General features: G+C 44.4%; 110 protein-coding genes, 1 pseudogene and 2 riboswitches. Of the genes and pseudogenes, 76 read left to right on the top strand and 35 right to left on the bottom strand.

Annotation, left to right across the window (positions count from 1 at the left end):
* Nucleotides 1-750: 750 nt before the first annotated feature.
* From galU to FZC78_RS24425, 4 genes are all read left to right on the top strand, one after another.
* Nucleotides 751-1,626, top strand: a complete 876-nt coding sequence (galU, locus tag FZC78_RS19985; RefSeq protein ID WP_148941864.1) for a UTP--glucose-1-phosphate uridylyltransferase GalU — start codon at nt 751-753, stop codon at nt 1,624-1,626.
* Nucleotides 1,627-1,648: 22 nt separating this feature from the next.
* Nucleotides 1,649-2,959, top strand: coding sequence for a UDP-glucose dehydrogenase family protein (locus FZC78_RS19980; protein ID WP_353733589.1), 1,311 nt, complete (start codon nt 1,649-1,651; stop codon nt 2,957-2,959).
* Nucleotides 2,960-3,176: 217 nt separating this feature from the next.
* Entirely contained in the window at nt 3,177-3,533 is a 357-nt protein-coding gene (locus FZC78_RS19975; protein WP_148941862.1) for a hypothetical protein, read from the top strand.
* Nucleotides 3,534-3,758: 225 nt separating this feature from the next.
* Complete coding sequence (locus tag FZC78_RS24425; protein ID WP_148941861.1) at nt 3,759-5,003, top strand: exosporium protein; 1,245 nt, start codon at nt 3,759-3,761, stop codon at nt 5,001-5,003.
* A gap of 112 nt (nt 5,004-5,115) precedes the next feature.
* Here the strand turns inward: FZC78_RS24425 and FZC78_RS19965 are convergent, their stop codons facing one another.
* Nucleotides 5,116-6,663 carry a glycosyltransferase gene (locus FZC78_RS19965; protein ID WP_148941860.1) on the bottom strand — a complete coding sequence of 516 codons (1,548 nt, stop codon included), beginning with the start codon at nt 6,661-6,663 and terminating at the stop codon, nt 5,116-5,118.
* A gap of 314 nt (nt 6,664-6,977) precedes the next feature.
* Here FZC78_RS19965 and FZC78_RS19960 point away from each other — a divergent pair, with 314 nt between their 5' ends.
* The 6 genes from FZC78_RS19960 to FZC78_RS19935 all read left to right on the top strand — a co-directional run bounded on the left by FZC78_RS19960 (nt 6,978) and on the right by FZC78_RS19935 (nt 11,556).
* Nucleotides 6,978-8,051 carry a glycosyltransferase gene (locus FZC78_RS19960; protein ID WP_148941859.1) on the top strand — a complete coding sequence of 358 codons (1,074 nt, stop codon included), beginning with the start codon at nt 6,978-6,980 and terminating at the stop codon, nt 8,049-8,051.
* A gap of 290 nt (nt 8,052-8,341) precedes the next feature.
* Nucleotides 8,342-8,641: a hypothetical protein gene (locus tag FZC78_RS19955; RefSeq protein ID WP_148941858.1), complete on the top strand. Its 300-nt coding sequence runs from the start codon at nt 8,342-8,344 to the stop codon at nt 8,639-8,641.
* Between the two features lie 68 nt (nt 8,642-8,709).
* Nucleotides 8,710-9,018, top strand: coding sequence for a hypothetical protein (locus FZC78_RS19950; protein WP_148941857.1), 309 nt, complete (start codon nt 8,710-8,712; stop codon nt 9,016-9,018).
* A 120-nt stretch (nt 9,019-9,138) separates the two neighbouring features.
* A complete protein-coding gene (locus tag FZC78_RS19945) occupies nt 9,139-9,684 on the top strand; it encodes a DUF5412 family protein (RefSeq protein ID WP_252183696.1) in 546 nt (181 codons plus the stop codon).
* Between the two features lie 194 nt (nt 9,685-9,878).
* Nucleotides 9,879-10,550 carry a phosphorylase family protein gene (locus tag FZC78_RS19940; protein ID WP_148941855.1) on the top strand — a complete coding sequence of 224 codons (672 nt, stop codon included), beginning with the start codon at nt 9,879-9,881 and terminating at the stop codon, nt 10,548-10,550.
* 256 nt (nt 10,551-10,806) lie between these two features.
* Nucleotides 10,807-11,556 carry a class I SAM-dependent methyltransferase gene (locus FZC78_RS19935; RefSeq protein WP_148941854.1) on the top strand — a complete coding sequence of 250 codons (750 nt, stop codon included), beginning with the start codon at nt 10,807-10,809 and terminating at the stop codon, nt 11,554-11,556.
* A 141-nt stretch (nt 11,557-11,697) separates the two neighbouring features.
* On the opposite strand, the gene FZC78_RS19930 is transcribed toward FZC78_RS19935, so the two are convergent.
* Together FZC78_RS19930 and FZC78_RS19925 are read right to left on the bottom strand one after the other, a co-directional pair.
* Nucleotides 11,698-12,738, bottom strand: coding sequence for an alpha/beta fold hydrolase (locus FZC78_RS19930; RefSeq protein WP_148941853.1), 1,041 nt, complete (start codon nt 12,736-12,738; stop codon nt 11,698-11,700).
* Complete coding sequence (locus FZC78_RS19925; protein WP_148941852.1) at nt 12,731-13,285, bottom strand: hypothetical protein; 555 nt, start codon at nt 13,283-13,285, stop codon at nt 12,731-12,733. The genes FZC78_RS19930 and FZC78_RS19925 overlap by 8 nt, the downstream gene beginning before the upstream one ends.
* Before the next feature lie 194 nt (nt 13,286-13,479).
* On the opposite strand from FZC78_RS19925, the gene FZC78_RS19920 reads away from it, so the two are divergent.
* Nucleotides 13,480-13,725, top strand: coding sequence for a hypothetical protein (locus FZC78_RS19920; RefSeq protein WP_148941851.1), 246 nt, complete (start codon nt 13,480-13,482; stop codon nt 13,723-13,725).
* Between the two features lie 217 nt (nt 13,726-13,942).
* Here FZC78_RS19920 and FZC78_RS19915 read toward each other — a convergent pair whose 3' ends face one another.
* Both FZC78_RS19915 and FZC78_RS19910 read right to left on the bottom strand, forming a co-directional pair.
* Nucleotides 13,943-14,185: a hypothetical protein gene (locus FZC78_RS19915; RefSeq protein WP_148941850.1), complete on the bottom strand. Its 243-nt coding sequence runs from the start codon at nt 14,183-14,185 to the stop codon at nt 13,943-13,945.
* A gap of 94 nt (nt 14,186-14,279) precedes the next feature.
* Complete coding sequence (locus tag FZC78_RS19910; RefSeq protein WP_148941849.1) at nt 14,280-15,179, bottom strand: hypothetical protein; 900 nt, start codon at nt 15,177-15,179, stop codon at nt 14,280-14,282.
* 157 nt (nt 15,180-15,336) lie between these two features.
* Between FZC78_RS19910 and FZC78_RS19905 the strand changes: the two genes are divergently transcribed.
* The gene (locus tag FZC78_RS19905; protein ID WP_148941847.1) at nt 15,337-16,206 is read left to right on the top strand and encodes a proline iminopeptidase-family hydrolase; all 870 of its coding nucleotides are present in this window, start codon (nt 15,337-15,339) and stop codon (nt 16,204-16,206) included.
* A 57-nt stretch (nt 16,207-16,263) separates the two neighbouring features.
* Here the strand turns inward: FZC78_RS19905 and FZC78_RS19900 are convergent, their stop codons facing one another.
* The 3 genes from FZC78_RS19900 to FZC78_RS19890 all read right to left on the bottom strand — a co-directional run bounded on the left by FZC78_RS19900 (nt 16,264) and on the right by FZC78_RS19890 (nt 18,699).
* Nucleotides 16,264-17,094, bottom strand: a complete 831-nt coding sequence (locus FZC78_RS19900; protein ID WP_148941845.1) for a manganese catalase family protein — start codon at nt 17,092-17,094, stop codon at nt 16,264-16,266.
* A gap of 164 nt (nt 17,095-17,258) precedes the next feature.
* Nucleotides 17,259-17,810, bottom strand: coding sequence for an NADPH-dependent FMN reductase (locus tag FZC78_RS19895; protein ID WP_148941843.1), 552 nt, complete (start codon nt 17,808-17,810; stop codon nt 17,259-17,261).
* A gap of 43 nt (nt 17,811-17,853) precedes the next feature.
* Entirely contained in the window at nt 17,854-18,699 is an 846-nt protein-coding gene (locus tag FZC78_RS19890) for a VOC family protein (RefSeq protein WP_148941841.1), read from the bottom strand.
* A 181-nt stretch (nt 18,700-18,880) separates the two neighbouring features.
* Here FZC78_RS19890 and FZC78_RS19885 point away from each other — a divergent pair, with 181 nt between their 5' ends.
* Nucleotides 18,881-19,204, top strand: a complete 324-nt coding sequence (locus FZC78_RS19885) for a winged helix-turn-helix transcriptional regulator (protein WP_148941839.1) — start codon at nt 18,881-18,883, stop codon at nt 19,202-19,204.
* A 2,330-nt stretch (nt 19,205-21,534) separates the two neighbouring features.
* Here the strand turns inward: FZC78_RS19885 and FZC78_RS19880 are convergent.
* Nucleotides 21,535-21,798 carry a hypothetical protein gene (locus FZC78_RS19880; RefSeq protein ID WP_148941837.1) on the bottom strand — a complete coding sequence of 88 codons (264 nt, stop codon included), beginning with the start codon at nt 21,796-21,798 and terminating at the stop codon, nt 21,535-21,537.
* Nucleotides 21,799-22,268: 470 nt separating this feature from the next.
* Between FZC78_RS19880 and FZC78_RS19875 the strand changes: the two genes are divergently transcribed.
* On the top strand, nt 22,269-22,703 hold the full coding sequence (locus FZC78_RS19875; RefSeq protein ID WP_148941835.1) for an ASCH domain-containing protein: 435 nt from the start codon (nt 22,269-22,271) through the stop codon (nt 22,701-22,703).
* Nucleotides 22,704-22,791: 88 nt separating this feature from the next.
* Here FZC78_RS19875 and thiT read toward each other — a convergent pair whose 3' ends face one another.
* A complete protein-coding gene (thiT, locus tag FZC78_RS19870) occupies nt 22,792-23,388 on the bottom strand; it encodes an energy-coupled thiamine transporter ThiT (protein WP_148941833.1) in 597 nt (198 codons plus the stop codon).
* Nucleotides 23,389-23,461: 73 nt separating this feature from the next.
* A riboswitch (TPP riboswitch) is annotated at nt 23,462-23,570 on the bottom strand.
* A gap of 480 nt (nt 23,571-24,050) precedes the next feature.
* On the opposite strand from thiT, the gene FZC78_RS19865 reads away from it, so the two are divergent.
* Nucleotides 24,051-24,290 carry a hypothetical protein gene (locus FZC78_RS19865; protein WP_148941831.1) on the top strand — a complete coding sequence of 80 codons (240 nt, stop codon included), beginning with the start codon at nt 24,051-24,053 and terminating at the stop codon, nt 24,288-24,290.
* Between the two features lie 91 nt (nt 24,291-24,381).
* Nucleotides 24,382-24,651, top strand: a complete 270-nt coding sequence (locus tag FZC78_RS19860) for a hypothetical protein (RefSeq protein WP_148941829.1) — start codon at nt 24,382-24,384, stop codon at nt 24,649-24,651.
* Nucleotides 24,652-24,760: 109 nt separating this feature from the next.
* Here the strand turns inward: FZC78_RS19860 and FZC78_RS19855 are convergent, their stop codons facing one another.
* Together FZC78_RS19855 and FZC78_RS19850 are read right to left on the bottom strand one after the other, a co-directional pair.
* Complete coding sequence (locus FZC78_RS19855; protein ID WP_148941828.1) at nt 24,761-25,315, bottom strand: hypothetical protein; 555 nt, start codon at nt 25,313-25,315, stop codon at nt 24,761-24,763.
* A gap of 471 nt (nt 25,316-25,786) precedes the next feature.
* Nucleotides 25,787-26,185 (bottom strand): YndM family protein, encoded by a 399-nt coding sequence (locus FZC78_RS19850; protein WP_148941826.1) that lies wholly within the window; start codon nt 26,183-26,185, stop codon nt 25,787-25,789.
* A 238-nt stretch (nt 26,186-26,423) separates the two neighbouring features.
* Here FZC78_RS19850 and FZC78_RS19845 point away from each other — a divergent pair, with 238 nt between their 5' ends.
* The 9 genes from FZC78_RS19845 (at nt 26,424) to FZC78_RS19805 (ending at nt 38,188) form a co-directional block, all read left to right on the top strand.
* Entirely contained in the window at nt 26,424-27,893 is a 1,470-nt protein-coding gene (locus tag FZC78_RS19845; RefSeq protein ID WP_148941824.1) for a protein adenylyltransferase SelO, read from the top strand.
* Between the two features lie 717 nt (nt 27,894-28,610).
* Entirely contained in the window at nt 28,611-29,642 is a 1,032-nt protein-coding gene (locus FZC78_RS19840; protein ID WP_148941823.1) for a fatty acid desaturase, read from the top strand.
* Nucleotides 29,643-29,723: 81 nt separating this feature from the next.
* A complete protein-coding gene (locus FZC78_RS19835) occupies nt 29,724-30,263 on the top strand; it encodes a response regulator (protein ID WP_148941821.1) in 540 nt (179 codons plus the stop codon).
* 512 nt (nt 30,264-30,775) lie between these two features.
* Complete coding sequence (locus tag FZC78_RS19830; protein WP_148941820.1) at nt 30,776-32,827, top strand: bifunctional diguanylate cyclase/phosphodiesterase; 2,052 nt, start codon at nt 30,776-30,778, stop codon at nt 32,825-32,827.
* A 178-nt stretch (nt 32,828-33,005) separates the two neighbouring features.
* Nucleotides 33,006-34,364, top strand: coding sequence for a sigma-54 interaction domain-containing protein (locus tag FZC78_RS19825; RefSeq protein ID WP_148941818.1), 1,359 nt, complete (start codon nt 33,006-33,008; stop codon nt 34,362-34,364).
* A 249-nt stretch (nt 34,365-34,613) separates the two neighbouring features.
* Nucleotides 34,614-35,279, top strand: coding sequence for a CoA transferase subunit A (locus FZC78_RS19820; protein ID WP_435874187.1), 666 nt, complete (start codon nt 34,614-34,616; stop codon nt 35,277-35,279).
* Nucleotides 35,280-35,291: 12 nt separating this feature from the next.
* A complete protein-coding gene (locus FZC78_RS19815) occupies nt 35,292-35,942 on the top strand; it encodes a 3-oxoacid CoA-transferase subunit B (RefSeq protein WP_148941816.1) in 651 nt (216 codons plus the stop codon).
* 74 nt (nt 35,943-36,016) lie between these two features.
* Nucleotides 36,017-37,339: a GntP family permease gene (locus tag FZC78_RS19810; protein ID WP_148941814.1), complete on the top strand. Its 1,323-nt coding sequence runs from the start codon at nt 36,017-36,019 to the stop codon at nt 37,337-37,339.
* 72 nt (nt 37,340-37,411) lie between these two features.
* Nucleotides 37,412-38,188 carry a 3-hydroxybutyrate dehydrogenase gene (locus tag FZC78_RS19805; RefSeq protein WP_148941813.1) on the top strand — a complete coding sequence of 259 codons (777 nt, stop codon included), beginning with the start codon at nt 37,412-37,414 and terminating at the stop codon, nt 38,186-38,188.
* A 521-nt stretch (nt 38,189-38,709) separates the two neighbouring features.
* Here FZC78_RS19805 and FZC78_RS19795 read toward each other — a convergent pair.
* Entirely contained in the window at nt 38,710-38,964 is a 255-nt protein-coding gene (locus FZC78_RS19795) for a hypothetical protein (protein ID WP_148941811.1), read from the bottom strand.
* Nucleotides 38,965-39,085: 121 nt separating this feature from the next.
* Nucleotides 39,086-39,340, bottom strand: coding sequence for a hypothetical protein (locus tag FZC78_RS23905; protein WP_215727414.1), 255 nt, complete (start codon nt 39,338-39,340; stop codon nt 39,086-39,088).
* A gap of 200 nt (nt 39,341-39,540) precedes the next feature.
* Between FZC78_RS23905 and FZC78_RS19785 the strand changes: the two genes are divergently transcribed.
* Entirely contained in the window at nt 39,541-41,403 is a 1,863-nt protein-coding gene (locus FZC78_RS19785; protein ID WP_187445031.1) for an alpha/beta hydrolase family protein, read from the top strand.
* Nucleotides 41,404-41,785: 382 nt separating this feature from the next.
* On the opposite strand, the gene FZC78_RS19775 is transcribed toward FZC78_RS19785, so the two are convergent.
* Nucleotides 41,786-42,940, bottom strand: a complete 1,155-nt coding sequence (locus FZC78_RS19775; protein ID WP_252183695.1) for an IS4 family transposase — start codon at nt 42,938-42,940, stop codon at nt 41,786-41,788.
* Between the two features lie 542 nt (nt 42,941-43,482).
* Here FZC78_RS19775 and FZC78_RS19765 point away from each other — a divergent pair.
* From FZC78_RS19765 to FZC78_RS19730, 7 genes are all read left to right on the top strand, one after another.
* Nucleotides 43,483-44,307, top strand: a complete 825-nt coding sequence (locus FZC78_RS19765) for a PRD domain-containing protein (protein WP_148941807.1) — start codon at nt 43,483-43,485, stop codon at nt 44,305-44,307.
* A 212-nt stretch (nt 44,308-44,519) separates the two neighbouring features.
* Nucleotides 44,520-45,896 carry a sucrose-specific PTS transporter subunit IIBC gene (locus tag FZC78_RS19760; RefSeq protein WP_148941806.1) on the top strand — a complete coding sequence of 459 codons (1,377 nt, stop codon included), beginning with the start codon at nt 44,520-44,522 and terminating at the stop codon, nt 45,894-45,896.
* A 536-nt stretch (nt 45,897-46,432) separates the two neighbouring features.
* Nucleotides 46,433-47,395, top strand: a complete 963-nt coding sequence (locus tag FZC78_RS19750; protein WP_148941804.1) for an aminoimidazole riboside kinase — start codon at nt 46,433-46,435, stop codon at nt 47,393-47,395.
* Complete coding sequence (locus FZC78_RS19745; protein ID WP_148941803.1) at nt 47,392-48,840, top strand: glycoside hydrolase family 32 protein; 1,449 nt, start codon at nt 47,392-47,394, stop codon at nt 48,838-48,840. Before FZC78_RS19750 ends, FZC78_RS19745 begins: the two co-directional genes overlap by 4 nt.
* Before the next feature lie 130 nt (nt 48,841-48,970).
* Nucleotides 48,971-49,426: a DUF305 domain-containing protein gene (locus FZC78_RS19740; RefSeq protein WP_148941802.1), complete on the top strand. Its 456-nt coding sequence runs from the start codon at nt 48,971-48,973 to the stop codon at nt 49,424-49,426.
* Nucleotides 49,427-49,989: 563 nt separating this feature from the next.
* The gene (locus tag FZC78_RS19735) at nt 49,990-50,145 is read left to right on the top strand and encodes a DUF1540 domain-containing protein (protein WP_113926903.1); all 156 of its coding nucleotides are present in this window, start codon (nt 49,990-49,992) and stop codon (nt 50,143-50,145) included.
* Nucleotides 50,146-50,426: 281 nt separating this feature from the next.
* Nucleotides 50,427-52,109, top strand: coding sequence for a glycoside hydrolase family 13 protein (locus FZC78_RS19730; RefSeq protein WP_148941800.1), 1,683 nt, complete (start codon nt 50,427-50,429; stop codon nt 52,107-52,109).
* Between the two features lie 125 nt (nt 52,110-52,234).
* Here FZC78_RS19730 and FZC78_RS19725 read toward each other — a convergent pair whose 3' ends face one another.
* The gene (locus FZC78_RS19725) at nt 52,235-53,437 is read right to left on the bottom strand and encodes an NAD(P)/FAD-dependent oxidoreductase (RefSeq protein ID WP_148941799.1); all 1,203 of its coding nucleotides are present in this window, start codon (nt 53,435-53,437) and stop codon (nt 52,235-52,237) included.
* Nucleotides 53,438-53,589: 152 nt separating this feature from the next.
* Between FZC78_RS19725 and FZC78_RS19720 the strand changes: the two genes are divergently transcribed.
* The 14 genes from FZC78_RS19720 to FZC78_RS19650 all read left to right on the top strand — a co-directional run bounded on the left by FZC78_RS19720 (nt 53,590) and on the right by FZC78_RS19650 (nt 70,135).
* Nucleotides 53,590-54,375 carry an SDR family oxidoreductase gene (locus tag FZC78_RS19720; RefSeq protein ID WP_148941798.1) on the top strand — a complete coding sequence of 262 codons (786 nt, stop codon included), beginning with the start codon at nt 53,590-53,592 and terminating at the stop codon, nt 54,373-54,375.
* Between the two features lie 461 nt (nt 54,376-54,836).
* Nucleotides 54,837-55,454, top strand: coding sequence for an acetate uptake transporter (locus tag FZC78_RS19715; protein WP_148941796.1), 618 nt, complete (start codon nt 54,837-54,839; stop codon nt 55,452-55,454).
* A gap of 183 nt (nt 55,455-55,637) precedes the next feature.
* Nucleotides 55,638-56,876, top strand: a complete 1,239-nt coding sequence (locus tag FZC78_RS19710) for a substrate-binding domain-containing protein (protein ID WP_435874182.1) — start codon at nt 55,638-55,640, stop codon at nt 56,874-56,876.
* A gap of 728 nt (nt 56,877-57,604) precedes the next feature.
* Nucleotides 57,605-58,372: an ABC transporter ATP-binding protein gene (locus tag FZC78_RS19700; RefSeq protein ID WP_148941793.1), complete on the top strand. Its 768-nt coding sequence runs from the start codon at nt 57,605-57,607 to the stop codon at nt 58,370-58,372.
* Nucleotides 58,356-59,063, top strand: coding sequence for an ABC transporter ATP-binding protein (locus FZC78_RS19695; protein WP_148941901.1), 708 nt, complete (start codon nt 58,356-58,358; stop codon nt 59,061-59,063). Before FZC78_RS19700 ends, FZC78_RS19695 begins: the two co-directional genes overlap by 17 nt.
* Nucleotides 59,064-59,074: 11 nt before the next feature.
* Nucleotides 59,075-59,935, top strand: coding sequence for a branched-chain amino acid ABC transporter permease (locus FZC78_RS19690; protein ID WP_148941792.1), 861 nt, complete (start codon nt 59,075-59,077; stop codon nt 59,933-59,935).
* Between the two features lie 4 nt (nt 59,936-59,939).
* Nucleotides 59,940-60,947: a branched-chain amino acid ABC transporter permease gene (locus FZC78_RS19685; protein ID WP_148941790.1), complete on the top strand. Its 1,008-nt coding sequence runs from the start codon at nt 59,940-59,942 to the stop codon at nt 60,945-60,947.
* 8 nt (nt 60,948-60,955) lie between these two features.
* Entirely contained in the window at nt 60,956-61,150 is a 195-nt protein-coding gene (locus tag FZC78_RS19680; protein WP_148941788.1) for a hypothetical protein, read from the top strand.
* Nucleotides 61,147-62,151 carry a 3-oxoacyl-ACP synthase gene (locus tag FZC78_RS19675; protein ID WP_148941786.1) on the top strand — a complete coding sequence of 335 codons (1,005 nt, stop codon included), beginning with the start codon at nt 61,147-61,149 and terminating at the stop codon, nt 62,149-62,151. The genes FZC78_RS19680 and FZC78_RS19675 overlap by 4 nt, the downstream gene beginning before the upstream one ends.
* Nucleotides 62,152-62,166: 15 nt before the next feature.
* A complete protein-coding gene (phaZ, locus tag FZC78_RS19670) occupies nt 62,167-63,078 on the top strand; it encodes an intracellular short-chain-length polyhydroxyalkanoate depolymerase (protein ID WP_148941785.1) in 912 nt (303 codons plus the stop codon).
* Nucleotides 63,075-63,806, top strand: coding sequence for a 3-oxoacyl-ACP reductase FabG (gene fabG, locus FZC78_RS19665; protein WP_148941784.1), 732 nt, complete (start codon nt 63,075-63,077; stop codon nt 63,804-63,806). The genes phaZ and fabG overlap by 4 nt, the downstream gene beginning before the upstream one ends.
* A gap of 16 nt (nt 63,807-63,822) precedes the next feature.
* The gene (locus tag FZC78_RS19660; protein WP_148941782.1) at nt 63,823-65,316 is read left to right on the top strand and encodes a class I adenylate-forming enzyme family protein; all 1,494 of its coding nucleotides are present in this window, start codon (nt 63,823-63,825) and stop codon (nt 65,314-65,316) included.
* Nucleotides 65,317-65,995: 679 nt separating this feature from the next.
* Nucleotides 65,996-69,223 (top strand): BTAD domain-containing putative transcriptional regulator, encoded by a 3,228-nt coding sequence (locus FZC78_RS19655; RefSeq protein ID WP_187445030.1) that lies wholly within the window; start codon nt 65,996-65,998, stop codon nt 69,221-69,223.
* A gap of 306 nt (nt 69,224-69,529) precedes the next feature.
* On the top strand, nt 69,530-70,135 hold the full coding sequence (locus tag FZC78_RS19650; RefSeq protein ID WP_148941779.1) for a DedA family protein: 606 nt from the start codon (nt 69,530-69,532) through the stop codon (nt 70,133-70,135).
* A gap of 172 nt (nt 70,136-70,307) precedes the next feature.
* Here FZC78_RS19650 and FZC78_RS23900 read toward each other — a convergent pair whose 3' ends face one another.
* Both FZC78_RS23900 and FZC78_RS19645 read right to left on the bottom strand, forming a co-directional pair.
* Nucleotides 70,308-70,481, bottom strand: a complete 174-nt coding sequence (locus FZC78_RS23900; protein ID WP_187445029.1) for a hypothetical protein — start codon at nt 70,479-70,481, stop codon at nt 70,308-70,310.
* Nucleotides 70,482-70,502: 21 nt separating this feature from the next.
* Complete coding sequence (locus FZC78_RS19645) at nt 70,503-70,973, bottom strand: GNAT family N-acetyltransferase (protein WP_148941777.1); 471 nt, start codon at nt 70,971-70,973, stop codon at nt 70,503-70,505.
* 218 nt (nt 70,974-71,191) lie between these two features.
* On the opposite strand from FZC78_RS19645, the gene FZC78_RS19640 reads away from it, so the two are divergent.
* Nucleotides 71,192-72,256: an LLM class flavin-dependent oxidoreductase gene (locus FZC78_RS19640; protein ID WP_148941775.1), complete on the top strand. Its 1,065-nt coding sequence runs from the start codon at nt 71,192-71,194 to the stop codon at nt 72,254-72,256.
* Entirely contained in the window at nt 72,249-73,211 is a 963-nt protein-coding gene (locus tag FZC78_RS19635; RefSeq protein ID WP_148941773.1) for an ATP-grasp domain-containing protein, read from the top strand. The genes FZC78_RS19640 and FZC78_RS19635 overlap by 8 nt, the downstream gene beginning before the upstream one ends.
* 113 nt (nt 73,212-73,324) lie before the next feature.
* Here FZC78_RS19635 and FZC78_RS19630 read toward each other — a convergent pair whose 3' ends face one another.
* On the bottom strand, nt 73,325-73,825 hold the full coding sequence (locus FZC78_RS19630; protein ID WP_148941772.1) for a hypothetical protein: 501 nt from the start codon (nt 73,823-73,825) through the stop codon (nt 73,325-73,327).
* Nucleotides 73,826-73,868: 43 nt separating this feature from the next.
* Between FZC78_RS19630 and FZC78_RS19625 the strand changes: the two genes are divergently transcribed.
* From FZC78_RS19625 to FZC78_RS19610, 4 genes are all read left to right on the top strand, one after another.
* Nucleotides 73,869-74,510, top strand: a complete 642-nt coding sequence (locus FZC78_RS19625) for a vWA domain-containing protein (protein ID WP_252183694.1) — start codon at nt 73,869-73,871, stop codon at nt 74,508-74,510.
* A 571-nt stretch (nt 74,511-75,081) separates the two neighbouring features.
* Complete coding sequence (locus FZC78_RS19620) at nt 75,082-77,325, top strand: bifunctional diguanylate cyclase/phosphodiesterase (RefSeq protein WP_252183693.1); 2,244 nt, start codon at nt 75,082-75,084, stop codon at nt 77,323-77,325.
* A 273-nt stretch (nt 77,326-77,598) separates the two neighbouring features.
* Nucleotides 77,599-77,799, top strand: coding sequence for a cold-shock protein (locus FZC78_RS19615; RefSeq protein ID WP_113926925.1), 201 nt, complete (start codon nt 77,599-77,601; stop codon nt 77,797-77,799).
* Between the two features lie 297 nt (nt 77,800-78,096).
* The gene (locus FZC78_RS19610; protein WP_148941771.1) at nt 78,097-79,035 is read left to right on the top strand and encodes a TRM11 family SAM-dependent methyltransferase; all 939 of its coding nucleotides are present in this window, start codon (nt 78,097-78,099) and stop codon (nt 79,033-79,035) included.
* Nucleotides 79,036-79,118: 83 nt separating this feature from the next.
* On the opposite strand, the gene FZC78_RS19605 is transcribed toward FZC78_RS19610, so the two are convergent.
* The 3 genes from FZC78_RS19605 to FZC78_RS19595 form a co-directional block, all read right to left on the bottom strand.
* Nucleotides 79,119-79,394: a hypothetical protein gene (locus tag FZC78_RS19605; RefSeq protein ID WP_148941769.1), complete on the bottom strand. Its 276-nt coding sequence runs from the start codon at nt 79,392-79,394 to the stop codon at nt 79,119-79,121.
* A gap of 94 nt (nt 79,395-79,488) precedes the next feature.
* Nucleotides 79,489-79,677, bottom strand: coding sequence for a hypothetical protein (locus FZC78_RS19600; protein WP_148941768.1), 189 nt, complete (start codon nt 79,675-79,677; stop codon nt 79,489-79,491).
* A 99-nt stretch (nt 79,678-79,776) separates the two neighbouring features.
* Nucleotides 79,777-80,028, bottom strand: coding sequence for a hypothetical protein (locus FZC78_RS19595; protein ID WP_148941767.1), 252 nt, complete (start codon nt 80,026-80,028; stop codon nt 79,777-79,779).
* Nucleotides 80,029-80,102: 74 nt separating this feature from the next.
* Here FZC78_RS19595 and FZC78_RS19590 point away from each other — a divergent pair, with 74 nt between their 5' ends.
* Nucleotides 80,103-81,815, top strand: a complete 1,713-nt coding sequence (locus FZC78_RS19590; RefSeq protein ID WP_187445028.1) for an ABC transporter ATP-binding protein — start codon at nt 80,103-80,105, stop codon at nt 81,813-81,815.
* Between the two features lie 174 nt (nt 81,816-81,989).
* Here the strand turns inward: FZC78_RS19590 and FZC78_RS19585 are convergent, their stop codons facing one another.
* Nucleotides 81,990-83,456, bottom strand: coding sequence for an amidase (locus tag FZC78_RS19585; RefSeq protein ID WP_148941765.1), 1,467 nt, complete (start codon nt 83,454-83,456; stop codon nt 81,990-81,992).
* Between the two features lie 205 nt (nt 83,457-83,661).
* Between FZC78_RS19585 and ypfJ the strand changes: the two genes are divergently transcribed.
* Entirely contained in the window at nt 83,662-84,507 is an 846-nt protein-coding gene (ypfJ, locus tag FZC78_RS19580) for a KPN_02809 family neutral zinc metallopeptidase (RefSeq protein ID WP_148941764.1), read from the top strand.
* Between the two features lie 224 nt (nt 84,508-84,731).
* On the opposite strand, the gene FZC78_RS19575 is transcribed toward ypfJ, so the two are convergent.
* The 3 genes from FZC78_RS19575 to FZC78_RS19565 form a co-directional block, all read right to left on the bottom strand.
* Nucleotides 84,732-85,283: a YhcN/YlaJ family sporulation lipoprotein gene (locus FZC78_RS19575; protein ID WP_148941898.1), complete on the bottom strand. Its 552-nt coding sequence runs from the start codon at nt 85,281-85,283 to the stop codon at nt 84,732-84,734.
* A 77-nt stretch (nt 85,284-85,360) separates the two neighbouring features.
* Nucleotides 85,361-86,161: a cytochrome c oxidase assembly protein gene (locus FZC78_RS19570; protein WP_148941763.1), complete on the bottom strand. Its 801-nt coding sequence runs from the start codon at nt 86,159-86,161 to the stop codon at nt 85,361-85,363.
* Complete coding sequence (locus FZC78_RS19565) at nt 86,151-86,624, bottom strand: DUF2243 domain-containing protein (protein WP_148941762.1); 474 nt, start codon at nt 86,622-86,624, stop codon at nt 86,151-86,153. Before FZC78_RS19565 ends, FZC78_RS19570 begins: the two co-directional genes overlap by 11 nt.
* A 182-nt stretch (nt 86,625-86,806) precedes the next feature.
* On the opposite strand from FZC78_RS19565, the gene FZC78_RS23895 reads away from it, so the two are divergent.
* Nucleotides 86,807-86,947, top strand: a complete 141-nt coding sequence (locus tag FZC78_RS23895; protein ID WP_187445027.1) for a hypothetical protein — start codon at nt 86,807-86,809, stop codon at nt 86,945-86,947.
* Nucleotides 86,948-87,091: 144 nt separating this feature from the next.
* Here the strand turns inward: FZC78_RS23895 and FZC78_RS19560 are convergent, their stop codons facing one another.
* From FZC78_RS19560 to FZC78_RS19550, 3 genes and pseudogenes are all read right to left on the bottom strand, one after another.
* Entirely contained in the window at nt 87,092-87,643 is a 552-nt protein-coding gene (locus FZC78_RS19560; RefSeq protein WP_148941761.1) for a flavodoxin family protein, read from the bottom strand.
* 338 nt (nt 87,644-87,981) lie between these two features.
* Nucleotides 87,982-89,088 (bottom strand): aminopeptidase, encoded by a 1,107-nt coding sequence (locus FZC78_RS19555; RefSeq protein ID WP_148941760.1) that lies wholly within the window; start codon nt 89,086-89,088, stop codon nt 87,982-87,984.
* A 206-nt stretch (nt 89,089-89,294) separates the two neighbouring features.
* Nucleotides 89,295-89,696 (bottom strand): annotated as a pseudogene (locus FZC78_RS19550) (anti-sigma regulatory factor).
* A gap of 852 nt (nt 89,697-90,548) precedes the next feature.
* Here FZC78_RS19550 and FZC78_RS24635 point away from each other — a divergent pair.
* The 4 genes from FZC78_RS24635 to FZC78_RS23890 all read left to right on the top strand — a co-directional run bounded on the left by FZC78_RS24635 (nt 90,549) and on the right by FZC78_RS23890 (nt 91,876).
* Nucleotides 90,549-90,677 (top strand): hypothetical protein, encoded by a 129-nt coding sequence (locus FZC78_RS24635; RefSeq protein ID WP_286365509.1) that lies wholly within the window; start codon nt 90,549-90,551, stop codon nt 90,675-90,677.
* A gap of 74 nt (nt 90,678-90,751) precedes the next feature.
* Entirely contained in the window at nt 90,752-91,069 is a 318-nt protein-coding gene (locus FZC78_RS19545) for a hypothetical protein (protein WP_148941759.1), read from the top strand.
* Between the two features lie 112 nt (nt 91,070-91,181).
* Nucleotides 91,182-91,478: a hypothetical protein gene (locus tag FZC78_RS19540; RefSeq protein ID WP_148941758.1), complete on the top strand. Its 297-nt coding sequence runs from the start codon at nt 91,182-91,184 to the stop codon at nt 91,476-91,478.
* 176 nt (nt 91,479-91,654) lie between these two features.
* Complete coding sequence (locus FZC78_RS23890; protein ID WP_187445026.1) at nt 91,655-91,876, top strand: hypothetical protein; 222 nt, start codon at nt 91,655-91,657, stop codon at nt 91,874-91,876.
* Between the two features lie 222 nt (nt 91,877-92,098).
* On the opposite strand, the gene FZC78_RS23885 is transcribed toward FZC78_RS23890, so the two are convergent.
* Nucleotides 92,099-92,266 carry a hypothetical protein gene (locus FZC78_RS23885; protein WP_187445025.1) on the bottom strand — a complete coding sequence of 56 codons (168 nt, stop codon included), beginning with the start codon at nt 92,264-92,266 and terminating at the stop codon, nt 92,099-92,101.
* A 137-nt stretch (nt 92,267-92,403) separates the two neighbouring features.
* Complete coding sequence (locus tag FZC78_RS19530) at nt 92,404-92,847, bottom strand: S1 domain-containing RNA-binding protein (RefSeq protein WP_148941757.1); 444 nt, start codon at nt 92,845-92,847, stop codon at nt 92,404-92,406.
* Between the two features lie 475 nt (nt 92,848-93,322).
* Between FZC78_RS19530 and FZC78_RS19525 the strand changes: the two genes are divergently transcribed.
* From FZC78_RS19525 to FZC78_RS19495, 7 genes are all read left to right on the top strand, one after another.
* A complete protein-coding gene (locus FZC78_RS19525) occupies nt 93,323-94,852 on the top strand; it encodes a serine hydrolase domain-containing protein (protein WP_148941756.1) in 1,530 nt (509 codons plus the stop codon).
* A 547-nt stretch (nt 94,853-95,399) separates the two neighbouring features.
* A complete protein-coding gene (locus FZC78_RS19520; RefSeq protein ID WP_148941755.1) occupies nt 95,400-96,350 on the top strand; it encodes an ABC transporter permease in 951 nt (316 codons plus the stop codon).
* Complete coding sequence (locus FZC78_RS19515; RefSeq protein ID WP_148941754.1) at nt 96,343-97,296, top strand: iron chelate uptake ABC transporter family permease subunit; 954 nt, start codon at nt 96,343-96,345, stop codon at nt 97,294-97,296. The genes FZC78_RS19520 and FZC78_RS19515 overlap by 8 nt, the downstream gene beginning before the upstream one ends.
* Nucleotides 97,293-98,051, top strand: a complete 759-nt coding sequence (locus FZC78_RS19510) for an iron ABC transporter ATP-binding protein (protein ID WP_148941753.1) — start codon at nt 97,293-97,295, stop codon at nt 98,049-98,051. Before FZC78_RS19515 ends, FZC78_RS19510 begins: the two co-directional genes overlap by 4 nt.
* A 345-nt stretch (nt 98,052-98,396) precedes the next feature.
* Nucleotides 98,397-99,353: a siderophore ABC transporter substrate-binding protein gene (locus tag FZC78_RS19505; RefSeq protein ID WP_148941752.1), complete on the top strand. Its 957-nt coding sequence runs from the start codon at nt 98,397-98,399 to the stop codon at nt 99,351-99,353.
* Nucleotides 99,353-99,661, top strand: a complete 309-nt coding sequence (locus FZC78_RS19500; RefSeq protein ID WP_148941751.1) for an antibiotic biosynthesis monooxygenase family protein — start codon at nt 99,353-99,355, stop codon at nt 99,659-99,661. The genes FZC78_RS19505 and FZC78_RS19500 overlap by 1 nt, the downstream gene beginning before the upstream one ends.
* A 119-nt stretch (nt 99,662-99,780) precedes the next feature.
* Nucleotides 99,781-100,737: a calcium/sodium antiporter gene (locus FZC78_RS19495; RefSeq protein WP_148941750.1), complete on the top strand. Its 957-nt coding sequence runs from the start codon at nt 99,781-99,783 to the stop codon at nt 100,735-100,737.
* A gap of 59 nt (nt 100,738-100,796) precedes the next feature.
* Here the strand turns inward: FZC78_RS19495 and FZC78_RS19490 are convergent, their stop codons facing one another.
* Nucleotides 100,797-101,567, bottom strand: a complete 771-nt coding sequence (locus FZC78_RS19490; protein WP_187445024.1) for a PAS domain-containing protein — start codon at nt 101,565-101,567, stop codon at nt 100,797-100,799.
* A 156-nt stretch (nt 101,568-101,723) separates the two neighbouring features.
* Between FZC78_RS19490 and FZC78_RS19485 the strand changes: the two genes are divergently transcribed.
* Nucleotides 101,724-102,311, top strand: coding sequence for a helix-turn-helix domain-containing protein (locus FZC78_RS19485; protein WP_252183692.1), 588 nt, complete (start codon nt 101,724-101,726; stop codon nt 102,309-102,311).
* A gap of 116 nt (nt 102,312-102,427) precedes the next feature.
* On the opposite strand, the gene FZC78_RS19480 is transcribed toward FZC78_RS19485, so the two are convergent.
* Nucleotides 102,428-103,168 (bottom strand): uracil-DNA glycosylase family protein, encoded by a 741-nt coding sequence (locus tag FZC78_RS19480; RefSeq protein WP_148941749.1) that lies wholly within the window; start codon nt 103,166-103,168, stop codon nt 102,428-102,430.
* 239 nt (nt 103,169-103,407) lie between these two features.
* A riboswitch (cobalamin riboswitch) is annotated at nt 103,408-103,592 on the top strand.
* A gap of 288 nt (nt 103,593-103,880) precedes the next feature.
* On the opposite strand from FZC78_RS19480, the gene FZC78_RS19475 reads away from it, so the two are divergent.
* The 3 genes from FZC78_RS19475 to FZC78_RS19465 are packed head-to-tail and all read left to right on the top strand — an operon-like array spanning nt 103,881 to nt 107,673.
* The gene (locus FZC78_RS19475; RefSeq protein ID WP_148941748.1) at nt 103,881-104,348 is read left to right on the top strand and encodes an acyl-CoA thioesterase; all 468 of its coding nucleotides are present in this window, start codon (nt 103,881-103,883) and stop codon (nt 104,346-104,348) included.
* A gap of 20 nt (nt 104,349-104,368) precedes the next feature.
* Nucleotides 104,369-106,609, top strand: a complete 2,241-nt coding sequence (locus FZC78_RS19470; protein WP_148941747.1) for a ribonucleoside-diphosphate reductase subunit alpha — start codon at nt 104,369-104,371, stop codon at nt 106,607-106,609.
* Between the two features lie 26 nt (nt 106,610-106,635).
* Complete coding sequence (locus FZC78_RS19465) at nt 106,636-107,673, top strand: ribonucleotide-diphosphate reductase subunit beta (RefSeq protein WP_148941746.1); 1,038 nt, start codon at nt 106,636-106,638, stop codon at nt 107,671-107,673.
* Between the two features lie 509 nt (nt 107,674-108,182).
* Here the strand turns inward: FZC78_RS19465 and FZC78_RS19455 are convergent.
* Complete coding sequence (locus FZC78_RS19455) at nt 108,183-109,232, bottom strand: NAD(P)/FAD-dependent oxidoreductase (protein WP_148941744.1); 1,050 nt, start codon at nt 109,230-109,232, stop codon at nt 108,183-108,185.
* Between the two features lie 282 nt (nt 109,233-109,514).
* Here FZC78_RS19455 and FZC78_RS24790 point away from each other — a divergent pair, with 282 nt between their 5' ends.
* From FZC78_RS24790 to argH, 3 genes are all read left to right on the top strand, one after another.
* Nucleotides 109,515-109,691, top strand: coding sequence for a hypothetical protein (locus tag FZC78_RS24790; protein WP_252183691.1), 177 nt, complete (start codon nt 109,515-109,517; stop codon nt 109,689-109,691).
* 221 nt (nt 109,692-109,912) lie between these two features.
* Nucleotides 109,913-111,151: an argininosuccinate synthase gene (locus FZC78_RS19445; RefSeq protein WP_148941743.1), complete on the top strand. Its 1,239-nt coding sequence runs from the start codon at nt 109,913-109,915 to the stop codon at nt 111,149-111,151.
* Between the two features lie 32 nt (nt 111,152-111,183).
* Nucleotides 111,184-112,566 carry an argininosuccinate lyase gene (argH, locus tag FZC78_RS19440; RefSeq protein WP_148941742.1) on the top strand — a complete coding sequence of 461 codons (1,383 nt, stop codon included), beginning with the start codon at nt 111,184-111,186 and terminating at the stop codon, nt 112,564-112,566.
* A 243-nt stretch (nt 112,567-112,809) separates the two neighbouring features.
* Here the strand turns inward: argH and FZC78_RS19435 are convergent, their stop codons facing one another.
* Nucleotides 112,810-114,258 (bottom strand): MDR family MFS transporter, encoded by a 1,449-nt coding sequence (locus tag FZC78_RS19435; RefSeq protein ID WP_148941741.1) that lies wholly within the window; start codon nt 114,256-114,258, stop codon nt 112,810-112,812.
* A 148-nt stretch (nt 114,259-114,406) separates the two neighbouring features.
* Between FZC78_RS19435 and FZC78_RS19430 the strand changes: the two genes are divergently transcribed.
* The gene (locus FZC78_RS19430) at nt 114,407-114,589 is read left to right on the top strand and encodes a hypothetical protein (protein WP_148941740.1); all 183 of its coding nucleotides are present in this window, start codon (nt 114,407-114,409) and stop codon (nt 114,587-114,589) included.
* A gap of 21 nt (nt 114,590-114,610) precedes the next feature.
* The gene (locus FZC78_RS19425; protein ID WP_353733586.1) at nt 114,611-114,766 is read left to right on the top strand and encodes a Fe3+ hydroxamate ABC transporter substrate-binding protein; all 156 of its coding nucleotides are present in this window, start codon (nt 114,611-114,613) and stop codon (nt 114,764-114,766) included.
* The last annotated feature ends 577 nt before the right edge of the window (nt 114,767-115,343 follow it).

Below are 115,343 nucleotides of genomic sequence, written 5' to 3'. Positions count from 1 at the left end.
AGGGGAAATTTGTTCCTCTATTATAGCTATCCTCCATGCTGCTCAGTAATAAGGGAACAATATTCCGTTAATTTCAGATATGCCCCATTTTGAACGGAAATAAAGGAATCTTTTTCCCTTATGGAGAGCAGAAGTGACTATTTACAGCTTTTAGAGTCAAATGAGGGAACATTACTCCGTTAATGAAGCGGTTTTGTCTGCTATTTATCAAATAGGGGAAATTTGTTCCTCTATTTTAGCTAACCTCCATCCTGCTCAGTAATAAGGGAACAATATTCCGTTAATTTCAGATATGCCCCATTTTGAACGGAAATAAAGGAATCTTTTTCCCTTATGGAGAGCAGAAGTGACTATTTACAGCTTTTAGAGTCCAATAAGGGAATATTATTCCGTTAATTAAGCTGTTTTGGCCGCTATTTATTAAATAGGGGAAATATGTTCCTCTATTTTAGCTATCCTCCATGCTGCTGAGTAATAAGGGAATATTATTCCGTTAATTTCAGATTTGCCCCTTATTTGATAAAAATAGGGAAATCTCTGCCCTTTATATAGTGCCTAAGTTCCCTTCGAAACCACCACCCCATCCGCCCAAAACCACGTATCGTGTAAACCACCTAAAGCGAACCGGCAATCCTCAACATAAAATACTATATCTGCTGTGACCAAGCTCCCGGGGACAGCGAATCTGTTCTCCAGCTTGTGTCAGTGAGCTAGAAAAAACAATTTTGCAGGAAGGAGGTCAATTACATCATGAAAATCAAAAAGGCGATCATACCGGCAGCGGGTCTCGGTACAAGGTTCCTGCCTGCTACCAAAGCGCAGCCTAAGGAAATGCTTCCGATTGTCGATAAACCAGCCATTCAATACATCATTGAAGAAGCGGCCGCTTCCGGAATCGAAGACATCTTAATTATCAGCGGCAGAGGAAAAAGGGCGATCGAAGACCATTTTGATAAAGCTTATGAGTTGGAGGAGACGCTTGCCAAAAAAGGGAAATGGTCAATCCTGAAAGACGTCCAGCAAATCTCTGAACTGGCGAATATCCATTATATCCGCCAAAAAGAACCCAATGGACTCGGAGATGCCATTTACTGTGCCAGGAGTTTCATCGGAAATGAACCCTTTGCTGTCATGCTGGGGGACGACATTGTTCAAAATGAGTCAGAGCCTTGCTTGAAGCAGCTTATGAATATTTACGAAAAATATCAACATTCCATTATCGGGGTACAGAAAGTGGCTCCAGAAGATGTATCAAAATATGGGATTGTAAGCCTCTCAGGCAGGCAAGAGGAGCATATATACACGGTGAAAGATTTGGTAGAGAAGCCGTCTATCAGTGATGCGCCCTCAACGGTGGCGGTCATGGGCCGCTATATCTTGAAGCCGGAAATTTTTTCGGTATTAAAAGACCTGGAGCCTGGTTCCGGAGGGGAAATTCAACTGACGGATGCACTCAAAAAGCTGCTGGTGGATGATAAAGTCCTTGCCTATCACTTTAAAGGGAAGCGGTATGACATTGGCGACAAACTGGGTTTCATTCAAGCGACAATCGACTTTGCCCTGAAGCGTCCCGATTTGAAAACGGAGCTGGAGGACTATATGAAATCTATCATCCAACCAAACTGAAAAGGAGAGGGCTTAATTGAAAGTGACAATCACAGGTGCAGGATATGTCGGCTTAGTCACCGGGGCCTGCCTCGCGGAAAGAGGCCATGAAGTTGTATGCTTTGATATCGATTCTGAAAAAATTGAGCAGCTTCAAAGGGGAGAGCCGCCAATATACGAACCGGGACTGAAGGAATTAATAGAAAAAAATATAAAAGCAGGCAGGCTTCATTTTACGACGAACTGCAAGGAGGCTTATAGACAGAGAGATGTCATAGTGCTTGCGGTGGGAACTCCTGAGAAGGAGGATGGATCGCCCAATCTCTCCTACTTGAAAAAGGCTGTAGACGATATGGCATGCCATATTACTCAGAATTGTGTGGTGGTTACGAAAAGCACAGTCCCTCCAGGAACAAATGAAAAAATTTCTTATTGGATTCACTCAAAGAAAAGCCCGGCACTGAATGTTGAGGTGGTTTCATGTCCCGAATTCCTTAGGGAAGGATCCGCCATCTATGACACCTTTCATGGAGACAGAATCGTTATAGGAGCAGCTTCCAAAGAGGCGGGCGATCTCATTCAGGAAATGTATAAAGATTTTCATGTTCCCGTCGTTCGAACCGACATCAGAAGCGCCGAAATGATCAAGTATGCTTCGAATGCATTTCTGGCAGCAAAAATCAGTTTTATCAATGAAATTGCCGCTATTTGCGAGAGAGTGGGAGCTGATGTGGAAGAAGTGGCTGCCGGCATGGGGCTTGATAAGAGAATCGGCCCGCAGTTCCTCAAGGCAGGAATTGGATACGGGGGATCCTGCTTTCCAAAAGATACAAAAGCATTACATCATATCGCAGAAAAAGTGAGTTGCCGATTTGAAATATTGGAGGCTGTCATGAACGTAAATGACAGTCAATCAGAAGTACTGATGAATAAAGCCCGCACTCATATGGGTTCTTTGAGAAACAAAAAAGCAGCACTGCTGGGCCTTGCGTTTAAGCCCGGAACAGATGACATCCGAGAATCTCAGGCGATAAAACTGGCAAAGGCACTTATTCACGAAGGAGCCAATGTACATGTCTACGATCCCGTTGCAATGGAGAACGCAGAAAAAGAATTGGGCAATTCTGTAGTTTACTCGGGCAGCATGGGAGAAGCACTGCTGGATGCAGAAGCGGCATTCATTGCTACAGACTGGGAGGAAATTACCGAATTTCCTCTTTCAAACTATAAATTATTAATGAAGAAACCCATTATCTTTGACGGAAGAAACTGTCTTCAAATGGAAAAAATACAGAAGAATGACCTCACCTATCTTCCTATTGGGCGAAGAGGTTGCATCTCCCCTATTATTTAGAAGAGAAGCTGGCTTGACGATGCAGCTTCTTTTCTTTCTACCTTCTTTTTTATTATCAAACTAATGGATTAATAGGGCTTATACTCAATCATTAATAGAAACAGAGAATAAGATATAGAACAAAGGGAGATCTGTCTCTTGCAGACGGACGTTACTTGAGGTTGAAAAACGTCAAGAAAGTCGTCCCTTTGTAAAAAAGGGAAGGAGGTAACAATAAATGGCAGTGATATCAAGCGGCCCAATCGAGAATAATCCAGTAAATGGGACCAGGCCGACCACTCAGGTTTTAGTGAAAATTATCAATACGAGTGCAGTCAGTGCTGCAACGGTGCTAATTCAGGGATATTTCTTAAATGGATCCAGAACCCTCTATGTTTTGGAACAAATCAATGTTGGGGCAAATGAAGTCGTGACCCGAAACTATTTCGCTAATCTTAATGCATTTGAATATGTATTCACTACCAGTGAAGCTGGGGCAGAGGATACACAGATTTCCATGTGGGGCAGAAATGCAGCAGGCCAGCTTACCACTTCGCATCGTCTTGTCTCCGAGGAGCATCTCGGTGCAGAATAAAAAGATTATAAATATGGACAATCTCACAATCAGTGAGAACTTCAGAGAATAAGATATAGAGAGTATAGCCTTTGCAGCTAGTAGTACTACAGAATTTTGATAGATAAAGCCACAAGAAAAAAGAGGCTGCAAAATATATTCGATTTCCTCCGGATGCAGCTTATCAGAAACTAGAGTTCTGCCGGAGACTTTTTTAAAAAATTATTATTAAAGGAGGTCGTTTACATGGCAGTATTATCTACTGGACCTATAGCCAATAACCCGGTAGGTGGAGTACGCCCGAGTACACAAGTCACAGTTAAATTGGATAACCGGGATTCTGCTGAATCTTCCACCGTATTGATCCAAGGATACGCTTTAAATGGTACCCGGACGTTATACGTATTGGAACAGATTTCATTGGCGCCAAACGAAGTAGTTACACGTAACTATTTTGCCAATTTTGATGGATTTGAATTCGTATTCACTACCAATGGAGACGCAGAAGAAAGTACCCAGATATCCGTGTGGGGTAAATCAGCTTCTGGCGCATTAGTGCCTGCCCATCGTCTTGTGGCTGATGAATTATTAGGAGCTGATGAAGGCCCAGCAGGCCCAGCAGGTCCAACGGGAGCAACCGGCCCGGCAGGAGTAGCAGGTCCAACGGGAGCAACCGGCCCGGCAGGAGTAGCAGGTCCAACGGGAGCAACTGGCCCGGCAGGAGTAGCAGGCCCAACGGGAGCAACTGGCCCGGCAGGAGTAGCAGGCCCAACGGGAGCAACCGGCCCGGCAGGCCCAGCAGGTCCGACGGGAGCAACTGGCCCAGCAGGTCCAACGGGAGCAACTGGCCCGGCAGGAGTAGCAGGTCCAACGGGAGCAACTGGCCCGGCAGGAGTAGCAGGCCCAACGGGAGCAACCGGCCCAGCAGGCCCAGCAGGTCCGACGGGAGCAACCGGCCCAACGGGAGCAACTGGCCCGGCAGGAGTAGCAGGCCCAACGGGAGCAACTGGCCCGGCAGGAGTAGCAGGCCCAACGGGAGCAACCGGCCCAGCAGGAGTAGCAGGCCCAACGGGAGCAACCGGCCCGGCAGGCCCAGCAGGTCCGACGGGAGCAACCGGCCCAGCAGGTCCAACGGGAGCAACCGGCCCGGCAGGAGTAGCAGGTCCAACGGGAGCAACTGGCCCAGCAGGAGTAGCAGGTCCAACGGGAGCAACCGGCCCGGCAGGAGTAGCAGGTCCAACGGGAGCAACCGGCCCGGCAGGAGTAGCAGGTCCGACGGGAGCAACCGGCCCAGCAGGAGTAGCAGGCCCAACGGGAGCAACCGGCCCAGCAGGCCCAGCAGGTCCGACGGGAGCAACCGGCCCAGCAGGAGTAGCAGGTCCAACGGGAGCAACTGGCCCGGCAGGCCCAGCAGGTCCAACGGGAGCAACCGGTCCAATAGGCCCAATAGGTCCAACGGGTCCAACCGGCCCAACTGGCCCAGCAGCTTAATAGAAGACAGCTATAAGGAATCTATGAAAAAAAAGAGCCGCATGAGAAGACTGAGTGCTTCCCGTGCGGCTCTTTATGTTGCGCCACCAAAGTCTGTTTGGATATAGCAGTTTTATTTCGCAGGTTTTTCTTCCTTCGCTATTTTTTTTTCTAAAAGTTCTTTGTTTTGAAGGATTCTTTTATCGTTCGGAATGTACTCTCCTGCCCGATTATTATGAAATAAGGATACATTATAGTCTTTCTTCTTGAAATAGCAGACGCAGAGCTCCAGATGAGGAACCCAGCTCCAGCAGCCTTCATCATATAAGGTATCACGGTGTGAAGGTTTTTCCAGCTGTGTCGCCAATTTAAACCACAACAGAGCTTCATCTATCTTTCCTTCCTGCTTGAAACAATATCCGAGCCTGCAGCAGAACTCAGCTCTTGGAAGGCTGGAATGGAAGGATTTAAAACAGCATTCCTTGGCCATGTCCAGTTGTCCCTGATCTTGATAAAGTATGGCGAGTTCATACAGAGCTCTTGTTTTATATATGCCGTCCGCTTTTTCTGCACATGACTCAAATACATTGATAGCCTGACTGATCTGATTTTTATCCTTTAATGCTGATGCATATTCAAACGAGCCTTTCGCAGAAGGGCTTCCTCCGTCTGCCATTTCTTTTTCGTAGGAGCTGATGATGAAATCAGGATCATGAACAGGCGGGAGCTCTTGATTGATGATCTTCTCATAGAGCTCCAGATACCTATCTGCCATTTTTTCTGTAGAAAAGTGTTCTTCGGTATATTGGCGCAAGGCTTGTGGTGCGGGAAAGTGCTGATTCCTTAACTTTTCAACCATGTCTTCAAGGTCATGGCAAATCATTTGGGGAAAACCTTGCAAAACTTCGCTTACGGCCCCTTTATCAAAGGCAAGAACCGGGGTGCCGCAAGCCAGAGCTTCTATCATGACAATACCGAAAGGCTCCCTGAAGGTGATGGGGAACAGGAGGCAGCGGGCGTGCTTGAGTAATTCCTGTTTGTGCTTTCCACCGACTTCTCCTATATAGCTGATGTCAGGGTTTCCTTCAATGATCGGTTCTACTTCCTGTGTAAAAAACTCTCTATTATATACCGGTCCAGCAATAATCAGCTTCATATTTATAAGGCGGGCTATTTCTAAGGCTGGCAAAATACCTTTTTGTAATTTGATTTCTCCCAAGAATAATAGGTAGTCTTTTTTGGTTTCAGAGAATTCGTATTGAGTCAGGTCAATCCCGGGATAAACGCAGAACCCTTTATTGCCTCCTGATTCCTGCAGAGCATTTTTGCTGATGTAAACGGGATACCTCGGAAAAGTAGTGGAATTGATATTAATATTGCTGATTGTCGGCACAGGCAGCTTCAGTTTGTCGATAAGAGAAAAATGAGTATGGTCATGAATGATGTCGATATTGTCAGGGAGGTTCTCTTTTACAAACTTCTTGATAAATTCCGGCTTAGGGCCAGTGTGCGGGTATGGAATGATGGTGCCGGAAGAGGTGCTTCCTTTAGGTGCGAACACATAGACCTCATGTCCTCTTTTAACAAGTTCTTCTGATAATGAATGGACTAAACGCTGAATGCCGCCATATTTAGGAGGTGGAACAGGGAGAGTATCAGTGGAAATCTGTACAATGCGCAAATCTTTGCCCCTCTCTTTCTTGAACTCTTTTCAAAAGGCAGTGATCTCGCTTTTTTACATAGGATAAATTAGTGCGCCTTTTGAAAAAAGGAATCGTTTTAAACCCTTGTTACAGGGTATGCTCTCTTTTGGATAAAGGGATAGTTGATTTTCTTATTTCTGGGGTTCAGCCAAGCAGGGTATATATCTATTTTGCCATCATCCCTACACTATTGAGATAAAGAAACATATATTAACAATGGAAACTACTTGCTTGGACTAAGAGGGCATCCTGAAACGGACGCCTGAAGACAAGTGAATAAAGGGGTGCTGAAGTGATAACCATCAGTTTATGTATGATCGTGAAGGATGAAGAAGCCACACTGTGGAACTGTTTGAATTCTGCCAAGGATATAGCAGATGAAATTATTATTGTTGATACAGGCTCAACTGACCGGTCAAGGGAAATCGCCAGTGAATTCACGGATAAGATTTATGATTTCGAGTGGGTTGGCAATTTTGAGCCTGCACGTAATTTCTCTTTTAAGCATGCGACAATGGATTATATTCTATGGCTTGACGCGGATGATGTGATAATGGAAGAGGATCAGAAGAAATTCCTGGAGCTGAAGAAGAATTTGGACCCTTCAGTCGACTCGGTTTCAATGATCTATAATTACGGCTTTGACGAGTATGGAAATGTCACCCTTAGTTTTAGGAGAAACAGGCTGGTGAAACGATCCAAAAACTTTCAATGGGAAGGAGATTGCCATGTGTATTTGGTGGTCTCAGGGAACATCTTGGATTCTGATATTTGTGTCTCGCATAAGAGGGTCCACCATTCCACAGGACGAAATCTCGCTATCTATGAAAAGAGATTGGAGAATGGAGATGAATTTTCTCCGAGAGATTACTACTACTATGGAAATGAATTAAATGAAAATGGACTGTATGAAAGAGCGATGAATGCTTATGAAACCTTTCTGTGGATGGAGGGCGGCTGGAAAGAAGATAAAATAGCGGCATGCAGCCGTCTGGCGGACTGCTATGGAAAGATGGGGATGTTCGATGAGCAGAAGGAAATTCTTTATAAATCTTTTGAGTATGACGTGCCAAGACCAGAGGCTTGCTGCAGGCTGGGGACGATACTCTCAAATGAGCAAAACTACGAGAGCGCGGTAGTATGGTTCGAGCGGGCGATCGATTACGAACCGGACAAAGGTAATTGGGGCTTTACTTACAAAGCGTATTCTACATGGGTTCCACATCAGAACCTCTGCAAGTGCCATTATTATTTAAAGAATTTCGAGAAATCTTATGAACATAATGAGATAGCCAGGAAATACCGGCCGGAGGATCCTGGAATCCTTCATAATAAAAAATTGCTCGAAGACAAGCTGAATCTTTAATAAGGTTTTTGTATAGATTGCCGCTGGCGGAAAGCACCTGATAACCACGAGTAACTTCAGAGGGCAAACAAATCAATGAAAAGCAAAAACACATGTGATTATGATTGGAAGTCACATGTGTTTTTGCTTTTCATTTGGCATATGAATCATACAATAAAAAGAAACACCTGGATATTTATGTTAATATAAACAGAGGGAATACACATAATTTTCAATTAATCCACTTCGATAAAGAATAAGAAACTTAAAGAGCTTGGCTGTCGTCAAAACATCTAAAGGGGGAATCTTTTATGAAGGAGTTAGGGACTTTGCTTTTTTTAGAAGGATGGCTGCCGTTTATCTTGATTGTCTTATTCCTGTCAATTGCACTTCCGCTGTTGGCGAAGTATTTAGGAAATAAAGTTTATACAGTCTGTGTGGTTTTGGGCGCTGCCAGTATCTTCGGTTTTCTTTACAGTTACATTCAGCTCGGTGGAACTGATCAGGGAGCGGGAATTGCTTTTTACTCTGCTGCCAGTATGATCGGTGTGTCCATTGGTACAGCTATAAGTCCATTCATTAAGAAGACTAACCAAAAACCTCTCCATTAAAAGCGGCGGAGAAAGCAGTTGCCATCCGTTAGTTTCGTTGGCAGGCAGTGAACTATAGGAGGGATTAGTTGAGTACATCAGTTTTAAATTTGATTTTCTCGTTTATTTTGCCGAGGTCCATAATAATAGCTTCAGCTTATTGGACAATAGGAATTCGCTACTCAAAACGATTTATACCAACACTTACGCTAATACTCTTAGCCATTTTGGCGTTTTTCCTGCCCTTCTTCCTTGCTGAGGCAGATGTAATCGAAAAAGGTTTCGGATCAGCCATACAAGGTATTTATTACTCCGGTTTCCTGGGGTTGGGGGTACTGGTGAATGTGATTGTCCTCACTTTTATAAAGAAAAATAAAGAAACTGATATTAAATTATAGGAGTCAGTAACTGAAGGTACGCTTAATGGTTATTGGATTTCTTCATTTAATAGAGGAAATCGAAACTTAACAAATTGGATTACGATCTAATACAGTTAAGGGGGAAATGGTATTTTAATTTTGTTCTATTTGTTAATCGCTTGCACGACTCTATTTTTATTTTTAGTTCTAAGTGCCAAGGCAATAAGTGCTTTCATAAAAAAGAAACCTTTTCCAAAAAGACTGTTGATTGCAACGTTGTCGGGAGTTGTTTTAGTTTCTTCAATCTATATCTATGAAGCTTACTTTTTCACATTTGATCAAATTAATAAAGAATCTATGCAAAAGGGGCCTGGACCTGTCACCTCACCAACAGACGCCTATACAGCTGATGCCTACTATGAACCCTACGGGGGAGCAGCCGGCGGTGTTAATGTGTGGGTTGAAGTTACCTATAACAATGAGGATCATAAGGTTCAAACTGTTTATTATGGAGATGCAAAAAGTACATTCAATATGGATTGGCTGGATGAAGATACTTTGCAAATACAAAATCTTGACCCTGATTATCCTGATTCAGATCGAAGCATCAATTTGCGCATTGGCAAAGATATTTATCACGAATTCGGTTTGGCTTGTCAGAGTATTTTGATGAAGGACGAATACGAAACTTGCTATAAAAACTAATAGGAGCCTTTGCTGAACAAGCAGCCGCCTTTGTTATACAACATTTTTTGTTAAATGTTGTTCGTCAGTTAGACGAAGCAGTTAAGCAAAAAAAGGATATTTACATGTTAGTAACGAATTGTGGATGAACAGAGTAAAGACGGATAGTGCCAAGATTCAATAGTGAAAGATTATATTTGCAGGGTGATTAGTGGATGATAGGTATAAGTATAGCAACGAAGTGGGAATATGACGCAGCATTGGACTATTTCGGCATAAAAGATCATGAACGTTTCGGTTATCCTTATGGCGAATATTTCATAAGAACAATGAATGATACTGAACGTGTTTTTTATAGTACCGGTGTAAGAAAAGTAAATGGTGTTGGCGGTAATCAGTATATGATTTCAAAGTTTAACTTAACGAAAGTCATTGTTGCTGGAGCATGTGCAGGAATAGATGATAAGTTCAGTAACTTGGATGTTTTTGTACCCGATAAAGCTGTTCAATATGATTGCACAGTAAAAGAAGTCGAGCCTTTTATTAAACAATCCTTCATAGTCGATATAGATCTATCTAAATATGGAAGTGATTTTCATACCGGCACAATTGGTACCGCTGATAAAGCAGTGGTTATGTGGAACGACTATTTAGAACTGAAAGAAAACGAAATCACTATAGCCGATACAGAAGCGGGTGCCATTGCTTATATCTGTAAGAAGAATGATGTTGAATGCATTATTATCAAAGGAATATCTGATTTTCCAACAGATGAAAGAAATGATGATAAATTTCAATCAAACATGAAACAGATTAATGTTTATTTAGAAAATACACCTAAAGTTATGAACAAAATATTTGGCGATTATTTAGAAAGGTTTCTATAAATAAATCTTTCTTTAGTACAAATAGACTTGCTTTTTTACAACAATCAGAGTGTAAGCCTCAATTAATAGTTAGTCCACAAGATGTTTAATATTGCAGTGATATATATGAAATAGACATTTTTTTATAGCCTTAAAACCTAACCCAATTTGGAGCAGGTAATAAAACAAAATGTACCTTTTTAAACTGTTTTTGTTTCTTGCTTTTTCTATATATTGATCTTAAAATTCAAAGTATTCACAGATTTGGAGACCTGCTATGAAAAATGAATTTAGTAATAAATCAAAGGAATATGCAATTGGAAGACCTTCTTATCCAATAGAAGTATTAAGTGCAATTAGAGAGCTGGGAATTAATGAACACTCCTCAATTGCAGATATTGGGGCAGGGACTGGACTTCTTACCAATTTGTTAGGTGAATTAGGCTGCGAAGTGTTTGCGATTGAACCAAACGAGCATATGCTTGAAGAGTGTAAAAAATATTGCGGGAATAATAAAAACATCAACTTCATTAATTCTCCAGCTGAAGTAACTGCTTTGAAAGAAGATAGTGTTGATATTATCACTATTGCACAGGCGTTTCACTGGTTTGATAAACAATTATGCAAAAAAGAATTCCAACGAATTTTAAAGGAAGATGGGCATGTAATTATTTTGTTTAATGAAATGCAGTTGGACAGTCAATTAGCGAAAGAGTATAGAAGTATTCTACATACATATAAAGTTAAAACAAATGCTGGGATTTCAGACTTTGATCCAGACAAAGAAAAGTTTGATTTTTTTGGCCAAGATTATACCAAGCTATATTATGATAACTGGCATACATTAACGGAAGAAGGTTTTGTAGGAGGCGCACTCTCGTTATCCTACACTCCATCAAAATTAGATAGTAGTTACGAAGAATTTACAGCAGAACTTCATCACCTATTTTCAAAATATCAACAAAATGGAACAATAACTTTTCATTATAAAACGGAGGTATGTATCTGTAGGTTTGCAAAGCGGTAAAACTTACGAGTTCTTAGGCTATAGTGGGTGTCATTTTAACAAGGAAAAGGCACGAAGATTATCCTTCGTGCCTTTTCCTTGTAATTAGAGTGAGTTGGGTTGTGATCAGCCGCACAAATCAAGTGGTTTTTGAAGTAGGAATCAGTTCGACCTCTGCGGCAGCCAATCTGCGAGAAACGGCGGAAGCCCTTTCCCTTTTACGGCAAGGGTAGTATGGCCGCCTGTTACGGGCCGGTAGGTTTTGTCCTTGCTGGAAACGACGTTGACGAAGTCTTTGCTCAAACTTTCTGGAACCAGCCGGTCATGCTTTCCTGCTACGACAAGCAGGTTGGATCGGATTTTTGAAGGAGCGGCGGTTTTCCCTCTGATTGTGAGTGTGCCTTTCATGAACTTGTTTTCTTTAACAATGTCGTTAGCTAGTTGCTGCATGGCACCCTCAGGAAAGCCGACATGATCGTTTGTCCATTTATTGAACCTCCGCCAGCTAGCAACATACTCTTTATCATAAGCTTTATTTAATAGAGAAAGGTAGTGGCTGAAATAGACAGGGGAACTGGCAGCGCGAAGCCCGATTTTCATGAGCTTTGGCGGAATCGATCCGTTTATGTCCATCAAGCTTTCTATATTTATATCATTTTCACGGATATATTCCACCCACTGATCAAACTTTGGCGAAGTGGAAAAGTCGATTGGGGCAACACAGATGACCAGATTCCGGATTGGTTCTTCTGCAAGAGAAGCATAGATGGCGGCAAGTGTCCCGCCGACACAGTACCCGATGACGGTGATGTCTTCAGCACCTGCATGAGCCAGTGCCTTCCGGACAGCTCTCTGAATATAATCGAGGACATAGGCATCTACGTTGATATCTCTATCTTCATAACCCGGGGAACCGAATTCCAGCAAGTAGACATCGTATCCATTTTCCACGAACGACTCAATCATGCTCGCCCCTGGAGCCATATCCAGGACATACGCTTTATTGACTAAAGAGTACACGAGAAAGAGCGGCACTACATACTTCTTTTGAGTGGAAGGATAATGCCAGAGAGTCGCCTTGTTCTTTTTCCAGACGGCCGTTCTGGGTGTCGGGCCGACTTCCGGTTCTGGATCTGTCCATATGCTGAAAAAGCCTTTCCAGCGCTCGATCTCCTTCTGAGAATCCCAGTCCTTGTTACTCACTTTTTTTCATCCCCTGGAGCATTTCAAACAGCTGGGAGAAGTTGGCTCCTTTGAGTATTTCAGAAGCTGAAAGAGTACCAAGCTTCGACTCTATTGAACTTTTCGCCGCTTCACTCATCGCCTGTAGCCTTTTCCTTCTCTCCTCTTTAAGAGTATCCCAGACAGCTGCCTCTTCTGGAGATTCTGCAGGAGCCTCGGTTTGTTCCTTTTTGTCCGGCGTGCTGCTGTTCAACTTTTGGATTGTTTCTGTTAACTCGGCAACCTGGTCGCTCAGCACATCTACCTTTTCTTCTACTTGTACGACCAGCTGTGCGATGGTCGCCACATCTTTCTTTGTAGGAGTTTTTAAATGAGGTGATGCTGTTTCGTGAAACTCCTGCAGAAGATCCATCAGCCTTCCGTGTGCTTTTTTAAAAACAGTTGCCGCAGCGGCAAATTCTTTTTGATTCATATACTTATGAATATATTCATTGAGCTGTGTTTCCAACTGGAAACCGGCGTTTCGCAACGCTTCATATAAATCTGAAGGGATTTTTTCCTTTGTCATGCTGTCGCTTCCTTTCTGTAAAAATATCATTCGATTTATTATAAACAAGCACCCTCTTCTCTGTTCCAAAAATGGTGGTTCTGCCTGTGCCTCTTTGCAGAAGGCTGTCATTCCTGCCGGGACAGGTACCGCTTCGGGAGAGCCGGCACTTGCATACACTATTGAATCTTGTGAAAAAGGAGAGTCAGAGAATCATGACAGAAAGAGAAATGGAAGAAATCTTCAAGTTGTATGGACATTCCCTTATGTATAAGAGGTTGAAAAATAAATTGCTGCTTTCAAATCTATTGGATAATGAGAGCGGCGAATTGCTGGAGTCCTTCTTTTCCTCGTATGATTTCCGCCAGGACACGGCTATGAACTATGAAGAGTTCGAATTCCATATCCGTGTTTTCAAGCTGCTTGAAGAACAGGAAGTACTGCCGGAGGTTTACTACTAGAGAAGAAGAGAGGCGGGAGTGTCGCAGGCTGGTGAATCGGAGGTTTCGCTGATAAAGTGAGGCTTTCCGCAGATAAAATGTGGACTTCCGCCGATAAAAGTGCGGGCCGCGCCGAAAAATTGCAGATTTCCGTTGATAAAAGCGTGGGCCCCGCCGATAAAAAGTAGTTTTCCGCCGATAAAAGTGTGGGCCCCGCCGATAAAATGAGGCTTTCCGTCTATAAAGTGCGGGCCGCGCCGATAAAATGAGGCTTTCCGCCGATAAAAAGTAGTTTTCCGCCGATAAAAGTGTGGACCGCGCCGATAAAGTGAGGCTTTCCGTCGATAAAAGCGTGGTCCCCGCCGATAAAAAGTAGTTTTCCGCCGATAAAAGTGTGGGCCCCGCCGATAAAATGAGGCTTTCCGTCGATAAAAGCGTGAGGTCCGCCGATAAAAGCATGGAAACCGCCGATAAGCTGCAAGCAACCGCCAAGCACACACTAAAAAAGGAGACAGTCGTCCCGGGAGCGGGATTTCTGTCTCCTTTTATCTAGTATGGTGACACGGAATTGCTCATCAGACCCTAAACCAGGTATCCAGGTAAAGACTTGATTGGGCAGTTTCTATGTGAAGCGGAAGATATTGTTTGGCGCCGATAGGGTAGACTCCAGAGGTGAAGAACCAGTTCCATTTCTTTTCTTTGTACCTTTTTCCGATTTCCCCGTGAATAAGGAGTGGAGATTTTAGAAGGTGTGCTGGCAGTCCTTGAATCGGATAAGATTCATTTGAGTTGACATGAGTGGCTCTCACAATTGTATCAACGGTTCCAGTTACTTCGAACAGTCCATCCACTACATCGTCGTATCGGTCATAAAGGGTCTCCAATTCATCAAGTGCATTCAGATAGTTCCAATTCTTGCTTAGGATAGTTGGATAGTGTTTTTTCAAGAGGTGGTTGATTATTTTTTCAGAGAGATTGAGCTGGGGCTTGTGTGTTTGAATACAAGGGGTGATAAGAGGAAGCACGGTGGAGCGGGTGTGGGTGTCCAGCCAATTAGCAAACTTGGTTAGCTGGAATAAAAGTTTCTGTGCTTCTTTCTCTCTATGTGAGAGCGCGAGATTGTGAGGGCAGTAGGTTGAGATGAATTCATCCCAAAAGTGATGGCCGCAATCTTGCCAAGACTGGAGGGTGCCCGAGCCGCATTTTTCGTATAAGTAGTCGGAGAAAAGTTCAAGGAAGTGGGTGGTGTTTTGAGTGACGTTGGTTTGCTTTACGTAGGCTGCAAGGTCTTTTCCGTAAAAGAGAAAGTGGCCGCGCATCCGCATTCTAAAAGTGGAGCAAAGTTCGATGTTCTCGATGATTTCTGCCCGTTCTTCAGGGCTGGTGAGGGGTTTTGAGAAAACTCTTACATGGGGTGTGGAGCTGCAGGCGTTTGCGTTCTTGCCGCATCCGCAGGGACAAAATGGGGATTTCATTAAATAGATCAACCTGCTTTCTATATATATTGGGAAATACTGTTACAATCCTATTGTAATGGGTTTCAATGGATTTGTCACTATCAAAAGGATTAAAGTAAATATGGTAGAATTCTTACTATGTGTTACTTTTTTATAGAGCAGGGAGGAATAATAAATGTTAGTGAATGAAGGTTTTATCGAAGTAAACGGCGGTAAGGTTTGGTATCAGATACATAATGAAAAATCGAAGAATACACCGGTGATCATTTTACATGGTGGACCGGGTTCTTCGCATTATTCGATGCAGGGACTCCGTATTCTTGCGGAAGACCGCCCAGTCATTTTCTATGATCAGTTAGGCTGTGGAAAGTCTGACCGCCCGGCGGATAAGTCTTTATGGCACATTGACCGGTTTGTCGAGGAGCTCGGCCAGGTGAAAGACGGACTTGAGCTGGATGAGTTTCATATCCTCGGACATTCCTGGGGAACAACACTGGCTGCTGCTTACTACCTGGCAAAACCAGAAGGAGTGAAGAGCATCATTTTTTCAAGTCCATGCTTAAGCGCTCCGATGTGGGCTGAAGACCAGGAAGAGAATCGAAAGCTCCTTGCGGTTGAAGTGCAAGACGCGTTGAGAAGAAATGAAATCAACGGTACAACTGATTCTGAGGAATATAAAAAAGCGACTGAAGTGTTCAATAAGCACTTTGTCTGCAGGCTTGATCCGTATCCGGAATTTTTAAAAAAGGGCAGGGAGTTCAGAGGGCCGGAGGTATACAATCATATGTGGGGACCTTCTGAATTCCATGTGACTGGCAACCTGAAAAGCTTTGATTGTACAGGTGAATTGAAAGACTTCAAGGTGCCGGCGTTATATACGTGCGGCCGTTATGATGAAGCAACTCCGAAATCGACGGAGTATTTCAGCTCGCTGACGCCCCTGGGAAAATTCCATGTGTTTGAGCAGAGTGCTCATATGCCGTATGTGGAAGAGCCGGAGGAATATGTAGAGGTGATTGGCGGGTTTTTGAGAAGTGTTGATTGATCAGCGGAGGATAAATTAGAAACGGGAGACAGCCGGACTGTCTCCCGTTTTTTGATATTATTTCTTCGGCGGTGGGGTATTATGAAGTTCAGCCGGTGCTGGATCCAATTCCAGCGGGCCGCCGACAATTTTAGGGTGATCTACGTATTCGAATTGCTTGCCGTCAGGACTTGCGCCATTTGCCCAGCGTCCCTGACTGCTTTCCTCACCCTCGGAATAGTTGAATAACTGGTGAGAGAATCCGTCCGCTTCCTTGTCCTCTTTGACGGTTGTCGGAACAATGATGCCGCCTTCTTCTTCAGCCAGTTCCTGCAGTGCTGCAATCCACTGGTTCTGGTGCATCGTGTCACGGGCAATAAGGTAGGACAGCATTTCTTTAACACCCTTATCATCTGTCATTTCATAAAGGCGTGCTGCCTGCAGGCGTCCTTGTGATTCTGCGTTGAGATTGGCGCGGAAGTCAGCCATCAGGTTTCCGCTTGCGACGATATAATCGGCTGTCCAGCGGTTTCCATTACTGTCGGAAGGCATGGCGCCAAGTCCTGAAACGATTGCGTGCTGTGGATTCATGCCGCCAAGTACTGCTTCGATGACAGGATCTTTGGCTGCTTTTTCCTGTTCACTGACAGGAGCCCCGTCCAAGAGCTTTGCTACCATGGTTGCCAGCAGTTCCACGTGCCCGATTTCTTCCGTTCCTGTATCCATGATTAAATCTTTATACTTTTCATGCTTGCCCCTTGTATTCCAGCCTTGGAACAAATACTGCATGAAGATCGTCATTTCACCGTATTGTCCACCGATTAACTCCTGTAATTTTTTCGCGAATAAGGGGTCAGACTTTTCTGGTTTCGCTTCAAATACGAGCTGCTTTCTGTGTAAAAATGCCACACTTATTACCGCCTTTCAATTATTGGAATTATTGTGTACGTATTTTTCTTTCCACTGAAAGGGAGGGGGTAAACCAATTTTTACGAAAAACTGTATGATGGATGATGAGGGTAATTAGAAAAGGGTTCTTTCCAAAAGACCATGGAAAGAACCCTGTAATTCTGTTAATTTCTGATTGTCTTCAATGCACCGCTCCAAGTTTCCACTTCATCAAGCATGGCATTGATATTTGCAAGGTGAAGCTCCTGGGGTTTGAACTCTGACCAGTTTTCAAAATCTGTGAAGAGTGACAGCGTTGGGTGAGTGCGGACATCCGCTACTTTTAATTCCCCAAGGATGCCTCGGAGGTGCTCAGCCGCACGGGCTCCGCCTGTTGATCCATAGCTCACGATGCCAGCTGCTTTGTTGTGCCAGGCTTCACGTGCAAAGTCGATAGCATTTTTCAAAGCTCCGGTTATGCTGTGATTGTATTCCTGGACAATGAAGATAAAGCCGTCCAAGCTGTCCAGCTTTTCATTCCAGGCGGAAATTCCCGGCTCTGTACCATCTGTCGTTCCTAGGAAAGGAAGGTTGTAATCAGAGATATCGACAATCTGATAATTGGCTGTCTCACGGCTGCCAGCGATGCCTTTTACCCATTCGCCTACCTGCGGGCTTACGCGTCCTTGTCTTGTGCTTCCTAGAATGATTCCGATGTTCAGTTTTTGATTTGTCATATTAATTCCTCCATTTTTTAAAATTATCTAATTTAGATTCGCGTCAGGCTGATAGTTCTAATATGATGGTGTTGCCAGAAGGATCTTTCGTTACAAATTCTTCTGAAATGATTGCCCCTATGCTCTGCAGCCGGCCTGCGGCTTCGTTTCGTGCTTCCTCGCTTGGCAGAATAATGGTAAAGGATTTCAGCCCCGCACTCTGGTGCGAAAGGGGAGGGGCACCAATGCCGTTCCAAGTATTCAATCCGATATGATGATGATACTCTCCAGTGGAAATGAAAAGTGCCTGGCTGCCGAAGCGGGAGACCACTTCAAATCCGAGCCCTTTTGTATAAAACTCCTCGGTTTTTTTCAGTTCGGAGACATGTAAATGAATATGTCCCATTACGGTGTCTGAAGGAAGGCCGCTCCAGGGATGGTCTCTTTTTATAGAAAGAAGATCCTTGAAATCCAAAGGGTCGACGGACATCTTCACTTCGCCGCTGCTCCAGTCCCAATCGGTGTGGGCGCGGTCAGCATAGACTTCGATTCCATTTCCATCCGGATCAGAGAAATAGAGAGCTTCGCTGACAAGATGATCCGATGACGCAAGGCGCAGACCAATATTGGCGGAATGCTGGACAAAATTGGCTAAATCCGCCCGCGTCGGCAGAAGGAGAGCAAAGTGATACAACCCTGTCGTTCTTCCGTTTTTAGGAACAACATCCAAAGGCTGCTGCAGAGTCAGTAAAGCTGTGTTTCCATCAGCAGAAAGGCTGGCGATTTTCTCAGTCTGGTCAATAATTTTGAAGCCAAGGACCTCTCTATAGAAGACCAGTGAGCGTTCCAGATTCTGCACCTTTAAACTCACTCTGCCGACATAGCTATAGGGTTTACGATGGAAGTTCATGTTCACACCTCTTTTAATGATGGTTAGTTTGAACTCTTGAAAAAAACTGATGCACTTAATAGGTTACTTTATGTAACTTATTATATTTTTATTACTTAATTACGTCAAGTGCTTATTTGAGTAAAAGTAATTTAGTTTCTTTCTTCGTTTGGGTATAATAGAAGGTAAGGAGTTGATTTCGTTGGATAGATCAATTTGTCCAAGATTTGAAAAAGCGATGGGTATTTTAAGCCAGAGGTGGACGGGCATTATCGTTTACCAGCTTCTTTCAGGACCTCAACGGTTCAGCGCCATCAGTTCAAGTACTGGCGTGAGCAACCGGGTGCTATCAGAGAGGTTAAAAGATTTGGAGAATGAAGGGATTATAAAGCGGGAAGTGTACCCTGAAACTCCGGTCCGGATTGAATATTCATTGACTGAAAAAGGATTGGCCTTGGAGCCTCTCATAAGGGATATAGAAAAGTGGTCGCAAACCTGGCTGGAACAGGCGAGTGATTCCAAGTAAAAAGGATGCAAAGGAGCGAGGGTGATGCTCATTTGTATCCTTTTGTTTTTGAGTTTTGGATGGTCTTTAAGGAGGCTGCCGAAATGACAAAGAGTTTGTTCTCAAATTAAAACCTTACGTTTTCCCTGAAGGAAGAAAGGCAAAATAATTTGAAACAATGGAAGAGGTGAACAGAAAAGTGAACAAAGCCAAATTGGCGAAGGAATCTTCTTATACTAGTCGCCGGCGGGAAGATTAGCGGGTTTCTAGCTGCAAAGAATGCTAAGAAAAACTAGAGAAATTTAAAGAAACTGGATGGTTCTCCTCTATACTGGATCTTCCTGGTCATGTGGACATGATTGGAGAGAAGATGGATACATGGGTGAGCGGGTTTTGGCTGAGATGTGTACTCAGATGAGGAAGGTGGATACAAGAGTGAGCGGTTTTTAGGTGAGATGTGTACTCAGAGAGGGAAGGTGGATACAAGAGTGAGCGGTTTTTAGGTGAGATGTGTATCCAGATGGAAAAGGTGGATACAAGAGTGAGCTGGTTTTGGCAGAGATGTGTATCCAGATGGAGAAGGTGGATACAAGAGTGAGCGGTTTTTAGGTGAGATGTGTATCCAGGTGGAAAAGGTGGATACATAAGTGAGCGGTTTTTAGGTGAGATGTGTATCTGGAGGGAGAAGGTGGATACAAGAGTGAGCGGTTTTTAGGTGAGATGTGTATCCAGGTGGAGAAGGTGGATACATNGAAGGTGGATACAAGAGTGAGCGGTTTTTAGGTGAGATGTGTATCCAGATGGAAAAGGTGGATACAAGAGTGAGCTGGTTTTGGCAGAGATGTGTATCCAGATGGAGAAGGTGGATACAAGAGTGAGCGGTTTTTAGGTGAGATGTGTATCCAGGTGGAAAAGGTGGATACATAAGTGAGCGGTTTTTAGGTGAGATGTGTATCTGGAGGGAGAAGGTGGATACAAGAGTGAGCGGTTTTTAGGTGAGATGTGTATCCAGGTGGAAAAGGTGGATACATAAGTGAGCGGTTTTTAGGTGAGATGTGTACCTGGAGGGAGAAGGTGGATACAAGAGTGAGCGGTTTTTAGGTGAGATGTGTATCCAGGTGGAAAAGGTGGATACAAGAGTGAGCGGTTTTTGGCAGAGATGTGTATCCAGATGGAGAAGGTGGGTACATGAGTGAGCGGTATTTGGCAGAGATGTGTATCCAGATGGAGAAGGTGGGTACATGAGTGAGCGGTTTTTAGGTGAGATGTGTATCCAGGTGGAGAAGGTGGATACAAGAGTGAGCGGTTTTTAGGTGAGATGTGTACCTGGAGGGAGAAGGTGGATACAAGAGTGAGCGTTTTTTGGCAGAGATGTGTATCTAGGTGGAGAAGGTGGATACAAGAGTGAGCGGTTTTTAGGTGAGATGTGTATCCAGATGGAAAAGGTGGATACAAGAGTGAGCTGGTTTTGGCAGAGATGTGTATCCAGATGGAGAAGGTGGATACAAGAGTGAGCGGTTTTTAGGTGAGATGAGAGGTATTTGGCAGAGATGTGTATCCAGATGGAGAAGGTGGATACAAGAGTGAGCGGTTTTTAGGTGAGATGTGTATCCAGGTGGAAAAGGTGGATACATRAGTGAGCGGTTTTTAGGGAGATGTGTACCTGGAGGGAGAAGGTGGATACAAGAGTGAGCGGTTTTTAGGTGAGATGTGTATCCAGGTGGAAAAGGTGGATACAAGAGTGAGAGGTATTTGGCAGAGATGTGTATCCAGATGGAGAAGGTGGATACAAGAGTGAGAGGTATTTGGCAGAGATGTGTATCCAGATGGAGAAGATGGATACAAGAGTGAGAGGTATTTGGCAGAGATGTGTATCCAGATGGAGAAGGTGGATACAAGAGTGAGCGGTTTTTAGGTGAGATGTGTACCTAGAGAGGGAAGATGGATACACGAGTTACACCTTGATGGGAACAGCGAATTACAGGGTCTCCATGAAGAAGACGCCAACCCGCTCAGAAAGTATTCTTTATGAAGTTGGGCTGGGTGAATTTCCTGTGGTCTTTCCTCTTCTTCAGCGGGGCTTACGAGGTAGGCTTTTGCCGAAATCGGTCTCCTTTTGGCTGCCATTACCCTGACAACCTATCGATACTACTAGAAGGATAAAGCTGCCTGACCCATGATGATACCATTAGTCCTGCAGGCTGACTACAGCATCTGGCAGCTGAACAAATAACTGAGGGTGTGCTTCAGCACTTTAAAGAATTGTAAGGGACAGTCCCTTTTAGCTGCGTAACGTTAACGCGCTGCCAGGGACTGTCCCTCTTAGTGGGGTAAAGCATTAAAAGCTTTTGTCAGTAGCCTTGCGGATAGTACGGTGTTTGATATGGATATGGATAGGGGTACGGAGCTGGGACAGGATAAGGATACGGGCCAGGCGAAACAGCCGCTCCAACGGCAAGGCCGGTAAGCGCTCCTGCTCCAAATCCGGGATTATAGCCCCAGCCTGGATTGTATCCTCCTCCGTGATGCCAGGTTGCATGACCGCTGCCATGTCCCCAGCTCGCATGTCCTCCGCCCCCGTGGACCGGTCTGTAATAGTGATATGGTGAATTCATCTCTCAGTCTCCTTCTTGTATGACGTTTGCAATATCCTATGCAAATACATAGGCAGCTGTCCCGGATATTTTAAAAATCATCACCATAGAAGAAAGAGGCGCCCGAATGGTTAGCTTGAAGACTTCAAACCGAGTGATCTGCCCATAAAATGTTTCCAAGCAGCCGGCTTGAGGGTAACCTGAATTTTTTCTCTGCGGATCATGTCTCCGAAATGAATGCTTTTTGAACATAAATGTGTGATGTTAATTTGAATGAGGTACCCAGAAGCTAGCTCGGGTACATGAAACCGTTGGAGAAAGCCGGAAGATGACCCCAAGGAGCTAACTCGGGGGCATAAAACCGCCAGCCAAGGTTGAAAGATATCCCCAAAGGGAAAGACCGGGTATTACAATACTAACCTTACCCCTATGCTGCAAAAGCTTTCCAGCTCAGAAACCATTTAAAATAAATACCAAATGGAGGTCGTGGAATGAAGGTTCTGTCGATGACTCAGCCGTGGGCCAGTTTGTTTGTCCTCGGTGAAGCCAAAAACGAAACAAGGACATGGCGAACGAATTACCGGGGACGCTTTGTAATCCATGCAAGCCAGAAAATCGATAAATCCGCTTGTGAACAGCCAGTTATTCAAGAACTGCTGGCCAGAAATGGTTTAACAAGCAAGACCCTTCCAACGGGGAAAATGATTGGTGTCTGCACTCTGCAGGACTGTGTCAAAGTAATTGAAAGCGACAATGAACAGGCGGTTTTAGAAGATGGCCGGATCGTTTCCGGTCAGGAGTTATGGCTGGGGGATTACAGGGCCGGCAATTATGTGTGGAAAGTTACAGGCATGAGGGTGTTGAATGAATTCATACCCGCAAAAGGCCGGCTGGGTCTTTGGGAGTTTAATGGAGAAGATTTTTAAAGAAGTCTCTAAGGGAGAGAGCCGAGTGCTTCCAACCAAGAAAAAAGGACGAGCCTCCTGTTTTCCAACAGAAGATTCGTCCCAGAAATCATGATGCTTTTCGATCTGCATTCCAAGCAGGTTGATTTGTTTTTAAAAGACGCGGCAGGCTTCCGGCCAATAACGCGATGACGATTGAACAGAAGGCTATGGCGCCAAGCACCGTAGTTCCGTTTGCAATCAGCGAGTACATAACGGCGGATTGTCCTTCTGGAGCGTATTCACCCCAGAAAATGAACCCGGCGACAAAATGCCAGAAGTAACGGGCCAGGCTGCCGGCGATGACCCCGATAATAGCCCACATCAGCAATTGTTTTCGGTTTCCATTTTTTAAACTTGTCTGGATCGGACGGTAAAGCAGTCCGGCAAAGCCGACAAAAGTAAACGCCACGAAATACTCGATGGCAAATTGAAGAGGCGTCAGGAAGTAGATGTCCCCGAGTACCACTTGCAAAAGACCCCACAGAAATCCGGAAATCAATCCAGCTCGAAGTCCCCACCTGAACGCTACGATAAATACCGGCACCATGGCAAACGAAATGGAAATGGCCGGTGACAGCCTGATGGAAGGCAGCAAATCCAATATCACCGCAAGTGCAGCGAATACCGCTGCTTCAATCATTGGCGTCAATCTCATTTTTGACATAAAAAAAATCCCCCTTTATCCAAGTTGTGATACGACAACCATAAGGGAGAACATGAAGGATGACAGACGTGTTTGTCTGTCCAATCCACATCCCTGCGCTAGCATTAACTAACAGGTTCAAAGGGTCAGAACAATCAACAATCATTGTTCACTCTCAGCTTACCGCTCCCCTTGTGGTTAACGTACTATTCGATTTTCCTTCCCATTATATAGGGAAAGCTTAAAAAGATAAAGTATTTTTAATGAATAATAGACAGCGGTTTCAATTCTTTTAAAAGGCTCTTTGTATGAAAAAAGGCAAAATTAGGCTTGGCAAAACTACTAGCTTATCCACTTTGAATCTTACTTATACTATGAGGATGGTTATAGTAGCCTTTTTTATGATAGATGGTGGCGGTGGTGCCGCCATGGGAGTTTTTCGTAAACTTTGTTGCTATTTCAGACTACTTCCGAAAAAAATAACCATAATTCACCGGAATAACCTCGTATACAGGAAAAGAAAAGAGCTGCTCTCTCAGATTTGAGAACACCTTCAGTATCCGGGGAAAAATCCGGCACTTGGGATTTTTCCAAAAGCTACAATTTATGCGAATACAGCCTTTTAAAAAGAGGAATGTAAAGGTAAGCGTCAATTCAGAGAGGAGTGGAGCAGGCTGCGGAAGATGCAGGCCTATTTTGGAAGTGAAATAGAAGCACGGGATGCCAGAAATAAATTGAAATCGGTCAATGTGGAAGACGGGATGCTTGAGAAAGTACCGGGCGGCAGGAGCATAAGTGGCGTAGCAGCCGGCCTTTTCAGCGGAGAAAAGCTTGATCCGCATGTCTTGAACTTCCATGTCGCAGAAGAAGAGCATGAAAAGGCGGAGGCAATCGTGAAGGAACATAATGGTCATGTGCGCTGAGCCAGTCTATTTGTTTGGGATTCTTTTAAAAAGGTAAATATCTAATAGATGAGTTTTCTTAAATTCTTTGATAAAAGAAGGGAGATATATCATGAAAAGTGTACAAGCTTATTTTAGAAATGAAAATGAAGCAGAAGATGTCAAGGTGAGCCTGCAAGCTCTGAGTGTTAGAGATGTCAGGGTCGAAATGGTGCCGGAGAGCAATACAAATCTATGGGATTTGATCCGTGATACGTTCAGCAGAAGCAATGCCTATGATGAGGATCATCATAACCCGCATGTCGTGGAGTTTCAGGTGGAAGAAAGACAGTACGCCCAAGCGGAAGCGATTGTGAAGGAGAATAACGGCCATATTCAATAGTGTTTAAAGCCCGCTGCCTTTAGTGAGCAGCGGGCTTTATAATTTCGCACACTTTATGAAAAATCAGCGTTACTGCCGGAATCATTCTTTTCTTCAGCAGAAAATCTTATTAAGCCGAGACAATTTTAATAATCTTGATATACATAATCACTAATGCAATGTCTGCTGTGTAAGATATGAACCATAATGAATTATAAAATTCTTCTACTGGCTGCCTTGATAAATATGAATTTAAAATCGCAGTAGTTAGAAATAGAAGGTAGTATACGGGGACGAATCTTGCCAGGCGCATACCAATTTCTCTTATGGACGGCTTCTTTTTAAAGTGGTTCGCCATTGTGGAATAGACATTCCAGATTCCATACAGGTTGTAAAGCGGAATCATCACGCGAGCCAAGGCGCCGCCCGGTGTTATAGGGTAGGACGAATCCAAGTACTGCAGATAATTATGTACTCTGTAAAGCCAAACAAGATAAATGATCGTATAGATCATCACAATAAGGGACAGAACAAGAGATACAATTAAATCGTAATTCATAAATGCGTCTCCCGCCTCAAAAAAACCTAGAATGAGTACGTTAATCATTAACAGTACGGTTAAACCGATATCAGCCCAAAGGAACCCCTGTAATACCTTTCCAGCAGGCTTGAATGTTTGCTTCAAACAATCTCCTTCTTTCTAAAAAATTTAACTTTGAACGGCAGTTTTTTTAGCCACGTAATCTTGAGTTTAACATAAAATTCCCAGGGGTTTTTACTAATTCACTCAATAGAGAAGGAGCTTAGAGCGGCTGTAGGACTTAAGGGGAGAATTTTTGCAAGGCTGTTTTCGTAAACCTTGTTGTTATTTTATATTAATGGATACCTTGATTTTTCTCTCTAAACGGGTGAACTGCTCATTTCTTTTGGCTTGCCAGAAATTAATAGCATTATCTTACGCATTCTAAATAATTGCTGATTTAGAATGCGCTTTTACCTTCATCCCTCCTTTACGTAGGAGGATCTTCGCCTGGAGCGGAAATCCATTTCGTATCAAACAGCCACAACCTATGCGAAAACAGCCTTTCACAAAAAAACACACTGGAAGGGGTAAAAAATCCAGTGTGTTTTTTTATCTTCTTATTAAAATCTTTTATTAGTGATGAATCGGGTCTGAATGGTAGCTTCTGTTGTCAGTAAAAACGGAGTTATCCAAGTATTTATGGAAGAACCATTCACCTGCTGCAATCACAATCGCTGAGATGAGTGAAGCCATAATGACGTTATGGTCAGGGAACATGGCTGTACCCAGGAACCAAAGCAGTACGAAAGCAAGACCTGCATCTGCCATGGTAGCTATCACATTTCGTTTCTTTTGTTCTCCGTTCAAACTTTTGAAAACCAATAAATCGCCCAGTACATATGCACCCAATGTCAAGACGACACTGACGATGAGCATGTCTGATACAGGTACACCATAAATTCCGGTAAGAATAATTCCTAACACAACTGCGACCATGACAAACTTAATGGCTAATGCTTTTAAATGCTCCATCCTTATTCCTCCTTCATTCGATTTAGTACCTATATACCCGGTTTATTAAAGGGAAATCCAGCTCAATCAGGATTTGAAGTTCCAAATTATAGTAAAGTGTGCGGGGGACTGCACTTTAGATTGCTAAAGTGAGGGAATGCATAATAAATCAGCCGGGACAGAAAATAAAGCCAATTGTGTTAAGATGGAACCAGGTCTTATGAGTACGATACCATGTCAAATTATAAAGGAAGATTGTATGACAAACAGTAATAAACCAGTGAAGGCAGGCTGGAACATGGATAATAGTTATGCCCGTCTGCCGGAAGCTTTTTATAAAATGCAGAAGCCTGAAGCTGTATCCCATCCAGAGTTGGTCGTCTTGAATATTGAGGTGGCGGAAGAATTAGGGTTGGATGTTGAAGCATTGAAAGACGAGGCGGCTGTGTTTGCCGGAAACGAGCTCCCGGAAGGCTCGGAGCCTTTGGCACAGGCCTATGCGGGCCATCAGTTCGGCCACTTTAACATGCTGGGTGATGGAAGGGCCGTGTTGCTGGGGGAACAATTGAATCCTAAAGGGGAGCGGTTTGACATCCAGCTGAAGGGTGCAGGAAGAACTCCATATTCCCGCGGCGGTGATGGCCGGGCAGCCCTTGGACCGATGCTGAGGGAATATATCATGAGTGAAGCGATGGATGCCCTTGGTATCCCGACCACCCGCAGTTTGGCAGTGGTGACGACAGGAGAGGGAATCATCAGGGAAACCGACCTTCCTGGAGCGGTCCTAACGCGTGTCGCTGAGAGCCATCTTCGAGTGGGCACCTTCCAATACGCGGCAAATTTTGCCGAACCGGCAGAACTGAAAGCTCTTGCTGACTATGCGATCGAACGGCATTACCCTGAGGTAGAAGAGGATGAAAATCCCTATCTTTCTTTGTTGAAAGCTGTTATCAAGCGCCAGGCAAAATTAGCTGCTCAGTGGCAGATGGTCGGTTTTATCCATGGAGTCATGAATACGGATAACGTCACAATCAGTGGCGAGACGATTGATTATGGTCCGTGTGCGTTCATGGATGCGTTTGATCCCTCTACTGTTTTCAGTTCGATTGACAGGCAGGGCCGTTATGCGTATGGAAATCAGCCTCCGATCACCGGGTGGAATCTGTCCCGCTTTGCTGAATCTCTGCTGCCATTGATTCATGAAGAGCAGGAGAAATCGCTAGAACTCGCTCAAGCGGCAGTCTCAGAATTTCCAGAGCTGTTCCACGCAGAATGGCTTGCGGGCATGAGGGCTAAGCTCGGCCTGTTCAATGCAGAAAAACAAGATAAGGAACTGATTGATATCCTTCTGAGCAAGATGCATGAGCATGGAGCGGACTACACCAATACATTTGCCGCGCTGACATTCGATAAGCCTGAGGAAACGGAGCTTTTCGGAAAGCCCGAATTTGACCGCTGGTATGCGATTTGGAAAGAAAGACAGAGCAGGCAGGATGAGTCACCAGAACAAATCCATGAGCTGATGAAAAACAGCAACCCAGCTGTCATTCCACGGAACTTCCGTGTCGAGGAAGCGTTGGAAGCTGCGGTGGAAAAAGGGGATTACAGTGTCATGGAGCGTCTGCTGGATGCATTGCTTGAACCTTATGCACATTCTGCAGACCAAGCAGAATATGCAAAGCTGCCTGAGAATCCCGAGGAGCCTTACCAGACGTTTTGCGGAACTTGATGATTTAGGGGAAACCTGGGTTTAGAGATCTCAATTTCAAATCAGCGCACTGTGAATTCCCAGTGCGTTTTTGCTGGTTTCATTTTGTTGAATTTCAAAGTGAGTTATTTCCCATAGGGAGTTCGTGAGTCCTGAGATATGAAAAAGTAAGGAATTTAATCCTTCATTGCGCACCCAACCAAAATGACATCTAAAATAAAGGAAGATTTTTCCCTTAAATGCAAAATGAAACCCGATTCTCTATGAATAAGGGAAAATTCTTCCCTTATGCTAAGAAAAATGAGCTATCTTCATGGTTTTTAAGGGAATAGCGGAATTCTGTTCCGCTATTTAAGCTATTTAATGTGTTATTTTCTAAATAAGAGAATTTTTTTCCCTTATTTTAAAAAAGCGTCTAATGATCACCGTAAACTTACGATATTAGTGAAAAAGGGTGGTGAGATAAACCGCCCCTCTCCCCTTTTGATTGAGTTTGTGACTTCCCGCTTTGCACCTCGCAAAGCCCACCCCCGAAGATGGATTGTCCCTTTTCTAGCGCAAAAACAGGAAATTATAAAAAAAACAACATTTTTTTATAGTCATAAACCCTTTCGTATCAAGGCTAAAGACGGCTTATATGACACTTGTCATACCCTGCATATGACACCTACTACTTATGAGAAAACGGCTTCCCCGGTATACTATGGTTAACTCGAAAAACGAAGGGGATTCTACTAAATGACAAACCTCAAAACTTTGAAAAAAGAAATAGCTCCCTATGAAAAAGCAACAACAAAGGAAAGTGTTTGGCAGATCATCAATACATTAGGACCATTCTTCTTATTGTGGTTCCTGGCTTACCAGAGTCTATCTGTATCTTACTGGCTTGCGCTGGTTCCCATGGTGTTTGCGGCAGGATTTTTGACCAGAAGTTTCATTATCTTCCATGACTGCACGCATTATAACTTTTTCAAAAGCCGCCGTGTCAACCGCATTGTCGGAACATTTGTTGGTGTGCTGACATTGTTTCCTTTTGATCAATGGGGACATGAGCATAATATCCACCATGCGACAAGTGGAAACCTGGATAAACGAGGGACAGGAGACATCTGGACTCTTACCGTGAAGGAATATGCAGAAGCACCGCTCAGACTGCGTCTTGCTTATCGTTTTTACCGTAATCCAATCGTCATGTTCGGGCTGGGCCCGATCTATGTATTTCTTTTGAAAAATAGATTCAACCGAAAGAATGCTCGTAAGAAAGAGCGTTATAATACGTATCTTGTCAATGTGATGATTGTCGCTTTGATAGCAATTCTGGGTACAGTTCTTGGCTGGCAGTCGTTCCTTCTTGTGCAAGGATCAATCTTCATGATTTCCGGTTCGATCGGAATCTGGCTGTTTTATGTTCAGCATACCTTTGAAGATTCTTACTTTGAAGAAAACAGTGAATGGGAGTACGTTCTTGCAGCTGTGGAAGGAAGTTCATTTTACAAGCTTCCTAAAGTCCTGCAATTCCTGACAGGTAACATCGGGTTCCATCACGTTCACCATTTAAGTCCGCGGGTCCCGAACTACAGACTTGAAGAGGCTCACTACAATACGGCAGCACTGCAGCATGTACCGACCATTACGCTTGCGACAAGTTTGCAGTCCCTCCGTTTCCGTTTGTGGGATGAGGACAGCAAGAACTTTGTAAGCTTCAAAAAAGGCATCAAGTCGATTGCCAATAACCGCCGCGTTTCAACTGAAGCAAAGCCTGAACTTTAATCTCACCCATTTTCGCCTGGCTCTCCTTCGTAAAATAGAGGAGAGCCTTTGTATAGCTGGACCATTGAGGAGAGGAAACACATGATTCGAATAGTGATTGCAGAGGATCAAGAATTTTTACTGGGAATAATCGGGTCCCTGCTCAGCCTTGAAGAGGATATGGAAGTTGTCGGACAGTCGGGCAGCCTGGAAGAGGTACTGGCGCTTGTAAAGGACCATCAGCCGGATATCTGTATAATGGACATGGATTCTCATTCAGAGAATGACACTGCAGAAAAGTTACATGCATCGGGCTGCAAACTCATGATTCTGACGACCTTTGCCAAACCGGGCTACTTTGAGAGAATTGTCAAAATGGACATAAAAGGATACCTCCCTAAGGACAGTTCCAGCGAGGAGTTTGTTTCTTCCATCCGAAAGATTATGGAAGGCGGGCGGGCCTATTCTCAGGCGCTCATGGAAAGCGATGACAGCGAAAAAGGTGAGGGGGAAGGGCGGAGCGGATCTTCAAGTGATGAACCGGTCTTCCAAGCACCTTCTGACCAGCAGAATAAAACGCTTGAAACGGTCCGTGGTTATCTCACGACCTTCAAAGATAAAATGAAATTACCGGCTGGTTGATTTATAAATAGTTTGAGAGGATGGATGCAAGGTAACCATCCTTTTTTTGTTGGGTTCTTTTCTAAGGGATGAAAACGTTTAGATTGTTGCCTTCGGAAAAATTTTAAGATCCGGGTTTTCCTTAGGATACTAATGGATTTCTTTCTTGGTTAAAGGGTTATTTCCGGTGAATTACAGCTATAGGGAGCCTGACTTCGTACATACCTCCCCTATTTCTCGCCACTCGTGTATGAAGGAAACTTAACTTAATGCTTCATGCACATATCATTCCACATTAGATTTTCGGAATGTAAATTCAATAGCAACAAACTTTTTAATGAATGTCAAAAAAGGCTGACCCGATCTGCTGCCAGGCTGAAGTGGTCTGGGCGGACGAAAATTCCTGAAAACTTGCCAAAGAGTACCCGCTATTCAGCCGGGCGATGGAAATAGAAGGCAGCTATACAATTTTAGAAAATCATGCCGATAGTAATGAAGTAGATTAAATTCATAATAAAAGTAGGTATGAAAATATGTTCTTCTTGCCGGACACTGAACCGATCTATTTACTTCATGGAGAATATTCTCTATTGATTGTCGTTCTTTCCGTAGTCATCGCATGCTGTGCTTCTTTTACGGCACTATCCTTGAATCAAAAGATGCAGCAGACAAGCTTTTTCCCGCGGAACTTTTGGCTTGTTTTAGCTTCAATCGCAATGGGGCTCGGTATCTGGTCCATGCATTTTGTTGGGATGAGTGCGTTCAGTCTCCCTGTTTCCATGCAATTTGATATTCCGATGACGATCTTGTCTGTGATGCCTGCTGTATTTGCTTCTTATCTGGCTTTTTATTTTGCCAATAGAAGAAATACTACCCATTGGTCCTATCTGGCGGCCGGTATCATTATGGGCTGCGGCATAGCCGCTATGCATTACGTCGGCATGGCGGCGATGAAAATGGAGGCCCAATATGTATACAGGCCATGGATCTTTTTAGCATCTATTGTAATTGCAGTGGTGGTTTCATATGTAGCACTCTATATTTTTTCAACCTTACAGAAGTATATGGCGAAGCTTTTAATCAAAGTGATGACATCCATCCTGATGGGACTTGCCATTACGAGCATGCACTATACGGGTATGTGGGCGGTGGTGTTCTATTCTACAGTGCCTGTGGAAGAGAATGTCCATCATGTGCATATGGACATGTCGATGCTTATCCTGTCTGTTACGATCGGCATTTCCGTTCTGATGATTCTGACGGGGCTGACCAGCTTGCTGGACCGCTATGTAGATTACAGGTTGAATTATTACGATTCACTGACTCTGTTTCCCAACCAAAGGCAGTTTGAAAAAGACCATGCCCTTCATGGGTCTGTCGCTGGTTTGGCCATCCTTCATATCCATAACCTTGAAAAGTGGACGAACGGTAAGGGATATGATTTTGGAGATAAAATTATTGAAGCGATTAAAGAAGAGATCCTCTTTATCCTGCCTGCTGATTCAAAGAGGTATCGAATCGAAGGAAACCGGTTTGCCATTTTTCCTCCGGAGATGTACAGCTATGAAGCCATGAAAAAGTCAATGGAGCACTTGCTAGCTATCCTGAAAAAGCCCGTGCTGGTGGATAATCATCATATTTTGATTGAAATGGTCTGTGCGATCTCTTCCTCTGATGATACTAAAAAGGTGAAAGAGATGCTTTCAAATAACATGGCTGTTCTTCAGCATCCTTCCATTCGATACAAACATGAATTGATAGAATATGATCCTCATATCCATACCTACAGCTTTGAAAGCCAGCTAGTGCAGGATATTGACAGGGCAATCCTCAATGAGGAATTATTTCTCGTTTATCAGCCTAAAGTCAGCTCGGAAACCTGGACAGTATCAGGGTTGGAGGCATTGCTGCGCTGGAAACATCCGAAGCTTGGAATGATTTCCCCGGGTAAGTTCGTACCGATTTTAGAAGCTGAAGGGAAAATTTTTGATGTGACAGACTGGGTAATTGAAAATGTGTGTAAACAGCTTTCTGTTTGGGTAGAGGAAGGGGATTTTGCTCAACAGGTATCCATTAACATCCCAGGTCCCTATGTGACCTCTTCAAGGTTATTATCCGTGTTGAAAGAAAATATCTCCAAATATGGTATCGAGAGCAGCCTTTTGGAATTGGAAGTAACCGAAACCAGTGTGATCCACGATATCGAAAATGCCATCATCGCTGTCATCAAGTTCAGGGAAATGGGACTGTCTGTTGCACTGGATGACTTCGGGACCGGCCTTTCCTCCTTGTCTTATCTTAGGCAGATACCGATAAACACAATAAAAATCGATAAATCCTTTGTCGATGGTGTGCCGGTATCAACAAGAGATTCTTCGGTGTTGAGGGCCATTATCACCTTGTGTTATTCACTGAACTTGAAGGTTGTCATTGAAGGAATCGAAACGGAGGACCAGGTTGATTACATTACCTCCATTGCCGAAAACCCTCATATTCAAGGATATTACTTTTCAAAGCCAAGAACGGCTGAAGAGATTATGGCCTGGATGAAAGAAAGGGTATCCGCTCCAGCCAGGGCAAAGTGAATCATAGTAATCTCTGACGCACCGGTTCGAAATACCCCGGTGCGTTAATGCGTTAAACCACTAAGAGGGACAGTCCCTTTCAATACGGTGGTGCGCTAAAGCGCCATTCCTCAAGGCTTCCGCTTATGTTAAGATAAGGGTGAAAAAAGACGGAATTTTCTTGAAAGAGGAGCATCCTATGAAGAGCTTGTTAGGAAATGTATCAGTAGATATGATTGAGACGATCTTGGAAAACGCTTTTGAGTGGCTTGTTGTGGTGGATGATATTGGCAGGATCCTGTTCATCAACCAGAATTACTGTGAATTTCTTGAAGTGGACCGTGATCAGGCCGTCGGTAAGCATGTGACAGAGGTCATAGAGAATACAAGAATGCATATTGTGGCAAGGACAGGGACAGAGGAAATTGCCGATCTGCAGTACATAAGAGGAAATTACATGATCGCCAACCGGATTCCAATCGAGGTGGATGGCAGGGTCGTTGGTGCGTTCGGTTCCGTATTTTTCCGTGATACGAGTGAATGGAAGCAGATGAGTTCACATGTGAAAAATCTGCTGTCCAAGATTCAAAGCTATATTCAGGATATCAACAATGGAGCGAAGTATACCTTGTCAGATATCAGCGGGGGCAGCAGGACCCTGTTGGAGCTTAAGCAAAAAGTGCAGACCGTTGCGCCAAGTGATATCTCTGTCCTCATCAGGGGAGAAAGCGGAACTGGAAAGGAATTGTTCGCCCATAGTATCCATCAGCTCAGTGAAAGAAGTCAGCAGCCTTTTATCAAGGTAAACTGTGCGGCCATTCCTGAGCAGCTCCTTGAATCCGAACTATTCGGATATGAGGAAGGTGCCTTTACCGGAGCGCGTAAAGGCGGGAAAAAAGGAAAGTTCCAGCTGGCCGACAAAGGAACGTTATTTCTTGATGAGATAGGGGATATGCCTTTGAATATGCAGGCCAAGCTCCTGCGTGTCCTGCAGGAGGGCGAGGTTGAACCAGTGGGAGCAACCGTAACGGAACAAGTGGATGTAAGGATTATCGCGGCAACGAACCGTCCCCTTGAAAAAATGATGGAGGAAAAGCGGTTCAGAGAGGATCTTTATTACAGAATCAACGTGATTCCATTTACCGTTCCTTCTTTGAGGGAGAGAGTGGAAGACATCCCTTCATTGTCAAAAAAGTTCATGGACAAGTCGGCGGAGAAATCGGGTAAGCGCTTGAAAGGGCTGGAGCCGGAAGTACTTCAGATTTTCAACCGCTACAGCTGGCCGGGAAACATTCGTGAACTGGAGAACGTGATAGAAGCCTCGACTTATTTTACTTCAGGCGAAATGATTACAGTAGATTCTCTGCCTGCTTATATCAAAGGAGATCATTCGTATAAATTTGACGAAAAATCTCTAAAGGAAATTTTAGAGGAAACAGAGAAAAGAGTTATTGTCCAAACGTTAAAATCGCACAATGATAGACGCTCAGCAGCGAAAGCTCTGGGAATCAGCAAGTCCAGTTTATATGAAAAAATTAATAAATTCGGGATTGAATAGTGGTGTCCGGAATCCTGGAAAGGTGTCCAGGTTTCTGGACATCTTTATTTTGTTCTTATAAATGTGAACATTTAGAAAACTTTAAGGGTCCACTTCTCATTAGTTCGTCCGGATTTCTGGACAGCAGGACAAGCTCGCATGAGGTTTCATGGGGCTGAACAAGTTGGCACACTTCTTGCATTAAATCCAATGAGTACTATTTTTTACAAGAAGGGAGTGGCAGCCGTGAAAACAGTATACAGCCGTTCTATGGATGCCATCGAAGGCATTCAAGATGGGATGACCTTGATGGCCGGCGGCTTTGGCCTTGTCGGCATACCGGAGAAATTGATTCTTGCACTGGTTGAAAAGGGAGTAAAAGACCTGACAGTCATTTCGAATAATTGCGGAGTGGACGACTGGGGCCTGGGTTTGCTTCTTCAAAAAAGGCAAATCAAGAAGATGATTGGCTCTTATGTTGGTGAGAACAAAGAATTTGAAAGAAGGGTATTGTCTGGGGAATTGGAAGTAGAGTTAGTGCCTCAAGGAACGCTGGCGGAACGAATTCGTGCAGGCGGGGCGGGTATACCTGCATTTTTCACTGCAGCAGGTGCAGGGACCGTGGTGGCGGAAGGCAAAGAAACAAGATTCTTCAACGGAAAGGAATATGTACTTGAAGAGGCACTGACAGCAGACTTTAGTCTTGTCCGGGCAGCAAAGGGAGATCTTGCGGGCAACCTCGTCTACAATAAGACAGCGCAAAATTTCAATCCCTTGATGGCGGCGGCAGGAAGAGTCACCATTGCCGAGGTGGAGGAACTGGCTGCTATAGGAGAAGTCGATCCGAATGAGGTCCATACACCAGGTATCTATGTTCAAAGAATGATAGAATCCGTTCAAGAAAAGAGAATCGAAAAACGAACGGTGAGCAGGTAAGGAGGCTGAATAATGGATAAGACAGCAGTAAGAGAAGTGATTGCGAGAAGAGCCGAACAGGAAATCAATAACGGTGACTACGTCAATTTGGGAATCGGCATGCCTACGCTTGTCGCCAATTATATTTCAGACCATAAGCAAGTGGTGCTTCAATCGGAGAACGGGCTGCTTGGAATCGGTCCTTATCCAAGAGAGAGCGAGGTCGAGCCAGACTTGATCAATGCAGGGAAAGAAACGGTCACGGCGATTCCGGGTGCTTCTTATTTTGATTCTGCAGAGTCTTTTGCCATGATCCGCGGAGGGCATGTCGATGTGGCGATCCTTGGGGGAATGGAAGTTTCACGATCAGGAGATCTTGCCAATTGGATGATTCCCGGGAAGATGATAAAAGGGATGGGCGGCGCCATGGATCTGGTTCACGGGGCAAGAAAGATCATTGTTATCATGGAGCATGTTTCTAAAAATGGAGCGCCTAAAATTGTAAGCGATTGCAGCCTGCCTCTGACAGGAAAAGGCGTTGTCGACCGCATCATCACCGAAAGAGCGGTCATCGATGTGACTGATAGCGGTCTTAAGCTAGTCGAAGTATTTGAAGGGTTCACTGTTGAAGATATCCTGAGTTCCAAGGAGCCTGAGCTTGATGTCAGTAATGTGAAATCATAATTTTTTCTATTGGCGTTCTGTGATTGATTTTTTCAGAAAGAATGGATGTTATACAACACAAAGGGGGAACTTTCATGTTAAGCATGATTGGGTTAATTGGGGGACTCGCATTATTAATTATTTTGACCATGAGGGGGATGAATATTCTGATTGTGGGGCCGATTTCTGCTCTGTTCGTAGGTGTACTCAGTGGATTGCCGCTGTTTCCGCAGCTTGTGGGAGAAGGAGAAGCCAATCTGGTTGGCAACTACATGTCCGGCTTCACTGGATTCATAGCTTCCTGGTATTTGATGTTCCTGCTCGGCGCTGTGTTCGGCAAGGTAATGGAAGACAGCGGGGCTGCGGACAGTGTTTCGCGTTTTGTGGTAGAAAAATTGGGAATGAAATTTGCTGTATTAGCGATTGTATTTGCATGTGCAGTATTGACCTATGGGGGAGTCAGCTTATTCGTCGTGGCATTCTCAGTTTATCCTATGGCGCTCAGCCTGTTTAAGCAAGCTGATCTGCCCCGTCGTTTCATCCCGGCTGCGCTTGCCTTAGGTTCGGTTACGTTCACAATGACATCAGCAGGTTCGCCGGAAATCCAGAACTGGATTCCGATTGACTATCTTGGCACCAGCCCGTATGCCGGTTTGGAAGTCAGTATAATAGTTGCTGTGTTCATGGCGGCGTTCGGGTATTGGTGGCTGAAACGCATGATTAACAAAGCTGTTTCAAAAGGAGAAAAATTTGAGGCGCGAGAAGAAGATCCTGTTATCGATGGAGAAAGGCAATTGCCTCACCCGCTGATGGGACTTGTGCCGTTGCTGGTGGTGCTGGTCATCGCTTATATTTTCCATGATTCTTTAAAACAATCGGCCCTGATTATAGCACTTCTGGGCGGAGTCATTTCTGCTTATCTATTAAATCGCAAATATTTCAAAGGATTCTGGGGAGCAGTTTCAGAAGGTACGGTCGGAGCGTTAATTGCGATTGGTAATACGGCGGCTGTTGTCGGCTTCGGAGGTGTTGCGAAGGCAGTGCCTGCTTTTGAAACGGCGGTGGATGTCATGACCAGCATTCCCGGATCTCCGTTGATCGGGGGAGCAATCGCGGTCAGTGTCATTGCCGGTATGACTGGGTCGGCATCCGGAGGCCAGGCTATCGCGCTTCCAATCCTTGCACCGCATTATATGGATATGGGGGTCAATCCAGAAGCTCTTCACCGTACGGTTGCCATTTCTTCCGGTGCGCTGGATTCGCTTCCGCACAATGGTTACGTGGTCACAACCATCCGCTCAATTTGTAATGAAACTCATGCAGCCGCATATGGCGCGGTCGGGGCTGTGACGGTCATTGTCCCGCTCATCGGGCTGGCCATTGCGATTCTATTATTCTCTTTAGGTGTAGGAATCTAATTTTTAAAAAGAGGTGGTTTCAGCTTGGGAAAAAATTAAGCGGAAACCGCCTTCCAAAGGAGTTGGTGCTTTATGGTGAATAATAAGGTGGTATTGATTACAGGAGCTGCACAGGGAATCGGATACGAAATTGCGAAAGATTTCGCAGAGCGGGGAGCCAAGGTGGTGCTGACCGATCTGCAGGAAGCTAAAGTGAAAGCATCTGCTGAAGAGTTGGCAGAAGCTGGTTACGAGTCCTTCGGGGTGAAGTGCGATGTGACTTCTGAGGAAGATATCATTGGTGCAATAGAAGCGGCTGTCGATAAATTCGGCAGGCTCGATATTTTAATCAATAATGCGGGGCTTCAGTATGTCTCTACTATTGAAGATTTTCCTACAGAGAAATTCGAGTTTCTGATCAAGGTGATGCTGACTGCTCCTTTTGTCGCGATCAAGCATGCTTTGCCGGTCATGAAGAAGCAGGGATTCGGGCGCATCATCAATATGTCCTCCATTAACGGTCTCATCGGGTTTGCAGGGAAAGCTGCTTATAACTCGGCAAAGCATGGAGTGATCGGGTTAACGAAGGTCGCAGCCTTGGAAGCGGCTCAATACGGTGTGACGGTGAATGCCATCTGTCCGGGATATGTGGATACACCGCTGGTAAGGGGACAGCTTGGGGATCTGGCGAGGACCCGTGGAGTGGAGCTGGAAAAAGTGCTGGAAGAGGTCATCTATCCGCTTGTTCCGCAGAAGCGCCTCTTATCTGTAAAAGAAATCTCTGAATATACCATTTTCCTATGTGGAGAAGGAGCCCGCGGAGTCACCGGGCAGGCCGTCGTGCTTGATGGAGGGTATACCGTTCAATAGAGTGGCAGATTAACGCACTAAAAGGGACAGTCCCACTTAGTGCGTTAACATGTTAGTGTACGACCGGGGACAGTCCCTTCGCGCTATAAAGGGATAAAGCGCTTTGATGGAATCTGTAAGAATTCGTCGAATATTAACAACTTCTACATTATCTATTATTCTTATACTATAAAAGTTAATAGTCGTGATGGAGATGAAGAGATCACTTGAAATGCCCGGGTTTTGCCCAGGGAGTTTCTTGTGATCTTTTTTATGGTCAGTGTGAAAAGAAAGGAGGAGGACTATCTGCCTGTTCGTTAACTTTTTATTGCTTAAGACATTATAAAATTAATCTTTGTGGAGAGCTTTTAACGATGTTGATGTTATCCACGCCCAGCGCCTCGGGATTAAATAACCCGAAGAGAATAAAAGGGAAGGCCGCCTTTTTTCTCTTTGGAACATTTGCCTGTCGGGGCTGGACAAGGCGCTTCCGCTTTTGATCCGTCCAGCTGCAGCGCCTAGCCCCTCGGGGTCAAATAACCTCAAGAGAATAAAAGGAAAGAGCGCCTTTTTTCTCTTGAGAACATTTGCCTGTCGGGGCTGGACAAGGCGCTTCCGCTTTTGATCCGTCCAGCTGCAGCGCCTAGCCCCTCGGGGTCAAATAACCTCAAGAGAATAAAAGGAAAGAGCGCCTTTTTTTCTCTTGAGAACATTTGCCTGTCGGGGCTGAGCAAGGCGCTTTCGCTTTTGATCCGTCCAGCTGCAGCGCCTAGCCCCTCGGGGTCAAATAACCTCAAGAGAATAAAAGGAAAGAGCGCCTTTTTTCTCTTGAGAACATTTGCCTGTCGGGGCTTAGCAAGGCGCTTCCGCTTTTGATCCGTCCAGCTGCAGCGCCTAGCCCCTCGGGGTCAAATAACCTCAAGAGAATAAAAGGAAAGAGCGCCTTTTTTCTCTTGAGAACATTTGCCTGTCGGGGCTGATCAAGGCGCTTTCGCTTTTGATCCGTCCAGCTGCAGCGCCTAGCCCCTCGGGGTCAAATAACCTCAAGAGAATAAAAGGAAAGAGCGCCTTTTTTTCTCTTGAGAACATTTGCCTGTCGGGGCTGGACAAGGCGCTTCCGCTTTTGATCCGTCCAGCTGCAGCGCCTAGCCCCTCGGGGTCAAATAACCTCAAGAGAATAAAAGGAAAGAGCGCCTTTTTTCTCTTGAGAACATTTGCCTGTCGGGGCTGATCAAGGCGCTTTCGCTTTTGTTTCTGGAATAATAATACATATAATTATTCCCCGTTTTAAAGGCATAAACAGGACAAAGCTATATTAAATATTTAGTAACACGAAAATTTTATCTTAAAACTATTATACGGAGGGTGAAAAGATGAAAAAGAAGCATAGTGCCAAAAAGTTTCTCGTCATCTCACTGATTCTTGTGCTGATCAGCATGGTCGGAGCTTCATTTGTACAGACATCCGGCGGAAAGGTGACAGTGAAAGACTTGCGCTGGGAAACTCCTTCAGGCCACTTGATGAGTGCCTTATTATTTGTTCCAGACAGCGCATCAGTTGATAACCCTGCTCCCGGAATTGTAACGAGCCATGGCTGGTACAACAACCGAGAGATGCAGGATTTAAATTTTGTTGAATACTCAAGACGCGGATATGTCGTCATGTCCATTGATATGTACGGGCATGGGAACTCAGATGCGATCCCAGCAGCGGATTGGCAGAATCGCGGCACGGGGATGTATGATGCGGTCGAACTGATGGCTGACCTTCCATATGTGGATGTATCCAATATAGGGATAACGGGACATTCCAACGGAGCCCGTGCAGCCAACTGGTCCATTCTTGAAGATAACAAAAAACCGGCAGATGAGCAGTTGATTTCTTCTGTGCTGCTGGTGGCGAACGATGCGATGTACACTAGCGACCCGGCTGAACCGTTGTATTGGTCGATGAGAAATGACACTCAGGAATACACCAATAATTATGGATCACGAGATGTCGGAATCATCGCAGCTCAATATGATGAGTTTTTCTTCAGAAGCCTTGGTGAAGATGGAACGGTTACACCGCCTAGAGATTATATCGATACAGAATACGCGCAGTCTTTCTTGAACTTCGGTGCTGATCCAGAAGGCGAAACGCGCGAGAGCTATATGATGTATAAGCAGGAAGTGGAAGGTGAAGAAGCAGTCAGGGTCATCTATAATCCTGATCAGATTCATCCTTGGAACCACTTCTCAGCTTCTGTCGTGGAAAGCAGCCTCGATTATTTTGAAGAAACTGTAGGGGCGCCGGATCCGATTTCTGCCTCTAACCAGATCTGGCAGTACAAGGTATTCTTTAACTTACTTGGGCTGATCGGCTTCTTCATGTTCGTTGTCAGCTTTACGAAGGTTATGCTGCAAACAAAGGCCTTCTCATCATTAAGGGCATCTAAAGAAGCAACGGCAGCAGCGGCTCCGGCAGGAATCGGAAAAGCGTGGTTCTGGGGCGGCCTGGTTGTCAGTGCGATTATTTCAGGATGGTCGTACCTCGGTGTCTATAATTGGAGTATGGAAAACCGGCCGGCATTCCTTCCGCAGGCTCCGGTATTTTACATCGGTGTTTGGTCTGTCGTCATGGGAGTCGTGACATTAATCATCTTGTTCTTGTCTTACAAATTGTTCTCCAAGAAACAAGGTATGGATTTAAGAGAAACGGGTGCCTTTATTGGCTGGAGAGCCCTTGGTAAAACGGTTGTTCTTTCTCTGATTGTTACCATTGCGGCTTTTGGATTAGTATTCATAGCCGATTACTTCTTCAAAACAGATTTCCGTATCTGGGTCATCGCCATCAAGGCTTTCACGCCGGATAAAATTATCCTGGCACTGAAATTCCTGCCTTTCTTCCTGATTTTCTATGTGGCAAATTCCATTGCCATCAACTGCTTCAACTATGTATCAGGAGGCAGGAAAGAGTGGGTCAACACAGCGCTGATGGCCGTTTTCAACGGATTAAGTGCTGCCGTCCTGATTGTGGTTCAGTACACACACTTCTTCATTGAAGGAGATGTCTACTTCTCAACCCTGTCGCCGATCATCGGCATCTGGCTGTTCCCGATCGTCATCATCATCCCGTTGGCGGCCATTATTACACGTAAAATTTATAGAGTCACTAAAAACCCTTATCTTGGCGGAATCATCTACGCGATCATTGTTTCCGTCATGATGGTCAGCAACACATTGACACAGCTTTAATACTGAATGAGAGGACACCCCGCCTATGTGCGTGGTGTCCTTTTGTATGGCCGCCGCTTTAGTGCTTTAAAGTGCGAAGAGGGACAGTCCCTCACGGGTGTTGATTAGCTATATTTTTCCAGTAGATACACACAGACTCCCCCATTTTCCAAACAGTGATTTAATGGCACACCTTACTTCCATCGGTAAAGTGTGCGCTATATAGCGGCGCGTAAATTCTATAAAAGTGTATGAATGCAGGATTTCCCATTCTTCTTTTGTTTCATTGTAAACCCAGCGTAATAAGAAGTAGCTGATAAGAGTCCCGTAAACCTGGCTATAAACAGCGTTTGGGGAGTTGCCAAATAAGTTAGAAAGGTCCAGGTNCACGGGTGTTGATTAGCTATATTTTTCCAGTAGATACACACAGACTCCCCCATTTTCCAAACAGTGATTTAATGGCACACCTTACTTCCATCGGTAAAGTGTGCGCTATATAGCGGCGCGTAAATTCTATAAAAGTGTATGAATGCAGGATTTCCCATTCTTCTTTTGTTTCATTGTAAACCCAGCGTAATAAGAAGTAGCTGATAAGAGTCCCGTAAACCTGGCTATAAACAGCGTTTGGGGAGTTGCCAAATAAGTTAGAAAGGTCCAGGTTGCCTTTTACCCAACGGAAGAACAACTCGATTTGCCAGCGAAGCTTATAAATATAAGCGATGTCTTCCGGTGACATCATCATTAGATTTGTCGCCACTCTAATTTCATTGCCCTCGTTGTCTGTGAATGTTACCAATCGGAATCGACTCTTTGTTTTCCTTGAACCTTTCCCGATAAAAGCTGTTTGGTCCACTTTTACCTTGCCTCCCGACTCAAGAGGGATACTGTGTTCCATCTCATCAGAAAGAGAAAAAAATTTAGCAACTCGAATGACAAAGAACTGGTTACGTTCATGTAAATCCTGAAAGTCACTGGTCCTTGCATATCCTCTGTCTCCGGTAATGATGGAGAGAGATTCTAGGTCATTATAAAGTTTTGGGGCCACCATGACATCGTGATCCCGACCAGTTGTTGATACCACCTGAGTAGGCTGCCCTTCCTCAACATCAAATTTGGTGTGCAGACGAATAGCGTGGCGGGTACGGGTGTAACCTGCCCAGCTCATATCCGGGTGTTGAAATGTAATCGTTGTGGAATCAACCGCGAACAGCTTGTAGGGTTTAAGGAGCGCACGACGAGCACCACGTCCCAAGCGTTCTACTAATCGAGAGAATAATTCTTGGAGAATCTGATAAGGAACATTTTGAGCTTTCTTAGCGAGGGTAGAGTGATCAACGGAAGGCAGACTTTTTTCCTTTGGCAATTTGGTCTCCGCATCTCGAAAACTTTCCCATTTTTTCGCAGAGGATATAACAAAAAATCGTATTAGATCGTGGGCTGATAACTTCCTGGCTGTGTCTTCATACCCCCACTTCTCACAAAGGTCGGCTACTTCCTCATCCGTAATGAAAGTTTGAAGAATCTCAGAAAGTTTGTTAAAGTTAGTCAATGAAACCACTCTCCTTTTTGTGTTGTTAGCGGTAACAATCATTCTAAAGGAGGGTGGTTTTTTTTGTCTAATGAAACCGTTTATTTTACATATTGTGGTTAATCAACACCCGTGNTTCCCATTTTTTCGCAGAGGATATAACAAAAAATCGTATTAGATCGTGGGCTGATAACTTCCTGGCTGTGTCTTCATACCCCCACTTCTCACAAAGGTCGGCTACTTCCTCATCCGTAATGAAAGTTTGAAGAATCTCAGAAAGTTTGTTAAAGTTAGTCAATGAAACCACTCTCCTTTTTGTGTTGTTAGCGGTAACAATCATTCTAAAGGAGGGTGGTTTTTTTTGTCTAATGAAACCGTTTATTTTACATATTGTGGTTAATCAACACCCGTGGACAGTCCCTCTTCGTATGGTAAAGTTTTAAACGCTAAAAGGGACTGTCCCTTTCAGTGCGGTGAAGCAATAAAGACAGCGAACACAGGCGAGCGTGGGGATGGCATTATTTCGCAAATGGATGGTAATATTAAAAGAAGTATGTGTGCGGAGGGTTTTAATGAGGATTTTTAGAGTGCTGAACAATAATGCTGTGGTTGTAATAGATGGACCTCAGGAGAAAATCGTTATGGGCAGCGGCATTGCTTTTCAGAAGAAAAGGAATGATATTGTTCCAAAGGATAGGATTGAGAAGATTTTCGTTTTGCGGGAAACTTCTTCCGAGAAATTTCAACAGCTGCTGGCTACATTGCCTGAGAGCCACATTGAAGTGGCTGAAGATATCATCAGTTACGCCGAGGGCTATTTAAAAGCGCCCTTAAGTGATCATATCCATATTGCTTTGACGGATCACCTTTCTTTTGCCCTGGAACGGCTGCAGCAAGGGATCCCCATTCAAAATAAACTGCTGAGCGAAATCAGGATGCTGTACCGGAAAGAATATGAGATCGGCCTGTGGGCCAAGGAACGTATCCTTGAAAAGCTTGGTGTTGAAATCCCTGAGGATGAGGCAGCGCATATTGCTCTTCATATCCACACCGCCAAAATGGATGCCCCCTCAATGGGAGAGTCCTTAAAGCAAGCGTCCATTTTAAAGGATTTTGTTACGGAAGTAGAGATACTGATGGGCAAAAAAATCGAAGAGTCCAGTATCGATTACCAGAGGCTCATCACACACCTCCGATTCGCCTTGAACCGCATTGAAACAGGCGGCCAGTTCTCCCCGATTGATGAGGATATGCTGGAACTGATCAAGGTGAAGTACAAAGAAGCTTTTGAGATATCCGGGAAGACATTGGACTTTTTAAGCAAGGAATATGAAATCAGCTTTCCTCATTCTGAGGTAGCCTACATCGCCCTGCACATCCAAAGATTGCTAAAATAAATAGTGTTGACGACAGCGTTTTCATGTTATAAAATTGAGTATAAATAAATAGTGCGGGATTGTTACTGATAATGCAGGCAAGACCTAGAATGTATAAGACGGCACAGGTAGATCGTCTCTCTTTGACCTACCTCCAGTCATTTCTTATATATTTTAGGTCTTGCCTTTTTTTATTGGACAAAATCCTTGAACTCAATAAGGAGGAATACATCATGAATCATCAGGAAACTGCTAAGCAGCTCGTTGAATTGTTAGGCGGTAAAGAGAATGTCATTAGTGCCACTCATTGTGCCACCCGCCTGCGTTTAGTGATAGACGATGAAAGCAAAATAGAAAAAGGGGCCATTGAAGAATTGGATGGAGTAAAGGGGGCTTTTTCAAGCTCAGGCCAATTCCAGGTCATCTTCGGTACAGGAACCGTCAATAAGGTGTATCAGCATTTCGGACCACTGGTTGGGGCTTCGATGGATGATGATTCTCCAAAAGAAGGAGTGTCCCATAAAGATGCGGCGAAAAAGAAAATGAATCCGTTTGCCCGCTTCGCCAGAACCCTGTCGAATATATTTGTGCCAATCATTCCGGCCATCGTGGCAGCTGGTATGCTGATGGGTCTACTTGGACTTATGAACACATACAACTGGGTGGATTCTGACAGCGGACTATTCGTCATGCTCGATATGTTCTCCTCTGCTGCCTTTATTATTCTACCGATCCTGATCGGTTTCAGTGCAGCGAAAGAGTTTGGCGGAACTGCGTATCTGGGTGCAGTCATAGGAGGTATCATGACACACCCTAACCTGCTGAATCCTTGGGGACTCGCTGATGCAGAGCCATCCACACTTGATTTCTTCGGATTTGGAGTTGAAATGTTAGGGTATCAAGGAACGGTTATTCCTGTGTTATTAACGGTTTATATCATGTCAAAACTGGAAAAAGGATTGCGCAAGGTCGTTCCGAATGCAGTAGACCTGCTTGTGACGCCATTCTTGACCATTATTGGGACAGGCTTCGTGGCCATGCTGGTCGTTGGTCCGCTTGGAAGAACTCTTGGTAACGGGATTACAACGGTGCTGGATGTTGTGTATAACACAGCAGGCCCAATCGCCGGTTTGGTTTTCGGCGGATTATACTCGACCATCGTTCTGACAGGTGTACACCACAGCTTCCATGCCATTGAGGCTGAACTTCTGGCTAATATCGGGGCAAACTACCTTCTGCCGATCTGGGCAATGGCAAACGTTGCGCAAGGTGGAGCGACTTTAGCGGTATTCTTCAGAACGAAAAACAAAAAGACGAAAGAAATCGCATTGCCTGCAGGATTCTCAGCATTCCTGGGAATCACCGAGCCAGCGATATTCGGGGTCAATTTGAAATACCGCCGCCCGTTCATTGCAGCAGCAATCGGCGGTGCGCTTGGCGGGGCGTATGTGGTCTTCACCCAGGTGGCAGCCAACGGTATAGGCTTAACCGGTGTTCCTTTGTTTGCGATTGTTCAAGATCCAATCAACTATGGAATCGGATTTATCATTGCAGCTGCTGGCGCTTTTGCGGCAACCCTTTTACTGGGCTGGAAAGAAGACAGCAAATAATCCTTAATAAAATAGAAACGGGGTTGACTTCATTTCAGGGTCAGCCCCTTCCTTACATAAAAAGCGGAAGCGCCCCCTTTCAGCCCCGACAGGCAAATGTTCCCGGGAGAAAAAAAGAGGGTCTTTCCTTTTATTCTCCCGGGGTTATTTGACCCCGAGGGGCTGGGCGCTGGAGCTGGATTCAACAAAAGCGCAAGCGCCCCTTTCAGCCCCGAGGGGCTAAGTCTGTTCCGGTGGGTACGGACCCTCGGGCGCTGGAGCTGGATTCAGAAACGCTCGCTAATTTTCAATCTACAATGTTATCTTTAAAAAAGGCTGTTTTCTAAAAGAAGATTGTTGCTTTTAAATGCTTTATTATCCTCCTCCCCATTTTACGGAGGAGGATTGAAGCGGAAGGCCCGCGACCTCCTGCGGGACTAGCGGGACAGGTGAGACAGGGCGCCCCGCGGAGTCATGCGCCTGGAGCGGAAATCCATTACTTATAAAATAGCCATGCGGAAACAGCCTTTTAAAAAATGAATGGGAGGAACACATACATGAAAAATGGAATCATCTCGCTTGGAGAAGCACTTATCGATTTTATCCCTTTAGATAAAGAGAATATTTCCTATCAAAAAAGCCCCGGCGGTGCACCTGCCAATGTTTCTGTAGGATTGGCGCGATTGGGTGCCAGGTCTTCGTTTTTAGGAAAAGTGGGCAAGGATGTATTGGGGGAGTTTTTACAAAAAACCCTGACAGATTACGGAGTGGGGACGGAACAGCTGTACTTGACCCGGGATACAAGGACGGGTGTCGTGTTTGTCACCAATGCTGAGGATGGCGAAAGAAGCTTCGACTTTTATATCGATCCAAGTGCAGACCGCTTTCTTACAGCTGATGATATTAAAGAAGAAGATTTTGTTTCGCATCAGATTCTTCACTTCGGTTCAATTTCGATGATCTCCAGTCCGGCCAAAGAAGCAACACATCACGCAGTGAAGCTTGCTAAGGAAAATGGGATGCTGGTTTCTTATGACCCTAACCTAAGGCTGGGATTGTGGGATTCAGAGGAAAATGCCAGAACTGTCATCGAAAGCATGCTGGATCAGACAGATTTCCTCAAAATCTCTGAAGAGGAATTGGAGTTCATTACAGGTGTGAGTGATTTTGAGGCAGGGCTTGAAAAAATGAAGCCTTACAATATTCCTCTGATGATCATTACAATGGGGGCGGAAGGATGCCGCGTCTATACCAAGGATGGACATAGACATGTTCCAGCCATGAAGGTACAGGCGGTGGATACAACGGGTGCGGGCGATGCTTTTGTATCCGGCATGCTCTATCAGCTTCATGAATATGAAGGGGATATTCAAAGCCTGCCGATTGAGGCAGCAGCAGAGATGGCTGCCTTTGCCGCGATTTCAGGTGCGCTTGCCGCTTCGACAAAAGGAGCGATGACCGCCCTGCCGACACTGGAAGAGGTAAAACAGCACCTCGGCGGAGGAGGCTCACGCAAATGACAAGGGACCAGGAGTTAAGGTCACAAGCTTATAAAGAAATGGAAAAAAACCGCCGTCTAGTGGAGGAAGATCCTTATCGTCTGAAGTACCACCTCATGCCGCCGGCCGGGCTGCTGAATGATCCCAACGGCTTCATCGAATTTAATGGTGTCTATCATCTTTATTATCAATGGATGCCTTTTAAGACCGGTCACGGAGCCAAGTTCTGGGGGCATTATTCTTCTGAGGATCTTGTCCATTGGAAACATGAAGAAATTGCGTTGGCACCTTCCAAGTGGTATGAAAAAAATGGCTGCTATTCTGGAAGTGCTATTGAGCATGAGGGTAAACTTTATGCCTTTTATACGGGCAATGTAAAAGATGATGAGGGAAACCGGGAGACCTATCAGTGCCTTGCTGTTTCAGAGGATGCTGTCCATTTTGATAAAAAAGGTCCTGTAGTGGACCTGCCTCAAGGACTCACGCCTCATTTCCGTGATCCTAAAGTCTGGGAGCAGGACGGCCGCTATTTCATGGTGGTTGGTGCCCAGACGGAAGCATTAAATGGAGCAGCTGCTCTTTTAAAATCAACCGATTTGATGGATTGGAGCTATGAGGGAATCATTGCTGGCGGAGATAACGGCAAGCTTGGTTACTTTGGATATATGTTTGAATGCCCCGATCTGTTTTCTCTTGATGAACAGGATATCCTTGTTTTTTCTCCACAAGGGCTGGAACCGAGCGGAATACGTTATCAAAATGTCTACCAGGCGGGCTATGTGATTGGGCAGTTTGATCCGGAAGCCGGTGAATATCAGCACGGAGAGTTTGATGAACTGGACAGGGGTTTCGATTTCTATGCTCCGCAGACGACACTTGACCACAAGGGCAGGAGGCTGTTGTTTGCCTGGATGAGCGTGCCCGATCAGAATGAGCAGGAGCATCCGACGGTTGAGCATAAGTGGCTGCACTGCATGACGATACCGAGAGAGCTGAAGCTGGTGGATGGGAAGGTTCATCAGGTGCCGCTCGAGGAGCTTGCAGAGTTGCGGAATGGTAAGGCTCTGGAATACTCGGTTAACCTTATTAAAGAAAATTGCAGTTTTGAAGGTGTGGAAGGAAACGCAGTCGAACTGGAATTGACCGATATTTCATTTGAAGGCGGCTGGATGGATATTGCCTTTGGTGATGGCTGCAGGGTCATGTATAATCCAGGGACCAAGCTGTTTACTTTAGAACGTAAGAGCTATGTTGATGGCACCGTGGAAAAACGGCAATGCCAGATGGAGGAATTGACTTCTTTGAGGGTTTTCCTCGATACCTCTTCCATAGAAGTCTTCTTGAATGGCGGGGAAGAATGCTTCACTTCTCGTATCTATCCATCGCCAAATGACCAAAGCATTACCTTCAGTGCATCTGGAAGTACAAGTTATACATTATATAAGTGGAGTTTAACTTCACCGTAGTACACAAACGCTCCGAAAGGGCTGGTCCTTTGCGGCGCATTCGTGCTTTAAAGTGCGAAAGTAATCTAAGAATACTCCTTTAAAATCCGGGTAGTAGTAATATAGACCAGATTTCAAAGGAGTGAATTTTATGAAACCCTATCTAAGGTTTGGAGCGATGGTGCTGACGTCGACCATTGTCATGTTCCTGTTCAAGTATTTAAGCACATATAAAATTGATCATATTTTCTTCAGTGAAACAAGGGCCTACATGGCATTATTAATGGGAGCGACGATGGCTGTCATCATGCTGGCCTTCATGACGCACATGCTGAAGAATAAGAAGGTCAATATCGGGATCATAGCTGGAAGTGTCCTCATCTTCATCGTCTCGCTTTCCCTTCTTCGCAGCCAGGCGACCGTGGACGACCAGGATTATATGGAAGCAATGATTCCGCACCATTCTATCGCAATTATGACCAGTGAACGTGCTGACATAGACGATCCGCGGGTTGAAGAACTATCGAAAGAAATCATTGAAGCCCAGCGTGAGGAAATTGCGGAAATGAAAAGCCTGATTGAAGATTTGGAAGAGAAAGAGGAATAATGGTTCTTTTGTAAAGAGGGCTCCATGGTCTATACGTGGAGTCCTTTTTAAATGGCTGTTTTAAAAGAATTGGATTTACGCTTCGGGTATTAGGAGAGAGTGGTTGGCTTTCGTTTTAAGAAACCCTGCTCCGCTGGGAGGACGCTTGATGGAGTGGACCTTATTGCGAAAGCTGTCTTTCATTTCCTTAATTACCAGCGATGAAAATAAGGGAACTTTTTTCCGTTAAATACAAAGCCAAGCTTATTCGAGAGTAAATAAAGGAAGAGTTTTCTCTTATATGACAAAAAAACACATTTTTTTAGTGTATTAAGTTGAATAAGGGAAATTTCTTCCTCTATTTTAGCTGCCTTCAATGTTTTTAAGTAATTAAGGGAATTTTTTTCCTCTTTTTACTATCCATAATACTGAACCCGCTGGAAAGGGGCGCTTGCGCTTTTTTAATAGAAGAGGGGGAAAGAGGTTAATAATCTTTCATATGGGTATATATCAATTAAAGGTACAATCTTCTCCAACTATTATTTAGAGAATACGTTCTACTAAAAATAAGGAGGTGTACAGTTATGGCACAGGATGTTTTATGCGAAGTCAATAACTGTGTATACAACAGAGATGGCCGAAAGTGCACGGCTGATCAGATTTTCGTCAGCAGCCATAGCAGCAGCAAACCGAGGAAAAGTGAAGAAACGGACTGCCAGACATTTGAACCCGAAGCTTAATAGAAAAGGAAGAGACAGCCACGCGGGCTGTCTTTTTTTGTGTGCTGGATGCTTTCCTGATATTCCCTCTATTGTTGCAAGCGTTTTCACCACCCGCCTCGCGGAGTCGTGCGGCTGGAGCGGAAATCTTTTTTAACGGTCACAACCTCTGCGGAACAATCTAAAAGAAATAAGTTTGGACGGTTTCCCCATATGAATATGGGGAAGCCCAGACTATCAATGCAACCGTTTGCATGATATAATAAAATCATTATTTTACTAGAAAAGGAGAGACACAATATATGAGCAAACAATGGTGGAAAGAAGCGGTCGTTTATCAAATTTATCCTCGAAGCTTCATGGATTCGAACGGTGATGGGGTAGGCGATATCAATGGAATCATTTCAAAACTGGATTATCTGAAAGAGCTGGGAATCGATGTCATCTGGTTATCGCCTGTGTACCAATCCCCGAATGATGATAATGGCTATGACATCAGTGATTACCGCGGCATCATGGACGAATTCGGCACAATGGATGATTGGGACCGCCTTTTGGAAGAAATGCATAAGCGCGGACTTAAATTGATCATGGACCTTGTCGTGAACCACAGCTCGGATGAACATGCATGGTTCGTGGAATCAAGGAAATCAAAGGACAATCCTTACCGTGATTACTACATCTGGAGGGAAGGAAAAGACGGGAAAGAACCGAATAACTGGGAATCCTGCTTCAGCGGTTCTGCTTGGCAGTATGATGAACAGACTGAAGAATATTTCCTTCACCTTTTCAGTAAAAAACAGCCGGATTTAAACTGGGAGAATCCCAAACTGAGAGAAGAAATCTATGACATGATGAAATTTTGGCTGGATAAAGGAATTGACGGCTTCCGTATGGATGTCATTAATTTCATTTCAAAAGTGGATGGCCTGCCGGATGCACCATTACCTGAGGGACGGAAATATGCTCCAGGCGGCGATTATTATATGAACGGACCAAAGATACATGACTATTTGCAGGAAATGCATGAAAAGGCCCTTTCCGGCTATGATGTTATGACAGTCGGTGAGATGCCGGGCGCCAATGTGGAAGAAGCTAAGCTTTATACAGCGGAAGACAGAAAAGAAGTCAACATGGTCTTTCAATTTGAACATGTTGACCTGGACTCAGGGCCGGGCGGAAAATGGGATCTCCGCCCACTGAAATTAAGCGACCTTCGCGACAGCTTCACAAAGTGGCAAAAAGGGCTGGAACAGGAAGGCTGGAATAGTCTATACCTGAATAACCACGACCAGCCGCGCATGGTGTCACGCTTTGGAAATGACAAAGAGTACCGGGTGGAATCTGCGAAAATGCTGGCGACATTCCTTCATACCCTGAAAGGAACTCCGTACATTTACCAGGGCGAGGAACTTGGTATGACAAATGTTAAGTTCAATTCAATCAATGATTACGAGGACATTGAGATAAAGAATATGTACCGTGAAAAGGTCATTGAAAATGGGGAAGACCATGAAAAAGTCATGAAATCCATCTATGTAAAAGGCCGGGACAATGCCAGGACCCCGGTTCAATGGGATGACAGTGAGCATGGCGGCTTTACAACAGGAACTCCTTGGCTGCAGGTGAACCCGAACTATACAGAAATCAATGCAAAGCAGGCTGTGGAGGACCCAAATTCTGTTTTCCATTACTATAAAAAGTTGATTGAACTGCGCAAAGAAAACCCGATCATGGTGTACGGTTCTTATGACCTCCTCATGCCTGACCATGATAAAATTTATGCTTATGTAAGAGAGTACGAGGGTGTGAAAATGATCGTCATGCTGAACTTCTCAGCTGACACACCGGTGTTTGAACTGCCGGCAGAACTCCAAGGCGGCAGCAAAGAACTGTTCATAGGCAACTATGAGGTGGATGGAGAAGAAGACATCAATCAAGTGGAGCTCCGTCCGTATGAAGCGCGTGTGTATCTTGTAAAATAAGCAGAACCAAATAAGAGAGGTGTCCCGTAAAAGCGGGACACCTCTCTTTACTATTTTAAAGCGAGAAAAGGACAGTCTCTCTTTGTGCTTAAAGTTTTAAAGGAATCTGTCAGCTTAGTCTTTTTCTAACGCTCCAGCTTAACAATATCTGCCCCTTCAGTGACATTTCCCTGAAGCAGATCTGCTAGTATCTTCGCCCCGAGCATGCTGTAGACCGTCCCATTTCCTCCATACCCAAGGAGACAGTAGGTTCGTTCTTTTCCCGGGACTAATCCGATGAATGGCAGGTTGTCCAGTGACTCGCCGAAGCTTGCACCCCAGGCATGGGAGATAGCAATATCGAGATGGGGAAACAGCTTTCTGATTTCATCAGCAATCCTTTTGCCATGCCTGTCAATGATTTCCCGGCTTTCCGGAGCATGAGGAATTTCCTCATCCAAGCCGCCGGCAATAATGCGGTTATCATTGGTTGTCCGCAAATAAAAATAAGGCCTGTCCGTTTCCCAGATCAAAGCTCTGTCCCACCAGGCTGAAAGATCAGCAACCGGCTCAGTGGCAATAGCATAGGAGCGGTTGATCTTCGTGCCCAGACTCTTACCCGCCATCGACGCTTCGTACCCCGTGCAGAATATTACATGTTTTGCTTTCAGGTTCCCCCGGGAGGTTTCAAGTACTATATAATCTTCCTTTTCTACCGTGTTGGTGACTTCAGTATGTTCAAAGAGATCGGCCCCATGCTCCCTTAAGAACTGCATAATCCCCATTACAAATCGATAAGGGTTCACCTCAGCATCGCGTTGTGTAACCAGCGCCGCCGGTTTTGTAAACGGCATATGTTTCTCTAAATCCTTATCAGTCCAAAAATGAACAGGAAAACCATGTTTCTTCAAAGCCTCATATTCATCATGAAGCTTCCCAGCATCTTCTTCCTTGCTTGCAAAACATATGCTGTTTCTTCTTTTAAAATCCACATCAAAAGGTATTGAATCAGCCGCTTTTTCCAAATGGTCGACAGCCTCCAAGCATAACTTATAAAAGGTGACAGCACGATTTTCGCCAATTTGATTGATCAGCTCATGAAGCATGATGTCGTTCGAGTATTGCAAAAGACCTGTATTGGCAGAGGAACTTCCCGCTCCGGCCGCCCGCTTATCCACCAATGCCACTTTCAATCCTGCCTCCACTAGTGTATAAGCACACAGAACACCGGACAGCCCGGCACCTGCGATGACGGCATCATAGTGGTCATCCGGCAGGAAAGCCTTCTCTTCATTTTCTGTTGGGGTAAAAGTAGTCGGCCAATAGAGGCTTCCATTATGCAGCTTCATGAGATTTCCTCCTAAATCAATTTCTAACATATTCCCTGAATGTCAGCCCGATTAAACCCTTTACCGTATTAAAGTACAAAGCACTGCAGCACGTTTCACCGCCTATTTTTCCGGGAAGATGATAGAAGACACTCAAATAGGAGGAATTCTAAATGAGCAAGACAATATTCATTACCGGCGCAGGAAGCGGGCTGGCACGTGGTGCAGCACTAGGGCTTGCGAAGAAAGGCCACCGCATCATTGCGACGACAGAGATAACACCACAGAAAACGGACCTTATGAGAGAAGCAGAGGATCAGGGATTGGATATGGAAGTATTCAAGCTTGATATCACCAATCCACGGGACCGCGCCCAGATCGAAGACTACGACTTTGATGTATTCGTTGCAAACGCGGCCATCAACGAAGGCGGCCCGTTGGCAGAGGTACCTATGGACAGGTTCCGCGCATTATTTGAAGTCAACGTTTTTGGAACACTTGAAACGGTTCAGATTGCCGCTCAGAAATTCATGAAGAAGAAAAGCGGAAAGATCATTTTCATGAGTTCCATGGCAGGCATTTCCGCAACACCATATGTCGGTCCTTACACAGCCACAAAACATGCGGTGGAAGGAATTGCGCAGACTCTAAGAAATGAACTGGAGCAATTTGGTGTCCAGGTCGCAACCATCAACCCTGGTGCCTTCGAAACAGGCTTCAACAAACGAAGCGCTGAAGAAATTTTCAAATGGTTCGATGAAGACAAAAATCTTACACCAATAGAAGACATCACAGAGCAGCAAAAAGGACTGGAAGACCAGTTCGACCCGCAGGATATGATCGAAAAAATGATCGAAATCATCCCGGCGGATCACCATAAATTCCGCACTGTCCATCCTAAGGAAACGGAAGAACAGCTGAAAAAAACCCAGAAGGAACGCTGGGAAATGGATATCTAAACAGAATGATGAAAAGCCCGTCTGAACCAGGCAGCATCAGGTTCAGACGGGCTTTTTTGCTGTCAGAATCACCTTTCACGGGAGTTAAACAAACGTTTGATTAATAAAAATCACGTCAAAAAAGCATAATAAGTACTTCTAGGCACCGCACTATGAGTGACTATCTGGAAACGTACCGTTATCTAAGGGGATCTCAATTAAATTGGTACGATTAGCCGAGAAACGTACCGTTATCTAAAGGGATCTTAATTAAATTGGTACGATTAGTTGGAAAACGTACCATTATCTAAGAGGATTTCATATTTAATAGGACGATTAGCCGGTCAACCTGCCGGAAACTAAAAACTGCCTCTCATAATGAAGGACCCATGCCGCCGGTTGAGTCTGGCAAATTTATTCCATTGACTCACGCAGCCAAATCCAGTAGATTACATAAGTATTGCTTTTTTTAGGAGGAAAATATGGATACTCAGAATCAAACACATGTAAAGATCACAACAGCAGATCCATCTGCCCTTGGCCTGTTCGGGCTTGCAATGGTGACATTGGTTGCTTCGTCTCAAAAGCTGGGGTTAACGGAAGGACTTTCTCTCATTCTGCCATGGGCGTTTTTCTTGGGCGGATTGGCACAATTAATTGCAGCATTGCTGGATGCTAAACACAATAATATTTTTGGAACAACGGCCTTTGCCGCATTCGGACTATTCTGGTTCGGTGTAGGGATGTCCTGGTTGATTCAATTAGGAGCCTTTGGCGAAACATTGGCTGCCAACGCTGATCCAAGGCAGTTAGGGTTTGCGTTCATCGGATATTTGATATTCAGTGTCTTCATGACAATCGGAGCTTTGGAGACGCATAAAGTATTGTTTTTCATTTTTGTTTTCATTGATTTCTTATTTATCGGGCTTTCCCTGAGTACTTTCGGAATCTTTCATGATGCCACTCATATGCTGGCCGCAATTGCAGAGATGTGTATCGCCTTGCTGTCTTTCTATGGATCTGCAGCAATCGTATTGAATACTCATTTTGGACGGGTTTTCCTTCCAATCGGAAAGCCGTTTGGGATTTTTAAAAAATAAGAGGCCGCACAGATACCCTACTTATAAATAGTTACTAACAAAAAGACTTCCTTTAACCGGGAAGTCTTTTTTTCGATTAGAAGCACTGAAAGCACTTTCAACCTATTTGTAACTCGGTTGTAACTGCCATTATTTATGATGAGGACAGCAGTTGATCTTATCTTGAATGAGGGGGAAATATGTATGGCTTGGAAGCGGTATGGTATTGGTTTACTGATGGCTTTGCTTGTCGCAGTATTCATGGTTGGTTGCGGAAATAATGAAGAGGCTGCCGGAACCGAAACGGACAGCGGGAGCGGAGGAGATGAGGCACAGGAAACGGTGAAAGTCGGAGTGCTTGCTTCATTGACAGGAGCTCTTGAAGCTTATGGAGATCAGACGAAGAAAGGCTTTGAACTTGGAATTGATTTTGCCACAGATGGAACCGGTGAAGTTGCCGGCAAGAAAATTGAAATTATCTATGAGGATACGGAAACAGACCCTAAGGTAGCGAGACAAAAAGCCCTTAAATTGCTGGAAGAAGATAAGGTCGATTTCCTGGTCGGTTCTTCCAGTTCCGGGGATACATTGGCGGTTACGCCGCTTGCGGAGGAATACGAGAAGATCATGGTAGTTGAACCAGCGGTAGCAGACAGTATTACAGGATCTGAATTCAACGAATATATTTTCCGGACAGGACGCAACTCTTCCCAGGATGCAGTGGCAGGTACCGCCGCTATCGCCAAGGAAGGCGTCAAGATTGTCACACTTGCTCCAGATAACTCCTTTGGACGTGACGGTGTAGCTGCTTTTTCGACAGCTGCTAAAGATTTAGGAGCAGACATTGTACACGAAGAATTTGCAGATCCTGTTGCAACAGACTTCACGGCAAACATTCAGAAAATCATCAATTCAAAACCGGATTACCTGTTTGTCATCTGGGCTGGGGCCAACTCTCCTTGGAACCAGATTTCCGACATGAAGGTGCAGGATCAAGGAATTAAGATCTCAACAGGTGCACCTGATATTGCCGCACTTGCCACAATGAAGCCGCTTGTGGGCATGGAAGGCTTCACGGTTTATTATCATGACCTTCCTGATAATGAAGTTAATGACTGGCTTGTTGAAGAACATAAGAAACGTTTTGACGGAGAGGTTCCAGATCTTTTCACTCCAGGCGGAATGAGTGCTGCCATCTCAATTGTGGAGGCGCTGAAGCAATCCGAGGGTGATACAGATTCGGCAAAATTGATCGAGACGATGGAAGGAATGAGCTTTGAGAGTCCTAAAGGAACGATGACCTTCCGCGCCGAAGACCATCAGGCTATGCAGTCCCTGTACGCCATCACCTTGGAGGAAAAGGATGGTTTCGATTATCCAGTACCGGTCCTGAAACGGGTTCTGACACCTGAAGAAACAGAACCGCCAATCCTAAATCAATAATCATGTAAAAAGCTGCCCTTGCCAATTCTTTGGTGAGGGTATGCATTCTCATTGAATGAGGTAAAGCTCTGTCACCAAAAACGTATGCAAATTTTAAGAGAAAGATATGAAAAAGGAACTAAATGATGATATCTATTAACCAATTCATGTGTGCAGTTTTTTTACTAATGTCCTTTATAAAAGGCTCTCTTTTAATGGCTATTTCGGATGAATTGTTTCTTTCAGTAAAATTACAAGTGCCGGAACTTTCTCGGTTAGAGTTGCTCTTTTCTTTCTTGGTTACCAAGATGCTTTAGATGAAATATCCCGAAAATTTTAAAGTAAAGCAACAAAGTTTAATAAAAGGAATTTCTTGAAGATTTTTGTTTTTGAATATTTTATTACTCTATCATACTCATACAGAAGGATTGGAGCGGAAGGCGTACGATCTCCTGCGGGACTAGCGGGACAGGTGAGACCCCAATCCAGTTGCAGCGCCCAGTCCCTCGGGGTCAAATAACCCAAAGCGAATAAAAGGAAAGACCGCCTTTTTTTCGCTTTGGAACATTTGCCTGTCGGGCCTGAGCAGGGCGCTTCCACTTTTTTAAAAGGCGAAGCAGAGGAGGCTCACCGCCCGCCCCGCGGAGTCGTAAGCCTGAAGCGGAAATCCCTTGCTCATAATGCAGCAACCATCTTTTCAAAATGTTGCTTACAATAACACCCTTTACAAAAGAAACGAGGTGAACTCCATGCAAGACATTCTGAAATCAGAAAACCTGTCAATCGATTTTGGCGGCCACCGTGCAGTTAATGGAATCACAGTAGCCATCAAGGAAAAGAAATTTACTTCTGTCATCGGTCCGAATGGCGCAGGAAAGACGACGTTGTTTAACCTGTTAAGCGGACAGCTGTCCCCCACCGAAGGGAAAATCATTTATAAAGGAGAGGATATCACATCCTTGTCCCCGACCGACCGGGCCAGGAGGGGAATCGGACGATCTTTCCAGATCACCAATGTATTCCCCAACCTGACCGTCCTTGAGAACGTCAGGCTCGCTGTCCAGTCCCAGGCGAAGGTCCGCTATCAGATTTTTGCCCATTACAAGCACTATAAAGCCATGAGGGAAAAAGCTCTGGATCTGCTGGAAGTCGTGCTGTTGAAAGAAAAAGCAGACACGATCGCCGTCAATCTGGCTCATGGAGAAAAAAGAAAGCTGGAAATCGCGATGCTGCTTGCACTGGAAACGGATGTCCTGCTGCTGGATGAGCCGACGGCAGGCATGTCCATCGAAGAAGTACCGGCCATTCTGGAAGTAATCAGAAAAATCAAGGAGCAGGGAGAGCGGACGATCGTCCTGATTGAACACAAGATGGATATGATCCTCGATTTGTCGGATGAGGTGCTCGTCTTGTTTCACGGAGAACTGCTCGCCCAAGGCAGTCCTGAAGATATCATGGAGAATGAAACGGTGCAGTCTGCTTATCTGGGAGGGTTGTATGATGAACACCTTGCTTGAGTTGAAAAATGTCCAAACACATATCGGCCAGTTTCACATTTTGCATGATATTTCCTTTGAAGTTCCCAAAGGCGAGGTAACCGTGCTGCTGGGCCGGAACGGATCGGGAAAGACAACGACGCTGAGGACGATCATGGGCTTGAACCCGGCAACTTCCGGAAGCATCCATTTTAAAGGAGAGGAAATTAAAAAGTGGAAGCCCTATCTGGTCGCGAAAAAGGGGATCGGTTACGTCCCGGAAGATCAAGGGGTTTTTGCGGATTTAACTGTCGGGGAAAACCTTCGTGTGGCCATGCAGAAGGAGGATGAGACGACAGCAAAGCTTCTGGAATGGGTCCTCGATCTTTTTCCGGATCTCAAGAAATTTTGGAAGAAGCCGGGCGGCCAGTTGAGCGGCGGGCAGAAGCAGATGCTTGCCATAGCCCGCGCCTATGTGAATGACAATGAACTTCTTTTAATTGATGAACCGAGTAAGGGGCTGGCCCCGATTGTAGTGGAAAAAGTAATGGAAACGATTCAGCAGATGAAGGAAAAAACGACTATTGTACTTGTGGAGCAGAACTTTATCATGGCAAGCAAAATCGGGGACAGCTTCCATATCATTGATGACGGGCAGACGGTCCATAACGGCATGATGAGGGAGCTCAAGCAGGATAAAGCTTTAATGAAAAAATACCTTGGAATCGCTTAGGAGGTGGAGACGTGGATTTACTTTTCAGCTTAACCATCAATGGATTGGCAACCGGTATGCTCATCTTTTTGCTCGCTGCCGGGCTTACCCTTATTTTTGGACTGATGGATGTCCTGAACTTTGCTCATGGAGGATTGTTCGTCTGGGGGGCGTTCAGCGGTGTCTGGGCCTATAACCTGACAGAATCCTTCTGGGTCGGAATCATTGCGGCGATCATTGCCGGCCTCATTCTTGGAGCTGTAACTGAGTACCTGATCATCCGTCCGGTATACGGAAATCACACTCAGCAGATCTTAATTACCCTGGGCCTGATGCTGGTCCTTTCTGAACTGATAAAAGTAGTATTCGGGCCGGACCAGAAAGCGGCAGCACCTCCTGAATTTCTTGCAGGAAGCTTTATGATCGGGGATGTCATTTTAATAAAATACCGATTGTTCATCATCCTCGTGGGACTGATTGTATTTGCCATTACCTACTTTATTTTAAAAAGAACAAGAATCGGCCTGATCGTCCGGGCGGGTGTCATGAACAAGGAAATGGTTCAAACGCTGGGCATCAACATCCGGGTTGTTTTCACTCTTGTCTTTATGGCAGGGGCAGCCATGGCCGCACTCGGGGGTATGCTGATGGCTCCTTATTCAGGTGTGATCTATGCAGAAATGGGGCTGGAGTTCGGGATCCTCGCTTTCATCGTGGTGGTCATCGGCGGGATGGGAAGCTTCCCTGGATCACTCCTGGCAGCGATTCTGGTAGGGCTGGCTCAAGCCTACATGGCTTACTATGTTCCGGCACTGTCGCTTGCTGTCAACATGCTTCTTATGACCGTCGTCTTGATTTTCAGGCCGCAGGGACTATTTATGGTGAAGGGGTGAAACAATGCAGTCATTGCGCTTGAATTACAGTACATGGATTTATCTTGCCATCGCCTTCCTGCTTGCAGTTCTTCCCTTTATTGTCACGGGAAGAAGCCTCTTGTTCTTAGTGATGCAAATTTTCATTCTCGGCATTTTCGCAATGAGCTATGACTTGCTGCTCGGGTATACAGGAATTGTTTCGTTCGGGCACACAATGTTCTTTGGCATCGGGGCCTATTCCACAGCGGTGATGTTCAATAAGCAGGAACCGACACTGTTGACGCTGCTGCTTGGCATTGTCACCGCAGTCGTGGTGGCAGCCATTGTCAGTTTCATTGTGGGTGTCCTGACACTTCGTTTGAAAAGCCATTTTTATGCGATGCTCACCTTGGCGCTGGCGGGACTGTTCCTGGTAGCAGCTGAAAAGTGGCGGAGCGTGACCGGCGGAGCGGATGGGTTTACGTTTTCCATTCCCGATGTATTCAAGGACCGGACGACTCTTTATCTGACCTGCCTCATTGTGATGGTACTTGTCTTTTTCGGTCTAAAACGCTTCACTGAATCACCGCTCGGCAGGGTGCTTCTTGCCATCCGGGAGAATGAGGGACGGACAGAGTCACTTGGCTACAAAGTGCTTCATTACAAAGTAATTGTCAGTGTCGTTTCAGGAGTCGTCGCAAGCATTGCCGGGGTGTTATATATGCTGTCACTCCGATTTGTCGATACGAGTGTATTTGCCACTGATGTCACGCTCGATGCCTTGCTGATGACGATCATTGGGGGAGTCGGTACATTGATTGGGCCGATCATCGGAGCAGCGCTGGTGGAGTTCGCCCACCACTGGCTGTCGGATCTCTCAGGTGTTCACTGGATTTTTGAAAGGTGGATTATTCTTTTCGGAACCGTGTATATACTGGCGGTCATCTTTTTTCCAAAAGGAATCGCTGGCACATTGCAGGGTGTTTTTAAAAAAAGGAGTGCAAGAAAGCGTGAAAAACCAGTGAAACCTGAAAAGAATATAGCCGGTTAAAGGGGGATATGATGAACCAGCTTATCACATCGTTCATTGTCCGCTGCCATGTAATTGAATCACATCAGCGGGATTACAGGATTAAGTTGACGCATGTTCAAGGGGAAAACGAAATTTCATTTGATTCTTTTGAAGATGCGATGAATCATATGAAGCAGACAGTCGAAGGATTGCAAAAATCACCAGAGGAGGACCGGAAATGAATGCCGGAATCAAAGGGTTGGGTGTATACATCCCCCAGCGGAAAATGACGGCGGGGGAGCTCGCGGAAAAAGCAGGCATGCCGGAGAACATTGTCATAGAGAAACTGGGAATCAAAGAAAAGCCGCTGCCGGGTCCTGATGATCATACCTGCCAGATGGGAATCGAGGCAGCGCGGGATGCGATTAATAAAACAGGGGTGGATCCAGCCTCCATTGATATGGTGATCTATATCGGCGAGGAGTACAAAGAATATCCTCTCTGGACCGCAGCCATAAAGCTGCAGGAGGAGATCGGAGCCGTCAACGCGTTTGCCTTTGATATGGCACTGCGCTGCGGAACGACGATCATGGCGGTCAAGATGGCCAAGGATATGATGATAGCAGATCCCGCTATTAAAACAGTATTGCTGGCCGGGGGCTATCGAAATGTGGATTTCATAGATTATGAGAATCCGAGGACGAGGTTCATGTATAATCTCGGAGCAGGCGGAGGGGCGATGATTCTCGAAAGGGGTACTAATCAAAACATCATTCTCGGCAGCCACATCATCACCGACGGATCTTTTTCAGAAGATGTGGTCGTCCCGGTTGGCGGCACAAAAAGTCCGTTGACTCCAGAAGCCCTGGAAGCGGGACTTTATCAATTGGATGTCCTTGATCCAGAAGGAATGAAGGCGCGACTGGAAAAGAAATCAATGGAGAATTTCCTGAAAGTGATTAGAATCGCGCTTAAAAAAAGCGGATGCACCCAGGAAGACATTGACTACGTCGCCATTCTTCATATGAAAAGATCCGCCCACCATTATGTGCTGAATGAACTGGGTGTTAGCCCCGATAAATCTATCTACCTTGAAGACTATGGACATATCGGGCAGATGGACCAGATTATTTCCCTTCAGCTTGCAGAAGAGAGAGGGATGCTGAAGCCGGGGGATATCATCATCCTGGTCAGCGCAGGGGTAGGTTATGCATGGGGAGCAAACGTCATTCGCTGGGGATGAAAGGAAGGGGAAATTATGGCGGAAATCACGTTGAAGGAAGTTTCATTACAGAACGGGGAAACGATTGGATACCGGGAGCGTGAAGGCGGCAGCCAAACGGTTGTGCTTGTTCACGGCAACATGACGTCGTCTGCTCACTGGGACCTTGTACTTGAAAATATGGATGAAAGATATAAAGTATATGCGATTGATCTGAGAGGCTTCGGCACCTCCTCTTACCACAGGCCGATTCATTCTATTAAAGATTTTTCTGATGATGTAAAAGGGTTTGCGGATGTTCTGGGCCTGAGCGGCTTTGCCCTGGTTGGCTGGTCTCTTGGAGGAGCCGTCTGCCAGCAGTTCTGTATCGATTATCCGGACAGGTGCAGCAAGCTTGTGCTTGTCGCCTCTGCATCTACAAGAGGCTACCCGTTTTTCGGCAGCAATGACCAAGGCCTTCCGGACCCGGAAAAAAGATTGAAAACGCTGGATGAGGTAAAGCGCGATCACGGAAAGACTCTCCCTGTCCAAGGTGCTTATGATGAGAAGAACCATGAACTGCTGAGAGCGATATGGAATGCGCTCATCTACACTAGCCAAAAACCGGAACCGGAGAGATATGAAAAGTATCTCGATGATATGTGCACACAGCGGAATTTAGCCGATGTCTATCAGGCTTTGAATACCTTCAATATCAGCAGGCATGACAACGGATTAACGAAGGGGAACGGTGAAGTCGACACCATTGACATCCCAGTACTTGCCTTAAGGGGAGACCGGGATCTTGTGGTCACAGAGAGAATGACCAAGGAATTGGTTGAGGATTATGAAGGCAGGGTGAAGTTCATAGAAATGAAGGACTGCGGGCATTCACCGCTGATTGATGATTTGGATGGGCTCTTGCGGCATATGGAGCAATTTTTGGAGAGGGAGGAACAGAAAGCATGAGCAGACTGAGAGGCAAAACAGCTGTGATCACCGGGGCGGCTAACGGCATCGGACTTGAAGCGGCCCGAACGTTCAAGCGGGAAGGCGCAAACGTTGTGATCGCCGATTTTAACGAAGAGGCAGGCAAGAAAGCGGAGGAAGCGAATCCAGGAGTCGTTTTTGTCAGGGTGGATGTTTCGGACAGGGATAGTGTCGACAGCCTCGTCCAAACTGTCATCGACCGTTTCGGAACCATTGATATCCTTATCAATAATGCGGGCATCACAAGAGATTCCATGCTCTCAAAAATGACGAGAGAGCAATTTCAGCAAGTCATCAATGTGAATTTAACGGGAGTATTTCATTGCACACAGGCCGTATTGCCTTACATGGCAGAGCAGGGAAGCGGCAAAATCATCAACACTTCTTCTGTAACGGGTACCTATGGCAATGTCGGACAGACAAACTATGCGGCAGCCAAGGCCGGGGTGATCGGCATGACAAAAACATGGGCGAAGGAGCTTGCCAGAAAAGGCATCAATGTCAATGCAGTGGCGCCGGGTTTCACTGAAACAGCCATGGTTGCCGAAGTTCCGGAAAAAGTGATTGAAAAAATGAAAGCCCAGGTTCCGATGGGACGCCTCGGGAAGCCCGAGGATATCGCCAATGCCTATCTGTTTCTGGCGAGCGGCGAATCAGATTATGTCAATGGCCATGTTCTTCATGTCGATGGAGGAATCATGATGTAGAAGAGGAGAGATTGGAGTGAGCTATGAAATCGATTGGGTGAAGAGCAGGTCTGACTTATTTCCAGAAAAATGCGCTGTCATTGATTCCGTCACACAGGATTCCTGGACCTACAAAGAACTGAATGAACGCGCATCCCGGCTTGCCGGCCTGTTTCTGGCACAGGGAGTTGAAAAAGGTGACCGTATTGCACTATTTTCAGAAAATCATATCAGTTATTTCGATTTTCTGTTTGCCTGTTTAAAGATCGGGGCGGTTTTTGTGCCGTTGAATTGGAGGCTTTCCACCGACGAACTTCAGTTTGTGGTGTCTGACGCAGCCCCAGTAATCATGGGGGTGCAGTCCTGTTTCATCAAACAGGCAAGCGGGCTTCAGGAGGATTTTTATTTAATAGAAATGGACTCCAATACCTATCTGGACCAATTTCCAGCTGTTGACAGGCTTCGCAGACCTCTTCTGCAGGAGTCCGATCCGCTTGCAATGATCTATACCGGTGGCACTACGGGGCATCCAAAAGGGGCGGTTCTCTCTCATCGTTCGATCATGTGGAATGCCGTGAACACCATCGTCAGCTGGAATCTCACAGATAGGGACACCACGATGACATGCATCCCGATGTTCCATACCGGCGGCCTGAATGCTTTGTCGGTCCCCGTTCTGATTGCGGGCGGGACGGTTGTTTTATCACCAGGATTCGAACCTGAACAGGCAGTGAAGGATCTTATCAAATACAAATGCTCCATCGTCCTGTTTGTTCCAACCATGTACCACATGCTGACGAGGACAAAAGAATTCAAGAGCGCTAAGTTTCCGGACATGAAGGTCTTCTTGTCTGGAGGGGCGCCTTGTCCCATGGGCATCTATGATGTTTTCAGCAGCAAAGGACTAGCGTTCAAAGAAGGCTACGGGCTGACTGAAGCGGGACCCAATAACTTTTACATCGACCCCCGTGAAGCCCTTGAGCGAAGAGGATCAGTAGGAAAGCCGATGCTGTTCAACGCGGTGAAAGTTGTGAAAGAAACCGGAGATGAAGCAGATCCTGGTGAAGTGGGCGAGCTGTATCTGCGCGGCAGCCACCTGTTTGAATACTATTGGAACAAAGAAGAAGAGACGAAGGAGGTGTGGAGGGACGGCTGGTTTCAAACAGGAGACCTGGCGATGATGGATGAAGCGGGCTACTACTATATCGTCGGCAGGAAAAAAGATATGATCATCACGGGCGGGGAAAATGTCTATCCTTTGGAAATTGAAAACTGGCTCGAATGCCATGAGACTGTGGAAGAAGTCGCGGTCATCGGAATCCCTGATGACAAATGGGGCGAAAAAGTAGTGGCCTTCATTACGGCTGGCAGCCCTGGCCTCACAGAAGAAGTTCTGGTGAATTACTGCAAGAAAAAACTGGCGAAATACAAAATACCGAAAAAATTCTATTTCATTGACGAGCTCCCGAAAACACATGTGGGCAAAATCAATAAAAATGAGTTGAGGAAGAGCCTGGATAAGGTGACGTAACGGAGCATCCCGCCACATTAGAATGTGGGCGGGTGCTTTTTGTGTAAGAAGGAGATTGTTGGGAAAAAGTGGATTTTTAGGATGCCGATGTGTTCGGTAAGGGTGAAAAATGGTGGGATTAGCTGGGAAACATGCCAAAAAAGTGGTGGCCCTCTGAAAAATATCAAGAAAACCACCGGATATTGGCCCGCAAATCGAGTTTACGGGCCGTTGAGATCAAGAAAAGGACCGGGTGTTGGCCCGCAAATCTAATTTGCGGGCTGTTGAGATTAAGAAAACCACCGGATATTGGCCCGCAAATCCAGTCAAAAAGGCCAATTCTGGTATAGACGTCCAAAAAGGATTTTAGTGTCTTTTAGCGAATTTACATAAGAAGGTAATATTTCGGTACAAGCCATGAAAGTCACTGCATATATTTTTATAGAGTCCATTCTGGAAGGGTTTTCTTAAAAGATAAGAAAGTATAAAATTTCAGTTTGAAAATTAGGGAGCGTTCTGAATCCAGCTCCAGCGCCCGAGGGTCCGTACCCACTGGAACGGACTTACCCCCTCGGGATCAAATAACCCAAAGTAAATAAAAGTAAAGCCCGCTTTTTTTCTCCAGGAACATTTGCCTGTCGGAGCTAAACAGCGCATGCACTTTTTAAATGAAATCATAATAGAGAAAGGAGGAAAAGAGATGGGAGTCATACCGGTGATCCAAAGCCAGCTGATGCCGCCGCCTGTGAAAGAAAGCTTTATGAGGCGTGCCAGCTTACATAAGAAACTCGCCTCCATTCCCCACTATCCCCTGACCATTCTGCATGCAAGGGCAGGTTACGGAAAAAGTACCGCTCTTACCCTTTTTGCCCATGACATCAAGGTGAATTCCTGCTGGTATTCCATTTCTCCCAATGATGATGATATCATCCCGTTTTTAACCAAGTTCGTCCATGCTGTCAAAGCCAAGTATCCCGGTTTCGGTGCAGCAATTCTAACAGAACTTCAAATGCTGCACAACCATATTAGTGATGAACAATTGTGGTCGCTGATTTCAATGGTCGTGAATGAAACGATTGGTTTGCAAACCCCGGTGGTTATCATACTGGACGATTATCATCATGTTCAAAAATCCATGGTCATCGAGAAGTGGATGAAGCATTTCCTGGAGTACATCCCTTCCAATCTTTATGTGGTTCTCTCCAGCCGCAGCAAGCCTTCATGGGGGCTGCTGACATCCCTGAAGGTAAAGGGTGAATTGCTTGAAATTACCCAGGAAGACCTGATGCTGAGTTCTGGAGAAATTGAACATCTTCTGGAAGATAGCTATGAAATTACGATTGAAAGCCAGGATTTGGAACGGATTCACCATCTGACGGAAGGCTGGGCCATAGCCGTGCATATGCTCGCCGGAAGTTTTCGGAATGGAAATTTTTCAGGAAGCTTTCTGGAAAATCGTTCGGAAACCTTGCAGGATCTGTTTGACTTTTTAGCGTTGGAAGTATTATCGAAACAACCCTTTGGGCATCAGGAATTTTTATTGAAAACAAGCATACTTGATGAACTCTCTCCGCCGGTCTGCGATGCCTTGCTGGACACGGCAGACTCGGATTCCGTTTTATCCAAGCTGTCTCAGCAGAATGTTTTCATTCAAGAGATAGACGGAAGGAAGTACCGGTACCATGCGCTATTCAAGGAGTTTCTGCAAAATCAGCTGAAAATGAAGAATGCAGAGGAGCATGCAAGGCTCAACAGAAGGGCTGCCCGTTACTTCGAGAAAGAAAATATCGAGAATGCGGTCTATCATTACCTGGAGGTGGCTGAATATGAGCGGGCTGCTCATGTCATCAGCCAAAGCGGGAAGGATCTGCTGCAGAAGGGAAAGCTGCAAACGCTATTGGACTATCTGAAACCAATTCCTGAAGTGCTGAAAAATGATTTTCCAATTCTATGGTTCTATCAGGGGGAGATCAGCCGGCTCCGTTCTTCCTATGAGTGGGCGGAATCCTGCTACAAAAGGGCAATAGAAATCGGAGAAACTATCAGCGATCATTATTTAATGAGTATTTCACTAGAGGGGATTGCCCGGATCTACCTTGATACAATCCAGCCGGACAAGGCAGAACGTGTCCTGCAGAGGGCGATAAGTTTAAGGGAGCATTCAGATGGAAGCAAGGAGGAAATGGCTGAGCTGTATCATCTCCTTTCGGAAAACCTGCTAAATTCGGGACAAGCGGTGAAAGCCGAGAAATGGTATGAACGGGCAGAAGCGTTGAACTTGCCATTGGAAGAAGGAAATTTGAAGGCGCGGATTTACTTGCGCACCGGAAGGCTCAATAAGGCGAGAGACCTTCTTTTAAAAAGAAAGAACAGCACGAAAGATACCGGCATTGTTCACTTGTCACAGTCTCATAGAGAAACGGAAATTCTGTTATCGATTATTGAGGCTTTCAGGGGCCGCGCGGAGGAAAGCAAAAAGTATGCCGAACAAGGGATGAAGCTCGGGATGGATATCCAGTCACCGTTTGTGGAAGCATGCGGCTGGATGAGGATGGGGCATGCCGTCCAGCTGATCGAGCGCTATGAATCTTATCTGGCCGAGAAGTGCTATAACACGGCCCTTGATATTATGGATACGATTGATGTGCCAAGGGGAAAGGCTGAACCCTATATGGGGCTGTGCATCCTGCTGGGAACTCAGGGGCAGTATGAAAAAGCGATAGAAGCAGGACATAAAGGCTTATATGAGACGGAGAGAGTGAAGGATGTATGGTTGTCCACACTGATTCAGCTTTGTATGGGGATAGCGGGGATTTATTGCGAGAAATATGAATCTGCTTATCAGGTGCTGGTTGAAGTCAGAAGCCAGTTTGAAGAATGCGGAGACCGGTACGGCATGATGCTCACTTCCTTTTGGAAAGCCTATGCTGCCTATGAAACAGGAAAAGAAGAGGTTTTCTCCCAAGAAATGAGACAGTTCCTGAATGAGATGTACGCAGGGGACTATCAGTACTTCCTGAAAAGAAGGACAACATTTGGCCCTGCTGATATCCAAAATTTTGTCCCCATGCTGGTGAAAGCCCAAAAATATAATATCCACAATCCATTGATCTCCGAACTTGGAATAGGCAGTATGGATAATCATCCAGGATATACATTGAAGGTGGCTGCCCTGGGGAAATTCAGAATCCATTTAGGCAATCGGGTTGTTTTGGAGAGTGACTGGCAGAGAGGAAAGGCCAAGGAGTTATTTGAGTTTTTTATAACTAATAAGAATAAATTGGTGGACCGAGTGGAAATCTTCCGGGAAATCTGGCCGGAACAGGACGAGGATGCGGCCAGCCGCAGTTTCAAAGTTTCATTGAATTCCCTTTTGAAGACCATCGAGCCGCACCGTAAAGCGAGGGAAGAATCCTATTTTATCAAAAGGAACGGAGCTTTCTATGGAATCAATCCTGATGCTGTTTTTCAATTAGATACCGTTTTGTTTGAGGAATGGGTAACAGAGGGGTTGACCGAGAAAGATCCTTTTCAGGCAAAAGAGCTGCTTGAGAGGGGATTGAAACTGTATGAGGGAGACTATTTGCCGGACCACCGGTTTGCCGACTGGTGCCTGACGGAAAGGGAACGCCTTCAGGTCCTTTTCCTGCGGGCCGCTGAAATGCTCGCACAGGTGTCGGTCCGGCTATCGGACTTCGAAACGTGCATCCATTGGTGCGAAAGAATCCTGATGGAGGAAGATACATGGGAAGAAGCATACCGGCTGCTGATGTTCTGTTACTATCAAAAAAACAATAGACCGCAGGCGATCAAGTGGTACGGCAAATGTAAAAAAGTGCTGAATGCCGAGCTGGGAGTCGAACCAATGGAGCCTACAAAGGAAATGTACCGTATGATCACCCAAGCTGCCGACCTCGAGATCTGGTGATGCAGCTCTTGCTGCTGCTATACCAATTAATATTAAAGCGCTAAGAGGGACAGTCTCTCTTAGCGCTTTAATGCGTTACAGTAATGAAAGGGACAGTCCCTCTTAGTGGTTTAAAGCACTAAAGCTCCACTAGCTTACTGTTAAAAATATATTGCTCTTTTCAGGGACCTGGGTAACAATAGACGAGTAGGTAAGAGGTTTTAAACTCTGGCTGTAAGGGGAGAGGAAGAGAGAAAAATTGTAGAGAACTCCAAGATATATTTGCAAGTTTTGAAAATATGATCATTTGATATAAAGGAGATTCACATGGAAAACTGGCTGATGGAGATAATCAATAATTTTGGGTACGGAGGGATATTCCTTTTAATTGCTTTGGAAAATTTATTTCCGCCAGTGCCTTCTGAAGTCATTCTAACTTTTGGCGGGTTTGTAACGACTACATCGGATCTAACCATAACGGGTGTCGTGATTGCCTCCACGCTTGGCTCTGTCATTGGAGCGGTTGTTTTATACGGGCTGGGGCTCCAGCTTGATGTTGAACGGTTGGAGAAAATTGTGGAAAAGTGGGGGAATATCCTCCGGTTGACCAAAAAGGATATCCACAGGGCCGATGCCTGGTTTGATAAATATGGATACTGGTCTGTGTTCTTCTGCCGTTTTGTGCCGCTGATCCGCAGCTTGATATCGATTCCAGCCGGAATGTCGAATATGAAGTTTGTTCCTTTCCTGATTTTTACTACGGCCGGAACCTTTATCTGGAATATTGTTCTCGTCAATCTGGGTGCCAAGGTAGGGGCGTCATGGGAGCAGATTGTTCACTATATGGATATCTACTCGAACATTGCTTATGCGGTCATCGCTGTGCTCGGGATTGCGTTTTTGGTTTTCTTTTTCAAGAGAAAATCCTCTTAGCATATAGATTCTATTAAATAAGCATAAAAAATAAGGGTGATCTTTTGTGCATTAAAGCGCTAAAAGGGACAGTCCCTCTTAATGCTTTAAAGTCTTAAAGGAAATATGCTGCAAAAGGCGTGCTGCTCATACCATAGCTGCACGCCTTTTTGAATTGGCTCTGCATCAGTCATCAAGTCCAGTCAAAAATACTTCCGATTCCCCTGATCAGGTACCACAGGATGCGGAAAGGAAGTACGATCAATTCAGGAATCCAGATGAGTACGTCCCCGACGGCATCCCAGAATGTATAGGTTCCTTCTGACTTCTTCCTTTTTCTTCGTTCTTTTCTTCGATTAACAAACACTCGTCATCCTCCAAACACGGCTCATTTTTTTACGGTGAATTTATAAACGGGTTCATCATGGAAAGCCTTGAAGACTTCCCCGGTAGCTTCAAATCCAAGGGCTTCATATACTCGGATGGCGGCTTCGTTGTCATGGATGACAGACAAATAGATTTCACTGCAATCATATTCTTCTATCATATCATCGAGTACCAGCTGGAGGGCTTTTTTTCCATATCCTTTTCCCTGGAATGCATGGCCCAGCATCATGCTGATCATTTCCCACCTGTCGTGGTCATGGTCCCAGCCGTGGCTGGCGAAACCAATAAGGGTGTCTCCGTCATAGATGGCCTTGTTTTTAAACCCATGGACAGATCCCAGTGCTATAAAAAAGACATTCGACCCCACCCACCTTTCAAAAATCTGGATCCTCTCTTCCTGATCCTTGCTCGACTTAAGATTCAGGACGTCCCAAAAATTATCCCTTGTAACATCTGCCAGGCGTAAACTCATTCGACATTCCTCATTTCAGATTGTTCTTCATTTTTTTATATTCTCCTAAACAATGGAATATTCCTTCTGGAGACAGTCACCACCCGGTTTTTGTCGAAGGACTTTTACCCAAATCAGGTTGAACTTATTGACAATTCCTTTAATTTGCAATATTATCATCTTTAAAACCGACCTGGTTGGTGGGAATAGTCGAGATTAGTGAGTGGAGGAGAGAAGATATGAAGTATGGCTTTTGGTTACCGATTTTTGGAGGATGGCTGAGGAATGTTGAGGATGAAAACATGCCGGCCACTTATGAATATGCCGAGAAAGTTGCTAAGTCAGCAGAAGAATGGGGTTACTCCACGACGCTGATTGCGGAGCTTTATTTAAATGATATAAAGGGACAGAAACACGATTCGCTGGAAGCATGGACCACTGCTGCAGCATTGGCTGCCGTGACAGATAAATTGGAAATCATGACAGCGATCCGCCCCGGTTTTCATAATCCTGCGGTTGCAGCGAAGATGGCGGCAAGCATTGACAATTTGAGCAAAGGCCGCTTTACCTTGAACGTCGTATCCGCATGGTGGGCGGAAGAAGCACGCCAATACGGCGGAGTGTTCACAGAACATGATGAACGATATGACCGTACACGGGAATTTATAGACGTTTTAAAAGGCCTTTGGACAGAAGATTCCTTCTCGTATCATGGCGACTTTTATCAACTGGAGGAAACCAAGCTTTTTCCTAAACCAGTTCAGAGACCGAATCCAATTCTCTATGCCGGCGGTGAAAGTGAAAAAGGAAAATCTACGATTGTGGATAAATGCGATGCTTACGTAATGCACGGTGGAACGGTTGAAGAAATCCAAGCGAAAGTAGCGGATATGAAATCCAGGAGGGAACAGACGAACAATCCTGATTTGAGCTCCTTCGGAATGGCGGCCTATGTCATTTGCCGTGATACCGAAGAAGAAGCAAAAGAAGAGCTCGATAGAATCACCGATGTAAAAGAATCGGACGCTTATTCAGGCTTCAAAGATTTTACAAGCAAATCCCAGCTTGAACAGCAGATTCAGCTGCAGGACTACTCCGTTTCCAACAGGGGCCTCCGACCGAATCTGATCGGCACGCCTGAACAAATTGCCGACAAGATCCTGCAATACGAGAATGCCGGACTGGACTTGCTTCTCCTTCAATTCTCGCCGCAGCTTGAAGAAATGGAGCGCTTTTCCAAACAGGTCATGCCATTGGTGGAAGAAAAACGAAAAACAGCAGAGGGAGTGCTTTCCGTTGAGTAAAATATATGTGATCCATGAAAACACCGAGTGGACAGTTCATCTGACAAAACGATTGGAAGAGCTGGGCCTTCCATATGAAGAGTGGCATCTGGGCGAAGGGACTCTCGATCTTTCGCAAGAGCCCCCTGAAGGCATTTTTTACAGCCGGATGAGTGCCTCTTCCCATACACGGGGAAACCGTTATGCTCCTGAATATACTGCGCAGGTTCTGGCGTGGCTTGAAGCACATGGCAGGAAGGTATTCAATGGCAGCCGCGCACTCCAACTCGAAGTCAGCAAGGTAAAACAGTATCTGGAATTGAGCAAGCAAGGAGTAGAGACCCCTAAGACCATTGCGGCAGTGGGGAAAGAGCAAATTCTGAAAGCAGCCGAGTCTTTTGAAGGCAGGCCGTTCATTACCAAACATAACCGTGCAGGAAAAGGCCTTGGCGTGCAGTTGTTCCAAAATCTTGAGTCTCTTAAGGACTATGTGGAGGGCCCGGACTTTGAGGAACCGGTAGATGGAGTTACTTTAGTACAGGAGTACATTTCCGCCCCGGAAAGCTTTATTACGCGCTGTGAATTTATCGGAGGCAAATTTCTCTACGCCGTCAAGGTCGATACGTCGGAAGGGTTCGAACTTTGTCCTGCGGATGCGTGCTCTATAGGGGATCTGTTCTGCCCGGTGGGTGAAGAGCAGCCTGAAGAGAAGCCGAAATTCCAAATCTTAGACGGGTTCCATCACCCTGTACTCGAAAGATACGAAAAGGTACTTGCAGCTAATGATATTCAGGTTGCGGGGATAGAATTCATTTTTGATAAAGAAGGCAATGTCTACACTTATGACATTAACACGAACACTAACTATAATTCCGATGCTGAAGCAAAAGCCGAAAAATACGGAATGCTGGAGCTGGCTGTATTCCTGGCACAGGAATTGCAGAAGCTCGAGCAAAATGAACAGGTTGTCATCTGAAAAAATGCCTTTCCCGCGAGAAGCCGGGAAAGGCATTTTTTACGTGGAGTCACTTTAGTGCTTTACAGTACGAAATGGGACTGTCCCTCTTAGTGGTTTAACGTGATAAAGGCTCACCCGGTCAGCGGGTTCAGGCTGAGGGAATCAAGGGCCTGGTTCACATAGTCGAGGTCATGGATTTCCTTCTCCAGGCAGAACCGGATCACGAGATCATAGGTGTCGCTGAATGAAAGGGAATATCCTGCTGCGGCTAATAAGTGCTCGGCTTCCTCTATCCCCAGTTCCAAAGCCAAGGCCAGCGCAATTGCCGTATTCCTGCCCACTCGATAGTCATGCTTTGACCTGATTTTTGAAAAGTGCTTGCGGTCTATGCCGGCCTTTTTATAAACCTCAGGATCCGTAAACCCCTTTTCATCTATCAAGCCCAGCAGTTCCTGCCTGAATGAAGGCTGCTCATTGATGCTGATGAAATCCTCCAATTCACTATTTGGGACGGGAGCATCAAGCTTATAATCCAGTTCATAGGCGGACTCACAGACATCAATCTGAGGCGGCTCCTCTTGATGAAAATGGACGTATTCCTTCAGTTCTTTTAAAAAATGAGAATCAAGCATGAAATCAGCCTCCTTTGGAAGTCGCTTTCCAGGCGACCAAAATATGGGTTTGATTAGTTATGATTATATCATCAAGAAGTTGAAGGAGATGGATGAAATGAACAAAAATTTAACTGAAGTGGTATTTTTGCTGGATCGAAGCGGTTCGATGGCAGGGCTTGAAAGTGATACGATAGGCGGCTTCAATGGATTTGTGAAAAGGCAGGAGCAGCTGGATGGAAAGACTGTGATCACGACGGTTCTCTTTGATGATGATTATGAAGTGCTTTGGCAGGGGAAACCGGCGGAAACCGTGGAACTGACGGAGAAGGAGTATTACGTTAGGGGCTGTACGGCCATGCTTGATGCGATTGGTAAAACGATTGTCGAAGTCGGTCACCGCCTCTTTCAAACACCAGAAGGCGAAAGGCCGGGCAAAGTAATCTTTGCCATCACAACGGACGGCCACGAAAATGCAAGCGTTGAATTCAGCTATGAAAAAATAAACGAAATGATCCGTCATCAGCAGGAGATATACAACTGGGAGTTCATCTTTATGGGGGCCAACATCGATGTTGCCCAGGAAGCTGACAACATCGGGATCCTCGCAGCAAATGCTTATGAATTTGAAGCATCAGAAGATGGGGTGGAGAAGATGTACTCGAAAATGTGTGAGGAAGTCTCGCAGATGAGGGGTAAGAAGTGATGAATTCTTTACTAGAGGGGCGGGCTGTGATTGATTGCAGTATAGCCAAACTTAGTTTTAACAGTATCACGTCTATAAATAAGGCTCTTTTCGTAAACTTTGTTGCTATTGATACTAAATCCGAAAAATAAACCTATTAAGAGGGGTCAAAACTGGTAACACCGAAAAGAAAAGAGCTGCTCTCCCTTGATAAGAGTTAAAACTCTTAGTATCCGGGGAAAAATCCGGCTCTTGGAATTTTTTCTAAAGCAACAATATATGCGAAAACAGCCTTGAAAAATGCCTTTCCCAAAATTCGGGAATGGCATTTTCTTTACAATCTAAAGAGATCTTCATCTTTTCTATGTAACTGTTCTTCATGGAGCTCCTTAGGAAATTTAAGAAGAAATAAATGATTTAATATAGGCAATCCAGGTCTGATGCATCTCATAGGAATTGATTAATTAGGTAGAAACGTGAACAGCAGGGCATGTGATATTATGATTTCACCTTATTAATTTTCAATTTAAGACGATATTATAGATAAGGATTGATTTTAATCACAAAACTTTACATATGGGAGTCCAACATAGTGGGTTATCAAACGAACACTTCATTTAAAAACATTGTACTGATCGTTATTTTTATCCAAATCCTGCAGTTGATTTTAGGATTGTATTTTCCAGTCGAAAGCTTCCCGAATTTAATCATGCAAGTGGCCTTGACTATTATGACCCTAGGGCTGGTCTATTACATGCTCAAAGAAATTTTTAAGGCGACGAAAGAAGTGGGGGAGAGCAACCAGAAGCTGAACCATATCTTTGAATCCCTGGATGTTGCCATCTGGTCGCACGATATGAAATCCGACAAGCTGCTGATTACTCCAGGAATTGAAAAATTATATGGAAGAAAGCAGGAAGATTTTTATAACGACATTCTTCTGTGGAAAAAGGTTATCCACCCTGATGACATGTATGTTCAGGAAGACAGGCGGAAAATGATTCAGTCTGGCCGTTCCTGTACAAGCACCTACCGGATTATCAAGCCGGATGGAAATGTGCGCTGGATTCAGGACAGGGGAATTCCTACCTTGGATGAGAGGGGGAATCTCATATATTTTTCCAGTGTTCTGTTTGATATCACTGACCGAAAAGAGAGTGAGGATCAGTATCGGAGTCTGGTTGAGATGTCGCCCGATATCATTGCTGTCATCCGCAACGGAAAATTCATCTATATGAATGCTGCTGGAAGCAGGGTGCTCGGCATGGAAGACCCTTCTCAACTGATCAATAAGGACGTTTCGGAAGTGGCCAGTGTTAAGGATATCCTTAAGATAAGGGAAACTGCAAACAAACTCAGGGATGCTGGTAAATCGGATCAGCTTATTTTTGAAATTAAAGCAGCCCGGATTGATGGTGCGATCATAGATGTTGAAGTTTCCGCCATGCCCATTCTTTATGGAGGAAAGTCTGCGATCCAACTGGTTGGAAGGGATATCACCCAGCGGAAGAAATCAGAAGAAACCATCCGGGAGATGGCTTATTACGATACATTGACCGGCCTCCCGAACCGAAATATGTTCAAGCAGAACCTGAACACCTGCATTGAAAAGAAGATATCACAATCGTTTGCCGTGTTGTTTCTCGACCTTGACCGCTTTAAAGTCATTAATGATACAAAGGGTCATTCCACCGGCGATCTATTGCTTGTCGAAGTGGCAAAACGCTTGAAAGCCGTCATCGGACAAGAAGGTGAGGTATTCAGGCAGGGTGGAGATGAGTTCATCATTCTTTTGGAGAACAGCAGGAAGGAAAAGGTCTCCTGTCTTTCGCAGAAGATTTTAGATAGTTTTGTGAAGCCGATTAAGGTTACCGGACAGGAGTTCTTTGTGACGCCAAGCATCGGCATCAGCATGTATCCCGTTGATGGCACTGACCAGGAAACCTTGATCAAGCATGCGGATACGGCAATGTATTCGGCGAAAGAGCGAGGGAAAAATAATTTTCAGTTTTATAATAAAAGTTTAAATAAGAATACGACCAGGAAAATGGAACTGGAACAAGAGTTAAGAAAGTCACTCGAACTCAACCAGTTTATGCTCTACTATCAGCCGAAAGTGAATCTTGAAACGGGAAAGATTCTTGGAGTGGAAGCCTTGATCCGCTGGAATCATCCGACTCTGGGAATGGTTCCGCCGGGAGAATTCATCCCGCTTACAGAAGAGACGGGTCTGATAGTACCGATAGGCAAGTGGGTTCTCCAGGAAGCGTGCAGGCAAAGTAAAGAGTGGGAAAAAGGGAAAGCCGGCTCGATTCAGGTAGCGGTTAACATTTCAGTAAGACAAATTCTTGATGATGATTTTGTGGATGTTGTGCAAGGTGTTTTAAAAGAAACAGAACTCGATCCCCGTCTCCTGGAGCTGGAAATTACAGAAAGCATCATGCAGGACTTTAGACGATCGTCCGAAATACTGCACAAATTGAAAGAGATAGGGGTGTCCATCAGTATCGATGACTTCGGAACCGGCTACTCATCCTTGAACAACTTACGGTTTCTTCCCATTGACCATATTAAAATTGACAAGTCCTTTGTCGACGATATCGTCGATCACTCCAAGCATTCTAAAAATGGATCCATCGTAAAAACGATAATCGATCTTGGACAAAATATGAATTTCACGATCATTGCTGAAGGGGTGGAAGAGGAAGCACAGGTGGATTTCCTCCTGGAAAATGCATGCCATATCGGGCAAGGGTATTATTACAGCAAACCACTGCCTGCCGCTGAACTCGAAACCTACATCAACACCCGGCAGAAGTTCCTTTCGGAGGATTGACGCACCACTACGCAGAAAAAGACAACCCCTTTTCCGCCCCTTTTAAAGCATTATAAGGGACAGTCCCACTTCATGCTTTAAAAGGGGCCCTTTCGTTTTTTTTTACTGTGGGAAAAAATAGCATTTGCTTTTTTAAAAATTATAAGGTATGATAAGGTTAATTATTCTTGTTCGGTCAGGTTAAGTTAGAAAAGTTTTGAACTTCTCGCTCTTGATGAATTGAGCAACAATAGTAATAAATCGTGGACAATATCCACACAGGAGGAAATACACATGCAACAAGGTACAGTAAAATGGTTTAACGCAGAAAAAGGATTCGGCTTCATCGAAATCGAAGGCGGAGAAGACGTATTCGTACATTTCTCAGCTATCCAAGGCGACGGTTTCAAAACTCTTGACGAAGGTCAAAAAGTAACTTTCGAAACAGAGCAAGGCCAACGCGGTCTTCAAGCTACAAACGTTAACAAAGCATAATTATGGAAAGGGACTCTCTTGAGGGTCCCTTTTTTATGTCTATTTATTCAAACTGAACCTGAATGTAAAGTCAATATCGAATGGTTTTGGTCAGGGGAGGGGCTGCTTCGCCAAGTAAGATGATCAGAAAATGCCGGGTGGTCGATAGAATGGCGATTAAGGCTGATAGAATGAGCGCAAACTGGTTGATAAAAGAGTAGAACTGGTCGATAGAATGCCAAAATTGGTTGATAGAAAATGGCTTGCAGAAAACATTCTAAAGCATTTGCCTGCAGCGGTGAATATAAGGAGGAGTTCATGAAGTACCTATATAACTATGCCTGGGAAAAAAATGAAGAACACCTGTGTTTAATGGAGAAACGAGCATTCTTTGGTCAAGCGGCAGATTCCGGGCCTGGACCGGTGGTGAGTTCAGTGGAAATCGATCCCAGCAGAAGCCCGTTTATACGAGAAAGAATAAGTGTGCTCTGTGAAGGAGATAACCTGGAACATTTAATCATCAGACTTAAAGAATTGCCTGAAATTCAACCCTCTTTTAAGGTGGTTTTTATCCAGGAGCCTGATTCTATTATTGATAAAAAAACGAGATTTAAAGCACGCCGTGATATTGAGCGCAGAATTGGACTGGAACTTAAAGGAGAAGCTGATTTGATCGATCCTCAGCTTGTCTTCGGCGTCATGAAAGTCAGCGGAAGATGGATATTCGGTGAGTATGTAAAGAATGAAGCCGTCTGGCTGCAGCATCAGTGGAAGCCCAACAGTTATTCCACGGCGCTTGGGACCCGGGTCGCCAGGGCAGTCGTCAACATTGCTGCTCCTGATCCTGCTGGAAAAAAAGTCATCGATCCCTGCTGCGGCATTGGAACCGTACTGATCGAAGGACTGTCAATGGGCATCGATATTACAGGCAGTGATATCAACCACCTCGTGATTCCGGGTGTAAGAGAGAATATGGAGTATTTCGGGTTAGAAGGATCAGTTGAGAGACGGGATATAAGGGATGTCGAGGGAGAGTATGATGCAGCCATCATCGACCTTCCCTATAATCTTTGTTCCGTCATTACTGAACAGGGACAGCTGGAAATGTTTCAAAGTGCCCGCAGGTTTACCAAACGGTTAGTGGTCGTTACGATTGAAAAAGTAGACGAAGTCCTTGCTGCTGCCGGTTTTGAAATAACGGATCGCTGTATTGTCACCAAAGGGAATTTTCAGCGGGAAGTACTGGTATGTGTCTAAACTAAGCGGCATTATAACTGCCACACAAAAAATCTTGGGAACTTACCCAGGATTTTTTTATGTGTAAACCTTTTGCATTTAATTTAAATGAACAGCAAACTAGAAGCGGTTGTTAAAAATATAATGGCAAAACCGGCATGTACTGCAGACTTTTTTTGTTCTTTGGCAATAAAGCGTTCAATCGCATCAAGAAGAGACCTTACGCCTAAGAATATAAATAAAGTTCCTACATACAACAAATCAAACTCATTTAGAATTGTAAGAGAAAGCAGGATTGTTAATATAACCAGCATTACAACGTCAATAACTTTAAACAGTTTAGAACTTTCCTGTTCGTTCTTTTCAAAAAACAATCCCATCACAGTTCCTCCAATTCCATAAATCCCTCGGAACCAATTTTACTGCCCATACAATATTCATTCAACTGGTTCAGGTGAGCGTGCACACAAAGTATCATTTTGCCCTAAAGATCCATTCACTTGTGAGTACAGCTAAAATAATGGCGGCTAGTATTAAAATGAATTCATATACAGTGTATTCCATATCAAATGTTGTTACTAGGTAAGGCAAGGCATTTAAATATAAGGCAATTAATAAAAGAATAACAGCATATTTCAAAATCTTCTTCATGGAACGTTTCAAAATTCCTATCCTCCTATCTTATTGAACTTCAAGTCCTTTCCTTATGCAAAGGGCGGCTGTTTGTTCAGCAAACGCCAGCTTTAATCCTCCAGAGGAATATTACATATTCACCAATATGGCAGTAACAATGACTGATAATGAAGCCCAAATAATAAAGAGAATAGCTGCAAGATGAGGAGATCCTTCATCATTGACAGCTTTTATAAATGAGAGAATAAAGAAATACCCTGTCACTAAAAATAGAATTGCATATAAGAAAAACAAAATGTACCTTCCCTTCAGTAATTCTTTGAATAATTCATCCCTTATCTTACCATAAGCTTTTTCCAATAACCTTTCAGGAAAAAACAATTCCTTAGACACCCGAAATTAAGTATAATCAAAATGTATGAAATTATGAAAATATAAAAATGAGGTGTTCATCTGTGATTAAGCGTTTCTTCAGCTATTATCGTCCTCATAAAAAGCTGTTTTACATAGACTTTTTCTGTGCGATGCTGGTCGGCCTTCTCGAGCTGGGCTTTCCACTGGCCGTCTCCTATTTTATTGATGAGCTGCTGCCGGAAGGGAACTGGGCCACCATCACGGCGGTAAGTGCCGGGCTTTTGACCCTTTACGTGATGAGTTCCGGTATGCAGTTTGTCGTCAACTACTGGGGACATAAGCTGGGAATCAATATTGAAACCGATATGCGCCGTGAACTGTTCAATCATGTTCAGCGGCAGTCGTTCCGCTTTTTTGATAATACGAAAACGGGACATATTATGAGCCGGATCACCAATGACTTGATGGATATCGGCGAGCTTGCCCACCATGGGCCGGAGGATTTCTTCATTGCCATCATGACGTTCATTGGGGCGTTCTGGATCATGCTCACCATCAATGTGAAACTGGCGCTGGTGGCGATCATCATTGTTCCTTTCCTGGTCTGGCTGATTTCTTATTCCAACATTAAAATGAATGCAGCCTGGACGAAGATGTACGGAAATATTGCCGATGTAAATGCACGCGTGGAGGACAGTGTTTCGGGAGCCCGCGTGGTTCAATCTTTTACAAATGAAGAATATGAAAAAGAGCGCTTCAATACAAACAACCTGTTCTTCCGTAAGACGAAGCTCCAGGCGTACAAAGTGATGAGCTGGAATCTGTCTGGTATTTATATCACGACGAGAGTCATGACGCTTGTTATCTTGGTGTACGGGGCATGGCTCAGCTTTACAAATGAGCTGTCGTATGGGGAACTTGTCGCTTTTATACTGTATCTGAATGCTCTTTTTAAACCAATTGATAAAATCAGTGCTCTGCTCGAGTTGTATCCGAAGGGGATGGCTGGCTTCAAGAGGTTCGCGGAGCTGATGGACGCGGAGCCGGATATCGAAAACAAACCGGATGCAGTGGACGTTCCTGCTTTAAAAGGAAATATCCGCTTCAATAATGTAAGCTTTGGTTATGAAAACAATCGGACCATCTTGAATGACATGTCCTTCTCTATCACAGCTGGAACGACTGTCGCATTCGTCGGTCCTTCAGGGGCAGGGAAAACGACAATCTGCTCATTGATTCCGCGCTTTTATGATGTCGAGGGAGGCGCGATTACAGTCGACGGCATTGATATCCGCGATATGACGAAAGAGTCACTTCGGGCCAATATTGGAATCGTGCAGCAGGACGTCTTCTTATTCACAGGAACCCTGAGAGAAAATATTGCGTACGGCAGACTTGGGGCTTCGCAGAAAGACATTGAAGAAGCTGTCCGTAAAGCCCATCTGACTGAACTGGTCGCCTCGCTACCGGATGGCTACGACACCCAGATTGGTGAAAGGGGACTGAAGCTTTCCGGCGGCCAGAAACAAAGGCTGGCGATTGCCCGGATGTTTCTGAAAGATCCTTCGATTCTCATTCTGGATGAAGCAACTTCCGCACTTGATACCGAAACAGAAGCCATCATTCAGGAAGCTCTTAATGACCTTTCAAAAGACAGAACTACGCTGATCATCGCCCATCGATTGGCTACTATTAAAAAGGCCGACCGCATCATGGTCATTACCGAAAATGGCATCGCAGAAGACGGTTCACATGCCGAACTCCTGTCTCAGCACAATGGCATCTTTGCCAAACTGCATGCTCATCAGCATTAAAACCTAAGAAGCGCTCCATTCGGATGAATGGAGCGTTTTCTTGTTTAGTTGGACTTTCGTGCTTTAAAGCACGAAGAGGGACAGTCCCTTTTCGCACATTAAAGCAAAGAAGCACCTGCCGTATACAATCAGCAGGTGCTTAAAAATTTATCGACACATTCCGGGGCGTGACTGTCACCCAAACACAGGAGGCTTGCGGTGCTTCGTACCCTGCTCATAACCAAAAGCGATTTCAAGCAGAACGGGTTCACTGTAAGCACCTCCGGTAAAAGTAATTCCGACGGGTTCACCTTCTGGACTGAAGCCTGCGGGAACAGTGATGGATGGGTAACCGGCCTTGGCGGGAATCATCGCACCATAATTATTCGGGAATACGATGGCATCCAGCCTATGTTCTTTCATGACAGCGTCAATACCGTTCTTTTTGGATAAGTATTGATCTTTTTCCAGGCTCTTTAGATAAACGGGATCAAGCAGGCCTTTTGTTGCTTCAGATTCTTCCAGTACCTTTTGGCCGTATTTTAAAGCTGGTTCGCCCGTCTCCTTGTTGAAGCGGATGATGTCACTTAAGTTGCGGATGCCGACAGCCGGATCGACCGTCTTTAAATAAGCGTTTATGCCAGATTTGAATTCATAAAGCAGGACATTGATATCCCAGTCGGCTTCTGTGGAAGGAATCTCTACAGAATCTATAACTTCTGCTCCCAGCTCGGCAAGCTTGTCAACAGCACGATTCATGATCTCCAGCTTAGCCTCATCCAGATAGTCAAAATAAACACTGCGCGCAACGCCTATCCGTTTGCCTTTAACTCCATCCGTTAAAAGGTGATTCGTATAATTGGTTTCCAGCAATTCATTGGAAGCTGTAATGGCATCTTTCTCATCCACCCCCTGAAGTGCCTGCAGCAAAACAGCAGCATCTGTAACCGTGCGTGCCATTGGGCCGGCCGTATCCTGTGTATGAGAAATAGGAATGACACCCGTCCGGCTGATCAGTCCGACAGTCGGCTTGATTCCAACCAGCGAATTTTGGCTGGCCGGACTTAAAATCGATCCGGATGTTTCCGTTCCGACGGATACAACCGCGAGATTGGCCGCAATCGCAGCTGCTGATCCTGCACTGGACCCGCCCACCATGAAATCAGCTCCATATGGATTCAATACCTGGCCGCCTCTTGAACTGTAGCCGGTCGGCATCTTTTCCCCCATAAAATTAGCCCATTCCGTCAAGTTTGTTTTTCCGAGAATGACTGCACCTGCTTCACGCAGTTTCCTGACAAGGAAGGCATCTTCCTTCGCATAAGATTCAGCGAGAGCCAGTGAACCCGCACTCGTATGCATGTTATCTCCAGTATCGATATTATCTTTGATCACGACAGGAATACCGTGAAGCGGGCCTCGGCTTCCTTTCGTTTTTCTCTCATAGTCCAGGGAAGCAGCGATATGCAGGGCCTCAGGATTAACTTCAATCAAAGAATTGATGGCCGTTCCTGACTGATCGATCTCGGAAATTCTGTCTAGATACATCAATACCAAGTCCTGAGAGCTGACTTCCTGATTATCCAATTTGAGCTGGATGTCTTCAATTGTTGCTTCTATTAGCCAATCGTTCTTTAATTTTTCCAAGCGGGAATCGATCATAAGATTCTTCCTTTCTTTTATAAAAAATAAATGGGTCATTTGTGTTCAGAGGGGATTGGACGGAGGCGCAGTAATTCCTCCCAAACAAAATCTCTACCGTTAGTATACTATTAAAGCAAGGTGAATCCCTTTTTCAGGAACTCAAGAAATATTTCAGCGTAACCCGGGTATAAGTAATACATCAACATAGACGGGAGGATACACGATGAAATGGAAAGGAAGACGAGGAAGCTCTAATGTAGAAGACCGCCGCGGAATGGGAGGGAAAACCATTGCAGCAGGAGGAGGGATCGGCGGAATCATCCTGGTTCTTCTGTTCACTTTTCTTGGCGGGGACTCAGGTGCGCTTTTGAACGGCTTCGGCGGAACAACCACTCAGAGCGGGGAACCGTATCAGGCCACAGAACAGGAAGAGGAACTGGCTGATTTTGTATCAGTAGTGCTGGCGGATACTGAGGAAGTATGGACTGATATTTTTGAAGAGCAGGGCATGACGTACAAGGAACCGACACTTGTTCTGTATAACGACAGTGTTCAATCCGCATGCGGTACATCGAGTTCGGCAGTTGGACCATTTTATTGTCCTGGTGATCAGAAGCTTTATATCGATCTCAGTTTTTATAGGGAGCTTCAGCAGAAATTTCAGGCTCCAGGTGATTTTGCAATGGCATACGTGATTACCCATGAAGTCGGCCATCATGTACAGACATTACTTGGGACCAGTGATGAAATCATGCCGCTCCGCAATCAATTAAGCGAGACGGAATTCAATAAATACCTCGTCAGGTTTGAACTTCAGGCAGATTACTATGCAGGGGTGTGGGCGCATCATGCACAAGGAATGGATCTGCTGGAAGAGGGAGACCTCGATGAAGCCCTGACAGCAGCGAGCGCTGTAGGAGATGACACCATTCAGGAAAGGGCAAGGGGGTATTCAGTGCCGGAAAGCTTCACGCATGGAACCTCTGAGCAACGGAAGAGCTGGTTCTATAAAGGGTATGAAAATGGAACCATTGAGGGCGGAGATACATTTAAAACCAGAGATCCATAAGTGGGAGATTTAAAACAAAACCCCGCAAGAGAACCAAAATTCTCAAACGGGGTTTCCTTGATAATTAGGAAATTGGATAACTTTAACTATGTTATCCGTGTCTAGCTTCGGCGCCTAGCCCCTCGGGGTCAAATAACCCAAAGAGAATAAAAGGAAAGCCCGCCTTTTTTTCTCTTTGGAACATTTGCCTGTCGGGGCTGTGCAAGGCGCCTGCGCTTTTCAAATTATCGTGCGTTCGGAAAAATCCTTCTAGTCATTTCACCGAATTCATCAAACAATCCTTCAACTGGCTCTCCATTTTGAAGGTCATCTCCATAGCCCCTCATTCTTTCAACAAAATCAGGATTTGAAGATACGTACACGTTTTCAATGTTCTGCTCTGTATCTTTTACAGCTTTAGCAACCTTCTTCTCGATGTCTTTCGTGACTTCACCTTCAGAATTATCTTCAAGCATGACGGCAACAAAAGCATTGTTCTCCGTCATGATGACATTCGCCTGTTTGACTTCTTTAAGGTCGTTCACTTTTTTAGCTGCCTTTTCAGACGACTCCATTCTTCCTTCACCGTTATTCATGTTATCGCCAAACATACCGTTATTGCCATTATTCCCGTTGTTTTGTCCGTTCATGTCATTGGCATTATTTCCATTGTTGTAGCCGACATTCTCAGGCTGAAGATTGTTATTACCAGCATCATTTCCTCCATTAGCCATTCCGCATCCTGCCATTAGGAACAAGCCTGTCAATACGACCATAAACCTTTTAAGGTTTTTCATCATTTTCCCTCCAAATCTAATATTGTTCAAGGATAGATTTTGCAGGAGAATGAAAAACTATGCATATTTTAAAAAAGTTATATACTTCTGGCGGAGCCAGGTCTGCCAAATCTATGTGACACTTGGTTCTTGTACCACTCCAGGCATAAAAGAAAAATGATGACCAGATCGATGGCATCCCCGCCATAATACATCAACAGAGCCCCGGTCTCCGAGTCTCCCGCCGTTACCCCTGCAGGCGGGTTTCCATAAAGAAACTTAGCTAGAATGCCATGACTCGCAAGGGCGAGGACCAAGACAACAGAACGATAATAAATCGATGGTTTGTGAGGCACTGGATCATATGTGACCATGGAAACAGTGAAGAGGTATCCTGCCAGGAAAATATGGATATGGATGAGTACAAGCAAAAACCAATTATGATGCATGACCTGGTACAGGCTGGTTGTATACAAAATCCATAACCCTCCCATATTGAGCAGAGAAGCCGTAATGGGGTCAGTCAAAAGCCTGACAGGAGTACTTTTTAAGATGAAAGTAAACTGCCGCGCCACTCTGACATTCACCGTTCTTAGCAACAGAGTAAGCGGAGCCGATATAACAAGGAGCAGAGGAGCGAGCATTCCCAGTAGCAAATGAGCAGCCATATGATAGGTGAAGCTGGAATGTGCACCTTCAGCAATCGGTCCAATGACAGAGGCAGCAGCGCAGCTCATTCCGGCAATCCCAAAAAAAATCCGATGCATCGGCCAGGGGCTGTACTTCATATTGGAACGTTTAACGGCAAACAAGTATAACAGCATCGCTGCAGCAAATGTCATTAAAGCCGCTATACTGTCAGCGCCCATACCAGCATGATGAATGTGCTCATTGGCCATTTGCCAGCTCTCCTTTTTGGTCCTTGTTTTCTTTCCCCGTCTTAAGTGTTATTAAAATTCCTGCCAGTAACAGCACAGCGGCAATGATGTTCCAAACCCAGTCATATACCCACAAATTATCCACATAACGGATTTGGTGGATTCTCATGACTTTGTGCTGAATGGTCCCATCATACAATTGAAAGCCCCCGCTGCCCAGCAGTATCCCGCCCCACCATCTCTTCAGCCAAAAAGTCTGTTTACGGCGAAGGTCGGCGAGCATGAATAACCCGGCAATAGTGGCAAACCAATTGAAGGCATGAAACAATCCATCAGAGACAAGCCCCATGGCGGTGGTCGATTTGTCATAAAAATGGTGCCAGTGAAGGAGCTGGTGAAACACGGTTTCATCGACAAATGCAGCCAGTCCCAAACCAAAAAAGATTCCCGACAGCAGATTCCGGGATAAATTCGTACGCTTCATTTAAATGCCCTCCAAAAATTTATCTTTATACATTTTGGCCAAGTTATCAGGAATATAACGGCTCTCTCTTATGAATTATTTTAATTTACAGAATAATTACCTTATTTATGGTAAAATAAACAGTAAGCACACCCCTTGAAGCTGAAGTTCATCCGAGGGAAACATAAAAGGAGGACTGACCCATGTTGTGGTGGACATTTGGATTGATATTGTTCTTTTCAATCATCGTTAATTTATTCAGACCAAGAAAAAATTTTGAGGATAAGGAAAATGTGATCCAGGAAGAGGAAAGAGCCAAAGCACAGAGCTGGTTTGGGGGCTGAGGTCTTGACATAAGTGTCCTTTTATCTGGAGAAAGCATTAAAAAGACGCAGATCCCTTATTGGAAATCTGCGTCTATTTCTTTGCCTTCAAATTGTTTCTCATTCTAGATTGAAGCAAGACATGGTTCAATCAGATACACCATCCTATAGATCATCTGCGTCCCTAAACTGCTTATTCCATCTTTCGGCTTTTTTCAGGGAAGGAAGGTCATTCAATATGTCACCAGGCCTGACACCGGCACCTATCAGGTAATCCGTGAATTCCATATGGACAAACTCAAAAATGTAATTGAACTGCTGTACCAAAGGCAGTCCTTTGATGTTTGCACTGCTTCCGCCCGTGATGACGACATAAGCTTTTTTCTTTGCGAGCTCTTCCTTAAGGTTGAACCGCTCATCGCGAAGGTACTGAGACCAGCGATCAAAAAAATTCTTCATCGGCCCGCTCATTCCATACCAATAAAGGGGAGTGGCAAACAATAGGACATCATGCTCCAGCAACAGATGGACCAACTCTTCGTAATCATCATTGACTGGGGAGAAGCCTTCTTCCGTATGTCTCATATCGGTGATCGGCTCTATACTTTTATCAGCTAAAGATACGATTGTATGATCGGTTCCCTCCAGTATCTTGTTTGCCAGGTACTCCGAATTGCCGTTCTTCCTGGTGCTCCCCAACAAAGCTAAAATCTTCATCAGCATACACTCCTCTTTCTGCTCTTATGTAGTATATTTCAGAAAGCCCATTCTGTTTCCAATAGTTCGGGATGCATTTTAAAAATAACAGAATTTATTCACACATGCCTGCCTATCTCTTTTTACATAAGGATGTTTTCGCAGTGATTGTGGTGATTTTAAAAGTACCAATAAAGAGACCGTACGTCTTCCCTATTCATCCATTTACATATAAAAGACTGATAAAAGTGCATTTAAAAGCAACGATCTTTTAGAAAGGAGCATATAAAAAACAAGCACAGAACCGAGGAGGGTGCTGTGCTTGTTTCTTAAGCTTCATATTAAACGTCCGTGTTCTGTTATAGGAGCGCCTCGGCATTCAATCCAGCCAGCGAGTCAACGACAAAGCGGCCGTCTTTGCTGATCAGCACGCCGTCAAAATAGACTTCTCCGCCACCGAACTCAGGCTTCATCATTAAGACGATATCCCAGTGAATAGAGGACTTATTGCCATTATCGGCTGCGTCATAGGCTTCGCCAAGAGCAAGATGAAGGCTGCCGTTAATTTTTTCATCAAAGCCGATATCATTCATAATGTGGTTGATATGGGGATTGATCCCCAGTGCAAACTCACCTATGAACCGGGCGCCGTCATCTGAATCGAGGAGTTCGTTTAGTTGCTGATTATTGTCACTTTTGCAGTCGGTAATTTTGCCGTTCTCAAAGGTTAGCTGGATATTCGAAAATGTTTGTCCGGCATAGATGGATTTCGTGTTAAAGGTGATATTGCCATTTACCGAGTCTTTGACAGGAGCTGTAAAGACTTCGCCATCGGGAAGATTTATTTTGCCGTCACATTTGATGGCTGGAATATCTTTTATTGAGAAGGTAAGATCCGTGCCAGGTGCGAGAATGCGGACATTCTCTGTACTGTTCATCAGCTCAACCAGCGCATCCATTGCTTTGGACATTTTGCTGTAATCCATCGTACACGTTTCATATAGAAAGTCCGTGTAGGCTTCCGTGCTCATCTCAGCCAGCTGGGCGTATGCTTTAGTCGGGATATTGAACAGCACCCATTTCTTTTTCAGTTGTTCATCGCTGACAGCTTTATAGGCTTGACGGTAGACATTCCTTTTTTCAGAAGGGATATCTGCAAACTCTGAAATGTTGTTTTCTCCTAATATGAGGATGACGGCATCCATTTCTTTCATTTGAGCCAGCTTATGTTTAGCGTCTGCCTCGAATTGTTCTTTGGTACCTGAAAGCATCATTCTGCGGTTGATTCGATAATCTGTCTGTTCGACAAATACTTGCCCGCCGGCTTTAAAGACTTCGTTCATGAAAGGAGCAATGTAATTATAATCATGGATATCCAGTGCCTCAATCAGTACTTTCTGGCCCTCTTGGACATTCAGGGAGTACCGGACAACTGTTTGTGCGAGAGTATGTAATCTTGAGTCCATTCTGCTGACCCCCTTGTAATGAATAATGACATAAAACAACCGCTGCATAGCCGGATGTTTTGGTGAAAAAAACTTACGTACTCAATTCTAGCACATGCAACATAAGGAATATATGCTTTTTCATGGATAGGACTTTGCACGAGTTGAGACAAACGCGATTGAGTTTATGCCTGGAGATAGGTGAAAACGGAAGTGCAGTAAGGGGGTTAACGAAGCCATTTTACTGTATTGATCCTTGTCCCCTCTTCAAAAGAAGAACTTATAGTGAACTCATCCATGATACTCTTCACACCAGGAAGGCCAGCCCCCAATCCGCCAGAAGTGGAATAGCCGATTTCCATTATTTTTTGGAGGTCAGCAATTCCAGGACCCGAATCTGCGGCATAAATTCTTATTCCGTTTTGGGAAGAGGATTGGTGTTTATAGACAATAATCTATCCGTGATAGGCATAAAAGTAGAGGTTTCTCGCCAATTCGCTGATGACCGTTATAATTCTTGTTTGATCAACTGTGCTGAAACCAAAATCTTTGGCAAAGCTCCGAGCAATATTTCGTGCAGCTGCAATATCTTTTAAATCCAAGATCTCTATCGTTGCCATAACTTCCATTTTACCCCTCCTGCTTACCAATTCATTGATGAAATTATATATGCTTCTGAGAGCTGTCACGAAAAAGAAATAATCATCTTCTATTTGGTATAGAACCGTAGTGTATCAGTACGAACAGTATAATACACTAAGACTATCATAAGGAATCTTGTATTAAACCTATGTAGCAAACCAGCCACTTTCTATAGGTGTGTTTTTTTATAAAGTTTTACTGTTTGCTTGGAGTGATCAGGAAAGAGAGCAAGCATCCTAAGTAGAGCTTCTTATCCTGGAATCTGTAGAAAAATGCTGGTCAGCGGAACATATAAGAAAGTAGTTTAGAAGAAGTTGAAGTGAATAGTATTCGCCGATATAAGCTTTACTGCTTTTCCTTGCAAAAGTGTTGAACAAGCTCGTGTAAAGTGGGGTTACAGAGCCAGAAGCTGATAAAGTGGCTGCTGAAGCTCTCCCCAGAACCATAAAAAAACAGCCTGATTATTTAGTAACGGGTTTACTTCAGAGGTGCAAACAAGTAGATATCAAAGTAAAACGGACTGGATTTCACAATGAAATTCACACTGCGTTTTTAATTGTTATAACTGCTCTCATTCGGGTTGCGACAGTTTAATCTTGCGAGAAATCACATCCCAATTCACAAGAGTGGAAATAATTATTGGAGGGTATGTGAATTTAGTGAGATTTACCGAGAGATTTTGGAGGACAAGACCAAAAGGTAATAAAGATATATGTTAAAATAAAGGTACGTCAAATAATTTAAAATATTCAATTTAATGAGAAGAATTATTAAATAACTGAAACTTTGCAATATGTAAAACGTAAAATCATAAAAGTGCTTTTTAGGAGGGGTTATCTTTGATGAAAATTATTGCTGCTTTGGCAGTTCCCATCCTCACAATAGTATCGTGGTTAGCGATTGGGTATTGGTCAAAATCAGCCGAGGATTTGGAGAATGTAAACAAGAAGCTAAATAATGACAATTAAATTAGACACTTGGCGTTTGCTGTAATAGCAGCCGCCTCTTTCTTAGTCAAGAAGAGAAGAAGGGGGTCTTGACGATGAAAAGAGCATTGAGCTTTATATTTTTAGTTTTTACATTATTACTAGTGGCTTGTGAAGAGGGCCCTTTCACCTCTACTTCTTCGATGTTGGTTGTTTCAGAGAAAGGTCATTCAAGCGACTACCAAGAATATTGGATTAAAGGTTATGACCCCAACAACCAAACAAAGGAAGAATCCTTTAAAGTTATAGTTCAAGAAGAGATGGCTTGGCACTTGATTGAGGAGAATAAAGAGTATATTTCTTCGTACACAAAAGAAGGGGATGGAGATTGGGTTCTGGGGCAAATTGAACCTAAAGGCACTGATAAAGAATAAACTTACTTCCTATTCCTGTGTGTGATTTTGGAACAATAGTCAGCCGCCAGTTATTTGGTGTGGAACTGGGAATGGAATTCATATTAAATTTTTATGTTAGGAATCTTATTGAATGAATTATATATTGTTAGGTGCAGGTGTAATTGTTTTATTATTTTCATTAAGGAATCTGACATTAATAGAACAAAGGGACAATCATTCCACCACACAAGAAATCAGGCAGAATGTTCGTCTTCTTCTGTACGGTATTCCACTAATTGGAGCATTGGCTTTTATCCCTTATCAGGTCTGGGTGATTACTGGGAAATCAGAGGATTGGGATGGTATGTTTATTATGGGAGGAACTGCTATTACAGCAATTATTCTTAGCTTCTTCATCTACTACAAAAGAAAATTGAAGTTCAATTAAAGTGAGCGTATTGCTGAAAAATCAACCACCTTTTGTTCAAGTAAAGGGCATGTTAATGGAACAATCCGAAACTAAATCATTGTGGTTTTCCGTCTAATTATTAGCATTAGTTATTATTTATGAAGGGATGAATTGTACATAAATTAGCTTAGCGTACTAAAGTAAGGGGTGTTTTTTTGGAGGAAAAGACCAACGGAAAAGCAGTTTCATCAATTTTGCTTGGTGCATTATCAACTGTTACACCCTATATTGGCATATTGCTTGGTGTAGTTGGGTTGGCGGGTTCTTTCATCGCACTAAAGGAAATTAAGAACAGTAGGCTAGACGAGGGAGTACATCAAAAAGGTGAAAGTATTGCAGTAATCGCAATAATACTTTGTATCATTGGGATATTATAAATTTTTATTCTATATTTCACTTTAAACAAACGGGTGCTTTAATAGAAGAAAGAGTTCAAAACAAAAGGCTTAGAGGAAATGTCCTCTAAGCCTTTTGGGTGTGTGCAATACACTGTGGTTTACGAAGTGATAATAACGTGATTTCCATTGTGATTAGGTCTTTTTTTTTGATGTTTGCACCTCACAAGTAAACCCGTCAATTATTTAGTCAGGAAGTTTTAATTATTGTTTAACTAATTCTTCTTCAAAGAAAAAAGTAGTGGGATACTCTTTTACGATATAAGAGTATCTTTTCATGTTTTTAACATATTGTGACTTGATGATGGTAACAGGTTCTTTAGAAGATTTAATGTTGACCTCATCCCCTACGTTGAATAGACATTTTCCCATGATCTCATCCTTCCGGGTTTTTTGTTAGTATAATAACCAATGGCTTAAGTTTACTGTTGAAAATCGATAAGAGGAGAAATAAAGAAGGCAAGCCAATTTGCTTGCCCCTGTCTATTCTGTGGTGCATCAAATGAAGATTAACCGCGTCTTCCGCCTCTGCCGCCGCGCTTCGTTTCCGTGTTGCGCTTCAGTGACGTAAGATTTTCTTCGCTGGTTTTGAGGAATTTAGCCATTTTATCTTCGAAAGATTCTTTAGGCTTGAAGTTTCCTTTTGAGCGGAAATCTTTATTTGGTCTGCCGTCTCTTCCTTGGCGCGGAGGTCGTTTAGTGAAAGTTGAACCTTCTGGTTTATCCACCGCTTTTTTGATTGACAAGGCAATTTTGCCCGCATTCTCACTAATTACCTTAACCTCAACTTCATCGCCTACTTTAAGATGGTCGTTAACATCTTTAACATAGCTGTCCGCCACCTCACTGATATGCACGAGACCGGTTGAGCCTTCGGGTAATTCCACGAATGCCCCAAAATTAGTGATACCAGTTACTTTACCTTTAACCTTGCTGCCTATTTCGATTGCCAAAAAAAGTTCCCCCTTAATAATTGTAACAACACTTTATTATAACAAATATATCACATAATATCTAATGGTGTTTCATGGCTTTGTGTTCAGCTGGTGAAATTTGTAAGTAATCTGTTTGGTATTCCTGTTAGAGCAGGATGCAGCCAGCTTTGCGAGGAGAAATCTTATGTTAAACAGGAAGGAACTTCGAAAGGGACGAGCACTTTAATGGCAGTTGAAAAAAACTGAAATTAAGGGAGGTTCATTTTATTGAATCTGCTTGATTCAGACCTGAATATTCATGTCAAAAAGAAGGACATCGCCTGGTTGTTATTGAAATAACATTAGAGTAAGGTGACTATAAATTTTCAAGCATAGAAGGAACCGGCTTTATAAATTTGCCGGTTCCTTCCTTCTAAGTGTTAGTGTACCAGGTCTCACTATCGATATGATGAGACTTGGTGAAGTTGCAATCCAATGAACCAGAGGTGTGAAAATGATAAATTTTGATTCCATTGACCGAATAGCCCGAAGCTTGTTAAAGGATGCTCCAGGTCTTTCGGTATCCATTTTCAATGAAAAAGAAACGCTGTATCAAAAAGGGCTTGGAGAATCCCGTCCAGGAGAGAAAGCAAGTCCTGAAACACTGTTTCGGATTGGGTCTGTGAGTAAAACTTTGACCGCTGCTTTAATCATGGTGCTGGTAGAAAAAGGTGAACTGGACCTTGATACGAGAGTGAAGGACTATATTCCGGAACTGAAATTGTCTCATGCAGAAGCTGAAGACATTACCCTTAGAATGCTGCTGAGCCATACTGCCGGCCTGCCGGATGGGGGTGATTTATTTGGGTACCGTGAAGCTGAAGGGCTCTCCCGATATGCAGAAGAGATTCTGCCTGGATTAGAGTTTGTTGCTTCGCCGGGATTGTTGTATTCATACGGTAATCATGCGTTCAACCTGGCGGGATTTATTGCAGAAAAGGTTTGCGGGCTACCATTCACCCAGCTTATGGAAAAGGAAGTTTTTAACCCGCTTGGGATGGGCAGCAGTACTTATGACCCCTTGAAGGCCATGACCTATCCACTGGCACTTCAATATGATCGGAAGGAAGGGGGAACTTTCGAACTGCTGCATTCCTTTCCTGAGAATTCTTCCTGCTACCCTTCATTCTTTTGTATTTCCAACAGTACAGACATGACAAAATTTGGTCAGATGTTTTTAAGAGGAGGAGAATTAAGTGATGGGAATTCTCTTCTGTCAAAAGATACTATTTCCGAAATGTTCTCTGTTCAGGCGGACCGATTTACCTGCCCGGAAAGTTATATGGGAATCAGCTGGGTCCAATCAATAGAACAAGGTGTTCAGTTCTATTGGCACAGCGGCGGAATAGGAACATACAGATCTTTTCTGGTATTGTTCCCTGACACGGGGCTGGGAGTATTCATTGCTTCTAATCAGGATACCGGCTGGGAAATCGTTGATGAGGTAGTCAAACAACTCAGTCCCGATAGTGAAAGTGAACAAGAAGTAGAGCTGGCGCAGTCTCAACATGTCGCCTCATTAAAAGGAAATTATGTGAGTGCTAAAAAAGGCCTTCTGCATATAGAGGAGGTAAATGGTGTACCGAAAATTGTTATTAATGGGATTGAATACAGAGCCGGTGTCCTAAATGAAACAACATTGGCAGCATTGGATGATATGCATGAAGTCAAAGCCGCTGTTGGCATTCTCCATAACAATAACTATTTGATGCTGAATGGTGCGCCGTGTGTAAAAGTAAAGGAACCGCTAATTCAAATTCCCGAGTCTCAATGGGAGGGATTTGAAGGGGCCTATACTCAAGGTGAATTGACCTTTTCGATCTCCAAACCTGATGATCAATTTCTGCTGATTGATGATGAAGGAGAGTATGCATGTACTTACCTGTATGAAAGTAAGTTTTTTTCAAAAGATTATGGAATGATCGAGTTCAAAGATGAGGAGCTTATCATCATGGATTCATGGAAGTTCAGGAAAGTTCGTTAACACTCTAGCCGGGTTCGTTAATATAGAAGCAAAGAGATCTTCTTCCATATAGGAGGAAGGTCTTTTTTTGAAGTTTTTTATAAGGCTGCTAGTTTCATTACCTGGGAGCGTCACTTGAAACTGCAGGCGAACAACCTGCTGGGGGGCAGCGGCAGTCTTTTTCATGGCAGTCCATCCATTACAGGTTGAACAGACTAAACGGCTGGCAGCCTTCAGGCTGCAAGAGCTGTTTCCCCGATTAGAGAGAAACCCCTTAGTATCCGGGGATATCCGAAAGCAACAATCTATGCGAAAACAGCCTTCAGTAAAATGAAAATTCAAGTGCCGTAAGCGTCAATATGGAGCCATATTATCAGTGATATTCTTATTCAGGAAGAAATAAGGAATATCCAACCAAGGAACTATTTGTAAAAATAGTGATAACTATTTTCAATTAGTCGTTGACAATGATTATCAATTAGAAGTATTATAGATTTGGGGAGAGTGATAATGATTTTCAATATCATCATCATAGTCTCAAATACAATGAAAGTCTTGGGGATTTACCATGAAACAAAGATATCTTCTCACCGCACTCATCTTGCTGTCGTTTCTCTCCCTATTTATAGGGGTGAGCAGCATCACGCCAATGGATTTATTGGATATCCATTCTGAAGAAACACAAATATTCCTTATCAGCAGACTGCCAAGATTAGCTGCAATAATTCTTGCAGGGGCTGGGATGAGTATCGCTGGATTGATCATGCAAAGCTTGAGCAGGAATAAGTTTGTTTCACCGACAACGGCCGGGACGCTGGATGCCACACGACTGGGCATTCTGGTTTCCATGATCTTGTTCGTGAATGCTTCCATGATTGAAAAAATGATCGTCGCTTTTGTATTTGCGCTTGCCGGCACATTTTTATTCATGCAAATACTGGACCGGATCAAATTCAAGGATGCAGTCTTTATTCCGCTTGTAGGATTGATGTTTGGAAATATCCTTTCCTCCATCACCACATTCTTTGCCTACAAATCCAATGTGATTCAGAACATGGCGGCATGGCTTCAAGGTGATTTCTCGCTGATAATGAAGGGCAGATATGAGCTGCTATACATAAGTATCCCCATTATGATCATTGCTTATTTTTATGCTAACCGGTTCACCGTTGCCGGGATGGGAGAGGATTTCTCGAAGAATCTGGGTGTGGGTTATCGGAGTGTCGTGAACTCCGGCCTTGTCCTGGTTGCTCTCATCACGGTTTCTGTGGTTCTTACGGTAGGGATGATTCCGTTTGTCGGATTAATCATACCGAATATCGTCTCCATCTATAAGGGAGACAACTTACAGAGGACATTGCCGCATACAGCTATGCTGGGAGCGGTCTTCCTGCTCGTTTGCGACATATTGGGCCGTATTATCATCTTTCCATATGAAATCACGATCAGTTTAATGGTCGGGGTGATTGGAAGCGCCATCTTCCTGTTCTTGTTGTTTAGGAGGAAGGCTTATGCGTAATAATTTTTGGAAGTTTACGATATTGATTGTTTTGGCCCTGTCACTTTGCGGACTCTATCTGTTTTACGAGTTGAATGGAAGCTATGATTATGCCCTGCCGAGGCGGGGAGTCAAATTGCTTGCCATGGTGCTGACGGCTGCGGCAATCGCTTATTCAACGGTTGTATTCCAAACGATTACCCATAACCGGATTTTGACTCCGAGTATCATGGGGCTCGATTCTCTTTACATGCTGATTCAGACGGTCATCATTTTCTTCTTAGGCTCTGGAAGTGTCATGGCCATTAATAAGCAGGTGAACTTCTTTATCTCGACAGCCATGATGATCATTTTTGCGCTGCTGTTATATAAAGTGTTCTTCCATAAAAGGAAACAGCCAATCTACTTTCTCCTGCTGGTTGGGATCATCCTGGGGACATTCTTCGGGTCGATTTCCACCTTCCTGCAGGTGCTGATCGATCCAAACGAATTTTTCAGTATACAAGATAAAATGTTTGCCAGTTTCAATAATGTGAGTGATGAACTGGTTTGGCTGTCCTTGCTGCTGGTCGGAATCACTACCGCAATCGGATGGCGGTCGATGAGCCAGCTGGATGTTGTCTCCCTTGGAAGGGAAACAGCGGTGAATCTGGGAGTGCCATACGACAAGCTCGTTCAGAGGATGCTTGTCATCTCGGCTGTGCTCATTGCCATCTCGACTGCACTCGTAGGGCCGATCACTTTCTTTGGCCTGATTGTGGCAAATTTGTCCTATCAGTTCTTTAACACCTACAAACATACTTCACTGGTCACTGGAGCCATCATCATCAGCATCATTGCCTTGGTGGGAGGACAGTGGGTTGTGGAAAGGATTTTTACCTTCTCTACGACATTGAGTGTAATTGTGAACTTTATAGGCGGAATTTACTTTATCTACTTATTACTGAAGGAGAGCAGATCGTCATGATAAGCATTAAAGGCCTTTCGAAATCGTATGGAAAGAAAAAAGTCGTCGAAGATGTCAACGTCACCATTAAGCGGGGCAAGATTACATCTTTCATCGGGCCCAATGGTGCAGGAAAGTCCACCCTTTTATCGATGGTCAGCCGCCTGATGGACAGTGACAGCGGTGAAGTCCTTGTTGATAATGACAATGTGCACAAGATGAAGTCCAATGACCTGGCTAAAAGGGTGTCGATCCTCAAGCAGTCCAATTTCATGAATGTCAGGCTGACGGTGAAGGAGCTTGTCTCGTTCGGCAGGTTCCCTTATTCCAAAGGGCGCTTGACCCAAGAGGATGAAAAAGTTGTTGACCAGGCCATTGTCTACATGAATCTTCGTGAATTAGAGAATCGTTTCATGGATGAGCTGTCGGGAGGGCAAAAGCAAAGAGCTTTCATCGCCATGGTCATTGCCCAGGATACTGACTATATCCTGCTGGATGAGCCGTTGAATAATCTGGATATGAAGCATTCTGTCCAGATCATGAAAATGCTGCGGAAACTTGTGGATGAACTGGGAAAAACAGTTGTTGTCGTCCTGCACGATATCAACTTTGCCTCCATTTATTCCGACAGAATCGTGGCCATGAAGGATGGAAAGGTTGTCAAAGAAGGACCGACAGAATCGATCATCCAAACCGCAGCATTGAAAGAAATCTACGGAATGGATATCCCGATACAGGAAATGAACGACTGCCGGATCTGTGTTTATTTTAAATGATGTTGAAGTCAAAGAATTGCTGATCTCCACTAGGTGTGGAGATTCCTGAAATAGTTTCAAAAGAGGCAGATTGTTCACTGAAGTTGATTGAAGGAGTTGGTATGTCTGCCGGAAAGTATCAAGCTAATTAAGTAATGAATAAATGTTGTATAGATTATTTAAAAACGGATTCTATACTTGTTGTTGATTGAAGCGGAAGGTGAGCGATCTCCTGCGGGACTAGCGGGCAGGTGAGACCCCGCAGGCAAAGCCGAGGAGGCTCACCGTCCGCCCCGCGGAGTCGCACACCTGAAGCGGAAATCAACCTATAGATTTTTTTTGAAAAAACTTAAGGAGATGGATATTATGAAAAAATGGTCATTGTTAACAATTATGCTTTCAGTACTGCTGGTGCTGGCAGCTTGCGGTTCAAAAGAAGAGGTTGCATCCAATGTAAAAAGTTCAAATGCTGAAGGCGAAGAAGCTTCTTCTGAACTGACAATCAAACATGAACTTGGTGAAGCAGTGCTAGAGAAAAACCCTGAGAAAGTAGTCGTATTTGATTTCGGAGTTTTGGATACATTAGATGAACTTGGTGTTGAAGTTGCCGGTGTTCCACAAGCAACGATCCCTCCATATCTTGAGAAGTATGCCGGTGAAGAGTATACAAACGTAGGAAGCTTGAAAGAAGCGGATTTTGAAGCGATCCATGCGATGAAGCCGGATGTCATCTTCATCTCAGCGCGTCAATCTGAAATGTATGACGAATATGCGGAAATCGCTCCAACTGTCTACATGGGACTAGATTACTCAAACTACATGGAATCTTTTACTAAGAACATGAAAACAATCGGGCAGATCTTTGATAAGGAAGAGGAAGTAAAAGCAGAACTTGAGGAAGTTCAGGCGAAAATCGACTCTATTAAAGAAAAAGCTGAAGCCTCCGAAGATAAAGCGCTGATCGTTATGGGTAACGAAGGCGAAGTAAGTGCTTATGGTCCAGAATCACGTTTTGGCATCATCCACGATGTTTTCGGCTTCAAGGCAGCAGATGAAGGTATCGAAAAATCGACACATGGACAGAATGTAACATTTGAATACATTGTAGAGAAGAACCCTTCCACTCTATTCGTCATCGACCGTGATGCTGCATTTGATCCAAATGCAAGTGTAAAAGATTCTTTCGAGAATGAACTGGTCCAAAAAACAGACGCTTATAAAAACGGAAAGATCAATTATTTGAATGGCGGCCACTGGTACCTGTCAGGGGGAGGCCTTCAATCTGTGAAGCAAATGGTTGAAGACGTAGAGGCTGGACTGTAATGTTTTATCAAATCAAAAGGATTATTGTACAAGAAGGTACGGCATCTAAGGTCATAGAACGCTTCTCAGGTGAAGGCCTCATAGAAAAACAGCCAGGCTTCATTGACTTTAAAGTGCTGGAGAAGAAAGTCCGCCGTGGAGATGAAGAAGTACTGGTCCTGGTGCAATGGGAATCAGAAGAGGCTTGGAAAAATTGGGAGAAGAGTCCCGAGCATATCGCAGGCCACAAAGCGAATGCAGGAAAGCCGAAACCGGATCATATCATTGAATCAGGACAAAATGTATATTATGTCAGATCAGAAAAGTGACTTAAATCCATAAGAAGAGCCTGCCCTAGTGGGCAGGCTCTTCTTATGGACGAAAATTGTGATATTTAGAGAAGTCAGGGTAAACTTAAAGCATAGGTATATTTGAAAGGAGGAAAGCAATGAACTATATTTTTCTAATTATCGGTTTCGCCTTATTAATCAAAGGAGCAGATTTCTTTGTGGAAGGCTCTTCAAACATCGCGAAGGCGCTTAAAGTGTCTCCTTTATTGATCGGCTTGACAATCGTGGCGTTTGGAACCAGTTCACCTGAAGCCACCGTCAGTATCGCTGCTGCGCTTGATGGAAGCGCCGGGGTAGCATTGGGGAATGTGGTCGGAAGCAACATATTTAATATAACGCTTGTCGTTGGATTGACGGCCCTCATAAACCCGTTGAAAGTGGAGAACGAAACAATACGGAAGGAGATACCGTTCACTCTTGTGGCGAGTATCACTTTATTGGTTGTCATCAGTGACATCAGCTTGCAATTCCTTAGTGAGAACTTCATCAGCAGAGGAGACGGCTTCATCCTGCTGTTATTCTTTACGATATTTCTCTACTATATTTTCGAGGTTGCCAGAAAAAGCAGGGACCAGCTCAAAGAGGAAAGCTCTGCTTCGGAACCGATTTCTTGGGGAAAGAATTCTTTATTGACGATCGCTGGCCTTGCTGCAATCATCTTTGGCGGGGATATTGTCGTCGATAATGCAACTTCAATCGCCCTTTCGTTCGGGATGAGCGAGACACTTGTCGGGCTGACCATTGTCGCTGTCGGGACATCTCTGCCTGAATTGATTACATCCATAACAGCAGCCATCAAAAAGCAAAGTGATATAGCCATCGGGAATATAGTGGGAAGCAATATTTTTAATATCCTGTTTGTCCTGGGTACTGCATCTGTCATTTCTCCTCTGGCTGTAGACAGCAAGATCTTCATCGATGTTGTGCTGATGATCATCCTGACAGGAGTTCTGCTCATCTTTTCCAGAACAAACTTCAAAGTGGGAAAAGTGGAAGGGTTTTTTCTGGTTATTGCATACGTGGCTTATGCGGTATATATTATCCTGCGTAATTAAAGGATGTAATGGCCTCCGTTTCCTTTATTTCATGAAGGAGCCTTACAATCCTTTGGTGCTTAACGGCCGCTTCCGTTTTTAAGATGCTTGGGGAGGCTCTGCGCGCCCGACGGAGTGGAAATCCCTTGCTTTTTAATGCAGCCACAATAGCGAAAATAGCCTTGTGAAAAGAGCGTACCAAAAACAAGCCCTCCCTTAAGGTGAATGAGGGGGGCTTGTTCAGATGCCAGCGGCAATATGATGGTAAAGGTGGTTCCCAGGCCTTCTTCACTATCGATGAGGATAGTGCCATTATGGTTTTTAATGATATTGAAGGAGACCATCAATCCAAGCCCATTTCCGTTTTCTTTGCTCGTGAAAAATGGCTTGCCGATTTTGTATAGGTCTTCTTTTGAAATACCGCTTCCATTATCTCTTATGTAGATGTACACATTTTGATTATCTTTACTGAGTTGTATGTTGATCCTGCCATTGTTTTTAAAAGTTGATAAGTCGCGGATGGCTGCCTGCACAAATACTTCGCCATTATGGAGGAAAGGAGCAGACATGACTTCAACATCGACTAAACGGTTATCAGATCGGACCAGCTGATGCTGAGTTGATGACAACAATTCACCATTTCCTGCCTTTAATAAATGTGCTAATTCCTGCTTTTTGAACGGAGAATGGAAAAACGCAAAAACGCTGCTTCCAATTACCCCTTCTGTGTCTTGGTGTCCAAGAAGGCAAACGAAAGCCTGGTTTGCATATACTATATTCCCAGAAATCAATACAACTTTTGCATCGGTACTATTATCGTTAAACTGGGAAAAATCGAAGAGCTTGGTCATTGAATCCCCTCCTACTATATTTTCCATGTATGGAATAGTTAGGAACGCTGAATAATAGTGGCAAAACTGCCACGTGACTATACTAAAATATTTATACATAATCAAAAGTGTGGCTTGATAGCCACACTTTGAATGAATGGAAAGGTTGTTTGTTATATGTCTAAAAGATCTTGGTTGATAACATTAAGAAAAGAGAGAAATTATACACAAAAACAGGTCGCTGATCAGGCTTTTATCGACCGCTCTTATTTCGCACAGATTGAAAATGGGGAGCGGAAGCCCGGTGATGATGTTGCCAAGAAAATAGCAAATATCCTGGAATTCCACTATTCTGCCTTTTCAATGGATGAAAATCCATTTTACTTCTCCTTACATAATTCACCTATGATTCTGGCCCACTGTGATACTTCTCTCAAATATACTTGGATTTATAATCCTCATCCTGATTTTCATCCTGAAACGGTAATCGGAAAAACCGATACAGAAATCGATGATAATGATGGCACCCGTGCGTTGGAAAAGTTAAAGCAGGATGTTCTGGAACTAAAAACATCTGTGCGCAGGAAAATAGTTTTCCCGTTATATGATCATTCTGATGCCGCTCTTTCAATTGAACATCATTCATTTAAATGGGTATCAGACTGTAAGTTTACTGGCAGCATTGACTATACTAACCGTGTTTTTATCGTTTGTTGTCCTCTCGAAACGGTATTGATCATTATAAGAACCTTTATGGCGTTATGAAAGCTTGGTTTCAACCAGGCTTTTTATTATTGTCAAAATTTATCGCGGTTCAACCCTTCCTCAGATTATCACCGGCAAAATCCTTTTTTAGCAGGGGCTGCTGATTTCAAAAAAATTCAAAACACTCTGCTGCCCCAGTCTTTAATAATATTTTCCATTTCCTCTTTGTTCTGATGGAACTGCTTTAACCTGTGGCCGTTTGCTCCTGAAGGATGGGGAAATCCGAACAAGAAATAATGTCCCGGGGGATTTTCCGTCTCCAAAAGTATCCTGCAAACTTTCTCTGCTGTTTTCCCCAGTGGAATGACCAAAGCCTTAGACCCAATGTGCTCCAGTTCCTTTGCAAATTCTTGATAAGCATACCGTGAGAGCAGTGGAGAATGATCGATAGCAGGGTGGTGGCCAGTGTAGTTCTTTCCCGAGATAAAGACAGGGTACTTGATGATGGAGGTAGTATGCAGCAGTGGCCGGTATTGTTGAAAAAGTGATAATGAACTTTCGATACCCAGTGTTTCGGGCAGCCCGCATTGATCGAGCATATCGGTCAGGTTCTTTCGGATAGTCCCTGAAAATCCGGCTGCTTGTTTGGCGTCGCATAAAATCTGATCATTCGAGTGTTTCTTTTCAACTCCTCTTAGAACTTCTTCATAAGCCGCTTTCATTTGCGTCCATCCCGGTGTAATTCCGGCCAGGACAACTTTAGCTTCTTTATTAATGTATTCATTATGTGGTGCATAGTACATTTCTATATCTCCGGTTTTTTCTATAAGAAAATTCCTTGTTAGCAGGTCTTCTTTACCCAAAGGAATGGATAGAGAATGGAGGGCATACAGATAGGAATTAAGTTGTGATTTCATCACTAATTCTCCTTCAAAATAATCTTATAATGTCAGTAGTAGTATATCCTCTATAATAATTTTACTAAAGAATGGTGCAACACAGGCGTTGCTAAAACCTCCTTCTTCACAGAAAGCCCACTTCTTTAAAACTAAAAATTTATCAGGCAAATCTATTGTATTCCTTCTTCATTTCCTTTATCATCTAAAAAGAGAACACAATATTATGTGTCTTGATATGATTTTACAACTACATATTGTGTAATGCCGGTAAAAATGGTGTCTATATAGACTTAATAGGGAATCCGGTGAGAATCCGGAGCTGTCCCCGCAACTGTAAGTGCTGACGAAATAAGTGATGACCACTGTCTTCGAAAAAGACGGGAAGGACTTAAAGTAGATTGAAAGCACAAGTCAGGAGACCTGCCATTTTTATAGCGTCTTATCTTCTTCGGGAATTGGGAAGGTATAACGAGGATACATTGGTAGATTCGACTGTACTGTCTATTAATATATCACCGTTTAAAAACCCATCCTTTGCGATGGGTTTTTTTGATTTTTATGGGGAATTAAAAATCAACCTCTGTGGATGACTATTAACTATGTTTTCCACGTCGAGCCAGCTTCAGCCCCTCGGAACATTTGCCGGTCGGGGCGGACCAGGGCGTCTGTGTTTTTAGGCCTTCCCTATTTTTCTTCTTGAAAGAAATTGAATAAAAAGGAGCCATGAAAAATGGAAGCTTTATCATCTCACGTGTCCCGAACTATCGTTACCAGGCTGGTGCTTCCCCCGGACACCAACCATATGGGCACCATCTTTGGGGGAACAGTCTTATCTTATATTGATGAGATAGCCGCGATTTCCGCCATGAAGCATAGCAGGAAAGTTGTGGTAACGGCCTCTATTGATACGGTGAATTTTCTAACGTCAGCTGTCGTAGGGGATATTCTTACCTTGGAAGCCTGTGTTGTCTCGACAGGGCGTACCTCAATGGAAGTGTTTGTAAAGGTGGAAAGTGAGGATCTGGAGTCAGGCAGAAAGACTCTTACCACCACTTCGATTCTCACAATGGTAGCGAAAGATAGAGAAGGCAGGCCGGTACCAGTGCCCGGGGTCATCCCTCAGACAGTAGAAGAGGAACGGCTGTTGAAGACAGCACAGCAGCGTAAACAGCACCGCCTTGAAATGAGAAATCAATAGAGTGACAGGGAGGAATAATAATGGAATTAACAGCAGAGCAACATAAAGCTCCAGTACAGGAATTTTTAGGAAAATTAAAGGACAGACACAAGTCGCTCTTTTTCGATCAATATGAGGAGAAAGTGTTTCAAACTATCGCGGCTAAGCCTGATTTAACGGCAGAGCAGCTTGAAAAGACGCTTACCCTTGCAGCGGTTGAGAGAATCAGCAGCAGCGAACCGGACTGGACTTATGCTGCAGCAGATATCTATCTGAGAAGCTTATACCGGAAAAGTTCAGGGAAAAGAGGAACGGATCCCAATAAGGGTTACGGCTCATTTTATAAAATGATTGAGATGCTGGAGAGCCTTGGAATCTATGGTAAGCGTCTTCGTGAAACCTACTCCGTTGATGAGATTGAGGTTCTTGAGAGAGTGATAGATCCAAGCAAGGACAAGCTGTTTACTTACATAGGAATTGTCACTTTGGCGGAAAGATACTTAGCCAAGTCCCATACTGGCGAATTTATCGAGCTGCCGCAGGAACGATTTATGATTATTGCGATGACTCTGCTGGCGGAAGAACCAAAAGAGAAACGTCTCGATCTTGTGAAGGAAGCTTATTGGGCGCTTTCCAATCTGTATATGACGGTTGCAACACCGACCTTGGCAAATGCCGGCAAAAGCTACGGGCAGCTTTCAAGCTGTTTCATTGATACCGTTGAAGATGACTTGAGAAGCATCTACGATTCGAATACCGATGTATCAACCTTGAGCAAGAACGGTGGAGGAATCGGCATCTACATGGGGAAAATCAGGAGCAGGGGAAGCGATATAAAAGGCTTTAAAGGAGTCAGTTCAGGAGTGATTCCCTGGATGAAGCAGCTTAACAACACCGCTGTGTCCGTTGATCAGCTGGGGCAGAGGCAGGGAGCGATCGCGGTCTATCTGGATGTCTGGCATAAAGATATTTTTCCGTTCTTGGACGCAAAGCTGAACAATGGGGATGAAAGGCAGCGCACCCATGATTTGTTTACTGGGATATGCCTTCCTGACCTTTTCATGGAGCAGGTGGAAAACAGGGGAGAATGGTACCTGTTCGATCCTCATGAGGTAAGAAAAGTCATGGGCTTCTCACTTGAAGATTTTTACGATGAACAGCAAGGGGAGGGGTCTTTCCGGGAGAAGTACTGGGCATGCGCCTTTCATCCTGAACTGTCCCATGAAACCGTTCCTGCCATAGACCTGTTCAAGTCCATCATGATTTCGCAGCTTGAAACAGGAACTCCTTACATGTTTTACAGAGACACAGTGAATCGGATGAACGCAAACCAGCATAAAGGAATGATTTATTGCAGCAACCTCTGTACAGAAATCACCCAGAACATGAGCCCGACAGTCATGGAAGAAGAGCTGGTTTCCGATGGAAAGATCATCACTTATAAAAAGCCTGGAGATTATGTTGTCTGTAATCTGTCTTCCGTTTCCCTGGCTAAGGCTGTAAAGGATGGGGTCCTTGAAGAAGTGATCACCATCGCCGTGAGAATGCTCGATAATGTTATCGATATTAATAACATCCCGGTCCTTCAGGCGGAGCTTACCAACGAAAGGTACCGCGGAATCGGGCTGGGAACATACGGGTGGCACCATCTTCTCGCTCAGGAAGGAATCAAGTGGGAAAGTGATGAAGCGGTGGCATACTGTGATTCTTTATATGAAGAAATTGCCTATTTTACGATAAAAGCGAGCGCCTCACTGGCAGTAGAAAAATGGGCCTATCCTTATTTTCCTGGTTCAGAATGGTCGACGGGCACTTACTTTGATAAAAGAGGGTACAACTCTTCCAGATGGGTGGAGCTTAAGGAGCAGGTGGAGCAGCATGGCATCAGAAATGGTTACTTAATGGCAGTCGCCCCGAATTCATCCACCTCACTGATTGCCGGTTCTTCTGCCAGCATTGATCCTATTTTCCGCCTGGAATACTCAGAGGAAAAGAAAGATTACAAGATCCCGGTGACGGCACCGGATTTATCGCCGCACACTACCTGGTACTACAAAACAGCCTATAACATCGACCAGCATTGGAGCATCAAACAGAATGCAAAACGCCAGCGCCACATAGATCAATCAATCTCGTTCAACCTGTACGTCCGTAACGACATCAAGGCAAAATCCCTGCTGGATATTCATCTTGATGCCTGGAAGTCAGGATTGAAGACAACCTACTATGTCCGCTCCACTTCAAATGCCGAAATTGATGATTGTGAAAGCTGCCACAGCTGAGAAATTCCCGAGAGGATGGATGGAAAATGGTCAAACTAGAGAAAAGAAGTCTGATAGATTCTGAGGCACCGAACGCTTCCACAGGTCTCATCAACGGAAGAAGTTCAAATATATTGAATTGGGATGATGTCAGGTATCCATGGGCCTATCCTAAATACAAGAGAATGCTGGGGAATTTCTGGACACCTTTTGAGATTAATATGTCTAAAGATATCAAGCAGTTTCCGAATTTGACTGAGCAGGAACAGGAAACCTTCCTGAAAGTGATAGGTCTGCTTGCACTGCTCGACAGCATCCAGACGGACTACGCCGGAAAGGTTGCCGACTACTTAACGGATTCAAGCCTCAACGCGCTGATGATCATTTTGGCACAGCAGGAGGTCGTCCACAACCACTCGTACAGCTACGTTCTGTCCAGCATCGTATCCAAGAAAAAACAGGATGAAGTGTTCGATTACTGGAGAACAGAACCGACATTGCGGAAAAGGAACGACTTCATCACAAACGGCTATCAGGGGTTTGTCGAGAATCCGAATGTCGAAAACCTGCTTCATTCCATTGTCTATGACGTCATTTTAGAAGGCTTGTTCTTCTATTCAGGTTTTGCCTTCTTCTATAATCTCGCACGCAATCAAAAGATGGTGGCAACCTCCACGATGATTAATTACATCAACCGAGATGAGCAGCTCCATGTGGGGCTTTTTGAAAAAATATTTAAAGAAGTTCTCAAGGAGAATCCCGAATATGATACAAAGGAGCTCCAGGATTTTGGCATGAAAGCTTTTAAACAGGCAGCAGAGCTCGAAATCGAATGGGGCAGGGAGATCATCGGCGACAGAATTGAAGGTCTCCTCATGTCTGATATCGAATCGTATATCAAATTCATGGCCAATAAAAGAGCTCAGCAGCTGGGCTTCCAGGCACCTTTTGAGGGATACAGGTCCAATCCATTGAGGTGGATTGTCGCTTATCAGGAAGTGGATATGGGCAAAACAGATTTCTTTGAACAGAAATCCAGACAATATACCAAAACATCCGATGCCAATGGGTTTGATGAGCTTTGAATTTAATTGAGCCGGCTTAAAAGTGCGAATCTGAGCCTGGCTCAAAATGGAGGAATTGAGCCAGGCTCAGAAGTGTGGAACTGAGCCAGGGTCAAAAGTGCAGGATTGAGCCAGGCTCAAAAAGGTTGGATTGAGCCTGGCTCAAAAATGCAGGATTGAGCCAGGCTCAAAAGTGAGGAATTGAGCCAGGCTCAAAAGAGTGGGATTGAGCCAGGCTCAAAAAGGTTGGATTGAGCCAGGCTCAAAAGTGAGGAATTGAGCCAGGCTCTAAAAGGTGAGACTGAGCCAGGATCAACTAATCAAAAAGGCGTATCCCCAAGGGGATACGCCTTTTCACCATTGCTCAAAATCAACCATTGTTGATAACGTATAGTTGTTATTCACGTCCAGCTACAGCGCCTAGCCCCTCGGGGTCAAATAACCCCAAGAGAATAAAAGGAAAGCCCGCCTTTTTTTCTCTTGGGAACATTTTCCTGTCGGGGCTGGACAAGGCGCTTCCGCTTTTGTCCTTATTTAACCAGCTGCCGCACCAGCTCTTTATTCCGGTCTTTAAACACTTCATTATGAGACGAAACCATGGCAAACGCTCCGGCTTCAGGCTCGATAAACTGCTTCGCTTTATTAACAGCATTGGCAGCATCCTGGAACGCACCGGCAATCAGGTTCAGTTTTCCTTCATGTTTAATGATATCCCCAGCAGCAAAAATGCCAGGAATCGAGGATTCACACATAGTGCTTCCTTCTATATAAAAGCTATCCATCATTTTAATATGAAGTTCGCTGTCTGTCAGAAGTGAGGCATCTTGGTCAAACCCATGGTTGATAATGACATCATCTATAGAGAGAGAGGAAGTTTCCTGGGTGACATTGTTTATCAGTTCCACCTGGTCGATGACATCTTCTCCATGTTTAGCAAGAAGTTTCGTTATGGATGTATTCAAGAATGTCTGAGCAGAACTGTTCATCAGTTGCGCCACTTGTGCTTCGTGTCCGCTCAACTGGCCTTTGCGGCAGGTGAGGTAAACCTGCTTAGCAATCGGGGCAAGTTCATTAGCCCAATCGATTGCCGAGTTGCCGCCGCCGGAAATGATCACGGTGCGGTCCTTGAAATACTTCAGTGATTTAACAGTATAATGCAGGTTTGATATTTCAAAGCGGTCTGCTCCTTCAATATTCAATTTCTGCGGCTGAAGGATCCCGCTTCCAACGGCGACGATCACAGTCTTGGAATAATGGACATTTCCTGATGCAGCTTTAAGCAGAAACAGTCCATCCTCGTCACGTGCAATCGAGACGATCTTCTCATTAAGGACCACTTCCGGGTTGAAAGTCAGGCCCTGTTGAACGAGCTGGTCGATCAGTTTAGCTCCTGGAGTGGGTACCAAGCCGCCTACATCCCATATCATTTTTTCAGGATAAACGTGGATTTTGCCTCCAAGCTGCGGCTGGAATTCAATAATTTTTGCCTTCATTCCTCTTAATCCACTGTAAAACGCCGAATAGAGTCCGGCGGGGCCTCCGCCGATGATGGTGACATCAAAGCATTCAGTTTCCTTCATAATGACCGCTCCTCATACTGTAATTTCTATAAATGTAAGAATCCTTCTCAATGTGAGAATGACAGAAAGTTTAAAAGATTTATAGTTACATTGTACCGAAACTGATAATCATTATCAATGTTTAATTAAAAATAACAGAGAGTTTATATGGTTCGCCTTCACACAGACCAATTAACATATAGGCTGCGTTAAAAAGCTTATCGTGAAAGATATGTCGATTGCGATTCCTGATAACAAAATCACAACATTATCGGATCGAACGGCTGCGGAGAGTCGACCCTTTTGAAAGCGCAAACGAGGATCATCCTTTTTCAAAGCGGTTATATTGTTCTGGATGGCAAAAGCATTACTAAGGAGGCACGAAGAACCTGGCGGGAAAAACTATTAGCACGAGTAAAAACGGAGGATATGGAATTGCTAATAATGCTTGAGCACAAAAATAACACCTGGTTTCAATAAAAATGTGTCTTAAAGGGATAAGAAAATTTCTTGCACTTAAAGCTGTACACATTGGGCATTTGCCGGCATATACAAAAACATAAGGATATAATTATTCAAAAAAATGAATATTCAATTCTGTGATACTTTTTATCAATTGTTTAAAAAACGGTTGATTATGTATAAAAATTCAGTATAATTAATTTTAATTCATATCAACTGGTGGAAGGGGAGCTTAGTTCGTGAATAAGGAAAAGGTGGTACTGGCATATTCCGGAGGGCTGGATACTTCGGTTTCAATTAAGTGGATACAAGAAAAGTATGGTTATGATGTCATCGCTTTGGGTCTGGATGTCGGGGAAGGTAAGGACCTTGATTTTATAAAAGAAAAGGCACTTCAAGTTGGAGCTGTAAAAGCGTATATGATCGATGCAAAGGAATTACTGGCTAAGGAATATATCCTGCCGGCACTGAAAGCTAACTGCTTATACGAAGGCAAGTATCCGTTGTCTTCCGCCTTGTCACGTCCCCTGATTGCAAAGCTGCTTGTTGATGTAGCGAAGCAGGAAGGAGCAGCAGCGGTCGCCCATGGGTGTACGGGAAAGGGAAATGACCAGGTGCGGTTTGAAGTTTCCATTAATGCCCTTGCACCCGAAATGAAAGTTATTGCTCCTGTAAGGGAGTGGGGCATGACCCGGGATGAGGAGATTCATTATGCACAGGAAAAAGGGATTCCGATTCCAGTCAACTTGGATAATCCTTACTCCATCGACTCAAATATATGGGGCCGTGCATGTGAGGCTGGTGTGCTTGAAGATCCTTGGGCAGAAGCACCTGAGGGAGCCTTTGACTGGACGAACCCAATTGAGCTGACGCCTGAACAGGCAGAAAATATTGAAATTGAATTTGTCGAAGGAGTTCCTACAGCGTTAAATGGTAAAAAGATGGAGCTTGTACCGCTCATTGAAACCTTGAATGAACTTGGCGGCAAACATGGAATCGGAAGAATTGACCACATCGAAAATCGTCTCGTGGGAATTAAATCGCGTGAAGTATATGAAAACCCGGCTGCTTTAATCTTGATTAATGCCCATAAAGAGCTGGAGTTTCTGACCCTGCCGCGCGAAATTACCGCTTTTAAAACAACAGTGGACGCACAGATGGCAAAACTGATTTATGAAGGCTTGTGGTATTCACCATTGAATAAAGCTCTTCAAGGATTTATCGACGAGACACAAACCGTCGTCACCGGGAAGATCCGTATCAAGCTTCATAAAGGAACACACTTTGTAACGGGGCGCCAATCCTCACACAGCTTATATAACGAAGAGCTTGCCACCTATTCCAAAGGAGATGCCTTTGATCATAATGCGGCAGTTGGATTTATAAAATTATGGGGATTAACAACAAAAGTGTACTCTCAGGTAAATAAAGAAACCGCTATTGGAAGTGCAGTCTTAAACAGTTCTACAGGGCCATAGGAGCAGCTTTGGAAATTGGAGGTAGATGAAAAATGACAAAACTCTGGGGCGGACGATTTACGAAGGAGACGAACAAATTGGTGGAGGAATTCACCGCATCCATTTCGTTTGATCAAAAGCTCGCACTTGAAGATATCGAAGGAAGTCTTGCTCATGCAAAAATGCTGGGTGAATGTGGAATCATCCCTTTGGAGGACGTCAAGTCGATCAGTGAGGGGCTTATACAGATAAAGAATAAAATAGAGAATGGAAACATGAAATATTCTGTTGAACATGAAGATATCCACAAGAATATTGAGAAACAGTTAATCGATTTAATCGGTCCAGCAGGAGGAAAGCTTCATACTGGCAGAAGCCGGAACGATCAGGTGGCGACGGATATGCATCTTTATCTCAACCGGAAAACAAAGCATATAATCGAACTCGTCAACGCTGTCCAGGAGGCCTTGCTAATTCAGGCACAAAACAATGTTGAAACCATCATTCCCGGCTATACTCATTTACAAAGAGCCCAGCCCGTGTCTTTCGCTCATCATCTATTGGCTTATTTCTGGATGCTGCAGCGTGATAAAGAGCGGCTGCAGGACAGCCTGAAACGGGTAAACTGGTCTCCGCTTGGAGCGGGAGCAATGGCAGGAACCCCATTTCCAATTAACCGTGAGCGTTCTGCTGAACTTCTAGGGTTTGATTATGTATATCCTAACAGTATGGATGCGGTCAGTGACAGAGATTTTATTGTCGAATTTCTTTCCATTGGTTCGTTGATCATGACACATATTTCCCGGTTGTCTGAGGAAATGGTGATTTGGTCGAGCCAGGAATTTCAATTCATAGAGCTGGATGACTCGTTCTGCACGGGATCCAGTATCATGCCGCAAAAGAAAAACCCTGATGTCCCTGAGCTTCTTCGTGCCAAAACAGGCAGAGTATACGGAAACCTGATTGGTCTGCTGACTGTCTTGAAAGGTCTGCCGCTCACCTATAACAAAGACATGCAGGAGGACAAAGAAGGAATGTTCGACACTGTTGAAACATTGGAAGGGTCGCTGGGGTTACTGGGTCCGATGATTGAGACCATGAAGGTCAACAAGGATGCCATGCGGGAGGCAGTCAACCAGGACTTTTCAAACGCAACCGATATAGCCGATTATCTCGTCACCAAAGGGGTTCCTTTTCGTGATGCTCATGAAATCATCGGGAAAATAGTGCTTTATGCGCTTAACGAGAATAAGTTTCTCCTGAATTTAACTATGAAAGAATACAAGCAGTTCAGCCACTTGTTCTCAGAGGATATATATACTGTACTCTCTCCGGAACATGTGGTGGGGGCAAGACAAAGCTATGGCGGCACCTCGCCTTCACAGGTTAGCGAGCAGATAAAATTAGCAGAGAAAAAGCTGATTCAGCACTTATGAAATAAATAATAGGCTGTTTTCGCATCCATTTTTGCTTTCGGATATCCCCGAATACTAAAGGTTTTTTCTCAAATCTAGGAGAGCAGCTCTATTCTTTTCATATTTACCAGGTTATTCCCGTGAATTCTGGTGGTTTATTTCAGAATTGGCGTCAAATAGCAACAAAGTTTACGAAAAGAGCCAAATAATAAAACGCCTCCACTCAAAAATGGAGGCGTTTTGCATTATCTAAGCTAAGCAGAATCAAGCACCTGTTTCAGAAGGGCTCTTTTCTTCATCGAAATCCGGTGCTACGGCCTTCCTAATAAAGAGAGCAGTGATGAAGGCAAGGGCGGCCAGCCCCAATGCGAACCAGTAAGCATGGTGGACACCATAGGTCATGGCCTGGTTAGCGACTTCCTCGGTGACATTTGTTTTCCCTTCAAGGTAGCTTGCCTCACCCTGTGTCATGATGCTGACAAAGACGGAAACACCCAATGCGCCGCCGATCGGCTGCAGCGTATTGGCGATTGCCGTACCATGTGGATACAAGTTTTTCGGCAGTTCATTCAGTGCATTGGTCTGGGCAGGCATCATGATTGCTGATATGGAGAGCATCAATATCATGTATGCCAGAATGAAGGCCCAAATAGGGACTGATGGATTTATATTACTGAAGAAAATCATGACTCCCAAAAGTGCCAGTGTTCCAGGAATGATTAGTTTTCTTGGACCGTACTTATCAAAAAGTGATCCCATCACAGGAGACATCAAGCCGTTCAGCAATGCTCCCGGCAGCAGCAGGAGACCTGCTAATTTTGCAGAGTATCCAAGCGGTCCTTGCAGATACATCGGCATCACGATTTCTGAAGCAAACATAGCCATGATGACGATGACAAATATGATGATTCCGCGTGCGTAGCTTTTATACTTGAAGACCCTGACATCGAGCAAGGGCTGATCGAGTTTCAGCTGCCGCAGTGTAAATACGATGATACTGATGAAGCTTACAGCCAGTATGGTAATGATCCTGACAGATGTAAAGCCAGCTCCTTCTTCTCCCGCGCTGCTGAATCCATAGACAATTCCTCCAATTCCGACGGAAGAAAGGATGATCGACAGGATATCCACACTTGGTCGTGTGACCTCCCCGACATTCTGCAAGTATTTTACCGCGAACAAGATTGAAAATATGGCAAAAGGAATGACGATAATAAACAACCAGCGCCATCCAAGCAAATCGACAATCACTCCGGACAAGGTAGGGCCGATTGCCGGGGCAAACATGATGACAAGCCCAAACGTTCCCATTACTTTACCGCGGACTTCAGGCCGGTACAGCAGCAGCAGGGCATTGAAGATAACCGGGATCAATAGTCCGGTTCCGACGGCTTGGATCATCCGCCCTGTCAACAGCATGGGAAAGTTCAATGCTGATGCGGCGATGATGGTCCCGAGCAGGAATATGGACATGACTCCTATGAACATCTGCCGTGTCGTGAACCACTGGATCAGCAGGGCGGATATCGGCATCAATACACCCATGACGAGCATGAAGCCTGTTGCCATCCATTGAACTGTCGGCGCATCAACGCTGAAAACAGTCATTAACTCAGTGAGGGCGATATTCAAAAGGGTCTCATTCAGTATCGCAAAGAAAGCACCTATCATGAATGTGACGAGTATCGCCTTAGTATTTATTTTTGTTTCCATAATAGCTCCTCCAAATCATTAAATTCACTTATCTATAATCGTTCATTTAGATAAAATACTCAAGTGATTGAGATAAGGAGGTGAATTCTTGAAACTATATGAGCCAAACCACGTATATAAGCTATATGAATGAAAGAAGGGGATCTAGTTGAATAATCAACAGTTCGTGGATATCAAATTGCAGGAAAACCATTCTCTTGCTGAGGTCCTGCAGCAGATCATAGAAAATAAAAGGAAAGAAATTGGTTCTCATCAAGATGTGGTACAGGAAGTAATACCAACTGGTGAAAATAAATACACCGTCATTTTAAATAGTATGGTCGCAAGCTAATAATAAAGGAGTGTGGTGCAGATGTTTGGAGAGAAGGCTGAATGTTCGATATGCTGCGGGGAGATTGAAGGCGACGAAGAGGTTTATGTGAAAATGCGCTGGCCGAAACGCAAAGGTATACCTGAAATCAAAGCCTACCTCAAAAACGGGAAAGTTCATATGTTCGAAGTGTTATGAAGAGAGATAGCTAAACAGGTGAGAGGGGTGTGTTGATATGAGCGGAATCATTATGGTTATCACCTTAGTTCTTTTAGGGGGATGCATCGCTTTTACCATAGTTCTGGCGTCAAAGGCTCTTCATAACTACTTTAATCAAAATAAAGGGCTGGATCAAAATACCGGCTTTGTCATATGCCCGTCTTGCAGTATGAAAAACAAGCGGCAGAAAAATGGACAGCAGTGCAAAAAATGCTATACACAATTTTAATAGATCCAGTCAATGAAAGAAGCCTGCACGAGTTGTGCAGGCTTCTTCTGGTTGTGCGCCTGGCATGGGTGCAATCTATAGGGTGTAAGTCCCGAACTGTGAAGGCAGAAGTAGCAGTTAGCTTAACGCAAGGGTGTCCATGGTGACGTGGAATCTGAAGGAAGCGAGCGGCAAACCTCCGGTCTGAGGAACACGAACTTCATAAGAGGCTAGTATTGTTGGACGAGTTTGCAACACAAAACAAAGTCCTTTCTGCCGAAAGCAATACAAAGTAAATGAAGCAGATAGGTGGAGGGAAAGATTGTACTTTTACCCAGGGAGGTCTGA

The organism is Rossellomorea vietnamensis (assembly GCF_008180415.1).
Lineage (GTDB): Bacteria > Bacillota > Bacilli > Bacillales > Bacillaceae_B > Rossellomorea > Rossellomorea vietnamensis_C.
This window is presented reverse-complemented; position numbering and strand designations above follow the sequence as displayed.

Excerpts from the sequence above, each read along its gene's own strand:
- galU (WP_148941864.1), top strand. The coding sequence starts at position 751 with ATGAAAATCAAAAAGGCGATCATACCGGCAGCGGGTCTCGGTACAAGG.
- FZC78_RS19975 (WP_148941862.1), top strand. The coding sequence starts at position 3,177 with ATGGCAGTGATATCAAGCGGCCCAATCGAGAATAATCCAGTAAATGGG.
- FZC78_RS24425 (WP_148941861.1), top strand. The coding sequence starts at position 3,759 with ATGGCAGTATTATCTACTGGACCTATAGCCAATAACCCGGTAGGTGGA.
- FZC78_RS19955 (WP_148941858.1), top strand. The coding sequence starts at position 8,342 with ATGAAGGAGTTAGGGACTTTGCTTTTTTTAGAAGGATGGCTGCCGTTT.
- FZC78_RS19940 (WP_148941855.1), top strand. The coding sequence starts at position 9,879 with ATGATAGGTATAAGTATAGCAACGAAGTGGGAATATGACGCAGCATTG.
- FZC78_RS19935 (WP_148941854.1), top strand. The coding sequence starts at position 10,807 with ATGAAAAATGAATTTAGTAATAAATCAAAGGAATATGCAATTGGAAGA.
- FZC78_RS19925 (WP_148941852.1), bottom strand. The coding sequence starts at position 13,285 with ATGACAAAGGAAAAAATCCCTTCAGATTTATATGAAGCGTTGCGAAAC.
- FZC78_RS19920 (WP_148941851.1), top strand. The coding sequence starts at position 13,480 with ATGACAGAAAGAGAAATGGAAGAAATCTTCAAGTTGTATGGACATTCC.
- FZC78_RS19910 (WP_148941849.1), bottom strand. The coding sequence starts at position 15,179 with ATGAAATCCCCATTTTGTCCCTGCGGATGCGGCAAGAACGCAAACGCC.
- FZC78_RS19905 (WP_148941847.1), top strand. The coding sequence starts at position 15,337 with ATGTTAGTGAATGAAGGTTTTATCGAAGTAAACGGCGGTAAGGTTTGG.
- FZC78_RS19895 (WP_148941843.1), bottom strand. The coding sequence starts at position 17,810 with ATGACAAATCAAAAACTGAACATCGGAATCATTCTAGGAAGCACAAGA.
- FZC78_RS19890 (WP_148941841.1), bottom strand. The coding sequence starts at position 18,699 with ATGAACTTCCATCGTAAACCCTATAGCTATGTCGGCAGAGTGAGTTTA.
- FZC78_RS19880 (WP_148941837.1), bottom strand. The coding sequence starts at position 21,798 with ATGAATTCACCATATCACTATTACAGACCGGTCCACGGGGGCGGAGGA.
- FZC78_RS19875 (WP_148941835.1), top strand. The coding sequence starts at position 22,269 with ATGAAGGTTCTGTCGATGACTCAGCCGTGGGCCAGTTTGTTTGTCCTC.
- thiT (WP_148941833.1), bottom strand. The coding sequence starts at position 23,388 with ATGTCAAAAATGAGATTGACGCCAATGATTGAAGCAGCGGTATTCGCT.
- FZC78_RS19865 (WP_148941831.1), top strand. The coding sequence starts at position 24,051 with ATGCAGGCCTATTTTGGAAGTGAAATAGAAGCACGGGATGCCAGAAAT.
- FZC78_RS19860 (WP_148941829.1), top strand. The coding sequence starts at position 24,382 with ATGAAAAGTGTACAAGCTTATTTTAGAAATGAAAATGAAGCAGAAGAT.
- FZC78_RS19850 (WP_148941826.1), bottom strand. The coding sequence starts at position 26,185 with ATGGAGCATTTAAAAGCATTAGCCATTAAGTTTGTCATGGTCGCAGTT.
- FZC78_RS19845 (WP_148941824.1), top strand. The coding sequence starts at position 26,424 with ATGACAAACAGTAATAAACCAGTGAAGGCAGGCTGGAACATGGATAAT.
- FZC78_RS19840 (WP_148941823.1), top strand. The coding sequence starts at position 28,611 with ATGACAAACCTCAAAACTTTGAAAAAAGAAATAGCTCCCTATGAAAAA.
- FZC78_RS19835 (WP_148941821.1), top strand. The coding sequence starts at position 29,724 with ATGATTCGAATAGTGATTGCAGAGGATCAAGAATTTTTACTGGGAATA.
- FZC78_RS19830 (WP_148941820.1), top strand. The coding sequence starts at position 30,776 with ATGTTCTTCTTGCCGGACACTGAACCGATCTATTTACTTCATGGAGAA.
- FZC78_RS19825 (WP_148941818.1), top strand. The coding sequence starts at position 33,006 with ATGAAGAGCTTGTTAGGAAATGTATCAGTAGATATGATTGAGACGATC.
- FZC78_RS19820 (WP_435874187.1), top strand. The coding sequence starts at position 34,614 with ATGGATGCCATCGAAGGCATTCAAGATGGGATGACCTTGATGGCCGGC.
- FZC78_RS19815 (WP_148941816.1), top strand. The coding sequence starts at position 35,292 with ATGGATAAGACAGCAGTAAGAGAAGTGATTGCGAGAAGAGCCGAACAG.
- FZC78_RS19810 (WP_148941814.1), top strand. The coding sequence starts at position 36,017 with ATGTTAAGCATGATTGGGTTAATTGGGGGACTCGCATTATTAATTATT.
- FZC78_RS19805 (WP_148941813.1), top strand. The coding sequence starts at position 37,412 with ATGGTGAATAATAAGGTGGTATTGATTACAGGAGCTGCACAGGGAATC.
- FZC78_RS19785 (WP_187445031.1), top strand. The coding sequence starts at position 39,541 with ATGAAAAAGAAGCATAGTGCCAAAAAGTTTCTCGTCATCTCACTGATT.
- FZC78_RS19765 (WP_148941807.1), top strand. The coding sequence starts at position 43,483 with ATGAGGATTTTTAGAGTGCTGAACAATAATGCTGTGGTTGTAATAGAT.
- FZC78_RS19760 (WP_148941806.1), top strand. The coding sequence starts at position 44,520 with ATGAATCATCAGGAAACTGCTAAGCAGCTCGTTGAATTGTTAGGCGGT.
- FZC78_RS19750 (WP_148941804.1), top strand. The coding sequence starts at position 46,433 with ATGAAAAATGGAATCATCTCGCTTGGAGAAGCACTTATCGATTTTATC.
- FZC78_RS19745 (WP_148941803.1), top strand. The coding sequence starts at position 47,392 with ATGACAAGGGACCAGGAGTTAAGGTCACAAGCTTATAAAGAAATGGAA.
- FZC78_RS19740 (WP_148941802.1), top strand. The coding sequence starts at position 48,971 with ATGAAACCCTATCTAAGGTTTGGAGCGATGGTGCTGACGTCGACCATT.
- FZC78_RS19735 (WP_113926903.1), top strand. The coding sequence starts at position 49,990 with ATGGCACAGGATGTTTTATGCGAAGTCAATAACTGTGTATACAACAGA.
- FZC78_RS19730 (WP_148941800.1), top strand. The coding sequence starts at position 50,427 with ATGAGCAAACAATGGTGGAAAGAAGCGGTCGTTTATCAAATTTATCCT.
- FZC78_RS19725 (WP_148941799.1), bottom strand. The coding sequence starts at position 53,437 with ATGAAGCTGCATAATGGAAGCCTCTATTGGCCGACTACTTTTACCCCA.
- FZC78_RS19720 (WP_148941798.1), top strand. The coding sequence starts at position 53,590 with ATGAGCAAGACAATATTCATTACCGGCGCAGGAAGCGGGCTGGCACGT.
- FZC78_RS19715 (WP_148941796.1), top strand. The coding sequence starts at position 54,837 with ATGGATACTCAGAATCAAACACATGTAAAGATCACAACAGCAGATCCA.
- FZC78_RS19710 (WP_435874182.1), top strand. The coding sequence starts at position 55,638 with ATGGCTTGGAAGCGGTATGGTATTGGTTTACTGATGGCTTTGCTTGTC.
- FZC78_RS19700 (WP_148941793.1), top strand. The coding sequence starts at position 57,605 with ATGCAAGACATTCTGAAATCAGAAAACCTGTCAATCGATTTTGGCGGC.
- FZC78_RS19695 (WP_148941901.1), top strand. The coding sequence starts at position 58,356 with ATGAACACCTTGCTTGAGTTGAAAAATGTCCAAACACATATCGGCCAG.
- FZC78_RS19685 (WP_148941790.1), top strand. The coding sequence starts at position 59,940 with ATGCAGTCATTGCGCTTGAATTACAGTACATGGATTTATCTTGCCATC.
- FZC78_RS19680 (WP_148941788.1), top strand. The coding sequence starts at position 60,956 with ATGATGAACCAGCTTATCACATCGTTCATTGTCCGCTGCCATGTAATT.
- FZC78_RS19675 (WP_148941786.1), top strand. The coding sequence starts at position 61,147 with ATGAATGCCGGAATCAAAGGGTTGGGTGTATACATCCCCCAGCGGAAA.
- phaZ (WP_148941785.1), top strand. The coding sequence starts at position 62,167 with ATGGCGGAAATCACGTTGAAGGAAGTTTCATTACAGAACGGGGAAACG.
- fabG (WP_148941784.1), top strand. The coding sequence starts at position 63,075 with ATGAGCAGACTGAGAGGCAAAACAGCTGTGATCACCGGGGCGGCTAAC.
- FZC78_RS19655 (WP_187445030.1), top strand. The coding sequence starts at position 65,996 with ATGGGAGTCATACCGGTGATCCAAAGCCAGCTGATGCCGCCGCCTGTG.
- FZC78_RS19650 (WP_148941779.1), top strand. The coding sequence starts at position 69,530 with ATGGAAAACTGGCTGATGGAGATAATCAATAATTTTGGGTACGGAGGG.
- FZC78_RS19645 (WP_148941777.1), bottom strand. The coding sequence starts at position 70,973 with ATGAGTTTACGCCTGGCAGATGTTACAAGGGATAATTTTTGGGACGTC.
- FZC78_RS19640 (WP_148941775.1), top strand. The coding sequence starts at position 71,192 with ATGAAGTATGGCTTTTGGTTACCGATTTTTGGAGGATGGCTGAGGAAT.
- FZC78_RS19630 (WP_148941772.1), bottom strand. The coding sequence starts at position 73,825 with ATGCTTGATTCTCATTTTTTAAAAGAACTGAAGGAATACGTCCATTTT.
- FZC78_RS19625 (WP_252183694.1), top strand. The coding sequence starts at position 73,869 with ATGGGTTTGATTAGTTATGATTATATCATCAAGAAGTTGAAGGAGATG.
- FZC78_RS19615 (WP_113926925.1), top strand. The coding sequence starts at position 77,599 with ATGCAACAAGGTACAGTAAAATGGTTTAACGCAGAAAAAGGATTCGGC.
- FZC78_RS19610 (WP_148941771.1), top strand. The coding sequence starts at position 78,097 with ATGAAGTACCTATATAACTATGCCTGGGAAAAAAATGAAGAACACCTG.
- FZC78_RS19605 (WP_148941769.1), bottom strand. The coding sequence starts at position 79,394 with ATGGGATTGTTTTTTGAAAAGAACGAACAGGAAAGTTCTAAACTGTTT.
- FZC78_RS19585 (WP_148941765.1), bottom strand. The coding sequence starts at position 83,456 with ATGATCGATTCCCGCTTGGAAAAATTAAAGAACGATTGGCTAATAGAA.
- ypfJ (WP_148941764.1), top strand. The coding sequence starts at position 83,662 with ATGAAATGGAAAGGAAGACGAGGAAGCTCTAATGTAGAAGACCGCCGC.
- FZC78_RS19575 (WP_148941898.1), bottom strand. The coding sequence starts at position 85,283 with ATGAAAAACCTTAAAAGGTTTATGGTCGTATTGACAGGCTTGTTCCTA.
- FZC78_RS19570 (WP_148941763.1), bottom strand. The coding sequence starts at position 86,161 with ATGGCCAATGAGCACATTCATCATGCTGGTATGGGCGCTGACAGTATA.
- FZC78_RS19565 (WP_148941762.1), bottom strand. The coding sequence starts at position 86,624 with ATGAAGCGTACGAATTTATCCCGGAATCTGCTGTCGGGAATCTTTTTT.
- FZC78_RS23895 (WP_187445027.1), top strand. The coding sequence starts at position 86,807 with ATGTTGTGGTGGACATTTGGATTGATATTGTTCTTTTCAATCATCGTT.
- FZC78_RS19560 (WP_148941761.1), bottom strand. The coding sequence starts at position 87,643 with ATGAAGATTTTAGCTTTGTTGGGGAGCACCAGGAAGAACGGCAATTCG.
- FZC78_RS19555 (WP_148941760.1), bottom strand. The coding sequence starts at position 89,088 with ATGGACTCAAGATTACATACTCTCGCACAAACAGTTGTCCGGTACTCC.
- FZC78_RS19545 (WP_148941759.1), top strand. The coding sequence starts at position 90,752 with ATGAAAAGAGCATTGAGCTTTATATTTTTAGTTTTTACATTATTACTA.
- FZC78_RS19540 (WP_148941758.1), top strand. The coding sequence starts at position 91,182 with ATGAATTATATATTGTTAGGTGCAGGTGTAATTGTTTTATTATTTTCA.
- FZC78_RS23885 (WP_187445025.1), bottom strand. The coding sequence starts at position 92,266 with ATGGGAAAATGTCTATTCAACGTAGGGGATGAGGTCAACATTAAATCT.
- FZC78_RS19525 (WP_148941756.1), top strand. The coding sequence starts at position 93,323 with ATGATAAATTTTGATTCCATTGACCGAATAGCCCGAAGCTTGTTAAAG.
- FZC78_RS19520 (WP_148941755.1), top strand. The coding sequence starts at position 95,400 with ATGAAACAAAGATATCTTCTCACCGCACTCATCTTGCTGTCGTTTCTC.
- FZC78_RS19515 (WP_148941754.1), top strand. The coding sequence starts at position 96,343 with ATGCGTAATAATTTTTGGAAGTTTACGATATTGATTGTTTTGGCCCTG.
- FZC78_RS19510 (WP_148941753.1), top strand. The coding sequence starts at position 97,293 with ATGATAAGCATTAAAGGCCTTTCGAAATCGTATGGAAAGAAAAAAGTC.
- FZC78_RS19505 (WP_148941752.1), top strand. The coding sequence starts at position 98,397 with ATGAAAAAATGGTCATTGTTAACAATTATGCTTTCAGTACTGCTGGTG.
- FZC78_RS19500 (WP_148941751.1), top strand. The coding sequence starts at position 99,353 with ATGTTTTATCAAATCAAAAGGATTATTGTACAAGAAGGTACGGCATCT.
- FZC78_RS19495 (WP_148941750.1), top strand. The coding sequence starts at position 99,781 with ATGAACTATATTTTTCTAATTATCGGTTTCGCCTTATTAATCAAAGGA.
- FZC78_RS19490 (WP_187445024.1), bottom strand. The coding sequence starts at position 101,567 with ATGACCAAGCTCTTCGATTTTTCCCAGTTTAACGATAATAGTACCGAT.
- FZC78_RS19485 (WP_252183692.1), top strand. The coding sequence starts at position 101,724 with ATGTCTAAAAGATCTTGGTTGATAACATTAAGAAAAGAGAGAAATTAT.
- FZC78_RS19480 (WP_148941749.1), bottom strand. The coding sequence starts at position 103,168 with ATGAAATCACAACTTAATTCCTATCTGTATGCCCTCCATTCTCTATCC.
- FZC78_RS19475 (WP_148941748.1), top strand. The coding sequence starts at position 103,881 with ATGGAAGCTTTATCATCTCACGTGTCCCGAACTATCGTTACCAGGCTG.
- FZC78_RS19470 (WP_148941747.1), top strand. The coding sequence starts at position 104,369 with ATGGAATTAACAGCAGAGCAACATAAAGCTCCAGTACAGGAATTTTTA.
- FZC78_RS19465 (WP_148941746.1), top strand. The coding sequence starts at position 106,636 with ATGGTCAAACTAGAGAAAAGAAGTCTGATAGATTCTGAGGCACCGAAC.
- FZC78_RS19455 (WP_148941744.1), bottom strand. The coding sequence starts at position 109,232 with ATGAAGGAAACTGAATGCTTTGATGTCACCATCATCGGCGGAGGCCCC.
- argH (WP_148941742.1), top strand. The coding sequence starts at position 111,184 with ATGACAAAACTCTGGGGCGGACGATTTACGAAGGAGACGAACAAATTG.
- FZC78_RS19435 (WP_148941741.1), bottom strand. The coding sequence starts at position 114,258 with ATGGAAACAAAAATAAATACTAAGGCGATACTCGTCACATTCATGATA.
- FZC78_RS19425 (WP_353733586.1), top strand. The coding sequence starts at position 114,611 with ATGTTTGGAGAGAAGGCTGAATGTTCGATATGCTGCGGGGAGATTGAA.